Raw genomic sequence first — 115,343 nt, 5'->3', positions numbered from 1 at the left:
GATCGCCGGCGCGACGACGATCGCAGCCACGCTGATCGGAACACTGGCCTCGCTTGCGGTCGTCCGTGGCACCTTGCCAGGACGCGGCACGCTCCAGGCCCTGGCAATGGCGCCGATGATCGTTCCACATATCGTGTTCGGCGTTGCGCTTTATCTCGTATTCGCGCCGATCGGGCTCACGGGCAATTTTGCCGGTTTCGTGGTCGCACATTCGGTGCTCTCCATTCCCTATGTGGTGATCACCGTTACAGCCGCACTCGAACGTTTCGATCCGTCGCTCGAGCTTGCCGCGCTCAGTTGCGGCGCCACCCGCACAAGGGCGCTCTTTGCCGTGGTCGTGCCGAATATCATGCCGTCGCTCGCCGCGGCGGCGATCTTTGCGTTTCTCGCCTCGTTCGACGAGGCGACGGTTGCCTTTTTCATCTCTGACGCCGGCGGCAAGACGATCAGCCGCAAGGTGTTCGAGGACATCGACTTCAACCTCACTCCCATCATCGCCGCGGTCTCGACCCTCATGGTCGCCGTCTCGCTGCTGTTGATGGGATCGGTCGAACTCCTGAAGCGCCGCCGGGAGGATTAGGCGGCCATTCTGACTAATGGAGAAACAACATGAACAGGTCCATGATCTATATCCTGGCCGCGATGACGGCTGCGGTCACGCTGAGCGGCCTTTCCCCCTCCCCGGCCCGCGCCGAGGAGCAGGTCGTCATCGCCACCACCGGCGGTGCCTATGACGAGGCGTTGCGCAAATACTGGTTTGATCCGTTCACCGCGAGCACGGGTATCAAGGTGGTCTCCGTCGCTGCGACCAATGCCGAGATGCGGGCGAAGGCCACCGCCATGGTCAAGACCGGCCACGTCACCTGGGATCTTTATCCGGATGGCGAGATCCAGGCGATATCGGAGGCCCACAAATCCACCTCCGAAGATCTTAGCGTGTTCTGCAAGCAGTTCGTCGGTCGTCCCGACCTGGTGGACGACGCCTGTGTCGGCGCCGGCGCCCGGTTGTTCTCGACGGCGACCCTGATGGTCTACAACACCGATGCACTGAAGGACGAGCAGCCGGTCAGCTTCGCCGACATGTGGGACACCAAGCGCTTCCCCGGTGGTCGCTCGTTTCCCAATTTTGATGATCCGTGGCGCGTGATGGCGTCTGCGCTGCTTGCCGACGGGGTCACCCGGGACAAGCTCTTTCCTCTCGACATCGACCGCGCGCTCAGGAAGCTCGACGCGATCCGCGGCGACATTTCCGTCTGGTGGAAGAGCGGCGACCAGAGTGTTCAGGGTTTCCGCAACGCGGACTACACGATCGGCGAGATCTGGCTGACGCGTGCCAACGCGCTGAAGGCGGAGGGCCGGCCGATCGCCTGGTCCAACAAGGCCGCCTTCCTCGTGGGTGACCGGCTGACCGTGATCAAGGGGGCGCCTGACGAAGCAAACGCGTTGAAGCTGATCGCATTCTGGCTGAATAGCCCAGAGGCGCAGGCCCGCGTCTGCGAGGCGCTTTTATGCACGCCGCCGAGCGGCAAGGCGATCGCTCTCATGTCGCCTGCCGCCCGCGCCGCGCTTCCGAGCGAGGAGGATCTTCGCGACCATATCGTCATACCGGACGCGGCCTGGATCAACGCCAATGCCGACATGATGCTGGAACGCTGGAATGCCTGGATTCGTTGAGACGATCGGGGCTAGCGCTCAAGAGCACCATTGATCGCGGCAGCAAGGGCGCGGATCTGGTCGAACGTATGGTCGGCGGTCGGACAGATGCGCAGGCCGGCTCTTCCCGATGCCACGGTCGGGAAGAAGATCGCCGAAACATAGCTGCCGGCGTCCAGAACAAGTCTGGCGGCCCCGATGGCCGCCAGCTCATCACCGATGACGACAGTCCGGATCGGCAATGGCGAACCCGCTTGTGCAGTCGGGACAAGCTCGTCAAAGAGCGCGACATTCTGCGCCAGACGGGCCTGCCGCGCGCCAAGTTCGTCGGTGCGATGCAGGGCCTGCGACGCCAATGCCGCACCGATCGCGGCGACATTGATCGACGCCGAGAACGCATGTGCCAGGCCGAAGCGGCGGAAAAGCTCCTCCTGGGTCGGCGACCCGAGCATCAACATTCCGCCCGAGGCCCCGAAGCCCTTGCCGAGCGAAGCGGCAATGATCGTGCGATCGCCCAGCGAACCCCTGATCTGAGACCGCGTGAACCCCTCGCCGCGGTCGCCGACGATCGAGATTCCATGAGCGTCGTCGATGTAGAGAAACAGCCCGAAGCGCCGCTGCAGCTCCAGCAATTTTTGGACCGGCGCACTGCCGCCCATCGAGTAGACGCCGTCACAGATATAGGCGACGCAAGGATGCGTTTCGCAGATTTCCTCGAGTGCGGCGAGATCATTGTGAGCAATCGTACGCACGTCGGTTTCTTCGGCGACAACGGGCTTATTGAAGGCCAGCGTGGCATGCGCGAGGCGGTCGAAGACCATGACCGGCTTGACGCCCTCGGTGAGCGCGCCGGAAGCAATGAGCGGCAGGGCGCTCATGTTGGCGGCAAGGACTGTCGAAAAGGTCGTGACCCGCGCGTCAAATAGTTCGGACAAGGCATCCTCGAGCTCGCCGAGCGCCATGAAGTTCAATCGCGTCCTGGCGCAAGACCAGTGCAGGCATCCGTAGCGCAGCATCAGGGCCATGCCGCCGGTGACGATGGCCGGATGATTGTCGAGCCCGAGATAGCTGCAACGAACGAAATCGGCGATGGGCTGTGATGCACCGTCTGTCGACGGCAGTTCGACCAGACGTCCTCCGATCGGTTCCACATAGAGCGACATCAATCCGTTGAGATGCGCCGCTGCGAAATGCCCGGCCGAGGTCTGAATAAGGCTTGCTGTATTGCGGTGATGCCGCGGGGCCGTCTGGCCCGGATCGGTTTGGCTGCGCATGCGATCCTCCCGTCGTTGATCGATGCGCAAAGCCTAAAGGGGTATTCCCCGTTCATACAACCAGGCCAACTGGAAGAGTTCCCAAAGATTGTGTGACGATGTGAAGCTTCGCGTGACGAGCCTAGAGATCGAGGACATAGCCCTCCCCGCGAACGGTCCTGATCAGATCGCGCCCGACGAGATCGCGCAAGGTCTTACGAAGGCGGGCGACATGAACGTCGACGGTCCGCAGATCGACGAAATTGCGCGCCGGCCAGCCGGCGGCGACAATGTCGGCTCGGCTGAACACGCGGCCCGGAATGCCTGCAAGCAGCTTCACGATCCTATATTCGATCGGACTGATGTTCGCCGTCCGGCCGTCCAGGCCGACCTGCCGGGTCCCATCGTCAAATTGAAGCCGAATGGCCGGAAGTTCTGTTGCCCCCGGCGGGTGACCCTGCTGCGCGTGCAGATAGGCAAGCAGCTGTTCCGGTTTCATCGGGCGAATGAAGGTCTCGTCGACGGCGGACTTCAGCACCTCCACGTAGGGAACACCCTCGGCTACGAGGGCGACGACCGGCGCATGCGCCGCCGGCCCCTGGTCACGCAGTTGCCGTGACAGGTCCGACAGGATCGAGGATCCCGGCCGGCAGTCGATCAGCAGGGCAATGACATCGCCCTCATGGGCAAGTGCCATAGCTTGTTCGACAGTATCGGCGAAGACGGGACCGAAGCCGGCGATTGACAACACGTGGGAAAGCAGGAGGACATAGTCCGCGTCGGCGGAAAGGATCGCAGCACGCGCTTTCATTTCATACCTCGCTGAGGTTACCAAAAAACAGTACATTTTGATATTACAAAATAAAGCTACAGATAGCAGGACGGCGTCGCATTCTGGCATGTTTCTCTAAAAAAACACGCTTACCGCGATTCATACCCTCTTGTCATTCATTTTTTGTTGTAACATAGTTGATGCCTGCATTGTCGATTGCGATTTGGACCGCCAAAGGACGGCACGTGACCGTGACCCGCATGGGGAAAACGTCCGGCATGTCCAACCCGCAATAACCCCGCGCCGGACGGTGACGGGATCAACGCAATGTTTGCAGATGAAACAAACCTCCCGCCGCCTGATGGCGGCGCGCTGAATGACGTGTTTTCGATTGAGACTGCGGCTCTCGCCGCGACGATCGCTTATGGCCCGCAGGCGAGAACGGCGGTCGCATGGTGTGGCATCCAGGCCAGATGTGCGGGCCGTCTCAGCGACTTTCGCTTCTGGGCACAGGTCTTTCGCTACCTGGGTCGCTCCGACGAACAGAATGCAATGAACTCGCCGGTTGACGGGAATCCGTCCGGCAGGGGTGATGATCGCGAAGCGTGGCCATCCGTCGAGCCGGGAGAGTCGCGGCATTGATCGCCTTTTCCTTTGAAACCCGCGTGGCAATACGAGGCACGACTGAGGTTTCCAAGCAGGCGATCGGCCAGCGACGTCTCGAGGCCGCCGGCCAAATTGATCTGGATGGGACCTTGGACGCCCCTATTGATTGTCGACCGAATATTTCAGAGCGGTCAGGTCGCGGTTCAGATGTGCCCGCGCAACCTCGATCGTCGCCCTGCTGCATCCGGGCATCCCTCGACGTTGCTTGCGGACCGCCGCGTCCATGGTCTTCGCTATCGCCTCGTCATCGAGATTCGCGTCCATCCGAATGACATCCAGGATTGACTGCTTCAAACCTTCCGGTACGAGCGGCGTGTCGCAAGCGCGCGAACTTGCGACCAACCTGCCATAATCATGGACGGTGAGACGAAGATTGAAATGGAGCTGGTCCGCCTGGGCATTGGCTGCCATGAACGCGACCCCGAACCCCACGACGGGAAGCATCATGGGCTTGAGTTTCAGCCGGCTGACGCCGAGGGCAATCGTCACCATGGTTTTCATTTCCTGCTCCTGCATATCAACAAGGTGTCGTGCTCCGATTTAGCAAGTGCGAAACGCGAACGAAAATTAAAGCTTGGAAAGCTTTCGCTGATACAGCCACCGCAAATCATTGGATCGGTTGGCGGGGCCACTGCGAACACGCGTGGTTACTGCCGGTAAATCGATGCTTTTTCGAAAGAAAAGGAGCATTTGTACGGCTGACAATTTCGATATCGAGCCAAGCCGAAACCGTCGCTCGATCAGACAGCGATTGGAGCGGCGGCTTATCGGAGGGTGCCGTGTCCTCTCCATTTTCTTGCCCTCCGCGATTGATCCTGCTTCCTCGTCTTCTTTCGCGCAGCAATATACCCGCAGTCCGGGTGCCCAATGAGGAGACGGCGGCTCCATTTGCCCTGATTCTGATATCCAGCACGGGCGGTCCTGATGGATCCCGAGGCCCTGGGCGAAAATGATCGATATGTCATCATCAGCCACACTGCAGATCCCGGCTGAGAACCGGCAGGATCCCGACCTCTGGCGGCACCGCTTCGACTGAAGAAGGACGGCCGGTAGATCTATCTGAACCAGCACCGGAGTTCGGGACAGCCGGCGCCGACGCCAACTCCTCTATCTCAATTGCCGATCCGGCCGTCTGCGCGACAAAAGTCGCTCAGTCAGCAACATGCTATTAAGGTTAATAAAAAATCGGAAACGGAAGCTAAGTGCCGGTTCAGTTCCGTCATCCATACGCAAAGAAAGGGAGAGTTTGAGACATCGTGTCCGGCGCATCCAGGAGAGTATCGTGACGAATCTTCAGGGCGATTCGGATGGGCGCTGTCGAAGAATCGCCCTGTTCGCTATCGGATGTCAAGGATTCGCTTCCAGAGTGAGACACGACGATCCTTCGCCGTCACGTGATCGGCCGGAATGGGGAATTCAGCGGATGGCTCGGAAAGACCGACAGCACTGCCAAGGTCGACGCACCCGACCGATCAATGTCGGTTCCAGCCGATCGCGCACCCTGGAGATACGGGCCGCAGCCGGCGTCCTCTTCTCCTCTGCGTCACGACATTTTCTTGTCGCGTATCCCGCGTGCGGTCTCGGGCGCCGACGACCTCGACCGGGCTACCTCAGGGATCGCGGAAGTCGAGAAATGGCACAGGAAGAGGGAGGCGGCCCCGTAAGCTTTCTGCCCGCCATCCCATTCAAACCCGTTCGCGCTGCCCATGAGGGAAAAATGATCGGTCAGGCACAACGGCGGAAATCGTGGTCTTCCCGATTGCCGAGCCCCCTCGCCTCTTCCGGATAGATCCTCAGCGCGACCCTTTGTCCACGAGGCTGAGGACTGCCGTCGACGATGCTCGGGTCCCTGCCGGGGAGATGATACGCCTAGGCAGAATGGAGCCCCGTCTGCCCGCAGGGTCGATACGACCGTCGCTGCTAGAATGCGTTACGCTTAACGAAATCCGCTGTACAGAAGCAAAAGAGGCGCTCAGTTCACGCAAGTGATTTCCGCCTATGGTTCCTTGCCGCCTCTCATTCAGCCGGTCTTTGCTGTTACTGGACGGGAGTGCATCAGCGCCATCAGCATGGGGCCAAGCGAGAATTCGCCCCGCTCTGCCCGCCGTGTGAGGTCGCGGAGGTAGCCGCCGGCCGACTGGATGTGGCCTGCTCGCTCAAGGATGCAGGCAACGACCGCGGCGGCATTTTCCGGACCCATGACATCGCAGGCATCCCGGTAGGCCGACGGACTGATGGTCAGCATGCTTCGGACGACGACGGCCGCCGCCATCAGGTCGCGCCAGCTGCGGATCGTCCCACTTGGGCCGTAATCGACAATATCAGGGCAGGCGGTCAGCACCATGGACAAGGGGAAAGCTTTCAGCGGCTCATGTCGGCGCTGCGGCTTTGTCTCAGTTTGCGCTGCCTGCTTCGTTTCGAAGCCTGGTTCAAGTTCAGATTTAGATTCGGGATGTGAATTCTGTAGGTGCCGCTCAATTTGGGCATCATTGGCGCTTGGATTTTCAACAATTAGCTGACTTTCCAAAAGGTTGATGATGTCCTCACGCAAGATCGACATTTTCTCGGCAATATCTGTGACCGTTGCGAGGAGAGGATGGCGTGGCAGCCGCGCAACAAGTGTCAGGAACTGCGCTTCGATAACCGCCCAATGTCCAGCGGCACCTTCCTCGATCGCCGCACTGATCAGCTTGCGGACATCGCGGCGCAGGAGCGTCAGCCGCTCGCGGGCAAGCCTCAGTACTTTGCGCTTAGCGGATACGTCCTCGGCGATTGCCGCGAACTCGGCATGGCGCGAGACGAGGGGGCTCAGATCAAAGCCGAAAGCCGTCTCAAGCGCGCCCGCCTTGTCGCGCCTGGCGTAGCGCTTGCCGTTCGGGCTGTCGTTGCGGATGATGAGACCGGTTTCGACGAGGATCGCAAGATGACGCCGCAGGGTCGCACCGGACATGCCGTTGGCGCGCAGCGACAGCTGGACGTTGGAGGGAAAGACCACCAGCGGATGCCCACCCATCAGCTCCTGTTCCGGATGAAAGGACAAAAGCGCGTTGAGGATTGCGAGTGAGCGGTCGGTCACCCCCAGTCGTTCACGGCATTCGCAGATGTCGCGATAGACACGCCACTTGTCGATCGACACGTCCGCCGGCGCGTCTCTGTTTTGCAATTGCCCTTTTACCAGGGCAAGCGTCATCGGTCGCCGCCCGAAGGGCGTCGATACACTTCCGCTCTGCATGTTCCGTCACCTTTTCAAAAGGCAAAAGACATCAGCTCGCCGAAACGGCGCAAAGATCCTTGACAGCGATTCTCGGAAGTGCGATTCTCAGAGTTGCCTAGACTATGAGGAAAGCTTCCGTTGCGGTTTCGTGCGGGGGCTTTTTTCTTTTGCGGGTTAGCTCCTAGTTGTTTTCGGTGTCCCGTCTGAACTCTTCGTAGAGACGATCAATGTTGTCTGCGAGATAGCGGCCGAATTTTCCGGCATTCTTGGCCTTTAGTGCCACCGTATAGGTCTTGCCGGACGGCTTGAACTGAGCGGCAAGCGCCTTGTCGCCGGCCTCCCAGGCGGACCCTGCCGTTGCCGTCCGCTTTGGCGCCACCTTCAATTGCTTCACCAGCGCGTCGAACCGGACATCGGCTCCGGCCGAGCGAAACGCTGCTTCGCCGATGAAGGCCATCGCCTTTTCGCTGTTGGAAGGCCGTTCCAGGAGTTGCGCGAGATCGATCCAACGATCGCGTCCGACGGATTTGGCCGGACCGATGGCGGCAATCACCTCCGCCGGCACCCGCGAGGTGACCGACAGCATGCGCGTCAGCATCGGTGCGTCGATGGCAAGCGCGACCTGGACAATCGCCCGATCGTAACCAAGGCCCACGAGGCGGTCGGCAAAGGCGGCACGCTCGATGAAGGACAGGTTTTCGCGGGCAGAGTTTTCCTGGCCCTGCGCGATCACATGGCCGATATCGTCGATCTGCTTGACGATTGCCCTGACCGGCTTTGCCAAAAGCTTCGCCGCCCGCACGCGCCGATGGCCGAAGACCAGCTGATAGCGGCCCACGACGCTTGGGTGAGGGCGCACTAGAACCGGAGTGTCCTGTCCGCGCTCGCGGATGGCTGCGACCAGTTCCTCGAAGGCCTGGTCGTCACCCTCCATGCGGTCGGAGACGAAGGAGGCATCGACCAGGTCTGGATCGAGCTCGACGACCGTCTCGCCCTGCAGCTGGTCGACAAGGGCTGCCTTTTCCGCAAGCTCACTCAGCGAGCTGATCATCGAGCGCGATGCGCCACGGCTGGCATAGCCGTTGGCCACCGGACGGCCGGATTTCGCATCGGCCTGGGTGATTCCAAGCAGAACGTCACGCCGTGCCATGCGATCCCTCCCCGATTCGCTCCAAATCGCTGATTTTCTTTGAAAAAATGTCCATTTGTACGGCTGACAACCTCTCATTCATCGGGACGCCCCCAGACACGATTGATCAGCGTGACGATTTCGTTGTTGACGTTGTCCATGGTCTCGCGGGCGCGGTCATAGGTCGTCGCCGTGAATTGGGCGCGTTCGACCTCGTAGAGCGACTGCTTGGTCAGGCCGGCATCGGAGATCGCGGTCGACTTGACCATCTGGTGCTTGAGCATCTGCTGGGCGAACATGCTCTGCATGAAGCCGACCATCGATTGCTGCGGGATATCGCCGGGCTCGTAGCGGGTGATCAGATAGCGGAACCAGTCGAGCGAGACGTTGACGCCGACACCCTCGACGCTTTTCAGGATGCCGCCGAGCATCAGCAGGAACTGCGACATCGACATGATGTCGAGCATCTGCGGATGGACGGTGATCAGAACAGAGCTCGATGCCGTCAGCGCCGTCAGCGTCAGGTAGCCGAGCTGGGGAGGGCAGTCGATGACAACGAGATCATACTGATCGTCGACCTCGGCGAGCGCCTGACCGATGCGGGTATAGAAAAGCTTGCCGGCATTGCTGTCGCGCCTCTGCATGGCGATCGGCGTGTCATATTCGTATTCCTGCAGCTCGAGATTGGCCGGCACGATATTCAGGTTCGGAAAATTCGTCCGCTGGATGATCTCGGTCACCGAGCGGCGTTCGTCGTCATAGCGCAGTGCTTCATAAAAGGACGGATTGGAATCAAGCTCCGGCTGGATGCCGAAGAGCGCCGACATCGAGGCCTGCGGATCGAGATCGATGGCCAATACCCTGAACCCGCGCAAGGACAGATATTGCGACAGGTGGACAGCCGTCGTCGTCTTGCCGGAGCCACCCTTGAAATTGACGACCGAGATCACCTGCAGCTTTTCGCCTGGCCGCCGCCGCGGGGAGCGATCGATGGTTTCGCGCAGGGCGTCGATCTGATCGGCGGTGTAGTAGCGGCGTCCGGTCGCGGTGGTCGCCGGCTGCGGCCCCTTGCCCTGCAGATGCAGCTTCTTCAAATAGCTCGGCGAGACGTCGATGAAGCCGGCGACCTCGGCAAGCGAGAAGCTACGCAGCGTCTTCTGGGCGTTCGGAGGAAACCTCTCCATGCGCAGCATGTCGAGCTTCGTGGAGATCTCGTTGCCCTGATCCAGGATGGCATCCGAGAAGCGCGGCGCTGGCGCGATAGGCTTTGGTGACGCGTTCATCCAATTAAATACCTTGGTGTCGATTTTTAACGAAAATCGTCGAATTATCGGCACTATCTGCCGATTCTCGATTGAGGACAAGGAATTTACGGTTAACTGGCCGAAAACGGCCGCTTCTCTACATATTTGCTGCCGAAAGCGGATGTCCAAGCGCGCGGGCACCGGCCTCTCATCATCCAGACGGGCGTGTCCCGGCCTCCCAAAAAGCCGAATCGGCAATCATCAATCGGAATGCACTGCAGATTTTAATCGACTTGAATAAGGCAGTTAAAGATCGATTTCAAGCAGAAATTCCTCGAATAAACGTCACCGGCCGGAAGCGGAGGGGAGGAGATCGGAGGAGACGGTAAAGACCCGTGCCTTCCCGCGACCCATTGTATTGGTGCTGAGGCGCTCGATCACCAATCCCTTCTGAACCAAAGGCAAGATGACCTCGTTGACGCCGGTACGGGTGAGCCCGGTCTCGGCGACGATGGTGGCCACCGTCAGCTCGCGACCGGCGTCGACCATGTAATGGAGCACATTCATCATACCGATCTGTTTCAGTCGGGCCTGCGCGGTTTCCTCCGGCAGCTTGTTTTCCAGGATGCGGCGGGACGCAAGCGCCGAGAACGCGAGACCGTCGGCAGTAATCGAACCGGAAGGAACCATGGGCGGCTTTCGAAGGCAAATCAATCAATGTCCCTGAAAGATAGCCGCCCAAGGAAAAACCGCAACCGCGCTATCAACCTTGCTCACCGTAGACGACGCCGACGGGAGAGATGCGAAAGCCCGGTACCGCCGCACAAGTCTTCAAATGGATCGGCCCGATGGCCTGAAAACCTGATTCAGAGATTGCCGATGCAGAGGTATTTCATCTCGAGATAATCCTCGGCGCCGTGACGCGAACCTTCCCGACCGAGACCCGATTGCTTGATGCCACCGAACGGGGCCGTCTCGGTCGACATGAGGCCGGTATTGATGCCGACCATTCCATATTCGAGGGCTTCGGCCACTTTCCAAACCTTCTTCAGATCGCCAGCGAAGAAGTAGGCGGCGAGACCGAACTCGGTGTCATTGGCCTGCCCCACCACGTCCTCGACGGTATCGAAGCGGAAGAGGGGCGCGACAGGCCCGAAGGTCTCTTCACGGGCGATCTTCATATTGCGGTCGACATTCGTCAGAATGGTTGGCGAAAAGAAGGTACCGGTGCCATCGATGCGGTTTCCGCCGAGCGCCACGGTCGCGCCTCCGGCCACCGCATCGCGGATGTGGTCCTCCGCCTTCTCGATCGCCGGGCCGTCGATCAGCGGGCCGATCTGTACCCCGGGCGCAAAACCGTCGCCGACGGAGAGCTCGTTCACCTTGGCCGCGAGCTTTTCAGCAAAGCGCTCGTAGGCGTTCGACTGGACATAGATGCGGTTGGCGCAGACGCAGGTCTGGCCGGCATTCCGGTATTTCGACGCAATGGCGCCCTCGACGGCGGCATCGAGATCGGCATCATCAAAGACGATGAACGGTGCATTGCCGCCGAGTTCGAGGCTCACCTTCTTGATCTGGTCGGCGCACTGGCGCATCAGGATCCGGCCAACCTCGGTCGAGCCCGTGAAGCTGATCTTTCTGACCTTGGCGTTGCCGCAGAGTTCGCGTCCGATTGCCGGTCCGTTGAGGCCGACGATCAGGTTGATGACGCCGGCCGGAACACCGGCCTGTTCGGCGAGCGCGACAAGAGCGATCGCGCTCAGGGGCGTCTGCTCTGCCGGCTTGGATACCACGGCGCAGCCGACGGCAAGCGCCGGCGCGACCTTGCGGGTGATCATCGCTGCCGGAAAGTTCCAGGGCGTGATCGTGCCGACGACGCCGACCGGTTGCTTGATGACGAGCATCCGCTTGTCGGTCGACGGCGCAGGTATCGTCTCGCCATAGATGCGCTTTGCCTCTTCCGCATACCATTCGATATAGGCGGCGGCATAGAGGATTTCGCCGCGCGCTTCCGAAAGCGGTTTGCCCATTTCGGCCGTAAGGATCGCGGCGAGTTCGTCGGCGTTGGCGACGATCAGCTCGTACCATTTGCGCAGGATGGCGCTGCGCTCCCTGGCAGGGCGTGCTGCCCATTTCGGCTGTGCCAGATAGGCAGCGTCGATCGCTGCGCCGGTTTCCGAGGGCCCCATGTCGGGCAGTGATGCGAGCACCTCCCCGGTTGCCGGATTGATCACCTCGAAAGTGGCACTGGCGCTGCCTGCGGTCCAGACGCCGTCGATGAAGCCGGCATCGCGAAGAAGCGGCGATGCGGGAGCGATATGCTTGGTCAGGGCGGGGGTGAAAGCCATGTTATGGTCTCCATGGGAACAGCTGAAATGGAATGGAAGGGCAGGGCTGGGGTGGGGCCTAGTTCACGCGGCTCGCCTCGACGAGTGCGGCTTCAAGGATATCGAGCGCCTCGTTGAAGATCGTATCCTGGATGGTGATCGGTGACAGGAAGCGAATGACGTTGCCATGGACACCGCAGGTCAGAAGGATCAGGCCCTTTTCGAGCGCGATCCGGCGAACCCTGTTGGCAAAGTCTGCCCTCGGCTGGCCGCTGTCGCTGTTGAATTCGACCGCGTTCATGAAGCCGGGACCGCGGATGTCGGCAATCTCGGGCACCCGGTTGCGCAAGGAGGCGAGACGCTGTTTCAAAAGCGCACCGAGCCTGTTGGCGCGTTCACACAGACCTTCTTCCAGGATGACATCCAAAACGGCATGGGCGGCTGCAATGCCAATCGGATTGCCGCCATAGGTGCCGCCAAGGCCGCCTGGTCCTGGCGCGTCCATGATATCGGCGCGACCGGTGACGGCCGCAAGCGGGAAACCGCCGGCAAGGCTTTTGGCCATGGTCGTCAGGTCAGCGGCGACGTCGTGATGGTCCATGGCAAACATCTTGCCGGTGCGGGCAAAGCCTGTCTGCACCTCATCTGCGATCAATAGTATGCCATGCCGGTCGCAGAGCGCACGCAGCGCTCTTACGAAGCCGGTCGGGGCCGGATAGAATCCGCCTTCTCCCTGGACGGGCTCCAGAATGATCGCTGCGACGCGCTGTGGATCGACATCGGCGGCAAAGAGCTTGTTCAGTGCTGCCAGCGACTGCTCAGGCGTCACGCCGTGCAGTTCGACAGGGAAGGGGACATGAAAGACGTCGCCCGGCATGGCGCCGAAGCCGAGCTTGTAGGGCGCGACCTTGCCGGTCAGCGCCATGCCCATGAAGGTCCGGCCATGAAAGCCGCCGCTGAAGGCGATAACGGCCGAGCGACCGGTGGCAGCGCGGGCGATCTTGACGGCATTTTCGACGGCTTCGGCGCCGGTCGTCACGAAAATCGTTTTCTTTTCGAAATTGCCGGGGACGATCCGGTTCAGGCGTTCGGCGAGATGGACATAGGTCTCGTAAGGCACGACCTGGTGGCAGGTATGGGTGAAGCGGTCGAGTTGATCCTTGACGGCGGCAATGACCCGCGGGTGGCGATGACCTGTATTGAGGACCGCGATGCCGGCCGCAAAGTCGATATAGCGGCGACCTTCCTTGTCCCAGATTTCCGCATTCTCGGCCCGCGCGGCAAAGATCTGGGTCACCATGCCGACGCCGCGGGCAATGGCGGCGTCTTTCCGATCTGCAAGGCTCATCATGTTCATCGCTGTTCTCCCATGCACGCGACCGAAGATATCTTGCAGAATTTCTGCAAGATACAAAATTCCTATATTTTTTCTGCAGGAAATCAAGTTTGAATTTCCGCTTCAAACAACATGTCTTTTGATGGATGGTCGCAGCGATGAATCGAGGAATGATCAGGCAATGACGGACGACGCGCCCAGGCGTTACAAGGTGGCCGAAGCGGCACGGCTTTCGGGCGTATCGGCCTCGACACTCAGGCTGTGGGAAATCCAGGGCCTTGTCATCCCGGGTCGATCACAGACGGGCCACCGCCAATATTCAGCCGAGGACGTGGCGCGGCTGCAGCGCATTGCCTGGCTTCGCGCCGAGCGCGGCCTCAATCCGGCTGCTATTCGTGAGGCGCTGGAGGCCGAGGAAGCCGATCTGCAAATGTCCGAGGACAGCGCCGAAACCGGCATCGGCAGGAAGCTGCGCAGCCTTCGGCACGCAGCCGGCAAGACGCTGGACCAGGTTGCCGGTGACATTGGCGTTGCCGCCTCAAGCCTGTCGACGCTCGAGCGGACCTCGAAGGGGGTTGGTTTCAAGACGCTGCATGAGCTCGCCCACTATTACGGCACGACCGTCTCCCGTCTGTCGGGGCAGGACGAGGATAATGTCCCAGCCATGGTTCGCTCCGGCGAATGGAACACATGGCCGGAAACGACGCCGGGTGTGACGGTGCAGCTCCTGGCAGAAGGCCGGCGGGCAATGGACTGTCACCGCTTCGTGCTTGCGCCGGGGGCCGCCAGCGAGGGCGACTACCGCCATGAAGGCGAGGAATTCATGCACGTGCTGTCCGGCAGGCTGGAGATCGTGCTGGACGGCGACCAGTTTTTCGAACTGGGGCCGGGGGATTCGCTTTATTTCGAGAGCCGGCGCTATCATTCCTGGCGCAATCGCCACGACGGCGAGACCGTGCTTCTATGGATCAACACCCCGCCAACGTTTTGATTTCGCCGCTGGCGGCCCGGATCAGAGGCATGTCACGTTTCGCTGATCTTCGCTGCCCGTCTTGAATAGGAGGAGATCATCTGTCGAGGCGTTTGGTCTTCGGTCTTCGGTCTTAAGCGCGCGCCGCGTGACACCGAGCCGCCGGGATTGAAGAAATCGCGCCGCTGGATGCCTGAAATATGGTATGGGCAACAGCTCTTATGGTGTGCGTCTAGTAACGCGACGCGGCTGCGGCAAACCGAGATCCGGCAGAAATAGCTGCGGCGTAGGTCGTATGAAGCTTTGTCTGCCCTTCTTCCAGCCGGCGAGCGGAGGGCAGATTTCCGTTAAGGCGGACTGCGCGCTGCGGCACCGATGACCGCGCGGAGAGTGCACGCGCCCGCCGCTCCGTCTCTTGGTCTATAATGCGCAAGGCCATTACGGTATTTTTCTACTTGAATAGATATTTTCTCACACGATCGCAAACCTGTCAGGTTTCTTTCAGGCGGGTTGCCAACTGCTCTCTTGCCTGTTGGCTCAGGCCGAGCGTCGCAAGATAAGACGAGAGGCCGCCGTGCTTTTCACGAAGATGATCGAACGCCTTTTGCATATTGTGCGGTTCTGATCCGAGAACGATGTCGATCAGTCTCGGGTTGGTGCCGCGGGCAAGCGCCCGTTCCCTGAGCCGGGCGAGAAGCAGGCCGGACAGTCGTTCCGTGAGTGCATAGTCTTCGACGATCGCCGCTTCATCGACGCCTGCGATTGCAAGCAGAAATGCCGCAATCAAGCCGGTCCTGTCCTTTCCGGCGGTACAATGGAAGAGCACAAGTCCTGTCGGCGCTTCGGCAATTGCGCCTAGGACGCCGGCGATTGCCTCTTGGCAACCGTCGATCGCATGGCAGTACCGCTCGCCCATGTCGAAATCCGTCGAGGCGTCCGCCATCATCTCGACCGGCGCCAGCGCTGAAAACAAAGAGATGTTGACATAGTGCACGCCTGGCCACGCGCTAAAGGGATTGGCCTCGGCGGCAATTTCCGCAGCATTGCGCAAATCGATGACCGTCGTCAAACGGTAGCCCATCAGGATATCGATATCGGCCTTGCTCAAGCCATGAAGCGCATCGCTACGCAATATGGATCGCCAGCGCGTCATGCCGCCATCGACGGTCGTGTAACCGCCGAGATCGCGGAGATTATAGGTGCCCCCAAGGGCGATCAGGCGATCGTGGGTCTGCATGTCAACGGATTCCCGACTTCACGAAGGATTCGATGATGTGGCGCTGCAGGAAGAGATAGATTGCCAGGATCGGCAGGCTGATGATCGCGGCAGCCGCCATCAGCGGTCCCCAGAGGTTGCCTTCCTGCGTCATGAACATCTGCAGCCCTATCTGCACGACGGAATTTTCGGGCGTGCGCGACAGCATAAGCGGCCAGAAATATTCGTTCCAGGCGGAGATGAAGCTGATGATCGCAAGGGAGGCGAGGGGGGCTCCCATGTTTGGCACGACGATCTGCCAGAGAACACGCCAGCTTCCGGCGCCGTCCATCCGGGCCGCATCCAGGATCTCGGCGGGGAACGATCGCATGGCATGATAGAGAAACAGGATCGCGAAGGCGGCAATCGCGTTCGGGACCACGAGACCGGTCAATGTGTCGAGCAGTCCGAGGCGCGAGGCGAGCACATAGTTCGGGATCATCGTGACCTGGAAGGGAACCAGCCAGGAGACGGCGATCACACCATGAACGACGGCAGAAAGACGCATCGGCCACCGGGCAAGCGCATAGGCCGCCAGCAAACCCGTCAGGACCTGGCATGCGGTTGTGGCTGCCGCCATGACGGTCGTGTTGACCAGCATCCGAAGGAGGGGGATGCGCGTCAGCACGAAGCGATAACTGTCCAGGGAAATCTCGGAGGGCCAAAGGCTGGTGGAAAAGAGCGCGTTTTCCGGACGAAGCGAACTCACGACCATCCAATAGACCGGAAACACCGAAATCAGCGACAGGGCGATCATGACCGCGTGGATAGCGGTGCGTTGCAGATGGCGGGAGCTGCGGCGTGCTTGCGAAACGTTAGTTGTCATAGATCGCATATCTCTTGATCAGCCACTGGCAGCCGGCCGCAATCACCCCAAAACCCGCAAACGCAATCATGCCGGCCGCCGAACTCCATCCCGCCGCCAGCGTCTCGAAGCCGTATTCCCACAGCAGATAGAAGATGTTGGTCGTGGATTTCAGCGGTCCGCCGTTGGTCAGCACGTTGATGAAGGCAAAGCTCCATTGCGCGCCGAAGAGGATGGTCATCATCGACAGGAGCAGGATGGTCGGCGACAGCAACGGCAGGCGGATATCGCGTATGATCTGCCAGTTGCTGGCGCCATCGATGCGTGCCGCCTCGATGTAGGAAGGATTGATGCCGCCATTGGCTGCGGAAAACAGCAGGGTCGAGAAGCCGATCAGCTTCCAGCCGGTGATCCATGTCAAGGTCGCCAGGGCATAATTGGGATCGGTCAGAAAGCCGATGCGGCCGAGGCCGAGCTCTGAGAGCCAGAGCGTGATCAGGCCCTGATCCTCGTTCAAAAGCCAGCGCCAGACGACGGCCGCGACAACGGGCGCGATGATCATCGGCACGAATATCAGGGCTCTGTAGATGCTCCTTGCTCGTCCGCCGAGCTCCTGTGTCCAGATGGCGATGAACAGGGGTAGAATCACGGACATCGGGAAGAGGCCGATAATGTAGTAGAGCGTGTTCCAAAGCGCGTGGCGCATCTCGGGCAACGCCATCAGCCGCTCGTAGTTGGCGAGGCCGACGAAGCGCTGCGGCACGGTCGGCAGCATGTTCCATTGATAGAAGGACAATCGGAAGGATTCGGCGAGCGGCACGTAGGTCCAGACCAGGAGCAGGGCCAGCGTCGGCGCCAGATAGAGCCACGGCGCGGGATTGAAGCCGCCCGTTCGACTGGCCGCAACGACCTTGTCCCCGTGCTCGAATGATCCTGCGATGTCTGCCTGGAGATTGGTCATGACCGATCCTGTAACGTCTCAAGTGCGAGGCGAGCCGCCTCTCGCCTCGCACTTCCCCGGCGCACTTACGGCATCAGGCTCTGCGCATCGTCCTGCGCCGCCTTCAGTGTTGCGACCGGGTCGCCCTTGCCGAAGACGGCTTCACGCACCGCGTCCATCATCATCTTCTCGACCTGACGATAGTTCGGGCCCGGGAAGGCAACATTGGGCGTGAGCCGGTTCAACTGCTCGAGATTGGAGCGGAACATCGGGTTCTCCTTGACCCAGGGGCCGAGGTAATTCGCATCATCGACGATATCGAGCCGCAGCGGCAGATAACCGATCTTGGTGGTGATGACCGTATAGGCTTCCTTGCTGGTCAAAAATTTCAGCAGTTCGTAGGAAGCGCGCTGCTTCAGCGGATCCTTGCTGAAGACGAAGAGGGCGCTGCCGGAATTGGTCGGCGCCGTCGGCTTGTTGCCGAAGGAAGGCATCGGCGCCAGGCGTAGTTCGAACTTGCCCGCTGCCGATTTCTTGACGCTGCTTAAGAGTGCGCTCGTATAGAGGAACATGCCCATATTGCCGGCTGCGAACGTATCCGAGGCGCTCGCCGGATCAATGTTGGCGTGCGCACCGCTATCGACCATGCCGCGAAGCATTTTCACGGCGTCGGCTGCGTTCTGGTCGGCGAAAGTCAGCGTGTTGCCGTTGCGAACGTTGCCACCGTTCGACATGACGATCGACTGATAGACGAAAGTGCCGTCAACCGGGCCATAGGCGCCGGGGAAGAAGCCGTTCTTGCCGGTCTTTTCCTTGATCGCCTTGCCGTCGGCATTGACGTCATCCCAGGTCTTCGGCGGATTGTTCGGGTCCAGCCCGGCCTGCTTGAAGAGGTCGGCATTGTAAAACATGATCGGCGTCGAGAAGGTATAGGCGAGGCCGTAGGTCTTGCCGTCCACCTTGCCGAGTTCGAGACCCTGCGGGATCATGCCGGCAAGGTGATCCTTCAGCTCGGCCGGATCGACCATATCCTCCAGCGCATTGGCACCGAGATCGGTCGAGATATAGATCAGATCGCGAAAGACGAGCTGGGCAACGTCTGGCTGCTTGCCGGCGACGATGTCCGCCTGCACGCGGGACATGACCTCGTTCGAGGGAACGGCGACGGTCTCGACCTTGATATTGGGGAATTTCTTCTCGAAGGCCGCCAGCAGTTCCTTGGTGGCGTCAGCGCCGGCACTCGCCGAGGCAAGGTTGTAATTGTAAAAGGTGATCGTCACCGGCTTGTCGACCGTGGCCGGCATCGCGGCGAAGGCCGGGAAGGGCAGCATCGACGTTGCGGCAAGCATCGCCGCGGCCTTGAAGAATGTTCTGCGAAACATGCAAGAGCTCCGGGAGATTTAGGCGGCAGTGACGGGCATTGCCCGCGCCAGCAGCATTTCGAGTGGATAGGTGTTGAGTTCGGCGCGGTCGGAGGGCAGCGGCACGAAGGCCATCGTCAAGCCCGAGGGCCGGATCGTGCCGATCCCGAAGGAGGCGCCGCGGACCATGCGCAGGATATCGGTGCGCAGAATGTCGGTGGCCGCATGCTGCCCCGTGCCGACGACAACCGGGATACCGTGCCATACCGAGACGCGGTCATGATGGATATGGCCACTGAGAATGCCGATGATGTTGCGGCCCTTGAGAAGCTCGCGAAAGCGCTCCGACTGTGGGAAATGGATCGTCCGCCAGTGCGTCGCATCGGCGGCCTCGCCGAGCGCCGGCGGGTGATGGACGACGATCAGCTTCGGCAGACCGGGATTGCGATCGAGCGCCGCGGCCAGCCATTCGAATTGTTCGGGATCGATTGTCCCACCGATCAGGCCGGGCGTCGAGGAGTCGATGGTGATGATGTGGATGCCGTCGAGGACCGTGTCGTGGTCATAGGGCGCATTCGGGTCGGTGGTCTCGACGCCCATGCCCTCGTAGAAGCCAGGGCGCGTGTCGTGATTGCCGAGCGCATAGATGACAGGCACGTCGAGCTTCGCATCCATGATCTCCTTCAGCCGGCGGAAGCTTTCAGCATCGCCGCGATTGGTGAGATCGCCGCTCGCGATGACGAACTGCGGCTTGGGCGTGACTGTCGACACCAGATCGAGCACCTGGTGCAGCGTCTCCGTTGTATCGCTATGCAGATGGTCGTCGTCGGCAGTTCCGATATGGAGGTCGGTGAGATGGATGAATGTGGTTTCGCGAGGCACCGGCTTCTCCGTGATAGCGGGTTGTTCGCGAGCATGGTTAGATCGGGTTGATTGCCCGGTCGTGACGGAATTCGAATGCCGTTCGAAACGCAACCTGCGAAGCCAGAGCGAGAGCACTCTCAGGCCGGTTGCCGGAACATCGGCGTTATGACCTCTACCATGCTGGCAATCACCAGTTCGGGATCGTCGAGGTTCATCTGATGGTTCGTGAGAATCTCGGTGCGCGACCGGTTGCGGGTCACTTGCGAGCGAATGCCGAGCGCGCAATTCACGCGCCAGCCGATTTCGACCTCGCTCAGCCATGGTGCGATGCGCTGGAACTGCAGCACGAAGGCGCGGTGATGTTCGACGTTCTCGATGATGCGTCGATAATACGGCGCATCGTCGCGATGGGCTTTGACCATCGACGTGAAATGCGACAGCACCGGATAGCTGGACTTGGGATCGAGGCTCCAGCGGATGGACGGACCAACCAGCGCGGCGACCACTTCGCCGAGATCCGGCGGATCGGGCGCCTTGCGGTCGGTCGCCTTGCGCAGCAGGTTGAGACGTTCGGTGTTCAGTCGCAAATAGACCCTCTCGGCAACGGCAGCAATCAATGCCTGTTGCGAACCGAAATGATAGGCAATGGCCGAGGGTGTTGTGTCCGCCTCGGTGGCGATGCGGCGGGCGGTCAATTCTTCAAGAGTTTCGGCCAGACAAAGAAGATGCTCGCAGGCATCCATCAATCTAATGGCTGTGATATTGACCCGGCCGTGCATGACCTCACCTCGACGGGGCCAAGGTAGAGACCTTCCTTGTCACGCGCGTGACAGCGATGGCCAAGATCTGCCCCGGGGTCGGTCAACCGGAGACAGCTCCACATATGCGGTTCAGCTTTGCGCGAGCCGATGTCTCGGTGCCCGCGGCTTAACGGTTCACGGGCTTTGCGGAGAGATTGGCAGTTTATCCTGCAAATCCGGCCTATACGGCGCGCGCGTTAAACCTGCGCGAACCCGCCATCCGCCTGAATGTCGGCACCATTGATGTAGCTGGCAGCATCGGAGGCAAGGAAGGCAGCAATCTCGCCCATTTCATCGGACTGGCCTGCGCGTCCAAGCGGAACTGCGGCGACCACCGTCGACATATAGGCTTCCTTGATCTTTGGATCGGTGAAAGTCTGCTCCAGCAGAGGCGTCAGGATCGGGCCGGGGCTCAAGGTGTTGACGCGGATGCGGCGTCCCTTCAACTCATTCGCCCAGGTGCGGGCGAAGCTGCGGATCGCGGCCTTCGTCGCGGAATACACTGTCCGGTTCGGAATACCCTTTACGCCGGTCGCCGATCCGGTAAGAATGATGGAAGCACCGTCGACGAGCAGCGGCAGAGCGAGCTGCACCGTGAAGATGACGCCCTTGAAATTGATGGCGATCTGGCTGTCGATTCCCTCTTCCGTAATAGACCCAAGCGCTTCGCGGGTTTGAACGCCTGCGTTGGCGAGCAGGATGTCGATCCTGCCCTTGGAGGCCCGGACAGTCTCGTAAACACGTTCGAGATCGGCGATCTTCGAAACGTCAGCCGCGATCCCGACGATGTCGCCGCCAATGCTTGCGACAGCGGCGTTAAGGATGGGTTGGCGACGACCGACGATAAACACCGAAGCGCCCTCTTCGACCATGCGCCGTGCCGACGACAGGCCGATGCCTTCGCCACCGCCCGTAATGACAGCCACTTTACCTTTAAGGGACGTACCCATATGCCTTCTCCGTTTTGTGATGATCGTTATGTAATCACGGTCCGGTAGACGGCGCAAGCGAATTATGTAATGATCGATACAATTGATATGAAGGCGATCGAAATGGCGAGACCCCGTGTGTTTGACGAAAAGGTCGTGCTCGACCGTGCGATGGAAGTCTTCTGGCGGTACGGTTACGAGGGCGCCTCGATGGCGGAACTCACCAAGGCCATGGGGTTGAATTCGCCGAGCATCTACGGCGCGTTCGGATGCAAGCGCGCTCTCTTTGATGCGGTCCTCAATCGATACCGCGAGCGCCGCGCTGCCCACAGGGACTCCGTCCTGAACGCTCCAAGCGCTCGCGAGGTGGCCGAGAGAATGCTGTTCGGCGCAATCGAATGGCTGGTCGATCCACACGAGCCGCGCGGCTGCCTGTTGATCCAATCCGCACTTTCGGCAGGTGTGGGAAACGAGGATGTCCCGCTCGCGGTCTGGAGCCAGCGGAGCGTGACCAGGGAGTTGCTGACCGAACGGCTTGAGCGCGCTCAGGCCTCGGGCGATCTTCCGCTCTCTGCCGACCCTGCCGCCCTTGCCCGCTACCTTCAGATGGTGTTCAACGGCCTTGCCGTGCAGGCTGCGGAGGGAATGTCCGAAGCCGAACTCCGCATGTCAGCGGAATTGGCGCTTTTGGGTTGGCCCGCTAGCGACAAGATGGCCACCGAAGGCAAAGATATGGAAGTGCGGGGCTAGGGTCTCTCGCCAGCGACAAGGATCGCAAGCGCGATTACAGGCCGGCGCCGAGCCGGTCGATATATTGCCGCGCCGACCTCGCGACGATTTCGTCGGCGCCTTCTTGGATATTCTGGCCGACAAAGGCGCCATATATTCGCTCGAACGACCAGGACGACACGTTTCTGGCCACGGCCCGGACCTCGGCAGCGCTGAGCGGCAGCATATTGGGATAGCTCCACATGAAGGAAACCTGGTGCGCACCCGGCGTCACCTGCAGGATGTCGCCGACGAGCAGAACGCCCTTTCCGTCTTCGGCATCGTTCCAGTGAAGGACGGTGCCGCCGGGAAAATGGCCACCGGCGCGGATCAGATTGACGAACGGATTGAGTGCAAGCGTCTCGCCGTCCCAATGCCTTATCCAGGGAGAGGAACGAGCGATCCATTCGCGATCGGCAGAATGAAGGTAGATCGGTGCCTCGAAAGCGGAAGCCCAGTCCTGCATTGTCGTATAGTAATGCGGGTGGGATATGGCGATTGCGCTTAATCCTCCGAGACCGCGAATGAGGGCCTCGGTTGCCTCGTCCAAAAGGCCGATACAGTCCCAAAGAAGGTTTCCGGAGGGTGTCTGCAATAACAGTGCCCGCTGGTTGATCGCAAAAGCCGGGACCGTCTGGATGCTGAACAAGCCGTTCTCATGCCGCTGCCAGGCATTGCGGTGTGTTTGGGCAAGCTCCTCGATCGAAACCCAGGACTGACCGGCCGCCGGGACATACTGTCGAGCGTCCCGGCAGATCGGGCACTCAAGAGGAGGGGCCTCGGCCGGTGGGAAGGACGTTCCGCAGGCGCGGCAACAGAAGATCGTCATAGTCGGTCTTGCTCCCGAAAAGATTGGCGTACATCCCTTCGCTTCGCGGTTCCGGGCGCAATCTGCTCCCGTCATGTCACACAGCGCCGCCTCGGCCCAGTACAAATTTTCGCCACAGGCTCGACCATGGTTGTGGTGGTGGATTGAGGCATGTTCATGCGCTGGCGAATTTCGGCGAGGGGAGTCGGCAAGGCGAGCCACCTGCATTTGCAGGCAAATCGTCAGTCAAGGGCAACCGCTTTGCCATCGACGGTAGACGGGTCTCCGAACCTGATGAGATGGCCATGGCCGTCTGCGCACCGCACCTTGACGAGGCTTCCGGTCCTGTTGCGGTCAGCGATCCGAAACTGATCACATCCTGGCATCTTTGCCGAAGCCAGGACGTGTCCGGCGGCACCCGTCGGGTCGTCATTTTCCAGCTTCCATGCGGCGCCCGGGCGGGATGCGCCACCGGAAAATTCTTCCTGCAGGAGTGAACCAAGGAGAAGAAAACAAAAAACGACGATCAAATATCGCATAGCGGTCGAGGATAGTTTGGGACGCGGTCTATTAGCGAGTTATTGTGACAGAATGTTGAAGCCATCGCGGTCGGATCATCAATGGTTGGCTGCCTTATGAACCGAAACCAGGCTGTGATGTGCAAGACGGCTCACACGTCACCTGACCCGCAGCAAATCGATGCTCGTTTTGTTCAAGACACCCCGGCAAGGATGGCGCATGAGCGTCATGTAACGGCAGGCACCGTGCGCACCGCTCGTACGGTTCGATCATTATCTGTATCCGGGGGGATCGGTTGTATCGGCGCGCGCTTATTTTCACCTGCCTCTTTATCTGCCTGGGCATTGGAGCTCAGGCCGAGGATGCCGTCGATATGGGCGGTCGAGTCCTTGCCTGTGCTCCATGTCATGGCGCGAGCGGGGAAGGCACAAAAGATCCCTATTTTCCGCGCCTCGCCGGAAAGCCAGCGGGTTATCTCTATAACCAGCTCGCCGCCTTCAAGAGCGGACGCCGGCGCTATCCGCCGATGAACTACCTGCTTCAGTTCCTGCCGGACTCGTATCTCAGGCAGATCGCCGAGCATTTTGCCGAGCAGCGACCACCCTTGCCTGACACGTCTTCAGCCGCAACCGTCAGTCCCGCGGTTCTGCAGCGCGGCGAACAGCTCGTCACCGGCGGCGATCCCGATCACGGCGTGCCGGCCTGTGTCAGCTGTCATGGCCTCTCGCTTACGGGACAGGAGCCTGGAATTCCCGGATTGCTTGGATTGAAAGCCGCCTATGTCAGCGCCCAGCTCGGCGGCTGGCGATATGGTACGCGCACCGCCATCGCGCCCGATTGCATGCAGGTCGTCGCCGGCCATCTGACCGAGGACGACGTGAGGGCGGTGGCGGCCTGGCTGTCAGGACGACCGTTGCCTGCGAACCCCTCGCCATCCGCCGCGGGGAGTTTTGCTCTTCCCTTCACCTGTGGAAGTCAACCGCAGGAGGTGGCACGATGAGCCGCGTGGTTCGACATCTTGTTTTCGCAGTCGGGGTAGGGGCAATCGCTGTATTTGCCCCGGATATTCGCGTCAATGCGCAGGACGCGGCTGCCACGAAACCCGACCCGGCCGTCGTCGCCAAGGGTGAATATCTGGCGCGGGCCGGGGACTGCATTGCCTGTCACACCGCGCCCGAGGGCGAGGTCTTTGCCGGGGGCAGGGCAATGCCCACGCCTTTCGGGGTGATCTATACCTCGAATATTACGCCCGACGCGCAATACGGGATCGGACGCTGGACCGCAGACGACTTTTACAAGACGATGCACCAGGGTCGTTTTCCCGACGGCGGCCTTCTCTATCCGGCCATGCCCTTTGCCTCCTATACCAAGGTGTCCCGCGAAGACAGCGACGCAATCTTCGCTTACCTGCAGACGATCACGCCCGTCGCCGCAAAGGACCGGCCACACGACCTCGATTTCCCCTACAACAACAGATCTCTGATACTCGGCTGGCGCACCCTCTTTTTCACGGAAGGCGATTTCAAGCCGGACCCTGCGAAGTCCGAGGAATGGAACCGCGGCGCATATCTTGTCGAGGGTCTTGGCCATTGCGGCATGTGCCATACGCCCATCAATGCGCTCGGCGGCAATTCGCAGGCCGATGCGTTCAAGGGCGGCCTCATTCCGATGCAGAATTGGTATGCACCCTCCCTGACCTCGAACAAGGAAGCGGGCCTCGGCAACTGGAGCATCGAGGACATTACCGACCTTCTGAAGAAGGGTGTGTCTGCGCGCGGCGCGGTCTACGGCCCGATGGCCGACGTGGTCTACAACAGCCTTCAATACCTCAGCGATGAGGATACCAAGGCGATGGCCGTCTATCTGAAGAGCATCGCGCAGGACTCGCCGGAACCACCGCGCTCGCGCATTTCGCATGCGGAAAGCAGCCTGCTTCTCAGCCTGGGCAAGAGCGTCTACGACCGGCAGTGCGCGAGCTGTCACGGGGCGAACGGGGAAGGAAAGCCGCCGAATTATCCGCCTCTGGCGGGCAACCAGTCGATCCAGATGGAATCGGCGGTCAACGCGATCCGCATGGTCCTGAACGGCGGTTACCCACCGGGGACACAGGGAAATCCGATGCCTTATGGAATGCCGCCCTTCAGCGTCTCGCTATCGGATGACGAGGTCGCGGCGGTCGTCAGTTACATCCGGACATCGTGGGGCAACCAGGGCACGCCCGTCAGTGCCGCGGATGCCAACGGGCTTCGTTCGGCTCCATTGCAGTGAGGGGATAAAATGATCGAACCAGAACCCAGCAGCGCGACCGCGTCCATGTCGCAGCAAGAGCAGGTCGACGCAATCGTCCGCAGCGGTCCGATCGGCGCCATCACGATCGCGGGGATCGCGACAGCCGTCGTCGTTGGCGTCTGGCTGCTCTTCTATGCCTTGGTGTTCCTGCCGCGGGGGGCGCTCCAGTGAGCATGCACGAAACCGGCGGCGAAGACGCCACTGCAAGGGTCGAACGGCGATGGGCCGCGGTGAGCGTCCTCATCATCGTGTTCCTCACCGGAATGGCGGCTTACGGCGGAATCCGTCAGGTGACGATGCCGCAGGCGAGCGTGGAGATCGTCAATCCGACCACGCTGCACATGTCCGGCGAGTTCATCGAAAGCAATCTTGGCAGCGCGCTTGAACCGGACGGCTCGGTGACCGTCAGGGCCGTCGGCCAGCAATATTCCTTCACGCCGGAATGCATCCTGGTTCCTGCAGACACGCCGATCACGATCCGGGCGACCAGCGCCGATGTGGTCCATGGCCTGCTGGTCCAGCAAACCAACATAAATGCGATGCTGGTGCCTGGCTATGTCGCGGTGCAGTCGGCTCGTTTCAGCGAACCCGGCGAGCACCTCATGCCATGCCAGGAATTCTGCAGCGTCGGGCATGAGGGCATGTGGGGCAAGGTCAAGGTGATCGAAAAGCAGCAGTTCCTCGACATGGCATCCAAAAACAGGAGATTGTCCTGTGTTGAATAGCCGCCGCCTCATACTCGCGCATTTCTGGGTGGCCTTCGGCGTGTTCGGGCTGGCGCTCGTTCTCGGCGCCTGGCAGATGTTCGCCCGCAGTCCGCTGGCGCCCTGGATCGGAAACCCTGAATGGTACTACCGATCGGTCACCGCACATGGCACGGTGATGGGCTATGTCTTCCCGACCCTTGTTGCCATGGCGTTCGGATACGCGATAACGGAAACATCCCTGAAGATGGATCTCATCGGCAGACGCTGGGCATGGGCCGGGTTCTGGCTGGTCGTCGTCGGGGCGGTTGCTGCGATGGTTCCCGTGTCGCTGGGACTGTCCTCCGTCCTCTATACCTTCTATCCGCCGCTGATCGGCAATCCGTTCTACTACATCGGCGTCGTCATGGTCGTCGTGGGCTCGTGGATCTGGGTCGCTTTGATGGCGGTCAATCTGATCGCCTGGAAGCGGCGCAACCCCGGCAGCGCCGTGCCGCTTGCGATGTACGCGAATGTCGCGGGTTCTTATCTCTGGGGCTGGACCGCCGTCGGGGCTGCCCTGGAAATCCTGCTACAGATCCTCCCCGTCGCTCTCGGATGGCGCTCGACCATCGATGCGGGCCTTGCACGTATCTTCTTTTCGTGGACGCTTCACGCCATCGTCTATTTCTGGCTGATGCCCACCTATATCGCCTATTATACGATCGTTCCCCGGGCAATCGGCGGCAGGCTCTTCAGCGATACCATGGCGCGCATATCCTTTGCGCTCTTTCTTGTCGTCGCCATGCCGATCGGTATTCACCACACGTTCTCGGACCCGGAGGTCGGGGCGGGCTTCAAGTTCATCCATTCGGCATTCACCGCGGTCGTGGCACTTCCGACCTTGCTGACGGTCTTTACCATCTGCGCGTCCGTGGAGATCGCCGGGCGGCTCAGAGGCGGCCGGGGCGCATTCGGGTGGCTTGCGACATTGCCCTGGCGCAACCCGGCAATGCTGGCGATCGCCTTTTCCTTCATCATGCTGGGCTTCGGCGGTGCCGGCGGTCTCATCAACATGAGCTACCAGCTCGATGCCTCGATCCACAATACGCAATGGATCACCGGCCATTTCCATCTGATCTTCGGCGGCGCCATCGTCATCATGTATTTCGTCATCGCCTACGACCTCTGGCCCCATTTGACCGGACGGGCGATAGCCAGCATGTCGCTCATCCGGCTTCAGCTTTGGCTCTGGTTCATCGGCATGATCGTCACGACCTTTCCCTGGCACTACGTCGGAATTCTGGGAATGCCGAGACGTATGGCATTTTATGACTACACCAATCCGGGGCTTGCCGACGAGGCGGTGCCTGTCGTGATGTCCGTGATCGGCGGCGTCATACTCCTGGTCTCCGGATTGCTGTTCCTGTTCATTCTCCTGCGCTCCCATTTCGAAGGCCGCCTTGAGCTCAAGCCTTACTCGTTCAGCCAGGCGGTACATGCCGTCACCCGCGTGCCCGCGGCGCTGAATGGTCATGCCCTCTGGATCGCGTTGATGATCGGCTTGACGCTGACCAATTATGGGTTCCCGATCATGCAGCTTGCGATCCGAAGCGACACATCCGTGCCCGCATTCTATGTCGGAGACAGACGATGAGCGACGGGAAGGGCGAAGTGACCGGGCACGGCTGGACCTCGATCAGCGTCGGGATAACGGCAGTTATCTTCCTGGCGGCGGGCCTTTTCGGTTTTGTCGTGTTCCCGAACATCGAGGGGCCTGATCGCTTCGCGTCGCTATGGGATTCCATCTGCAGCGCAGCCGGTCTTCCCAGACGTTCCTCCAGCGCCGATCCTGTCGAGCCGACCTTCAAGATCTCGCAGGTCGCCCTGAGCCGGATGGGAAAATCTCAGGCGGATGCGATCGGCCGTGGCGCGACGCTTGCCCTTCAATGCGCGATCTGCCATGGCCCGACCGGCGTAAGCCGCGCGGATTCGCCGAACCTTGCCGGCCAATACGCCGCGGTCATCTACAAGCAGCTTCATGACTTCAAGAGCGGGGCGCGTTCCAACGCGATCATGAGCCCGTTTGCCGCAAATCTCTCCGACCAGGACATCAACGATCTCGCCGCCTACTACGCCTATCTCCCGACCGTACCGCTAGACCGGGCAACAGCATCGACTATCCCGGCCATCGTCAGCTTCGGTGCGCCGATGCGCGGCATTGCGCCTTGCGGATCGTGCCACGGTTCCATCGAGAACAAGCCCGGAAGCCCATGGCTGGGCGGACAACCCGAGGCCTATATCATATCGCAGCTCAATGCGTTTTCTGAAGGGGCGCGGACCAACGATACGAGCCAGCAGATGCGCAACATTGCCCGCCGCATGTCAAAGGACGAAATCGCGGAAGCGGCGAAGTATTATGCTTCGCAAAAGCCTGAAGGTTTGTGAGGCGGCAAGGCTAAGATCGCCGACAGCCACTTCGCTGTCTTCCCGAGGGGTCTCCCCATAAACAGGACGTCAAAGATTGAGGGAAAAGGTCTGTCCAACCAGGTCCTTCCCGAACGAATGATGCGGGGCTTCGTCGACAAGCTTAAACCCCGCACGCTCATAGATCCTGCGGGCTGCCGTCAAAACCGAGTTCGTCCAGAGATCGAGGCGCGTGTATCCCGCGTCCCGCGCCCGCCGGATGCACGCCTCGACAAGCTTGCTTGCTACGCCCGAACCACGCGCGTCCGGTTCGACGTAGAGAAGCCGAAGTTTGGCGGCGCCTTCGGTGTCTCCCTTTACGAGGAAAATTGAGCCGACGATCTGTCCATCGAGCTCCGCCACCCATGCCGCTTCCATCGTGGGATCGAACGTCTGATGGAACTGTGCCAGGATCTTCGTGACCAGGACTTCGTACTCGCCGTTCCAGCCGTACTCCTTCGCATAAAGTGCTGACTGGCGGTAGAGGATATAGCCAAGGTCACCCGGCTCCGGGTCTCGCAAAATCAGTGCCGGCGCGTCGTCGGCCTCCACGATTTTGTTGATTGTACGCGCTGCTTGAAGGAGGCGGGCGCGACGGATTGGGGGGAAACCATCGAGCAACGCACCAATGGCTGCCCGCGTGTTGCCCTCAAGTGCGGCGAACGCCTCTCGCCCGTCGGAGGTCAGCGAGATGATCAGGTTTCGCGCATCGGACGGATCGTCCCGCGTCTCCACAAGGCCACGTTGCGCGAAGCGTTTGAGCGTTCTGCTGATCTGCGCACGATCAAGGCCGAGAGCCCGCCCGATTTCTGCAGCCGTAGGATCGGTTCGATGGGCGATTTCGTAAAGAACGCGGGCCTCGCTCAAGCTGAACGGGCTCTGGTCGAGATGGGAGTTCAGCAAGCCGGTTTTGGCTGTGTAGGCGCGGTTGAAGGCCCGAAGGGCCGCTATCTGATTGTCTCTATTCTGATCCATGACTCGATCATCCGTTGATTCAGTCAACCATACAGATCGTTGACTGAATCAACAAGATATTTTCCGCGATCCGAAAACGCAGGTTGTTCCTGCTTCGGCGTCTCCATCATGGTCTGCGCAGCCGGATGAAACATCGCCTTCATCGCAACGCACGTTTCAGCCCGGCAACGGCCGGTGTACGAAGGTCTTGACCACGAAATTCGACTGGATCTTGGAAACGCCCTCGACCGAGGTCAGGCTGTCGAGGAGCTTCTGATAATGAGGAAGGTCACGGACCATTGCGTGGATCAGATAGTCGGATGAGCCGGTAATCTGATAGCCGCCGACGATTTCGGCAATTCCTTCGACGCTGCGCTCAAACAGCGCCAGCGCTTCCCGGACCTGGTGCTCCAGCGCGACATGGATGAAGACCCCGATTGCGCCCTGCAGGCGGCTTTGGTCGACCGCTGCATAATATCCCCGGATGATACCGCTCTGCTCCAGCCGCCTGACCCGCCGGATCGTCGGAGACAGCGACAGGCCTATTTTCTCGGCCAGATCCCTCCAGCTCAGCCTGCCATTGGCGGTCAATTCACTGATGATTTTCTGATCAAATACGTCGAGGTCGGTCGTGTGTAACATTCGTAGCGATTTCCCCCCGATTTAGAACATTTTGTCGGCGAAAAGACCGTTTTGTCGGTGCAATTCACTCCATTTCGGCCCCTCTCCAGTTGTTACTCTAACACGTCGTTTCGGGAGGAAACAGACAGACATATACGGCCGCTGGCGGGCGGCCGATTGCGGAGGAGGCAATGATGATGGACGCCCAGGTCCCATCCGATTGGCGCGACCAGAGGATCGCTTACGTTGAACACGGACGCTTCGGGCGGATCGGAGCGATCGTCATCGATTCGCTGACGCTCGGTCCAGCACTTGGCGGTTGCCGCATGTGGCGCTACGAGCGGTTCGACGACGCGCTGCTCGATGCCCGCAGGCTGTCGCGCGGAATGAGTTACAAGAACGCCATGGCGGGACTGCCGCTCGGCGGCGGAAAGTCGGTGCTCCTGCGACCCGAACAGGAGGCCGACAGGGCCGGATATTTCGATGCCTTCGCCGAGGCAGTAGACGCACTGGGCGGCCGTTACCTGGCCGCCGAGGATGTCGGCACCGCGGTTACCGACATGCAACGTGTGCGCCGGAAAACCCCTTATGTCTTCGGCGTGCCATCGGCGGAGGGATTGGCCGGAGGCGATCCGTCGCCCTGGACCGCCAGGGGCGTGTTTTCGTCGATCTCGGCGGTCGCAGCCAGGATCGGCAAGCCGCTTGGCACGCTGTCGGTCGCCGTCCAGGGTCTCGGTCATGTCGGCATGAGCCTTTGTCAATTGCTGTTCGACGAGGGCGTCGAACTCATGGTCGCCGACATCAATCCGGCGGCATTGACGCATGCCGAGCGGCATTTTCGCGCCAAGGCCATGCCCGCAGTTTCGATCCATGCGGCGGATGTCGACATCTTTGCGCCTTGCGCTCTGGGCGCGGTTCTCAACGAGAACACCATCCCGCAAATCCGGGCGCGCGCCGTGGTCGGTGCAGCCAACAACCAGCTTGCCACCGACAGGGATGGCAGCCTTCTGATGGAGCGCGGCATCCTTTACGCCCCCGACTACATCGTCAATGCCGGCGGCGTCATCAACGTTGCTGGTGAATATTTGAACGAGACGCCGGCCATGGTCGGGCGTAAGGTCGAGGAGATCGGCGAGCGCCTGCTCCATGTCCTCGATCGCGCAGAGGAAATGCGCATTCCCGCCAATGTCGCAGCCGACCTGATGGCACGGGAGATTTTACTTTCCAGGGCGCAAAGCGCCCAGATCGCAGCGGGCTGAGGAGAGGGGTCATGGATATCGAAGGCAAGCGTGTGATCGTCACCGGCGGCGGATCCGGATTGGGTGCGGCCACGGCCCGTCGGCTGGCTGCCCGCGGCGCAAGACTTGTCCTTGTCGACCTCGACGCGGACCGTGGCGCCGCCATTGCCGACGCCATCGGTCCGCAGGCTCGCTTCCAACGCTGCGACGTGACGCGCGAGGACGATTGCGCCAAGGCGGTCACGCTGGCGACGGAAGCTTTTGGCGGGCTGGAAGCACTCGTCAACTGTGCCGGGATCGCTCCGGGCGAAAAGGTCCTCGGCCGCAGCGGCCCGCACGGGCTGGAGAGCTTTAACCGAACGATTTCCATCAATCTGGTCGGCACCTTCAATATGTTACGATTGGCGGCCGAGGCGATCGCGAGAGCCGAGCCGGACGAAGACGGATGTCGCGGCGTGATCGTCAACACCGCCTCGATCGCCGCCTTTGAAGGACAGATCGGCCAGGCGGCCTATGCGGCATCGAAAGGTGGTGTGGCGGCCATGACACTGCCGATCGCGCGGGAATTCGCGGCGATCGGCATCCGGGTCGTGGCGATCGCGCCGGGATTGTTCGAGACGCCGATGATTGCCGGCATGCCGCCGGAGCTGCAGGCCAAGCTCGGTCAAAGCGTGCCGTTTCCCCAGCGCCTCGGACGGCCGGAGGAATTTGCCGCACTGGTCGAGCACGTGATGGAGAACAATATGATCAACGGCGAGGTGATCCGTCTGGACGGTGCTCTTCGCATGAGCCCGCGTTGAGGAAATATCCGATGTCCGCAATCGATCCCGTCGTCATCGTTGGCATAGTCCCCCCGCCGATTGGCGGCGGCAAAGCCAGTGCCGGCGCGATCGAGCGTCAATAGGGAAAAGAGGAGCAGATGATCCTTTCTGAACTCCAGCAGCAGATCCGCGATGTTGCCCGCGACTTTGCCCGGGAGAGGCTGGCACCGGGGGCAGCCAAGCGCGATCGGGAGCATCTCTTTCCGCGTGAAGAATTGAAGGAGATGGGAGAACTGGGGCTTCTCGGCATGCTCGTGCCTGAGGCCTATGGCGGATCGGATACCGGCGTCATCGCCTATGCCGCAGCACTCGAGGAAATCGCCGCCGGCGATGGACCTTGCTCCACCATCATGAGCGTCCACAGTTCTGTCGGCTGCGTGCCGATCCTGAAATTCGGGGACGAGGAACAGCGGCAACGATTCCTGCCGAAGCTTGCGGGCGGCGAGTGGATCGGCGGCTTTGCCCTGACGGAGCCGCAGGCCGGTTCGGATGCGTCGAATTTGAAGACGCGGGCGCGGCGCGATGGCGATCACTACGTGCTCGACGGCGCCAAGCAGTTCATCACCTCGGGCAAGAACGGGCATGTCATTATCGTCTTTGCCGTCACGGATCCCGATGCCGGCAAGAAGGGGATCACCGCCTTCATCGTGCCGACGGATACGCCCGGCTACGAGGTGATCCGTGTGGAGGAAAAGCTCGGACTGCATTCGTCCGATACCTGCCAGATCGCCTTTGACGGCATGCGCATTTCCGCGGACCTGAGGCTTGGCGAGGAGGGAGAGGGATATCGCATCGCACTTGCCAATCTCGAAGGCGGCCGCATCGGGATCGCTGCGCAGGCCGTCGGCATGGCGAGATCCGCTTTTGAGGCGGCGCGGGACTATGCCCGGGATCGACGTGCATTCGGCAAGCCGATCATCGAGCATCAGGCCGTCGCCTTCCGGCTCTCCGATATGGCAACCCGCATCGAAGCGGCGCGGCAGTTGGTGCTGCACGCGGCATCGCTCAGGGAGGCCGGGCTGCCCTGCCTTTCCGAGGCGTCGATGGCGAAGCTCTTTGCCTCTGAAATGGCCGAAAAGGTCTGTTCCGACGCGATCCAGATCCATGGGGGTTACGGCTACATGGCCGATTATCCCGTAGAGCGCATCTATCGCGATGTGCGCATCTGCCAGATCTATGAGGGCACAAGTGACGTGCAGCGCATGGTGATTGCCCGCAACCTGTAAGAACGAGGCCTGTTCCTGGAGGAGAGGGGCAGCGCCGACCAAGGGAGGAAAAAAGACCAGATGGTGGAACCAGTTCGCCTGAGCCTGCATGTCCCCGAACCCGCCGTCCGCCCCGGCGGCCAGCCCGATTTTTCCAACGTCAGGATCGCAAAGGCAGGTTCCGTGCCGCGGCCGGAGGTCGATGTCGCGTCTGAAGACATTCGCGAGCTCGCCTATTCGATCATTCGCGTGCTGAACCGCGACGGCGAAGCGGTCGGCCCCTGGGCAGGCTCGCTGACCGACGAGGAATTGCTGACGGGGCTTCGCAACATGATGAAGCTGCGCGCTTTCGATGCCCGCATGCTGATGGCGCAGCGGCAGGGAAAGACCTCGTTCTACATGCAGCATCTCGGCGAAGAGGCGGTCAGCTGCGCCTTCCGCAAGGCACTTGCCAAGGGCGACATGAATTTCCCGACCTATCGGCAGGCCGGTCTTCTGATCGCCGACGATTATCCGATGGTCGAGATGATGAACCAGATCTATTCGAACGAGAGCGACCCGCTCCATGGCCGGCAATTGCCGATCATGTATTCCTCCAAGGAGCATGGCTTCTTCACGATTTCCGGCAACCTCGCCACGCAATATGTCCAGGCCGTCGGCTGGGCCATGGCGTCGGCGATCAAGAACGACAGCCGGATTGCCGCTGCCTGGATCGGCGATGGCTCGACGGCGGAATCGGACTTCCATTCAGCACTGGTCTTCGCCTCGACCTACAGGGCGCCAGTCATCCTCAATATCGTCAACAACCAGTGGGCAATCTCGACCTTCCAGGGGATCGCCCGCGGCGGTTCCGGGACCTTTGCCGCCCGTGGCCTTGGTTTTGGCATTCCGGCCTTGCGCGTCGACGGCAACGATTATCTCGCCGTCCATGCGGTCGCCCGCTGGGCGGCGGAACGGGCCCGCCGCAATCTCGGGCCGACGCTGATTGAATATGTCACCTACCGGGTCGGCGCTCATTCCACGTCGGACGATCCGAGTGCCTACCGGCCAAAGACGGAATCGGAAGCCTGGCCGCTCGGTGATCCCGTACTGCGGCTGAAGAAGCATCTGATTGTGCGGGGCGCATGGTCGGAAGAGCGCCACACGCAGGCCGAGGCCGAAATCATGGACGAGGTGATCGAAGCGCAGCGGCAGGCTGAGGCGCATGGCACGCTGCATGATGGCGGCAAGCCGTCAGTGCGCGACATCTTCGAGGGCGTTTATGCGGAAATGCCGTCGCATATTCGTCGTCAACGCCAGAAGGCGGGGTATTGATATGGCCCGGATGACGATGATCGAGGCCGTGCGCAGCGCCATGGACGTCTCGATGGAGCGTGATGACGGTGTGGTGGTCTTCGGCGAAGATGTCGGCTATTTCGGCGGCGTCTTTCGCTGCACCCAGGGTTTGCAGGCGAAGTATGGCAAGACGCGCTGCTTCGACACGCCGATCAACGAATCCGGCATCCTCGGCACGGCAATCGGCATGGCAGCTTATGGATTGAAGCCCTGCGTGGAAATTCAGTTCGCCGACTACATGTACCCGGCCTATGACCAGATCACGCAGGAGGCGGCGCGCATACGCTATCGCTCCAATGGTGACTTCACCTGTCCGATCGTGGTGCGTATGCCGACCGGCGGCGGCATCTTTGGCGGGCAGACGCACAGCCAGAGCCCGGAGGCGCTTTTCACCCATGTCTGCGGGCTGAAGGTGATCGTGCCCTCCAACCCTTTTGACGCAAAGGGCCTGTTGATTGCGGCGATCGAGGATCCGGATCCCGTCATGTTCCTGGAGCCGAAACGGCTTTATAACGGCCCCTTCGACGGCCATCACGATCGGCCGGTCACGCCCTGGTCGAAGCATGATCTCGGGGAAGTGCCGGAAGGGCATTACAAGATCCCGATCGGGAAGGCGGAAGTTCGACGGACGGGCTCGGCAGTGACCGTGATTGCCTACGGCACCATGGTGCATGTGACGCTGGCGGCCGCAGAAGATGCCGGCATCGATGCGGAGGTGATCGATCTCAGAAGCCTGCTGCCGCTCGATCTGGAAACCATCGTGGCGTCGGTTGCCAAAACCGGCCGCTGCGTCATCGTGCACGAGGCGACGCTGACCTCGGGTTTCGGTGCGGAAATCGCAGCCCTCGTGCAGGAACATTGCTTTTACAGCCTGGAAGCGCCGATCGTCCGTGTCGCCGGGTGGGATACGCCATATCCACACGCGCAGGAATGGGATTATTTCCCCGGCCCGGACAGGGTTGGCCGTGCCCTTCACGAAGTGCTGGAGGCCTGAGATGGAATTTGTCGTGAAGATGCCGGATGTGGGAGAGGGCGTCGCCGAAGCCGAACTGGTGGAGTGGTCGGTCAAGCTCGGCGACATCGTGCGCGAGGATGCGATCGTCGCCGCCGTCATGACCGACAAGGCGACCGTCGAGATACCGTCGCCCGTCACCGGAAGCGTCACTTGGCTCGCGGGCGATATCGGCGACAAGATTGCCGTCAAGGCGCCGTTGCTCAAGATCGAGGTCGCCGGCACTGCGACGGCGGAACCAGCTGCCGAAACGAATGACAGCGATGCGCGAGCCGAACTGTCGACGAACGGCCCGGTCGCATCCGCTGACGCCGATATTCATCCGGCACCCGAACCCGCGCCACGCCCGCAGGTCCGCGAGGCCGAGCCGGTCGAACGCCGGCCTCCCGCCGGGAGCGTCACGCGTCCATTGGCGTCGCCGGCGGTGCGGCGTCGCGCGCTGGAGGCGGGCGTCGACCTTCGTCAGATCAGGGGCACCGGGCCGGCGGGGCGAATTTCCCATGAGGATCTCGACCGCCATTTGCAGGCCGACCACGCGCCGGCCTCCGGGCAGATGCAGCCGGCGAGAAAATCCGGCGTGACGGAGGTCAAGATCACGGGTTTGCGCCGACGCATTTCGGAGAAGATGGCGGTGTCGGCAAGCCGCATCCCGCACATCACCTATGTCGAGGAAATCGACATGACGGCGCTTGAGGAACTACGCTCAACGCTCAACCGGGAGAACAAGACTGCCAATGCAAAATTGACCGTCCTGCCGTTTCTCATGAAGGCGATCGCACGCGCGGTCGAGGACCATCCCGTCGTCAACGCGCTCTTCGACGATGAACGCGGTGTGGTGATGCGGCACGAAGCCGTCCATATCGGAATAGCGACGCAAACCGCCGCCGGTTTGATGGTGCCGGTCGTGCGGCATGTCGAGGCGCGCGGATTGCGCGATTGCGCCGACGAGTTGGCCAGCGTGGCACAGGCGGCGCGTGACGGCTCTGCGACCAGGGACATGCTGACAGGGTCCACCATCACGATCAGTTCACTCGGCGCTCTCGGTGGCCTGGTGTCGACGCCGATCATCAATCATCCCGAGGTCGCCATCATCGGCGTCAACAAGCTGCTCGTGAAGCCGGTCTGGGACGGCAGCCAGTTCGTGCCCCGCAAATGCATGAACCTCTCGTCGAGCTTTGATCACCGCGTCGTCGACGGCTGGGACGCAGCGATCTTTATCCAACGCGTCAAGGCGCTGCTGGAGACCCCCGCCATGATCTTCCTGGAAGGTTGACCTTGATGAATGAAATCAATTGCAAGCTGCTTGTCGTCGGCGCCGGGCCGGGGGGCTATGTCTGCGCCATCCGTGCGGGCCAGCTCGGCGTCGACACGGTCATCGTCGAGGAGGCGAAGGCCGGCGGCACCTGCCTCAATGTCGGCTGCATCCCGTCGAAAGCGCTGATCCACGTCGCCGAAGAGTTCGACAAGATCTCTGCCTATTCCAACGGGACGCCTCTCGGCATACGAGTGGAAAGGCCTCATATCGATCTCGCCGCCGCCATCACCTGGAAGAACGGGATCGTTGGCCGGCTGAACAGTGGCGTTCAGGGCCTCCTGAGAAAGGCGAAAGTGAAGATCGTCAACGGCCATGCCCGTTTCCGCGACGGCAAGACCGTCGAGGTCGAAACGGAAACCGGCTTGCAGATCATCCACGCGGCAACAGTGGTGATCGCCACCGGCTCCGTGCCGCTCGAGCTTCCCGGGCTGCCGTTCGGCGGCAACGTCATCTCCTCCACCGAGGCCCTGTCGCTTTCGGAGGTGCCGAGGCACCTGGCTGTCGTGGGCGGCGGCTATATCGGCCTTGAACTTGGCACCGCCTTTGCCAAGCTCGGGAGCCGTGTGACGATCGTCGAGGCGACCCAAAAAATTCTGCCACAATATGACGCGGAGCTCACCAAGCCTCTTGCCGAACGATTGGAAAAGCTCGGCGTTCGGATTGTCGTCGATGCGAAGGCAAGGAGCATGGCGAAGGATCGCAACGCCCTTGTCATCGAGCGGCAGGGCGCGGAAGAGATCATTGACGCCGACAAGGTCCTTGTGACCGTCGGTCGGCGGGCGCGTCTCGAAGGCTGGGGACTTGAGGAACTCGATCTTGAGATGAACGGCCGCGCCATTCGAATTGACGAGCAATGCCGGACCTCGATGCGGGGCATCTACGCGGTCGGAGACGTCACCGGCGAGCCCATGCTCGCGCACCGGGCGATGGCGCAGGGCGCCATGGTTGCCGAGATCATTGCAGGTCTCCGCCGGCGCTGGGAGGTCCGCTGCATACCAAACGTCTGCTTTACCGATCCGGAAATTGTGTCAGCTGGCTTGTCTCCGCAGGAGGCCCGGGCCCAGGGCCTGGAGATCAAGCAGGGACAATTCCCTTTCCACGCCAACGGCCGCGCCATGACCATGCAGGCGGAGGACGGCTTCGTCAGGGTGGTCTGCCGCGCCGACAATCACTTGATCCTCGGCATTCAGGCAGTCGGGACGGGCGTCTCGGAACTGTCCGCATCATTCGCCGACGCCATCGAGATGGGTGCGCGGCTGGAGGACATTGCCGGCACCATTCACGCCCATCCGACACGGAGCGAAGCCTTCCAGGAGGCGGCGATGAAGGCGCTTGGACACGCGCTTCATTCCTGAGCGCGATGGCTACTCGGCCGCCGATGCCTTCCCTTCCCGGTCGAGCTCCAGCTCTGCTGTTTCATCCGCCGTCTCCGATCCGCCACGCCAGGAGCAAAGCGCTGCAATGACGTAGAGAAGCGCCGAAAAGGAGAAGGCGTAGAACAGGCCCTGCTTGAACGGCGCCGACATAAGGGCCGGGAAGAAGGATTTTCCAGTCAGCACGGCGACGCTGTCGGCGGGCAGAGACTGCAGAACAGAGGCAGGGATGAGTTCGCCCATCGGGTTATAGCCGAGGAAGGCGGCAAACAGGCTCGCAACCGGCGGCGTCGCCGCAACCTGGTGGGCGATGTCCGCCGGGACATGCTGCGCAAGCAGGCCCGCTTCCATCGATTGCGGCAGTTCCTGTGCCAATCCGGCGAGCATCAGGCTGAAAAAGAGACCGATCGACAGGACCTGGCCGGCATTGGTCGTTGTCGCCCGCATGCCGGAGGCCTGACCGCGTTCGCGTCTTGGCACGGAATTCATGATCTGTGTCGCATTCGGCGCGACAAACAGGCCTGATCCGAGACCGTTGGCAAACAACAGCGCGGCAAACAGGAGATAGGAAAAATCGGAAGGCAGGACCATCAGCGCGACGAAGCTTGCCGCGCCAAGCAGCATGCCGCCGATCGCAAACGGCAGGCCGCCGATGCGATCCGAGAAATAGCCCGCTATGGGACCACCAAGCAGGAAGCCGGCGGTCAACGGCAACATGAAAATTGCCGACCATAGAGGCGTCTCTTCGAAGGAATAGCCATGCAGCGGCAGCCAGATGCCCTGCAGCCAGATGATCAGCATGAATTGCAGTCCACCGCGCGCGATCGCCGATGTCAGGTTGGCAATATTGCCATAAGCGAAGGCGGGAATCTGAAAGAGACGGAAATCCAACATCGGCTTTTCGATACGCCGTTCCGCTACGATGAAGATCAGCAGCGACACAAGACCGAGGCCAAAGAGGGAGAGCACTTTCGGGCTGAGCCACGCCATGACCTGATCGCCATAGGGCTGGATGCCGTATGTGATGGCCGTCAGAATGAGGATCAGACCGAGACCGAAGGTGATGTTGCCGGTCCAGTCGATCTTGTGCGAGACGCGGTTGGGTATTTCGCGCAGCTTCCAGTAGGCCCAGATGGTACCGACAAGGCCGAAGGGAACGTTGATCCAGAAGACCAGCCGCCAGTTGCTGTCGGCAAGCAGGCCGCCGATCAACAGGCCGACGAATTGACCGCCAATGGCCGCAACCACGTTGATACCGAGCGCCAGGCCACGCTGATGCGCCGGAAATACATCCGTCAGGATAGCCGTCGAATTGGCCATGATGAGTGCGCCGCCGACACCTTGAAGGATGCGCACGCCGATCAGGTACATGGCTGCGAAATCGCCTTGCCCCGGCAGCAGGCTGAGCGTGATCGAGGCCGCCGTGAACACGGCAAAGCCGAGGTTATACATCTTCACGCGACCGAACTGGTCGCCGAGCCGGCCGAACGCGACGACGAGCACCGCGACCGAGATCATGTAGCCGATGATCGCCCAAAGCAGATAGTTGATGTTGCCTGGATCCAGCGCCTTGAGGCCGATGCCGCGAAAAACGGCCGGCAGGCTGATCAGCAGAATGGAGCTGTTGATGGCGGCGGCGAGCATGCCAAGGGTCGTGTTGCTGAGCGCAACCCATTTGTAACTGTCATCAGCGGCAGATTTCGATTGTGAAGCGAGCAAGGCCACGGTGCGAAACCCTATCGAATGAAGATATATGAGGATAGATTCGTAAATATCTCTATACGGAGAGACCGCCCGTAAAGGCAAGCCTGCAATGGACCGATAGGGGCGCCGTTATGCCAATCGTGAAGCAAGGGATGCGGTGATGGAGCCTATGAACAGGTCGGCCGCTGCAGAAAGTCTGCGGGATACCGGGACAAGACATCCCAATGTGCTGAAGCGCCCGAGCGACTCTCGGATGGGCACGTAGGCGAGTTCGGGGTTTCGGTACCTCAGTTCACCCTCGAAGGCGGCCTGAATCGAGATCGCAGATCCTGAAGCGACAACCTCTCGCATAAACGCGTAGGAATTTGTCGTGACGACCACTCTCGGTTTGAAGCCGGCAGTGGCTTCCATGCGCGTCAGTATTCCTTCTTTGACAGCCGGATCATTGATGAGCGCCAACGGAAACTGCGCGCATTCCGCGAGCGATGTGAAGTCCTTGGCGCTGATCGGATGGCCTGCAGGCACGACGGCGTAACTCTGCATCTTGAATTCCGCCAAGACCTTCAGGCCGATCAGCTGCGGCGTGTTGAAGGACAGAAGCAGATCAAACTGCAACCGTTCGTGATTGGCGAGAAGTTCAGCCTTGTCGGCGATCCGCACGTCCACTTCAATCCTCGGATTGTCTTCCAGAAACTTCCGCAGGAAGGGGGCAATGGCGTCGATCGCCAGCATGTCTGGCGATCCAACGCGCACCTTGCCTCGCCGGACCTTGCGAAGATCATCGATTTCAGAAATGCCGATGGAAACCTCGCGCATCGCGCGAGATATCCGGTAGACCAGCAACTCACCTGCCGCCGTCAGGCGCACGCCTTCACGTCCCCGCCCGCGCTGGAGGAGGGCGGTTCCCAACTGGGCCTCCAGCAGGCCGACCTGACGGTGCACCGCGGAGGATGCGATCCCAAGTTTTTCCGCCGCCTGGCGAAACGATCCCGCTTGGGACACTTCGAAGAAATATCGAATTGGCGCGGCGCTCAACGAGTTGCCGATGGATGATGGTGCGATCTTGCTCGTCTTCATATGTCAACGGGTCTTTGCAAAAGAAGCTCGGAATGTTCTGATAATTAGAACATATCAGTATCTATTTTCTCGATTTACATCCATCCCGCAGTGCTTAGTTTCACGAAAATCGAAGATGCGAATTTCGCCTGACAGGAGATCGTCCATGCAGCTTACGCGACGCAATGCTCTCAAGACCTTCGGAACCGTGGCGGCGGCATCCGTGTTGGGAGCGCCGACCGTGCTTAGGGCTGAAGACAGCGCCGTGCTTACCGTGTCGACCTGGGGCGGCATTACAGAGGACAGCATCCGCAAATATGTCCAGCCGGGTTTCGAGAAGCTCACCGGTGCCACGCTTGCGTTCGACATTGGCGGGCAGGGCGCCCGCTACAACAAGCTGCTGGCACAGCGCGCGAACCCGCCGGCGGACGTGTTCTTCTCCACTGACGAGGCAGTCGTGACGGGAACGCGTGCCGGGGTCCTGACGCCTGCCACGAAAAAGAACCTGCCGAATTTCGCGGATCTTCAGCCGTGGGCAAACACCTTAAAGTCGGACGACGACGCGCATGTCGGTGGCGTCCCCTATTCGCTGATCGCCTGCGCGCTGGCCTACAATCCGGAGCTCGTGAAGACGGCGCCGACGAGCTGGGAAGATCTCTGGAAGCCCGAATTCGCAGGCAAGATCGATTTCGCGTCGCCGGTCAACAGCCTGATGCCGGCCTTCGTCATCATGGCCGCGGAACTCGCCGGCGGATCAGCCACAAACGTCGATCCCGGCTTCGCCAAGCTCGCAACATTGAAGCCGGCGAAACTCTCGGTTTTTTGGACGGACTGGGCTCCGCTCAACAAGACGGGCGACGTGCTCGTGGCGACCGAATTCGACTATTATCTCGAGGCCATGAAAGACCAGAAATACGCGATTGATTACGTGTATCCGAAAGAAAAAGCGATCGCGTCGCTGGAATATGCAAGCGTCGTCAAGGGCACCAAAAAGCAGGATCTCGCCGAGGCTTTCCTCAATCTTTTGATCGATCCCAAGGTTCAGGAAGGGGTTGCGGAACAAACATACCAGGGGCCGACGAACGCGAAGGCCAATCTTTCGGAAAAAATCGCAGCCCGTTGCGCCTACGGCCCGCGCGTGCAGCAACTGCGTTTCTTTGATCCGGTGGTGTTCGCGGACAATCGTCCTGCGTGGACCGAGCGTCTGAACCTTGAGGTCGTGCCGGCATGGGGAGCGCGTTGAGCCGTCTTGGGTCACGTTGGCTGCAGCAATGAGCATGATTGAAGCATTGACAGGCACCGGACGCGCCGCGCAACGGCCGCGTCGCATGCATTGGGTCTGGGCAATGCCGAAAGCGCCGTTGCTGCTTCTCGTACCGAGCCTTGCCGTACTGATCATCTTCCTGGTGCTTCCGTTGACAGTCATTGTCGCGGATAGCCTTGCGCCGAATCCGATCGTGCAGTTTCAAGGGCTGTCGCTTGGCAATTACACGTATCTTCTTTCGCATCGGTTTTATCTGGACGTCGTCTTTCGCTCGATCGCATGGGCGTTGATCACCACCGTTCTGGCTCTTCCGCTTGGCTATGTGGCCGCGATGATCCTCACCACGTTGACTGGTCGAATGGCGAATTTCGCGATGATGGCGTTGACATTCCCGATCCTTGCCGGGCCGCTCGTCGTCATTCTGGGCTGGATGGCGATCCTCGCGGATGGTGGCCCTCTGTTCGGGCCTCTCGTGAGGTGGGGGTTGATCGCCAAGCCCCATATGATGGGAACCGACACCGCAGTCATAACCAGCATGCTTCATTTCGTGCTGCCGTTTGTCATCCTGACACTCTATACCGCGCTAAAGCAGATTCCGGTGGCGCTCAACGAGGCCGCGCGCAATCTCGGCGCAAATGGGCTGCAGCGATTCATACATGTGACCCTTCCCCTCAGCGCTCCGGGCATCGTCTCGGCTTCGGTGATCTCGTTTTCTGTCAGTGCCAGTTCCTATGTCTCGCCATACTACATCGGCGGCGCTTCGAAACTCACACTGACGACCTTGATCTCCCAGTTCATTCTGGCGACCTACAACAGCCAACTCGCGGCGGCTGCAGCCATCCTATTGTTGCTGACGATGATCGTGACCATCGCGGTCGTGGCCATGCTTCTTCGAAGGATCGGTCGCACATGAGATTTGCCAACAAGACGCTCGCCGCGATCTATCTCGCTGCCATGTATGCATTTTTGATGGCACCCTTGCTTGTGGTCGTTGGCACGTCTTTCAACAGCGCGACAAGCTTTCCATCGCCGTTCGAGCATTTTACCCTCTCCTGGTATTCCGCCATTGCGGACCAGCCCGATTTTCTTGCCGCTGCGAAAACCAGCGCACTCGTCGCCGCGATATCCGCCGCGCTTGCAGTGGCGACGTCGTTTCTCGCGGGATATTGGCTGAGCCGGTTTGAGAGCAAACGGAAGAGCGTCGTCTCAGCCGCGCTGCTGACGCCGATGCTTGTGCCGCAGATCGTGCTGAGCCTGGCTGTCCTGCAGTTCGCAGAATGGACCGGGATTGGGACAAACCTCTTGGCGCTGATCGCTGTCCACACGGTCTACGTCATGCCATTTGCGCTTCGGCTCATACTCACAGGGCTCGCAAGTTTTGATTTTGGCCTTGAGGAGGCCAGCCGGAATCTCGGCGCGGGTTGGCTCGCGACATGGCGGGAGGTGACGCTTCCTTTGTTGCGTCCCAGCATCGTGGCGGCGTTCACCTTCTCATTTATCCTTTCGTTCGTGAACCTTCCGATCTCGATGTTTCTCACCAGTCCCGAGACCGCGACGCTTCCGACCGTCATGTTCGCCTACATCGAGTCTCGCATCGACCCGATGATCGCAGCGGTCTCCACTGCAATAATCGCTATCGCGGCCGTGACCACGGTCATTCTGGAAAGATGGCTTGGAATAAGGTTGCTCGACTGATGCCGGAATTGGTTCTCTCAGGGATATCGAAACGCTTCGGCGCCTTTCAGGCCGTTGCCGATCTGGACCTTACGGTCGGGAACGGCGAGTTCGTCTGTCTGCTTGGCCCCAGCGGTTGCGGCAAGACAACGACCTTGCGGATGATTGCGGGCTTCGAGACGGCGGATCGTGGAAGCCTTCTTCTTGATGGCGTCGACATCAGCAATCGCCCGCCGAACAAGCGGGACATCGGGATGGTGTTCCAGCATTATGCGCTCTTCCCGCACAAGACGGTCGCGCAGAATGTCGCTTTCGGCCTGCTGATGCGCGGCAAATCTCGCGCCGAGCAAGACGAAGCCGTCGCCCGCACCCTCCAGCTGGTCAAGCTCGCGCATCTGGCCGATCGCTTTCCCAGACAGTTGAGCGGTGGCCAGCAGCAGCGCGTTGCGCTGGCTCGTGCACTGGCCTTCCAGCCAAGTCTGCTGCTGATGGATGAGCCGCTCAGCAATCTCGACGCCCAGCTTCGAGATGAAATGCGCGACGAAATCAAGCGCGTGCAGCAGGAAGTCGGGACGACGACGATATTCGTCACGCACGACCAGTCCGAAGCATTGGCACTGGCTGATCGGGTCGCAGTCTTTTCGGAAGGCCGCCTGCTTCAATATAGCGATCCGGCACACCTGTACGAACAACCCTCCGACAGAGTGGTCGGTCGTTTCATCGGGAAGATGAATGAGCTTGAGGGCAGGGTCGTCAACACGTCGCCGGATGGGACGCTGGTGGCCTTGGCGGGCGGAGGGACCGTTCTGTGCGGACCGTCCGAATTGCCGGCGGGAACATCCGTTTCGGTGATGATCCGTTACGAAGCCCTGTCGGTCGCACCTCTCAGTGACGGACATCGCGATGCCGGCCTGGAATGCCGGGTCTCGAGGCGAACCTATCTCGGCAGCGTGATCGAATACGAGCTCATCCTCGCCGGCAAGCCGCTGCGCGTCTGGATGCCCAACAATTCGACCGCTTCCCGGCTCAGCATCGGCGATAGCGCCACCATCTTCTTCAACCCGTCAGACGCGCTGCTTTTTGCCGTTTGAAGCCGATCCAGTGTGAGGAACATATGACGGAAGCAGTCAGACAAGGCCAGTTGAAGCTTGGCGCGCTCTTTCACCCGACGGGAAACCATGTTGCGTCCTGGCTCCATCCGGAAGCGCAAATTGATGCCGGATCCAACTTTCGTCACTACGCCGAACTGGCGCAAACCGCCGAGCGCGGCAAGTTCGACACCCTCTTCCTGGCAGACGCCCTGGCAATCCGCGATGGCGACCCGAATGTGATGAAGCGTTGGCCGCAGTATATGTCGTATTTCGAGCCCGTCACTCTTCTATCCGCGCTGGCGGCGGTTACCGAGCACATTGGCCTGATCGCCACCTCGACCACCAGCTACAACGAACCTTTCCACGTCGCGCGCCGCTATGCCTCGCTTGATCATATCAGCGGCGGTCGCGCGGGTTGGAATGTCGTAACCTCCACAAATCCCAGGGAACCGACGAATTTCGGGCGGGAGGCTCATTTCGGCCACGCGGAGCGGTACAAGCGGGCAAAGGAATTCGTCGAGGTCGTCTGCGGGCTATGGGACAGCTGGGACGATGATGCCTTTGTCCGCGACAGGGGAACCGCCACCTATTTCAATCCGTCGAGCCTCCACCCGCTTAATCATCACGGGGACTTTTTCAATGTCGAAGGCCCACTGAACATTGCCCGGCCGCCGCAGGGCTACCCTGTCATTGCGCAGGCCGGCTCGTCGGAAGACGGCAAGGAACTGGCTGCGGAGACGGCGGAAATCGTCTTCTCCGCCCAGACCCGGCTTGAGGCTGCGGTCGCCTTCTACAAGGACCTCAAGGGGCGGATGGCGAAGTTCGGGCGAAGGCCGGAGGAACTCAAAATCCTTCCGGGCCTCAATCCGATTATAGGTCGCACCGAAGCGGAAGCCCGGGAGAAACACGAATACCTGCAGTCCCTGATCCATCCGAGCGTCGGGGCGATGTTGCTTTCGGCGGAGTTGGGCATCGACCTGACCGGCTTGCCCGTCGACGAGCCGGTGCCGGACGAACTCATACCCTCGGACACCAATGCAAGCAAAAGCGGCCTGAAGATCATGGTGGACATGATCCGCAATGAAAGACTGACCATCCGCCAGATGTATCTGCGATATGCCGGAGCGAGAGGTCAAAGGACGATTGTCGGAACGCCGGAGCAAATTGCCAATGACATGGCATCTTGGTACCGGGCCCACGCCGTCGACGGTTTTCTTATCCAGCCCGCGACGCTCCCCGGTGGGCTCAACGATTTTGTCGACGGGGTTGTGCCTATTCTGCAGGAGATGGGCGTGTTTCGCCGTGAATATGAAGGCGGCACTTTGCGGGAAAATCTGGGTCTCAAGCGGCCCGCCGGCAGATATGCGCAAGCGGTATGACGGCGAAGATCGCAGATCACGCAAGTGCCTGATACCGGAAAGCACCACCAATGCAGTCGCAGCCCGTCGAGCATCAAAAATCGGAGGAAGCCCTGAGAGCCGGCTTTCGCAACGCAATGGCGCGGCTTGGCGCAGCGGTAAACATCGTCACGACCGACGGACCGGGCGGGCGAACCGGCTTTGCGGCGACCGCTGTCTGCAGCGTCAGCGACGAGCCGCCGAGCCTGCTGGTCTGCGTCAACAGGGCGTCATCGGCATATGCTCCCGTCATCCGAAATGGACTTCTTTGCGTCAACGTTGCCAGTGGTCATCACCAGTCGTTGTGTCAGCTCTTCGGTGGCAAAACAGCGGCGGAGGATCGCTTCAGGCTCGGTTCCTGGTCCACACTGGCGACCGGATGCCCGGTCCTTGATGACGCATTGGAAGCCTTTGACTGCAGGGTAGGTTCCTGCATACCGAGCGGCAGCCATGACATTCTCATCTGTGACGTTGTTGCCATGAAATCCCGAACCGAGGGTAACGGACTTATCTATTTCGACCGCGCATATCATAACATTGCCGGTTCATGCGTAACCTGACGACGGCGTATCGTGATCCTGTCCAGGAAGCGCAGATCTCCGGCGTTGACGGCGACCTTGCGCTGTCCCTGCTGACCTAAAGCCTTGTCGCGGACCTGAGTGCGAGCCTTCTACCGCACTCTGTGCGTGATATGCCGCTGTGAACGGCTGAGCGACTGCGCGGTCTCGATGACGAGAGGCGCGAACCGCTCGCGGAATGCATCGACGCCCCAGTCGCCGGTCGAGGCGGCAATGTGAACCGCGGCGATGGGCCTGCCATTGGCGTCGATGACGGCGGCGCCGATGGTGATTTCGCCGAGGACCATTTCCTCGACGGCCAGACCATAGCCTTGCTCCGCCGCTTCCTCGACCTTTCGCATGATTGTCTCAGGGTCGGTGATGGTCTTGGCGGTCTTGGCCCTAAGGTCCGACCTCGACAGAATGGAGGACACTTCGTGGGAGGGGAGCTGCGCGAGAATTGCCCGGCCGCCGGAGGTGCAGAAAACCGGGATGCGGCGGCCGATGAGCGAACCGTCGAAATATTCCCGCTTGGTCTGCTGGCGAATGACATAGATCGTCGTCGTATCATCGTAGAGCGAGAGATTGGCCCGTTCGCCGCAGGAATTGCGGAGATCCACAAGCGCCGGTGTTGCGAGTTCGATCAGCGCGTTCGATCGCAGATAATAAAAGGAGAGATCGAGAACCGGCTTGCCGAGGCGGAAACGCCGGGTTCGTTCGTCCTTTTCCAGATAGCCGAGCTGCCAAAGCGTATGCGTAAAGCGCTGGGTCGCGCTTTTGTCGAGACCCGTGAGATCCGCGATTTCCATCAGGCTCAGATCGGTGATCGTCTGCCCGAAAGCCTCCAGAACGCGAAAGGCCTTCGCAACCGATGCGACATGCAATGGGTCACCGCGCTCCGACACGTCAGTGTTTGACATCGTCTCTCTCCCAAATTATAATTTTAAGTATTGCAATACAATACCAAAAACTAAGATGCAAGAGTGAGTGGGAACAGAGATGAGCAGCAGCATGAACACGACATCCGATCATTTCGCCGAGGCCGACAGTCCATCCCATATGGAAAGCTGGCGGGCCGTCAGTGCCGCGATCGCCGGCAATATTCTCGAATGGTATGATTTCGCGATATACGGTTACGTCGCGACGATCATTGCCCGAAACTTCTTCCCAAGCGGCGACGAAGTCGGTGCCCTCCTGGCGACGTTCGCCACTTTCGGCATCGGCTTCGTCGCCAGACCGTTGGGCGGGATCATCATCGGCCGCATGGGCGACACGAAGGGACGAAAGGCAGCGCTGCTGCTGACGATCTTCCTGATGGCGATCGGCACGATCGGCATCGGTCTTATTCCCACCTATAGCTCGATCGGACTGTTTGCGCCGCTGCTGCTTTTGATCTGCCGCCTGATGCAGGGCTTTGCGGCCGGTGGCGAATGGGGCGGTGCGACGGCCTTCATCGTCGAATGGGCGCCACAGAACCGGCGCGGTTTCTTCGGCAGCTTCCAGCAGGCAAGTGTTGCCGGCGGATTGCTGATCGGCTCGGCCGTTGCGGCCATCTGCAGCACGGTTCTGTCAGGCGATCAGATGGAATCCTGGGGATGGCGCATTCCCTTCCTTCTCGGCATCCTGCTCGTGCCCGTCGGCATGTATATGCGCAGCGATATCGAGGAAACGCCGATCTATCGTGCCGCCAGGAACGTTGTGACCGCCTCTGAAACGCCCGGCTGGATCCTGGCCGCGAAGGCGTTCGGCTTCACGATCCTCTGGACCGTGTCCTACTATGTCATCCTCTACTACATGCCGACCTTCACCGAAAAATATGCCGGCCTCTCCCGCACGTCTTCGCTCTGGTCGAACACGATCGGCCTGGTCATGCTTGTCGTCGCCATTCCGCTCCTTGGCCTGCTCTCCGACAAGATCGGCCGCAAGCCGCTCCTGATCGGCTGCTGCGTTGCCTTTGCCGTCCTGACCTACCCGTTGTTTTCCGTCATGCTGTCGGGCGTCTCCCTGCCGACCGTCATCATTGTCCAGCTGATCTTCGGCTTGATGATCGCGATGTTCTCCGGACCGGGGCCTGCGGCAATCGCCGAGATCTTCCCGACGAGCACGCGCTCGACCTGGATGTCGACCGGCTATAGTCTCGCGACCAGCATTTTCGGCGGCTTCGCACCCTTTATCGCGACCTGGCTGATCAGCCGAACAGGCTCCCCGATATCGCCGACCTATTACCTCATCGCCGCTGCGATTGCCTCGGTGATTGTGATTGCCACGCTGAAGGAAACCGCCCACAGCGAGCTGCGCTAGCAATTTTGGCCGGCGCCTTTCCTCAGAGGTGCCGGTCCATCGAATGTGCATAGTGTCAAATGAGAAAGACGATGAGCATGCTCGATTTTCAGGGAAAGACGGTCGCGATCAGCGGTGCGGCGCTTGGTTTGGGTCGGGCGATCGCGATCCGTTTTGCAGCTGCCGGCGCGACCGTGTTCGGCTGTGACATCAGCGATCCCGAGCCTCCGTTTGAAGGCAATATCGTCCTCGACAAGGTCGATCTGCTCGATCGCAAGGCGGGTGCGAAATGGATTGCCGATATCGAAGCGCGGACCGGCCGTGGCATCGACATCCTCGTCTGCAACGCTGGCGGCGTGGCCGGTCAGTTGAAAAAGCCCTTCGAGGATGTTGGCGACGAGGAGTGGGACCGGGTTGTCGACATCAATCTCGGCGCTACCTTCGCGCTCTGCCGCGCGGTCGTTCCGGCCATGAAGGAACAGAAATCGGGGGCCATCGTGACGATCACGTCGGGCGCCGCCCTGCAGGCGTCCCTGACCGGTGTGCAGGCCTATTGCGCCTCCAAGCACGCCATGCTCGGCCTGACCCGGCAGCTTGCCCATGAGCTCGGTCCCTTCGGTATCCGCGTCAACAGCGTTGCGCCCGGCTTCGTTCATACGACATCGACCGATCGGCAATGGGCCTCCTATAGTGCCGATCGTCAGGCTGAGATCGTTCAGGCGGTGGCGCTGAAGCGCCTCGGCACGCCCGACGAAATCGCCAGGGCCGTGATGTTCTTCGCCTCCGATCTGGCGAGTTTCGTCAATGGCCAGGTTCTGTCGGTCGACGGCGGCAAATAGAGATCATCAAGGAAAGGATTGTCCCTCATGAGCAACGATGGCGATAAGCTTGGCGAACCCTGGCAGTGGGAAGAGGCGCATTGGCGCAAGCTCGTCAATCAGGCCCGGGCGGGCCGGCGGCTGGCGCCGGCCAAATGGAAGAACGACGCGCGCTGCGCGGTCGCTCTTTCCTTCGATTCCGACCACGAAACCAATGAGTTGCGGGATGGCGGCAAGTCGATCAGCCGCATGTCCTGGGGTCAGTATGGCAACCGCGTCGGTGTTCCACGCGTTCTCGATCTCCTGAAGCGCCATGACATCAAGGCAAGCTTCTATGTGCCGGCCGTCGCAGCGCTCCTGCATCCCGACGAGCAGCGGCGTGTGATTGCCGAAGGCCACGAGATCGGCATTCATGGCTGGATCCACGAGCTGAATTCGGTGCTGCCCTATGATGTCGAGCGCGATCTGATGTTCCGCTCGACGGACACGCTGGAAAAGATCACCGGCGTTCGGCCGGTCGGTCTCAGAACGCCGTCCTGGGACTTCAGCCCGCATACGCTGCGCATCGAAACCGAGCTCGGCCTTCTCTACGATTCCTCGCTGATGGCCGATGAGGATTGCTACGAACTCGTCATGGACGGCACGCCGACTGGCATCGTCGAGGTTCCGGTCGAGTGGGTCCGCGACGACGCCGTCTATTTCATGATGCATCGCTTCCAGTCGCTGCGTCCCTATACGCCGCCGAAAGACGTGCTCGACATCTTCCTGCGCGAATTCGATGCCGCCTACGACGCGGGCGGCCTCTTCCAGCTCACCATGCATCCGCACATCATCACCGCGCGCTCCAGGATCTGGATCCTTGAAGAAGTGATCCGGCATGCGAAGGCAAAGGGCGATGTCTGGTTTGCTACCCACGCCGAAGTCGCGCAATACGTCAAGGAATCCTGATTGCAAAGGAGCGCCACCGCGCTCCGACCGCCCGCAGGCAAATCCTCGCCGATGCAAACATAACCGGTGGCCGCCTGGCCGCCGCGCATCTGCCCGAAATCTTCTTTACGGGAGGCACGCCGTTGAGCGCCGAACGACCGACCTATCAAACGCAGAACTGGCTCGTCAGCAAACCGCATGCTGAGGGCAAGCATGGTATCGTGGTTTCGCAAAGCCGTGATGCCGCCATGGCCGGTGCGGCCATTCTGGAAGCCGGCGGCAATGCGGCCGACGCCGCCGTGGCAGCCTGCTTTGCGCTTGCCGCCGTCGAACCCTGGAACAGCGGTCTCGGGGGCGTCGGCTTCGCGCTGGTTCTGCAGGCGGGAGAAAAGCAGGCCAAGGTCGTCGATTTCGGACCGATCGCACCGCGTCGCGCCGACCCGTCCGACTATCCGCTGACCGGCGCGGTCAAACAGGACCTTTTCACCTGGCCGGAGGTCGAGGGCGACCGCAATATTCACGGACCTCTATCCTTCTGCATACCGTCGGCCGTCGCAGGCTATGCCAAGCTCAAGGAGACATTCGGTACCGACATGCCGGTCAGCGACCTGCTGCAGCCCGCCATCGGCCTTGCCAAGCGCGGCCTTCCGCAGGATTGGTACACGACCTTGAAGGTGGCCTCCTCGGCCTCCGTCCTGCGGCTCTATTCCGAAAGCGCGCGCATCTATCTGCCGAACGGTCTTCCGCCCGTGCCGCCTTACCAGGGGGTGCCGGGCTTCTTCAGACTTGGCGGCCTTCAGCAAACCCTGGAGCGGCTGGCCGCATCCGGTCTCGACGATTTCTATTCCGGCTCGATCGCTGCCGATCTTGCCGGTGACATCGCCGAACTCGGCGGTGTCGTCGATGCGCAGGACCTTTCCGGCTACCGCGCCGCGGTGCGCGATGCGCCTGGTATCGACTGGCGCGGGACCCATACTGTTCATACCGCCGGCGGCCTGACGGCCGCGCCAACGCTCGCGCAGGTCATTGCCGGCATGACGCAGGCCGATCTTGCCGGCGAACAACCGGGACCCGAGTGGTTTGCGCGCCTTTCAAGGGTAATGCAGGACGCCTATGCAAACCGACTGGAGGGTCTCGGAGCCTCCGACATGGCGACGGAGCCCGGCGATACCTGCACCACGCACCTCACCGTCGTCGACGGCGAAGGCAATCTGGTCGCCGTCACCACGACGCTGCTGTCGTCGATGGGCAGCCGCGTCGTGCTGCCGTCGACGGGCGTCCTGATGAACAACGGCATGATGTGGTTCGATCCGCGGCCGGGTAGCGCCAATGCGATCAAGCCGGGCGCACGTCCCCTCTGCAACATGTGCCCGGTTATCGTCACGCCGAAGGACGGAAGCTGGCCGCGCATGGCCGCCGGCGCCTCCGGAGGGCGGCGGATTCTCGCCAGCATCTACCAGATGCTGGCTTTCACGCTCGACTTCGGACTTGATCTCGCCGATGTCGCCCATCTGCCGCGGATCGACGTGTCGGCTCCTGATGGTGTTAACGCCGATCGGCGATTGCCGGATGCGGTCCTGTCGGCACTTAATGAAACGGGGCCGCTGTCGATCGTCGAACACAGCGTCCTGCCGATCAATTTCGCCTGTCCCAACATGATCATCGTCGATCAAAGCGGTGCGGTCGGCTGCAGCGATGTGATATCCCCGTGGTCGGCGGCAATTGCAGCCGATATTGCAAACTGACATCGAAGCCCAAGCCGCGCTTGCTGGGCATGGCTTGGCAATCGCCGCACGGGATTGGATAGAGACATGATGGTCCGCTTAGACACGATCGAAACCCCTGCCATTCTCCTGGATCGCACCGTACTGGAGCGAAACATCGCAGCAGCCGCTGACCGAGCGGCTGCTCACGGCTTGCAGCTGCGACCGCATGTGAAGTCGCACAAATCAGTAGCGATCGCCAGGATGCAGGTCGCCGCCGGCGCCTGCGGCATTACGGTCGCGAAGAGTTCCGAGGCAGAGGTCTTCATTCGGGGCGGGATCGCCGACATTACCGTCGCCTATCCCCTGATTGATCTCACCAAAATTACCCGGCTTCTGATGTTGGCAAAAGAGCATGGCACCAGGCTCAATCTCATTGTGGATTCAGCTGTTGGCGTGGACGCGATCGGTACGGCTGCGCGCGATATGGCCTTCGAGACCAACTTAATGGTCAAGGTCGACGTCGGCCTGCATCGATGCGGGGTCGATCCATCCGGCGATGATGCGGTCACGCTCGCGCGCATGATCGCCAATCGAGCGCGATTGACGTTCGGTGGGATCATCAGTCACGCCGGGCATGCCTATTCGGCCGTCGACCGCGACGCCGTTGTGGCGATTGCGCGCGAAGAGCAGACAATTATGCGCGACGTTGCCGATCACATTGCTGCCGCCGGCATGCTGGTGCCTTGCACTTCGGTCGGCAGCACGCCGACGGTCTGGGCGTGTGATCACTACGAAAACACCACAGAAATCCGGCCTGGCAACTACGTCTTCATGGACCTTGTCCAGGCTTCGCTAGGACTAATCACGAAAGCCGATATCGCCCTGACGGTTCTGGCGACCGTCGTCAGCTGCAACGACACCCACGCCATCATCGATGCAGGTTCCAAGGTTCTCAGCAGCGATCGTGGCCCCCATGGTTCCACGCGATTGACCAGCTATGGTCTTGCGGTCCCCGTCGGCACGGACCATCCGGGAATGCCCGTCGTCAGCCTCTCGGAAGAGCACGGCTTCGTTGCCCATGGCGGTCAATGCCCTGCGATCGGGGACCGGTTGCGCATCTATCCCAATCACGCGTGCCCCGTGGTCAATCTCGCGAGAGCGTTTCAAGTGATCGACGAGAACGGCAAGTTTGAGCTTTGGCCGATCGACGCGCACGGCACCGTTTTCTGATCTCTTTCATGCCGGCCGCCGAGAGGCGCGTTCTGTCCCGTAGCCGCTATTGCCGGGCCACGTCGACCGACAGGAATTGACATGCGCTCATCAGTGATCGTTTTCGATCATTCCTTCTACATTTCCCATTTTACGAATGAACCCTCAGCGGAATTTGCCATCAAAACATAAGAAAAATGTCATATCGCTGTCACGCCTTGGCGATAGATATCGCTCACAATAATGAGCGATATAGATCAATTTTGATCGAGGAGTAGCGTGTGCTCACCCCCGCGGAAGAACGTCAGGGAAAGATTGTCGAGCTACTGCGCGAGAAAAACTTTCTCGACATCCGGACACTGACCGAACGTTTCGACATTTCGGTCGCAACGGTGCGTCGTGACCTTGATGAGCTTGAGGAAGCCGGTCTGCTGCGCAGGACGCACGGAGGCGCCGTGCTCATCAACCAGGTCGCGCTGGACGCGACAAATGCGGCCCGGTCCGCCTGGAAGCAGGAAGAGAAGGCGGCCATCGCCGCGGTCGTCAGAGGGATGATCGTCGACGGCGACACAGTCATGTTCGACTCGGGCACCACCGCGCTGGAGGTTGCCCGATCACTCGCTGGACGGAGTAATCTTACATTCATCTCGAATGGTCTCGACATCGTCGCCGAGCTCACCCGCGTCGAGGGACGAAGCATCTATACGGTCGGCGGTGAATATTTCGAGTCCAACCGCTCCTTCGGCGGTCCTTTGGCCGAGCAGTTCATTCGCCAGTTTAATGTCGACAAGCTCATCCTCAATGCCGCGTCGATCGATGTCGATCGCGGATTGATCTGCACGGTTTCACCGGTGAACGCGAGCGTTGCACGCGCCATGATCGAGGTGTCGAGGCGTGTGATCGTCGTGGCGGATCACTCGAAATTCACAAAATCCAGCCTGTCGGTCGTCGCGAAGATCGACGATGTCGGCGTCATCGTGACCGACGCCGGCACGAAATCGATCATCGACGCAGCCCCCGAAAAGCTGCGGAAGAAGTTCATTGTCGCATAGCCGTCCTGGCGCTTTAAAAAGTGCCACCTCCGGGAACCGACGGGATCAATGGGCCTTGTCTTCGCCCGTGCAGATTGCCTCTCGCGCGACCGAAGCGTTGAGAGCGCGCCGCTTGCCTGGCGGCCGCAGGGAATACGTCAACAGCATCGGCAAGCCACAGCCTGGCCGACCGCACCATCGAGGAGTCGAAACAATGAAGAGAAGAACCTTTTTGGGGAGCGCGGCGGCTTGCGTCGCCGTTACCTTCGCCGGCGGCGGTGTTGCCAGCGCTGAGGAAGACAATCGTCCCGAACTGCGGATCGCGGTTCAGAAGAACCCTGAAACGCAGGAGCCGGTCGATCAGGCCTCCAACGTGGCTTTCCGCAACAATCCGACCATTCACGAGACGCTGCTGAAGCTCAACCTCGAGGGCGACTTTTCGGTCCAGCCGAACCTTGCGACGTCCTGGAGCTGGCTCGACGACAAGACCCTGGAACTGAAACTTCGCAAGGGCGTCATCTTCCATGATGGCCGCGAGATGACCGCAGAGGACGTGGCCTTCTCCTTCGGTCCGGAGCGCCTGACGGACCCCAAGGCCCCGGGATATCCGGCCTACTTGACGAACTTCGTCACCATCGATCATGCAGAAATGATTGATCCGCAGACCGTCCGTTTCGTTACGAAGTTCAAGGATCCGATCCTGCTTCAGCGCCTCGCCAGCTACCCTGCCGTCGTCATCAGCAAGGACGCCTGGATAAAGATGGGCGGCGACTGGACGAAGTGGAAGCAGAAGCCGGTTGGCGCCGGCCCATACAAGGTCATCGAGTCGGTCACCAACGACCATGTGACGCTTGCTGCCCATGATCAGTATTTTGGCGGCAAGCCCAATGCGAAGCGCGTCATCTTCAAGATGGTGCCTGAGGTTTCGTCCCGTATCGCCGGCCTGATCGCGGGTGACTACGATATCGCAACAGATCTGCCGCCCGATCAACTCGACGTCGTCAACAAGTCCGGCAACGCGAAAATCGTCGGCGGCCCGGTCCCCAATCACCGGATCCTGTTTTTCGACAAGAACAACGCCGTCCTAAAGGACGCTCGCGTGCGTCAGGCGCTCATTCTCGCCATCGACCGTCAGGCCATCGTCGACAGCATCTGGGAGGGCAAGACCGTCGTGCCGAACGGCCTGCAGTTCAAGCAGTATGGTCCCGTCTACCTGAAGGATCGTCCAGCCTACGAGTTCAATCCGGACAAGGCTCAAAAGCTTCTCAAGGACGCGGGCTACAAGGGCGAGGAAATCACCATCCGATCGCAGAACAATTACTATACCGCCGAAAACCAGGTCACCGAAGCCGTGGTCGCGATGTGGCAGGCGGTCGGCGTCAACGCCAGGATGGCGCTGGTGGAACCGGGCAAGCTCTTCGACGACCCGTCAACCCGCCAGACGGGCAACTGGTCGAGCACCGCCTCCATTCCCGATCCCGCCGTTTCATTTTACGCCAGTGCCTATGCCAAGACGGCGCAGATGGGCAATCTGAAGATCTGGGAAAATCCGGACTTCGATGCGCTCGGCGCCAAGCTGGACCGGGCGGTCGATCCGAAGGATCGCGCCAAGATCTTTTCAGAGATGCTGGATATCATCGAAGTCAACGATCCCGGCGTTACCGTCCTCCACCAGAATGCCGTCTTCTACGGAATTTCCAAGAAGGTGAAGTGGGAACCGAAGCAGACCTTTGCGATGGACCTCGGTCCCGGCGCTCTGTCCTTTGCAAATGCCCTAAACTGAGGTTGCCAGGATGAGCGAACCCGTTCTCTCCGTCCGTGAGCTGACGATCTCCTTCGTTGCTGGAAAGAGCAGGACGACCCCGGTCAAGTCCATCTCCTTCGACGTCGATGAAGGCGAGATACTTGGCGTGGTCGGAGAGAGCGGTTCGGGAAAATCGCTTTCGTGCCTTGCCCTCGCCGGTCTTTTGCCGGCGAGGGCGCATGCCAGCGGTTCGGTGACCGTCGGTGGCATCGCGTTTGCAGCGTCGGATTTGCCGAAGGCGCTGTCGACGCGCAAGCTTCCGCCGATCGGGATGATCTTTCAGGAGCCGGTTTCCTGCCTCAATCCCGTGCGCACGGTCGGCGAACAGATCGCCGAGGCTGCAAGAAGCGCCGGACAGTCGCGGGCGGAAGCGCGCAAGACCGCGCTGCAGCTTCTAAAAGACGTGGCGATCGACGAGCCCGAGAAGCGATACCACTACTACCCCTCCCAATTGTCAGGAGGCATGTGCCAGCGCGTGATGATCGCGACGGCGCTTGCCCTCGAGCCCCGGCTGATCATCGCCGACGAGCCTACCACCGCGCTCGACGTCACCATTCAGGCGCAGATCGTTTCTCTCCTCGTCTCACTGGTTAGAAGGAGAAGCATCGCCATGATCTTTATCAGCCATGATCTCGATCTGGTGGCCGAAGCCTGTGATCGCATTGCCGTCATGCACGGCGGCGACATCATGGAGGTCGACACGACCAGGAACATCTACGAACGGCCGCAGCATCCCTACACGCGCGTCCTCCTTGCCTCCATGCCCGGGCACGGTGAACCCCTCACCAGACTGGTCGAGATGCCCACGAACTGGGCGCAGGAGGCGGCTCAATCCCCAAGCCTGCCGGAGCTTGTCCAATGACTGCGCAAGCCATGGGCACGACGGCGGTCCTTAAGGCCAACGATCTTCAGTTTACCTATCAGGCGGGATTCTCTCTTCTGCCTGGCGGACGGCGCGGCCACCGCGCCGTCCGCGGCGTCTCCCTTACCCTTGGACAAGGCGAAACGCTCGGCCTTGTGGGCGAATCCGGATGTGGAAAATCCACCCTGTCGGCGCTGCTTTGCGGCGACCGCCGCCCGGATGCCGGCACGCTGGAACTGTTCGGCGAGCCCATTGCAAACTTCCTGAAACCGAACCGGCGCCGTCTTGCACGTATTCTCCAGGTCGTCGCGCAGGATACGCTCGGAACCTTTGATCCTCGACATGCCATCGGTCGCCAGATCGAGGAGGTGCTTGCCATCCATTCCATCGGCCACAAGATCGAGCGCCGCGACATGGCGGCAGAAGCATTGAGTGCCGTGGCTCTGCCCGTCGCCATGCTGGATCGCTATCCGCACCAGATGTCCGGCGGCCAGCGACAGCGCGCCGCGATCGCCAGAGCGCTCGTCGTCGAACCCAAGATCCTGCTTTGCGACGAGCCCGTTTCCGCTCTCGACGTCTCCGTTCAAGCGCAGGTCCTCAATCTCCTTCTCGACCTGCAGCAAAAGCGTGGCCTTTCGATCCTCTTCATCAGCCATGACGTGCGCGTCGTGCGACATGTTTCCCATCGCGTCGCGGTCATGCAGAGCGGTCGGATCGTCGAGACAGGACCGACGACAACAGTCTTTGCCGAGCCGTCCGATCCCTATACCGCAAGGCTCCTTGCAGCCGCTCCTCAAGGATGGCGCGGCGCGGATCCTTCGACCGTGACGGACCATCGTCCGATCGTAGCGGAGCGTGAACCATGCTGAACATGATGATCAGCGCGATCCTGCGCGCGATCCTGACGGTCTTTCTCGTCCTGACCTTCACCTTCACGATGTTGCGTATCAGCGGCGATCCAATGACATCGCTCCTGGGGGTCGACACCCCGCCGCAGGTGATCGACATGCTGCGTCAGCAATGGGGCTTGGACCGGCCTATCGGCCAGCAATACCTGACCTATCTCGGAAGAATGCTGAGGGGCGACTTCGGCGTGTCGCTGGAGACCGGCCAGAGTGCAATCGCAACCATCATCCAGAAAGTGCCCGCGACGCTGGAGTTGATGGGAGCAGCGCTCGTTCTTTCCCTTCTCGTCGGCGTGCCGTTTGGCATCATCGCGGCGCGCTATCGTGGCGGTTTCGTCGACCGGTCCGTCATCGGTCTCGCCGTCCTGACGCATTCTGTTCCAACCTTCCTGACCGGCATTCTGCTCATCCAGCTTTTTGCGGTGAAGCTGCGCATCCTTCCGTCGGGCGGGGGCTCCACGCTCGCCCATATGGTGATGCCAACCCTGGTCATCGGCCTGTACAATGCTGGGGTCATTGCGCGCTTCGTCCGGTCGAGTGCGCTCGACGTTGTCGGACAGCCCTATATCCTCGCCGCACGAGCACGGCGCGTTTCCGAATGGGGTCTGATCGTCCGCCATGTCCTGCCGAACGCGGCGCTGCCGCTTCTCACCCTCCTCGGCTTCCTGCTTGGCGGTCTGATCGGCGGCTCGGCGGTCGTCGAGGCGGTGTATGCCTGGCCAGGGGTCGGCCTGCTGCTGATCAGTTCGGTCGGTGCCAGAGACGTCGCCGTCGTCCAGGCCATCGTCATTCTGATCACGATGACAATGGTGAGCGCGAACCTGTTCGTCGATTTTCTGCATGCGATGGCCGACCCTCGGCTTCGTCTTTCGAAACAGCACTGAGGGGAGCTCGTCGATGACAGAGATATCGCCGACTGAGTCCACGAAGTCGTTCAGGCCGTTTGCCCGAATTCCGCGCGTCAGCCCTCTGCTGCTGGTGGGCCTGCTGATAATCGCGGGTTTCGTGCTGGTCGCGATTTTTGCCGATCAGCTCGCGCCTTACAAGTTCACCCAGATTGATCTTAGAGCGCGCAAGATGCCGCCGCTCTATTTCAGCGATCGGTCGACCCATTGGCTCGGCACGGACGAAATGGGCCGAGATATTTTAAGCAGAATCTTCTTTGCCTTGCGCATGAGCATTCTGATTTCGCTCGGCGCGTCGATCATCAGCATGATCACTGGCACGACGCTTGGCCTTATCGCGAGCTTTCGCCGTGGCCTTGCGGACATTCTGATCCGCATCGCGGTCGACTTCCAGGCTTCCTTGCCATTCATCATCATCGCCCTGTCGGTGCTTGCTTTCATCGGAAACAGCCTGCCGCTCTTCGTCTGCCTGATGGGCCTGTTCGGCTGGGAACGCTTCGCACGCCTGACCCGGACCATGGCCGGCCTGGAACTGGAAAAACCCTATGTTGCGGCGTTGCATCGCAATGGTGCCGGGGCCATGCGCATCGCTGTGATCCATGTCTTGCCGAATATTGTTGCCGTCCTTCTCGTAACATTCACGGTCGTGATGCCGGAGATCCTCATCCTCGAATCGTCGCTTAGCTTTCTCGGCCTTGGCGTCCAGCCGCCGCAGGTCAGCCTGGGCTCGATGGTCGGCTTCGGCCGCGACTACATCATGACGGAATGGTGGATGTCGATCGTTCCGGGTCTGGTCATCTTCCTTCTGTCACTGACCATCAGTCTGATCGGCGACCAGTTGCGGGATTTCTTTGATCCCACACTGAAGTGATCATCTCGCCAAATGTGGAGCAATCGGCTGGTGGACACCCAAGCGATTCGGCTCGTCGAGACAGCCAACCAAGATCTATCCGACGCAATTGCCCTTCCTCCACTGCAGGACGCAAGCGAAGGGCGCTTCACGCGCATCGCACTTACACGAAAGGAAACGGAATGAACCCCCTCAGAATGACCCTGGAGAATATGCGCATTGGCGGCCATCGAGGCCATAGCGCCGGCGCCCCGGAAAATACGCTTGCCGCCTTCAGGAAAGCGTTTGAATATGGTGGCCGCGACGTTACCTGCGAGACCGATCTTGCCATCACCGCCGATGGCGAACTGATCCTGATGCATGACAAGACCGTTGACCGCACCACGAATGGTCGCGGCATCGTTCAGAAGATGACCTATTCCGAAATCTCGAAACTGGATGCCGGGAGCTGGTTCAGCAACGAATTCGCCGGCGAGCAGGTCCCCCTGCTGAAGGACGCGCTGCAGCTCGCCCGCGAACGCGGCATCATCTACCAGCTCGAGCTCAAGATATACGACCGGGACGATGTGATCTTCCCGAAGCTGAGGGCATTGATCGACGAGTTGGGCTGTGCCGACCTCCTGCAGTTTTCCTCGTTCGACTATGTCCAGCTCAAGGCCGTGAAAAAAGCGATCCCGGAAGTGCCGACAGTCGGACTGATGCACTCTCGCCTCATCGATCCCGCTGCGATAGCCCGACAGGCCGACCTCGATGCGATGAATATCGAAATCTACCATTTTGCCAGCGGGGAGGCGCGCCAACTTCATGAAGATGGCTTTGCCGCATTCCTCTACCTGCCGGCCGGGCATCATGAAAAACTGATGCAATATGGCGTTGACGTCGAAGCTCAGGTCCTTCAATGGGTGCGCGAGGGACAGCTGGATCAGCTTCTCGGAGACGATGTCGCCCAGGTAGCAGGGCTCAGGAAAGAAGCTCTAAGCTGAGCCACGAAACCGAAGACATTATACGTCAGGCCGCGAAGCTTAAGACGCGGGGATCGGCATTCGAGAGAGTGATCAAATGGGCGATGGAAGGCTTCAGCCGGCGTATGGCCCTGGAGTTCGCGGCCTATGGAATCCGCGTCAATACGCTTTTTCCGACCTTCACCAAGACGCCCATGACGAAGCCATAAGCCCCGGCCACGTCGTCCTCATTCATGCCGTCGATATTACAGTCCGCGAATTGTGCAGCTTGGTGATGGCAAGCCGTGTGCTGCCATCTGGTGGCAAGGCCGCCCATATCCTTAATCTCGCCGCGGACGGCGCAGCGTGAAACTTTCGAACGGCGCGATCTGACCATCCTGGCCCACCACGTCGTAATAGGTCACCTTCATGGTGGTGAGATCGCCCTGATGGGCGCCGGGGTCGACGTCGAAGGCGGCGAAGCCGTAGGCGTGGGCGGCGTTGCGCACGGCCGACCAGGTCGCATCCTCTGCCATGTAGATCGGCGGGCGCTTGCCGGTGGTGGGATTCTTGTCGCCCACGCCCATGATCACGCGACAGCAGGGCGGGTTGAAGAAAAGTTCGTTGGAGGGCACGGAGGTGCCGCCGCCGCCGATCACCATATGCACGGTTCCCTTGGTCGTGTCGATCACGTCGGTGGCGGTACCGACCGGGATCGGCGTCAGCGTCTTGTTGTTCTGCTGGCCGCGGATGGGGTGAGAGCGCTCATAGTGGTGCTCATGACCGCAGACCACCAAGTCGACGCCATATGTGTCGAACAGCGGCAGCCATTCCTCGCGGATGCCGAGATCGGCGCCGTTGAACTTGTCGGCGGTTGAAACGGCAACCTGGTGCATGCAAACCACGAGCCAGTCGATGTCCTTGTCGTTGCGGGCTGCGGCGAGTTCCTTCTCGAGCCATGCTTTCTGAGCGCCGTCGGAATAGCCGCGTACATAGGAATCGCCGCCATCCTGGTAGCAGACATCGTCATTGGCAATGGCGATCACCCGCACCGAGCCGGCTGTGAAGCTGTACCAAAGCCCATGCGTCACCTCGGTTTGACCGTCAGCGGCTGGCAAGGAAAAATAGGTCTGATAGGCTTTGTAGCCGATCGGCCCGTTGCCGAGTTCGTTCTCGTGGTTGCCAGGCGAAGGCATCCACGGGCGGTTGCGGGCGCTGCGGGTGTTGTTGTTCCAGAAATCCCACCAGGTTCGCACGCGGTCCTGGGCGAGGTTGGCGTAGCACAGGTCCCCGTTGAACAGGTGGAAGAGGGGGCGCAGGCGCTCGACGCCGAGCGTGGTGTCGCCTGCCGATGGCGAACCGAGATTGTCGTTGATATAGGTGACGCCTTGCAGCGTCACGCCCGCCGGCGGGTGGAAGACCTTCCCGAGGGTCGGTGTGCCCTGGTCACCGAAGCTGGTGAAGGTAAGGGGCTTACGACCACGCGGTGAGGTGCGGAAAGTACCGAATTGCGGCTCGGCGCCGTCGTGCAGCGCGGCGTAGAGATAGGCGGCATCCGCGTCGAGCCCGCCGACCTTGGCATGCCAAGCATAGACCGTCTGGTTTGATTTGCCGTCGACATAGCTGGATTCGACAGCAACGACCGTTTGTTCGAGCTTGCCGTCGAGCCGGCCGATCAAGACGCGCGGCTGCTTCACCGGCTGCAGCGTATGCCAGGAGACCACCATCTCGGCGGACGCATCGGCGCCGAACTGAAGGTGGAGTCCCGCCACCGGGGGCGTTTCCACCGCATTCGTCAAACCAGCAACAGTCGATGTCGGCGCATTCTCTTCGGCGCTGGCAAACGACACTGTCAGCAGCACCCCGGTGCCGATGCCGGCGGCGGTTAGCAGTCTGCGGCGGCTGATATCAAAGTTCTGATCGCTGTCCGGTTTCATGGCGAGGCGCTCCGGCGAGGTGGGGTCCCTCTTGCTACCGCGAGACTGTGACCATGGCGCGACAATCTGGCCGCAACCCCGCCTTTGCCTCGCGGATGAGCGCCAACGAGGTTAGTTAATCGTTTTAATCAAAGGATGTTGATTCCATTGCGAAATGCCCCCTTTTCCATTCCGCGCCGCGCCGGTCTCAAACCCGCTACGGCATTGAAAAGGCTGACTAAAGATTCGCCAAACGGGTCGTTGCTTGACAGAGGCAGTGATCAAATCTTGGCGGAAATCAGCAACCTCTTATTGCGAGGCGTGAACCCGGAAAATCGAGCTCCCATTGGCTCTTATCTGGCTAAGGACGCTCATCAACGGGTCTATGCGGACGCCGGCCTGAGGAAGAGTTCGAACGTGCGTGGTTCAGAAGAGCCGGTAATGGCTACGATCAGCCCCCCATTCTCTTGCTTGGTGGGCACCGTGACCCCATCGATATAGGCAGCGATCACATCGCTTGAAACGACCGATGGAAAGGCAATGTCTCCACCCACGTCGAGGGCGGCGATAGCCATGCGAATGTGGCTCGGTCCAAAGGACAAGCAAGACATTCGAAGCCTGAGGCTGGTCTCCAGAATAAGTTTGCCGTTCACCGAGAGGAACAGGCGACCTTCCGAAATCCGGACGCTTAGCGGCCCCGCCGGAGATACGATCGGGCCGAGCATCGTATTCTGCTGCTGGTTGCTGATTGCCCATCCGGTCCACGGATCGACATCGACGACATCGCTCATTGCCATCAGTGGCAGCAGGCCTGCCCATATATAGAAGGGATCGGTATCTCCCTGATCCATGGCCTCACCGGTCACGGAGTTGTAGTTCTCGGCGGCGATCCGCGTCCCTTCCCAGGACTTCAGGAACAGCTTGCGTGACTGCTCCATCAGCGTCCGGGCCTGCGGCTCAAGGCCATATCGCTTCAGGCCGAGCCAGACCAGATAGTTGACATTCGGCCAGATGCGGCCGCGCCAATAGACGTTCTCGGCATAGGCCGGATCGTTGCGGGTGGCGTTCGGCAAGCCGAACTCGCCGGCAAAAAGGCTTTCGTCCTGAAGATGATCGATCAGATGACGGGCCTGCTCGTCGCTCGCAGCGCCGCACAGCAGCGGATAGAAGCTGGTCGGCGATAGCGACTTGACGAAGGCGCCTGAACGCTGACGGTTGGCGAAGATCTTGCGCTCATCGTCCCAGAGTTCTTCGCGAATTCGCTGGCGCAGCCCGGCTGCGATCGCCTCGAAGTCTTCGGCGTCGCTGGTCCTTCCCAGAACGGCCGCGAGCTTTGCGAGCATTTCGGCATCGAGCGCCACGACGCAGTTCAGGCCGAGATCGAAAGTCGAGAGCGAGCGGGTCTTTGGATCGTAGGCCGCCTCGTCATGGGTCGCAGAATTGTCCATACCCGTTTCGTTGCGGGCGCCGAAGGCTGTGCCCTTGTAAAGCGATTCGCCGACGTCAGATGTGCCGCAGGAGATCATGCCGCGGCCTTCCGGGTCGCGATTGTCCCACCACCAGCGGTGGGCGCGGGCGACGACGTCGTAGCTTGCTTCGATGATCGATCGCTCGCCGCTGCGCTGATAGAGATCCCAGATGACAAGCGAGCCGAGCGGCGGCTGTGTGCGGTCGACCCACGCGTCGTTCGAGGTGACGATACAGGCGACGTTGCCTTGCGGCGTGACGCCGGCGAAGGCGGCTGCGAGGTTTTCGCGGGCGATGTCCATGTCGAACAGGCCGGAAAGAAGCGCGGCATAAGTCTGGTCGTTGTACCAGACGGCAAATTTGCCGAGGTTCCAGATGCGGGTGACGGCCGTGTAAGGCCGGTTGTTGGTCTCGTCCCAGATCGTATTCCAGCCAACGATATCGCGAACCGCGGCAAGGAATGTGTCGGTTTCAGCGGGTGCGGGTGCTGCTTTTTGGGCAAGGGCGTTCCGCGCCTTCTCGATGGCGAGATCGGCACGGTCTGCGACGGCGGCCGAATAGCTGCCGTCGCGCATCATTTCGAGATTGAAGCGCAGGCCGATAACCGGAGCGGCGCTGCTTCGGCTGCCGAGATAGAAATAGCCGTTCGCCTCGAAATCCTGACGCAGATCGGCAATGCTGTCATGGCCGGTGACCTGTACCGGGCTCTCGGCGCTGACGACGGCGACAAATCGTTGGCCGATCTTGATGAGGGCGGCGCCGGCTGCCTCATCGTAGGTGACCTCAGCGCCATCGGCTGAGATCGCCAACGTGACCCAGAAGCGCAGCCCCCACTCGCCGCTTGTCAGCGCCTTCCAGCCGCCGGTTACGACGAAGGGGTCGGGTTTGCGCCAGTGGAAGGAGAGGGCGGTGCCGGTGTGGTCGGTCTCGAGCGATACTTCCGAACCGTCGAGTTCGTGCCGTCCCAGGCGAACGGTGTCATGGCGGGGCTCGATGGTCGATGTCTTCCGGCTGCGGCTCGAATACAGCACCGGTGTCAGGCGCACGCCCAGCGGCAGGAATACCATCTCGGCCGGCCGGTCGCTCCAGGTGTTCCAGGCGCGGTTGAGGGGAATGGTCGTGTGCTGAGGCATGTCTTAATGTCCCGAGAAGAAGAGAATGGGAGGCGCGCCGAGCCCTGCGGGATCGTTCTTGCCGCCTTTGAACGGCGTGTCGGCATAATAGGCATTTGCCGCCGTGGAAGAGACGGAAATTTCCAGCAGATGATTGCCTGGTTCGAGCTCGCCGAGATCAAAGCGATAGGGGCGCCAGCCGCGCCGGCCCGACGGGCGACCATCGATGCTGACGCTGGCGGCGGTATGCACGACGGGCAGCTCCAGCTGCCAACTGCCGGGATGGGTCGTGGTGATCACCCGCGAGTAGGTTGCCGTACCGGAGATAGCTTCAAACCCCTGTGCATCCCATCCGCAATCGACACGGATATCGATTGTCCCAGGGCTGCCCTCGAAGCGCAACGTCCATCGGTCGGAAAGGGCGATGCTCCTGCGATCCACGCGATTAAGGCCAGATGGTGACAAGGCAAGCCTGCTGCCGGCCGTCAGGCTCGGGCCAAGCCGCAGGCAGATCAGTTCATGGGGTTCGAGGCTGATCGACAGATGCGAGGAGGCGCCATGCCGGAACTCGGTGCCATCGGCGCAATCCCATGATGCGATGTCGAAGTCTGAGCTCAGTGCGAAATCTTCTGTTGCAGGTTGCGCGCTATCGTTGAACAGAGCCAATCTCCAGCCCGTCGCATCCTCTCCCAACCAGCGCCAGAATTTCGGCATGGCATCCGTTCGAAGAATAGGCCCTCGTTGACCGAAGGTTGACTGCAATGCCTCGGCATCAGCGTCGGTGGGCAGTCTGTCGAGGGTGGTCGTCGAAGGATCGTCGACCGCGCTCCCGCCCTCGACTGGGACGAAACGGCGGTGGCCGCCGGATGACCAAACGATGCCTCCGGCAGCTCTGAAGCGTTCAAGCGGGTGGATGGCCTCGGGGCCGCCAATTGTCGTGACCGCGGGCAGGATGACGGCGTCGAATATCTGGGCGCTGATTTCGATCAGCGCTCCAACGATCGAAGCATTTGCCAGCGCATCCTCGGAAACGAAGAGGAAATCGATACGCTTTTCCAGAAGCGCTCTGCACCAGGCGCCGACATGTTCTGCATGAATGTGTCTTGGCCCTTCCGCCAGGGCGGTGTGGAGCGGATAGAAAATCGCGACGCGCGTCAGCGGCCGTGCTGGCTCGATGAAGGCCGATAGCCTTGCGGTCTCGTCTGCCAGCAAGTCATGAAACGGCCACCACGGCTCGAAATTGATACCGGGCGCGAAGTCGAAGCGGGGGTTGACGAATGGTCGTGGCTCCGCAGTCCCATCCGATGTGTAGAGCCCGTGCCAGATGGATTGACGCATTCCTAGAAAGTGCATGCGGATCAGATGCGTCCGTAGGGTTTCGAGCGTCAAATCCCATTGCCCGGCGGCTCTCAGCGATGTGCGCTCCGCGGTCGCGTAGGTCTCCAGCATGCAGCGGCTGCGCCCGTTGGCGCGCGCGACCGAATCCGCAAGCTTTGGCGAGAGCTGTGGCATGAAGTTGTTGGCATCCGCCGCGGTCAGATCGCGATAGGCATCGATGCCGAAGAAATCGACGGCCGGGGCGATGCGCGGATCGATCCCTTTGAATGTGCCGTTGAGGTCGAAACTGCCGACATGCGGAAGAATTTCGTGGCCGGTCAGCAGCAACTTCTTTTCCTGCGCCCAGGCCCGCAGAGTGCCGAAGAAGGCGTCGTTCATCTGCTGGGACAGGGCACCGTAGGTCTTGGCGCGAATGACGGCCGTTTCAGGCCCGATGTCCCGCACCAGCGAAAGAAGGGCAACTGCGAGAGGCTGACCTGTCCGCCCGCGAAGTGATTGGGCGAGGGCGGCCGAGAATGGCAGGCTGTTTTCGAGATTTCCGGTCTTCTGTTTCCAGCTGTAGAAGCCGGCGGCTGGCTGGTCGTAGAAAATCTGATCGACCGGATCCGGCAAAAGACCGTCGAGCGCGGAAACCAGCGGCTCCAATCCATGGGTGACGAAGGCTTCAGCAGCTTCCGGCAGCAGATAGTTGATGATGCGGGAGGTGCGGCTGCGGGCGCTGATGAAAATGGTGATCCTGGACCCGGCCGGGATCTCACCTGCTATGCGAAACGCGCAATGGTCATCGCCGCTATCGGTAATTTCGATGGATCCGGAAAATACCGATGCCTCGCCGATGGATGTCATGCCGCCAGAGGGGTGGAGAGCGGCGGCCTCGACCCGCCAGTCGCACCAGGCAGGACGTCCCTCGTCATACTGCCAGTCGAGGATGTCTTTGCCCATTCCCGAGGTCCAGGAGGTGACGATGCCGCTGATCTCACCGGTCTGGCCCGAGGTCTTGCTCCAGAACAGATGCCGTTCGCGAAGTTCGTCACGGCCTTTGACGGTGCGTCCGGCCGCCTGGCCGCTGATCCAGTTATAGTCGTCGTAAATGCCGATGCGCAAGCCGAGTGTCCTGGCAACTTCGACGGCGTCCCTGTAGGCTGTGATGAACCGGCGCGAGAGATAGTCCTCCCGCGGCATCGCCAGCCTGGCCTGGATGTAGATCCTGCCAAAGCCCTTGGCGACAAAGTCCGCGAGCTGCAGGCGCGTCAGCTCGCCAGAGGGGATCGAATGCCAGAACCAATAGGCGGCCGGCCGGAATTCCGAGCCGGGCGACTGGAAGCTCTGATTGGTCGATATCTCTTGGCGTGATGGCATCGGCATGCTCAATGTCCGGAAGTGCGCGCTTTGGCAAGGCTGCCGTTGATATCGGCCCAGGCCGGCTCGTCAGGCGCAAAGCGGGCGCGAAGATAGGCAACGAGATCCTCGACTGCGCTATCGCTCAGCGTATCTTTGAACGCCGGCATCGACATAGTCTCGGCAGAATTTCGTGCCTTCATCTCCGCCGGCGCCTCGGCGCCTGCGAGAATGGCCTGAATGACGTTGTCCGATGTCCCAGCGTGAAGGTTGGTGTTCAGCGCAAGGGATGCCAGCGCCGCGTTGCCGCTATGGCAGGCGGCGCAGGCACCTTCGAAGATCCGCTGGCCGCGGGGTGATGCCGCAAAAGCGGTTTGTTCGGCTGCATCGGCCTTTGCAATGGACTGGGCGGCATCGGCGTCCGGATCGGCCGATGTCTCCTGCTTGTTCAGGCTGGCAAGATAGGTTGCCATCGCCCGGATGTCCTGGTCAGGCAGTGGTTCCAGCGCCTTGACCACATGGCCCATCGGCCCAAGCGCACTGCCGTGGTTGGCCGCGCTGCCTTTGCGCAGGTAGTCGTAAAGCGACGCCTCGGTCCATTGGACCGGGGCCTTGCCCGAACCGTCCAGCGCCGGGGCGTGCCAGCCGTCGGCAAAGCCGCCTGCAAGGTGAGACTGACCCGACTTCTCTGCGCCGAGCGCATTTCGGGGCGAGTGACAGGCCGAACAGTGACCCAGCGTTTCCACGAGGTAGGCGCCTCTGTTCCAGACGGCGTCCTTGTCAGGCTGAAACTGCATTACGCTGCGCTGATGGAACAGCGCGTTCCAGCCGGCCATCAGTGTCCGGATATTGAAGGGAAAGGAGAGCTTCGTCTCCGGTACCTTTGTCTCCACCGGCGGCTGGCCCATGAGATAGGCGTAGAGGGCCTGTAGGTCCGCGTCTTCGGCGCCTGCGAAAGACGTGTAGGGATGTGCAGGATAGAGGCGATGGCCATCCCGGCTGACCCCGCTGCGCATTGCCCGCTCGAAGGCCGGATAGGACCAGGCGCCGATCCCGGCGGTCACGTCGGGACTGATATTGCTGGCATAGATCGTGCCGAACGGGGTCTCCAGGGCCCTGCCGCCACCGAAGGCGCGTCCGTCGTCAGAGACGTGGCAGACATCGCAGGCGCCGATGGCCGCGGCGAGCCGACCACGCTCGATGGTCGCTGAAGAAAAGACGTTGGCGTCCGGGCGGCTGATCGAAGCAATGCTTGGCTGCCACGGCGAGAGCAGTTGAAGAAACCCGCCGGCAACGGCAGCAATACCTGCCGTGCCGAGCGAGAACTGCCACCATTTGCGGGCCTGCTTGGGAGGATCGACCTGCTTGGGGGTGACATTGCCCAGTCCCGCAAGGATAGCTTCTGGCGTCAGCGGCAGCTCGCGGAACCGCACGCCGGTCGCGTCATAGACGGCATTGGCAATGGCCGCAGCACTCGGGACCGATGCCGACTCGCCGACGCCGAGCGGCGGATCGTTCGGCCGGTCGAGCATCAGAACGTCGATATCAGGCACCTCAGGGAAGGTGATGATCGGATAACCGCCCCATTCCTTGGACAGAACGGCGGTGTCTGAGAACTCGACCTTTTCCTTGAGGACCCGGCTGGTCGACTGGATGACATTGCCGTGGATCTGGTGGCGGACGCCATCCGGATTGATCATCAGGCCGGCATCCTGGCCGCAGGTCACCTTGGTGATCGCGATCTCGCCCGTCTTCTTGTTGACCGCTACATCGGCAACCCAGGCCGCCCATGCGGCGGCTGTTCCCGGGAATTTCCCGTGGACATAGACGGCATAGGCGAAGCCGCGCCCGTAGAGAAGATCGCCTTCGCCGCCCAGGGTGCCCCAGGTCGTGTGCGGCTGCCATTTTGCCCGTTCGGCCACCGCGCGCACCAGTTCGCTGGCGCGCTGGTCGGGCAGGTAGCGGAGCCGGTACTCGATCGGATCGACCTGAGCAGCGGCGGCCAGCTCATCGATATAGCATTCATGCGCGAAGGTATTCGGCATCGCCGAGACGCCGCGAAACCAAGAGGCGCGGGCAATCGGCGGCATGTCGTGAACCGTCACCCGGAGATTGCCATAGGCGTAAGGCGGGATCGCGGTTCGATCGCCCATCTGCAACACGTCGGGCACGGGAGCGACCTTGCCGGTCAGAATCAGGGCGAGCGTCGGCGAGAGATTGGAGGGGTAGCGCGTTTCGAAATCATAAGCCGCCGGGCCGCCTTCCGTATCGATGCCGCCGCGGACATCCATGACCTGGGCGGCACCCTTAGGCTCCCAGGCATGTTCCTGGTCGCGGGTCAGCTGTACACGAACAGGCGCGCTGACCGCGCGCGACAGAAGGGCCGCGTCGGCGGTCACGTCGTCGGCACAGTTCCTGCCGTAGCAGCCTGCAGCTTCAAGCCGCTCGACGACGATCTGTTCTTCGGAAATATCCATCAGCAACGCGAGATCGCGCCGGATCGGATAGGGGTTCTGCGTTCCCGACCAGACCGTCAGGTGATCATTCTCGAAGTGCGCAACGGCGCATGACGGGCCGATCGAGCCGTGCATCTGATAGGGCCAGATATAGGTGCGGTTCATCGCCGAAGGCATGCCTTCCAGCGCCAGATCGACATTGCCGCGATCGATCAGCTGCCTCGGCGTCGAGGGATTCGTTCGCAGCGCAATCTCCGGTCGGTTCAGGTCGGGCCGCCGCGCCGGAGCCAGCCATTCGACCTTCAGCGCGTTCATCGCGGCGATTGCGTTTTCTTCGCGGGTCGCGACGACACCGACGAAATCGCCAACGACGACGACCGCCACAAGGCCATCGATATGTGCGACCGAGGTCTCGTCGACGGAAACAAAGCTCGAGCCGACATTGCTGCCATGGTCGAAGCCGGCATAGGGCGGTCTGATAACGCGGCCGTGCAGCATGCCCGCGACGCGAACGTCGTGCACGAAAGTCCAGGCGCCAACCGCTTTCAGCGGGATGTCGACACGAGATTGCGATTTGCCGACCAACCGGTAGTCCGCGATGCGCTTCAGTACGACACCGGGATCATGCGCCAGATGCTCATCGAGACCATCGACCACCTCGCCATAGCTGATCGAAACATTCCGCTCTCCGTCGCAGAATATGATGCCGTCTTCCACTTTGAGCTCCGCATCCTCGATGCCGAGAACGGCCCGCGCCCGTGCAAGCAGGAAGCGCCGGGCGGTCGCTGCCGCCTGCCGAAGGGGAACGGCGGTGACCTGAATGGTTTCGCTGGCAATGGTGGCGCCCTGGTCCGGCCCGCCGACGGTGCTGCCGAGCACCATCTCGACGCTCTTGAACGCGACATCCAACTCTTCGGCGACGATCTGGGCAAGAGATGTGCGGATCCCCGTGCCGAGGTCGACATGGCCGTTGAAGGCGACGATGCGGCCATCGTCGTGAATGACCAGAAACAAGGGGCCATCCAGCGTCGTGGAATGAACGCTAAGCATTCGCCTCTCCTTGATCTGCTTCGCTGCTTGCCAGCTCTTCGTCCGGACCTTCCGGCGAATTCGCGGTCCTCGAGAGCATCAGGGCACGCCTGGCGGCGGCTAGAATTTCATGGTGCGTGCCGCAGCGGCAGAGGCTGTGTTCGAGGGCGCGCCTGATCTGATCATCGTCGGCATTCGGCTCGCGCAGGGCGAGCGCAGCAACCGTGATAATCATGCCGTTCAGGCAATAGCCACACTGGGCGGCGTTCTCTTCGATGAAGGCCTGCTGTACCGGGTGCAACGAGGCGCTATCTCCAAGGCCCTCAAGCGTGACCACACTCCGGCTCTGCACTGCGGTTACCGGAACCACGCAAGAGCGGACAGCGCGTCCGTCGATCAGCACGGCGCAGGCGCCGCACTCGCCAAGCCCGCAGCCGAATTTCGGGCCGTTGAGGGCGAGGTCGTTGCGCAGGACGTAAAGCAGCGGGGTTTTCGGATCGCAGCAGACCGTGTGCTGTGCGTCATTCACCCTGATCGATATTGACGATGCGCTCACGTGAGGATCGCTCCCGCGGCATGCCATTCGCTGCACCGGTCGGGGAGGGCGATTGTGGCAAAATCGATTGCCAGATCTAGCATCCCAGTCTCCATGGCCGGCTTTCGCCGCCTGATATTCGCTGCCTTTGCGGCCGGATCGACCGATATCGCGAAGGAGCGCGTTCCCTTTTTATTTAATAGCGTATACACTGATTTAAGATGGATCGGCTGTCAACAGGCCGGTCGACCAAATTTCCAATAGCCGTGCCGCGTCTGTTGCGAAGTAAGAATGTCTTGATCTTCGAAATCTCGCTTGCAATAAATAGTGTATACGCTTAATCTGGCCGAAACTGATGGCGATGCATTGCCAGCCAGAAAAGGGGAGCAGCTTATGGGAAAACAGAAGATTGCCATTATCGGTGCCGGCCTCGGCGGTGCGGTGGCCGGGTCGCTGCTTCAGCATTCCGGTTTTGATGTCGACGTCTATGAGCAGGCGCCGACTTTCTCGCGTCTTGGGGCCGGGATTCACATGGGCCCGAACGTGCTCAAGATCTTCGAGCGCATCGGCGTTGCCGAAAAAATAGTGTCGATCAGCAGCACGCCGACGTTCTGGCTGAGCCGCGACGGCATTTCGGGCGAGTATCTCTCGCGCATCCCTCTGGAAGGCTATGGCCATACCTATTGCACGGTTCATCGCGGCGACCTGCAGGCACTGCAGTGCGACACGCTGAAGGACGGCACCCTTCACTTCGGCAAGAAGCTTGCGACGATCGAAGACACCGGCATTGACGTTCATATGACCTTCGAGGACGGCACCTCGGCGAGCGCCGACATCGTTATCGGTGCCGACGGCATCAATTCGAAGATTCGCGAGACGCTGCTCGGCTTCGAAAAGCCCAACTATAGCGGCTGGGTCGGACATCGCGCGCTGATCAATGCGGAGCGGCTGAAGAAGTACGATCTCGAATTCGAAGACTGTGTGAAGTGGTGGGGTCCGGACCGTCACATGATGGTCTATTTCACCACCAGCCGGAAAGACGAATATTATTATGTTACCGGCGTTCCACACGACGCGTGGGAGTTCGAAACGGCATTCGTCGACAGCAGCCGCGAAGAAATGCATGCGGCATTTCCGGGCTATCACCCTGTCATCGAAGCGCTGATCGACAGCACCGAGACGGTCACCAAGTGGCCGCTCTTCAACCGCAATCCGCTGCCGATCTGGAGCCAGGGCAGGCTGGTGATGCTGGGCGATGCCTGCCACCCGATGAAGCCGCACATGGCGCAGGGTGCGGCGATGGCGATCGAAGATGCCGCGATGTTGACCCGTTGCCTGCTGGAGACCGGAATCTCCGACTACGCGACCGCCTTCAAACTCTATGAGGTCAACCGGCGTGACCGGGCGACGCGTGTTCAAGTTGTTTCCAACGCCAATACGTTCCTGCTGACGCAGGAAGACCCCTCCTGGGTCTACGGCTACGACGTCTACGCCGAACCGCTGCGCACGGAGGATGCAGCATGAACGGCCGGTTTCTCTATGGAGCGAATGTCTTCGCCAATGGCATCCGCCAGCACTACCTCCGCTACGGCGGCAAGGGGCCCGTGGTCGTCCTGGTTCCCGGTATAACGTCGCCGGCGATCACCTGGGGCTTTGTTGCCGAAAGGCTGGCGCTGCGCCATGACGTCTATGTTCTCGACGTTCGCGGGCGCGGCCTCTCCTCGACCGGCCCCGAACTCGACTACGGTCTCGATGCGATGGCGGATGACGTCATTGCTTTTGCCGGCGAGCTCGGGTTGAAGCATCCGGCCATACTCGGACATTCCATGGGCGCACGTATCGCGATGCGGGCGTCCAACCGTTCGCCAAGCGTCTTCAGCCGCCTGGCGCTGATCGATCCGCCTGTCTCCGGTCCTGGTCGTCGTCCGTACCCGAGCAAGCTGCCTTGGTATACCGACTCGATCGCCCTTGCCGAGAAGGGCATGGATGGCGAGGCGATGAAGGCGTTTTGCCCAACCTGGACCGAGGAGCAGCTGCAACTGCGCGCCGAATGGCTCCACACCTGCTATGCGCCCGGGATCATCAAGGCGTTCAGCGATTTCCACGACATCGATATCCTGCCTGATTTCGGCACGCTGACCGTTCCGGCCATGCTCATGGTTGCCGGCCGCGGCGGCGTCATCCAGGCCGCGGACGAAGAGGAGATCAAAGGTCTCAATCCCTCGCTGCAGATCACCCATGCTCAGAATGCCGGCCACATGATCCCCTGGGACGACTTTGAAGGCTTTTTCGTCGCGCTCGGCGACTTCCTGATCCAGTGACTTTTCCATGACGCGGCAGCCGCGTCATCGCTTTTTTGAACGCATTGCAAAAGGACAAGCCGTGCAAAAGGTTTATCGCATTGGTCAAATCGTGCCGAGCTCCAACACCACGATGGAGACGGAAATCCCCGCGATGCTGCTCGCAAGGCAGTCGATCCGCCCGGAACGATTCACCTTCCACTCCAGCCGCATGCGGATGAAGACGGTCAAGAAGGAAGAGCTGGCGGCGATGGACGCGGAATCCGATCGCTGCGCGCTCGAGCTTTCCGACGCGCAGGTCGATGTTCTCGGTTACGCGTGCCTCGTCGCGATCATGGCGATGGGTCATGGCTATCACCGCGAATCCGAGACGCGCCTTCGGGGCCGCACGGTTGAGAACGGCGCGAACACGCCCGTCGTCACCAGCGCCGGTGCGCTTGTCGAAGCGCTGAAGGTCATGAAGGCGAAGCGGATCGCGGTGGTCGCGCCCTATATGAAGCCGCTCACCGAACTGGTCGTCGATTATATCAGGAACGAAGGTTTCGAAGTCGGTGACTGGCGCGCCCTTGAAATCCCGGACAATCTCGCCGTTGGCCGTCATGATCCGCAGAACCTGCCTGAGATCGTTGCCGGTCTCGATCTGACCGGTGTCGATGTGATCGTCCTGTCGGCCTGCGTGCAGATGCCGTCGCTGGCCGCCATCGCCAAGGTGGAAGCGATGACCGGCAAGCCCGTCTTAACCGCGGCGGTTGCCACGACCTACTTCATGCTGAAGTCGCTGGATCTCGAACCGGTGGTCCCCGGTGCGGGCGCGCTGCTATCAGGCGCATACTAGGGAGCTCTGAGATGGAGACGGCCGAAGCGAACTATCAGGGTGTGTGGGGCAACAGGATCGGCTTCGGCCGGTCCCCTGCGCTGCTCGTTATCGATTTTCTGAAGGCCTATACGATCGAGGGCGCGCCTCTCTATGCGCCCGGTGTCGTCGATGCCGTGGCGCAGACGCCAGAACTCATCGAAGCCGCTCGCAAGGCCGGCATTCCGGTCATTCACACCCGCATTCTGTATCTGGCGGAAAATTGCGCCGACGGCGGTATGTGGGTGAAGAAGTCGCCAGTGATGAAGGCGATGGTTGAGGGTAACGTGCTTGCAGAGTTCTGCGACGAGGTTGAGCCCGCCAGGAACGAGTTGGTGATCGTCAAGCAGTATGCCAGCGCTTTCTTCGGGACCAGCCTTGCCTCGCATCTCCATGCGCAGGGCATCGATACTGTCATCATGGCGGGTTGCTCGACCAGCGGATGCATTCGCGCCAGTGCAGTGGATGCAGTTCAGCATGGTTTTCGAGCGATCGTGGTGCGCGACTGCGTCGGCGACCGGCATCCCGATCCACACAATGCGAACCTTTTCGATATCGACAGCAAATATGGCGATGTCGTCGCAAAGGCGGAGGCGATCGCAGAAATCGCCAAGGCCAAAGCCTGACTTTCCGTAACGATACGAGGCATTGCAGTCCTCAAGCAATAAAAGGGAACGAGCATGGATCAGTTCAGCTTCACGGAAATCTGCCTGCATCAGTTGAAGATGTCAGGCGTTCACGAGGGCGAAAAGCTTATCGTCCTGACCCAGGGTAACGAGCGCCTCGATTATGCCGATGCTTTCATGGCGGCGGGCATGCGCCTCGGCGCAAAAATGTATCACATGCGGTTGCCGCCGGTTCCGCCGGCAGGTGCATGGGCCGTCGGCCAGACCGGACTGGCAGCCATGCCTGATGCGGTGGAAGCTCTTAAGGCAGCAGACATGGTCATCGATTGCATCTTCCTGCTTTTCAGCCCGGAGCAGATGGCGATCCAGGCATCCGGCACGCGCATTCTGACGGCGGTAGAGCCGCCGGAAGTTCTCGCCCGTATGCTGCCGACGAAGGAACTGCGTGAGCGTGTCGAATTTGCCGGCGAGCTTCTGTCCAAGGCGAAGGTGATGCGCATCACCTCCGAGCACGGTACGGACGTCACCTACAAGCTCAACACCTATCCCGCGATCACCGAATACGCATGCACGGATGAGCCAGGCCGTTGGGACCATTGGCCATCGGGTTTCGTGTTCACCGGCGGTGACGACGACGGCGTCGATGGCACGATTGTCGTTGCCCCGGGGGACATCCTGCTGCCGCAGAACATCTATGTCCGCGATCCGATCATCTATACCATTGAAAACGGCTGGATCACCGATATTCGTGGCGGTCTCGATGCTGAACTCGTGAAGTCCTACATGGCCGGTTTCAACGATCCGCGCGGCATGGGCATGAGCCATGTCGGCTGGGGCCTCAATCAGAACGCCAAGTGGCATCGCATGGTGCCTGGCGAATTCCCGGGCGGCATGGGCATGGAGGCGCGCTCATTCTATGGCAACGTGATGTTCTCCACCGGTCCGAACAACGAGCTGGGCGGCCCGAACGATACGGCTTGCCATCTCGACATTCCGATGCGTAATTGCAGCCTCTTCTTGGATGATGAGCCCATGGTCCTGAAGGGCGAAATCGCCGTCAAGGAAATGCAGCATAAGTTCGGGTAAACATCGGCCACCGACCGCATGATGGTGACGCGGCTGTACCAGCATGCTGGTGCAGCCGTTTTTCGATCGGCTTCATCTGATGTCGAGGAGGTTTGGAGCAGGAATGAGCAATGGTGAAGGCAAGCCTCCAGGGGGGCCCTACCGCGTCACAGACCAGGTGGGACATCTGCTGCGCAAGGCCTATCAGCGCCACCTGGCGATCTTCCAGGACAATGCCATCGATCCTTCGCTGACGTCGGTTCAGTTCGTGACGCTTTGCGCGCTACGCGACAACGGACCGATCTCCCAGGGCGAGCTGGTCAAGGCGACCGCCGTCGACCAGGCGACGATCCGCGGCATCATCGACCGCCTCAAGTCGAAGAATATGATCGAGATCTCTCGGGATGCCTATGACGGACGAAAGGTGATCGTTTCTCTGATGCCAGCGGGCGAGGCGATCCTCGAGCAGATGTATCCGCGCGCGCGTTCCATCACTGAGAAGACGATGGGGCCGCTCAACCCGGCGGAGCAGGTCGCTTTGCTCTACCTTTTACGCAAGATCGCCGATGTCGATCCGGATGCGGTTGATGTCGCAGACGTCGGCTGAGCCGTCACGGACTTCGTCTGTCCCGGCGCAATGCCTTTCGCCGGCGCATTTCATCAATTCAAGCCCAGGGCGCGTCTGAATAGCTGCCCGGTACCGCAAGGCACCGGGCAGCCGTCATCATTAGCTGGCGTAGAACGCCTTCACTTCCTGCCAGAGATTGTTGAAGCTTTCACGGCGGTCGTCGGGAAGAGCGGACTGAATTGCCATGGTCTTCAGATACTCGGGCTTGTGAATCTGGCGGTTCAGGTCGTCGGCGGGCAGCTTTTCCATAGCGGCGGCGTTGGCCGAGGCCGGAGCGCCGATCTTGGTTGCCCATTCGACATAGAAGTCCGGGTCGATCATGTAGTTGATGAAGGTTGCCGCGGCTTCCGGATTCGGTGCGGAGGCGGGAATGGAGAGGCTGTCGAGCCAGCCGATGCCACCTTCCTTCGGAACCACGAAATCGACGGGCAGGTGGCTGTTGCGCTTCGAGCGGACCGTTGCGCCTGACCAGTAGACCGAGAGATCGAATTCCTTGGCGGCGAAGGACTTGTTCCACTGGTCTTCGCTCGACCACAGAAGCTTGACGTTCTGCTTGAAAGCCTTGAGCTTTTCGCCAACTGCTGCAAGGTCGGTCGGATTGTTGATATCCTGCCCGGAAAGCAGCGCGCCGATGGCGACGCCGGTCACTGCGTCGTCGAACAGCGCGACCTTGCCCTTGTGTTCAGGAGCGCCGAGCGCGGCGTAACTGTCCGGCTTCGGTGTGCCATCGGCAACCGCCAGCGCGGTGATGCCCCACACCCACGCGACGCCGTTGGTCTTGCCCTCGAGCTGCAGGTTTGCATGGTTCTTCAGTTCCGGGGAAAGGCCGGCTGAATTCGGGATCTTCGAAAAATCGATCGGCGTCAGCAGGCCGTCACCCGCGGCCTGCTGAGAGCGGGCGCTGTTGATCAGCACGACGTCGTATGCGCCCGGATTGGTGCGCAGCTTCGTCAGCATTTCCGGCTCGGAGCTGAAGTAGTCGTGAACGACTTCGATCCCGGTCTTTTCCTTGAAGGCCTTCAGCGCCCAGGCTTCGTCGGTGCCGTAGCCCTGCCAGTTGAGAACGGTGATCTTGCCGGCGGCGAGCGCCGGGCGCGTCGAAAGCGACAGACCGGTTGTGGCGGCAACCGCCGCGGTGCCCATCAGGCCGAGGGCTTGTCTTCGGGTGAAGTTGTTCATCTCTGTACCCCTTGTCGATAGTTTTTTGGATTTTGTCTGCGGCTGCGCAGGCGAGTGCGGTGATGCCTCCCCGCATCCTCTGAACATCCGCAACGAAATATGTTCACGATCTTCCCGCCGCGAAGGCCCTGGGCAACTTCGCAGAAAAACGTTCGTGTACAAATAACCTGTCCCTAGTTTTCTATCTTGTCAAGCGCCGTTTGACCGCGGTTTAGATGCCTTGGTTTCCGATCTAACGATATTCTCGGACATTCAGCACGTTCCGCTGCGATGAACGGGCCCAGGCCGGCGCCGTTGCCCTGGCTATTTTGCAGGAAAAACAGCATCTAAGCGTTCGGCGAAAAAGCGCGCTTGACAATGACTGGGACTGCTGAAATCATTTGTACACAAAACAAAGAAAGAAGAATTTGAGGGTGAGCAAATGAGGCAGTCACAGACAATCATGCAAGCGACCGCTTAGCGGATAACGCGATATCGGCATCGGCGCGAGAAACCGTGCTGCGGCATGACGCGGCCGGCGCGTGAACTTCAATATTGGATTTGACCGCTGCAGCGACGCGAAGGTCGTTGTGGTCGCGGAGGACGGCTGGATGGCCACACTTAACGCTCAAGAACCCCCGTCGGTGGTTGCGCTTGAAGGAAGGCAGTCAGGGCGGCTACCGTCATGGGTGACGACAGGCGCGTTGCTTTTGCCGACCTATGGCTGGCTGACGCTGGCCGTCTTCATTCCCTTGCTGGCGATGTTTGCCTTTTCCTTCATGACGGCAACGCCGCTGGGCAACAAGCCGATTGTCTTCACGCTGAAGCAATACCGCGCCTTCATCGATCAGCCCTATCTGATCGGCGTCGGGATCAGCTCGCTGCTGATCGGCTTCTGGACGACGTTTTTCTGTGCCGTGCTTGGTTTCTTTGCGGCCCTTGCTCTTGCCCGCGCCACGATTGGCAGAACCAAAGAGGTGCTGCTGATCCTCATCCTCCTACCTTTCTGGACCAACGGACTGGTGCGCGTCTTTTCCTGGACGATGGTGCTGCGTGAAGGCGGGTTCCTCGACTATGTCCTTCACCTGATCGCGCCGGGGGCCGGTTCGATCGGCTTCCTCTACACTCGGCCGGCGATCGTGGTTGGTCTGGTACATGGCTATCTGCCCTACATGATCCTGACCTGTTACATCGCGCTCTCGACCATCGACGACGCGATTATCGAAGCGGCATTCAGCCTCGGCGCTCGCTGGTGGGTCGTGCTCTACAAGATCCTCCTGCCGATGGCTGCGCCCGGCCTGATTTCCGGTGCCGTTCTGACATTCGTTCCCGTGATCGGCTCGTTCATGGAGCCCCGCATTCTTGGCGGCCGCGTCGGCGTGACGATGGGAACCGTAATCGAGGACCAGTTCACCCAGGCGTTTAACTGGCCGCTCGGAGCTTCACTCTCCTTCACGCTTCTGGCCGTGGTTCTGGCGATCTTCGCCACGTTCTCCGGCGTGCTGAAGCGTGGATCCGTCGCATAGGTGCTGGAATGAAGACACTCGGACGTTTCTATCTCTTTGCGATCCTGGCGTTTCTCTACACGCCGATCATCGTGATGATGGCGATGGGCTTCAATGAATCGCCGCTCTACCAGCTGCCGTTCAGTTTCTCGACCCGGTGGTACGTCGCCCTGATGGGCAATACCGTGCTGCTGACTTCGGGTCTGAACAGCATCATCATCGCCGTGATCACCGCTGTGGTTGCGACGACGCTCGGAACCGTAGCCTCCGTGGCGCTGTCCCGCCGCAGCTTCCGCGGACGCAGCCTGCTGCAGCTGCTGCTCCTGCCACCGATCGCCATTCCTTGGCTGATCACCGGGACGGCGATGCTGATCTTCTTCTACTGGAGTGGAATAGGCCGCGGCATGCACGCACTGATCATAGGCCACGTTGCACTCGCCATTCCCTATGTCGTCATCGTCGTTGGTACCGGGTTCAAGACGATCCGCGCAGATCTTGAGGAAGCGGCGATGAGCCTTGGGTCGACGCCGATCCATGCCTTCTATTCGGTAACGCTGCCGCTGCTCTTTCCAAGCATTTTGGGCGCCGCCCTGTTTGCGTTTGCCGTCTCGCTTGACCAGTTCGTGATTTCCTACTTCCTGGCGACGCCGGGTTACACGACGTTGCCGGTGCAGATCTATTCGGCGATCCGCAAGGGTTTCACGCCTGAGATCAATGCGATCTCCACCATCCTTCTACTCGGCTCCATGGCTGCAATTCTCATCTTCGCCCGCTTCGCAAAACCCGGAGAAAATCGTGACCCACGTTAACGTAAAGTCGGTTGCCAAGAGCTATGGCTCGGTGCCTGTCCTGTCCGATATTTCGACGGAATTCGCTGAAGGCTCTTTCACCAGTCTGCTTGGCCCTTCCGGCTCCGGCAAGACGACGCTCCTGCGTATTATTGCAGGCTTCATTACCGCCGATCAGGGCAGCGTGACGATCGGCGAACGGGATGTCACCAACGTTCCCGTCTGGCACCGCAACATTGGAATGATGTTCCAGTCCTACGCGCTTTTCCCGCACATGACGATTGCGCAGAACGTCTCCTTCGGACTGGAACGTCGCGGCATCCGCGGCGAGGTCGCCCGCAAGGAAGTCGAGCGCGCGCTCGAAATGGTACGGCTGCCGGGCTTCGGTGACCGCTTGCCGAAGCAGCTGTCGGGCGGCCAGCAACAGCGCGTCGCGCTAGCTCGCGCTATCGTCATCAAGCCGAGCGTCCTGCTGCTCGACGAGCCGCTTTCGGCGCTCGATCGGAGGCTGCGCCAGGAAATGCAGGTCGAGCTCTTGCGCATCCAGCGCGAAAGCGGGCTGACGACGATTTTCGTCACGCATGACCAGGAAGAGGCGCTGACGCTGTCCGACAAGGTGGCGATCCTCGACAAGGGCAAGATCGTCCAGATCGGCGAGCCGGCAAACGTCTACGAGCGACCGCGAACGCGATTTGCGGCGGAGTTCCTCGGTGACTCGAACTTTCTGCCCGGCACCGTGGAGAATGGCGGTGTCCGCCTCGAAGATGGCGGCATGGTCGACGTTTCAGGCACACTGCCGTCGGCAGGAACGAAGGTGACGCTCGCCATCCGGCCCGAGAAGATGTCGCCGTCAGGCGAAGGCAAGAATCGGATCTCGGCGCAGATCAAGACGGTGATCTATGCAGGGCCAGTGCTCTCCTATCACCTGGTGACCAATCAGGGACGCGAGCTGAAACTGTTCTCGCAGAATCGCGACGGCAGCCTTCTGCGCGAAGGCGAAAACGTCACGCTATCGTGGATGCCCGAGCACACCGTCGCGTTGGTCGAATAGAATGAAGATCGAGACCATCTTTGATGGCTACTGTCACGTGGTCATCGACATGCAGCGGCTTTTCGCCGAAGAGACCGTATGGCACGCGCCTGCAATGCGCGACATTCTCGAAAACGTCATTGCGCTCAGCCGGCGCATGCCGTCCGAGACGCTATTTGCGCGGTTTATCGTGCCTGCCTCCGTGGACAACGCGTCCGGATGCTGGAAGCCCTACTACGAGCGTTGGTCCATGCTGACCGGCGATCATCACGATCCAGCCCTTCACGACCTGATGGGGCCGCTGCGGGCGATCGCGCCGGCCGGACAGATATTCGACAAACCGGGGTACTCGATCTTCTCCAACGAGACCCTGCATTCGCGGCTGCAGAAGAACGGTGTTCGGACCATCATCGTCTCCGGAGCGGAAACCGACGTCTGCGTCTATTCCAGCGTTCTCCAGGCCATCGACCTCGGCTACCTCGTGGTGATTGCGACGGATGCGGTGGCAAGCAGCGATGGCGCGGCCCATCGCGCGGTCATCGACCAGCTTGCACCGCGCATGCCCGAACAAATCTTGCTGCTTTCGACCGAAGAGATCTTGAGCGCAGTGGACGCGGCTGCGGCTCGCGGCACTCTCACCAAAGGATAGGTCATGCCGAACGTGGATCAGGAGGTGCCGAGCCAGCCGCGCCATAGTGACAAAGCGGCCGGGGCCTATACGCTTGCCGAACAGATTGGATATCTTCTGCGACAGGCAAACCAGCGGCACGTTGCGATCTTTACCAGCCGAATGAACGAGAAGCTGACGACGACGCAATGGGCGGCGCTGGTCAAACTGCGCGACCTCCAGCCCTGTTCGCAGGTCAATCTTGGGCGCGAGACGGCGATGGACGTCGCGACCATCAAGGGCGTGGTAGACCGGTTGGCAAAGCGCAACCTGGTCCGTACCGCGCCGGATACGACCGACGCCAGACGGCTCGTCCTGACCCTTACCGAGGAAGGCGAGGCCGCGGTCGCCCGCAACCTGCCTGTCGCGAACGACATCTCGGAAGAGACCCTGTCAACACTGTCACCCGCCGAGCGTGCCATGCTCGCCGAGCTGTTACGCAAGATCTCCTGACCCGGCGAGCCTCGGTTCTTACTGCCAATTAAACGAGCTGCAGCCTGTAGCGCGCGGCCATGCGCGCGCCTCGCAGTCGCTTCACCCAATAAAGGGAATGCAGATGATCACAGTGCTTGGTTCCATCAATATCGACCTCGTCGCGCGCACGCGCCGCCTACCGCGGCCTGGCGAAACGGTCGCCGGCCGCTCCGCCAACACCGCAGCCGGTGGCAAGGGAGCCAACCAGGCGCTTGCCGTCCACCGTGCCGGGAGGCCCGTGCATCTGATCGGCGCGGTGGGACGTGACGGTTTTGCCGAGCCGGCATTGGCAGTGCTGAAGGAGGCGGGACTTGACCTGTCCCGTGTCAGGCAGGTCGAAGGGGCAACCGGCAGCGCCTTCATCATCATCGGCGACGACGGCGAGAACATGATCACGGTTGTCGCTGGCGCAAATGGGATGCTTGGCGAAGAGGATGTGGAGCGGTCACTTGCCGGTAGTCGGCAGGGCGATTTCCTGATGCTTCAGATGGAAATCCACGCCGACATGATCTCCCGGGCACTGGCGATGGCGCGTGGCCGGAAGGTGAAGACAATCCTCAACATTGCGCCGGCTACCGGCGACGTCCTTGATCTGGCCTCGATGGCGGATATCGTCATCGCCAACGAGAGCGAGTTCGCGTTGCTCGCCAGTCAGCCGCTGAAGGGGCTAGACGACCAGATCGCCGCTCTTCGTCGTCTCCACGACAACTGCCATCAGACGATCGTCGTGACACTCGGACCGGCGGGTGCGATGGCGATCTCGGACGGCCAGATCATTCAGGTTCCCGCTCTACCGGTGACACCCATTGACACGGTCGGTGCCGGCGATACGTTCTGCGGCTACTTCGCCGCCGAACTCGACCGGCATGGAGACATCGAACGGGCGCTGCGTGTCTCCGCCATCGCCGGCTCGTTGGCCTGCACTGAGTTGGGCGCGCAGACGTCCATTCCCGGGCGCGACGTGGTTATGGCGGCTCTAATCAATCCGCATTCCTTGCCTCTGTCCGTCGGCGCCGGGTATGGGATCGAGTTCTATGTGGAACGAATAGACGATACGGGCTGATTGCTCATGGTGATTTCGGTTCGTATCCCTTACCGGCGACGAGCGCCTTCGCAGCGTCCTCATCCGTTACAAGGACATGACAAAGGCGCGCATTGATCGCCGCTCTGATGATCGGCAGTTTCTGAAGGCCGCCTGCCGCGAGAACGAGTGCCGGTATCGCCCTCAAGCTATCGAGTGGAGGATGAACGGCCCATAGGGCAAGCGGATGATCGACAACCTCTCCCTCTGCATTGAGATAATGCCCGCAAATGTCCCCGACGGCGCCGGCGTCCTTCAGCGACATCCAGGTTTCTCGGCTGATGACACCATATTCCAGCGATTTCGATTGTTCGGAAAGATCGATGGCGCTCAGAAGTGCCATGTCCAATCGCCTGACCATGTCGAGAATGGATCGGATCGGTTCGCTCTTCAGGAGAGCATCACGAAGTTCGCGGGTTTCGGCATACATCGGCGCGGTCATATAGGAGCAGGTCGCATCGAGGGCGCGCGCCGTCATCGCCGCATTGTCGTAAGGATTGATCAGCGTGCTCTCGGCCAGGCCACCGGAAAGCATTACGACCCGGTTCTGCATATTCTGGCGTGGCCGAAGGTTCTGCGCCGCCGCATTGATCGTTCCTCCCCAGCCAATGCCGAGAGACCCGCCACGCGGAAGTTCATTCGATATGTATTGACCCGCGGCCGCGCCAATGAAAGGTCGAACATCGCTGCCTGGCATGGGTGCCGGAACGACAATGGCGTGCCTTAAGCCAAACCGCTCGACTAGCGCGGCTTCCAGCTCATAGCATGGGCCGCGGTCTCCAATGATTGAGATCTGGACAAGGCCGCTCTGACGCGCTTCACCGAGAAGCTGGTTGACGCGCTTGCGCGTGATGGAGAGCCGCTGGGCGATCGCCTCCTGCGTTTGGCCTTCCTTGAAATAGTACCAGCAGATGCGCGCAAGCAGAGCAACGTCGGTCGGCTCGTCGGCGCTAGCCGACTCTATCTGCTTGGTCCCTTTAATTCTGTTCGACACTTTTTCCAATCTCCATCTGCGCGGCAGAAATTGCCTCGGGATGCCCGATCATGCAACCGGCTTTCGCTTCTGGTACATATGTTCCTAGTATGTCACATGTGTGTCACTGAGTGCGCATATCACATTGCCAACCTCAACCGGAGAAGACGAATGCGTAAAATTCTTTTGGCCACCGTTGCATTCTGTGGCATCGCCACATCGGCCTTTGCCGATTTCACCGACAACAAGGTCGTCATCGGCGTCCTGGGAGACCAGAGCGGCGTCGTCGCGGATGTCGGCGGGCAAGGCTCGATCATTGCCGCGCGCATGGCCGTCGAAGATTTCGGCGGTTCGATCGATGGGACCCCGATCGAAATCATCACGGCCGACCACCAGAACAAGCCGGATGTCGGATCCGCGATCGCCCGAGAATGGTTCGACCGCAAGGGCGTCGACGTCATCGTCGACCTGCCGCATTCCGGCGTCGTCTTCAGCCTCATGGCGATTGCCAATGAAAAGAAGAAGTCGCTGGAGATTTCCGGCGCTGCCAGCGTCGATATCACCGGCGCGCAGTGCTCGCCCTACGTCACACACTGGACGGACGACACCTACGCCCTCGCCCAGGGGACGGCGGCAGCCCTCGCCGATCAGGGGTTCAAATCCTGGTACTTCCTGACTGCCGACTACGCATTCGGCCACGATCTCGAAAAGGACGCAACGCGCGTCGTCGAAGCCCGCGGCGGGCAGGTCGTCGGCGGCGCCCGTCATCCGCTGGGCACGGCGGACTTTTCCGCGCTGCTGCTGCGCGCACGCAGCTCCAAGGCGCAGGTCGTTGCTCTTGCCAGCGCAGGCGCAGATACGGTCAATGCCATCAAGCAGGCAGGCCAGTTCGGCATCACCCGCGGTGGCCAGAAGGTCGCCGCGCTGCACACCTTTATTACCGACATCAACAGCGTCGGTCTCGAAGCGGCACAGGGCCTGATCGTGACCGAGGGTTTCTATTGGGATGAGACCGATGGCACGCGCGCCTTCGCCAAGCGCTTTTTCGAAAAGCACAATCGCATGCCGACCCGCGAGCAGGCTGGCGTCTACACCGGAGTGCTACATTATCTGAAGGCTGCGAAGTCCGCCCACAGCGACGACGCCGCAATCGTCAATGCTGAAATGCGTCGTCTGCCTGTTGACCGGTTCGGCAAGCCGGCGACGGTGGAAGAAAACGGCCGCGTCACCTACGATCTCGGCGTCTATCGCGTGAAGGCGCCGAGCGAAAGCCGCAACCCCTGGGATCTCTACGAGAAGCTCGCTACGATCCCTGCGGACAAGGCCTTTAAGCCGGTCGCCGAATCCGGTTGTGCCATTCCGGCGAAGGCTCAATGAGCGCCATGAACACATCCGACAAGACGTCGGTGGCGGTCAATACCGCCACCGATGACCGTCTGTCGCCTTTGCTGTTCGTGGAGGGCCTGACGGTTAGATATGGCGATTTCCACGCCTTGAAGGATGTTTCCCTGTCATTGGCCCCTTACGGCACTCATGCTGTCATCGGCCCGAACGGCGCCGGCAAGTCGACGCTGTTCAACGCCATCAGCGGTTTCGTAAAACCGACGGCCGGGCGTGTGGTCTTTTCCGGAACCGATGTCACGGCCTGGCGTCCGGACCGTCTGGCTCGCAGTGGCCTTGCCCGGTCCTTCCAGATTTCGGCGATCTTCCCCGATCTGTCCGTTGAGGACAACCTCAGGATGGCGCTTGGGAGACATGCCGACAAAGCCTCCCTGATGAGCTCGCGGCGGGCTATTGGGCTGGGGGAAGAAGCAGCGCGCCTGCTTTCAGAAACGGGACTGGACCTGCGCCGCAAGGAACGTGCGGCCGACCTGTCCTATGGGCAAAAGCGCCTGCTGGAACTTGTCACCACACTGTTGCTCGATCCGCGTCTTCTGATGCTGGACGAGCCGATGGCGGGTCTTGCGCGGGAAGACATTCCCGAAGTGACGTCGCTGATCGCAAAGGCGGCCGGTCGCTGCTCGGTTCTGCTTGTCGAGCACAATCTGCATGTCGTCGAACGGCTGGCACAGGAGGTCACCGTTCTTGCAGGCGGCTGCCTTCTCAGTCGCGGCACCTATGGCGAGGTGGCCTCGGACCCTCGCGTCCGAGAGGCCTATATCGGGGGAAGCGCAAGTGACTGAACGTCTTTTCAAGGGGGCGCAACCCGCCCTCGACGTCGTCGATCTAGAGACATGGTACGGCGCCTCGCAGGCATTGTTCGGCGTCAGCTTCACGATCATGCCCGGCGAAGTCGTTGGACTGGTCGGCCGCAATGGCGCAGGCAAGACGACGGTGTTGAGATCGGTGATGGGCCTGCTGCAACGTCAGTCCGGTCGGGTCGCCATCGGCGGTGTCGATACGACAAAGCTCGGGCCCGCCGCCCGCGCGCGGCTTGGCGTCGGTTACTGCCCCGAGGAGCGAGCCGTGTTCGCAAGCCTGACGGTAGCGGAAAACCTCGCTCTTCCGCCGTCGGTCGGCCCGGAAGGCCTGAGCGAAGCGGAAATCCTTACGCTTTTCCCAAATCTGGAAAGCAGACGGCACCAGTATGGCGGGCAACTCAGCGGCGGCGAACAGCAGATGCTGGCGATCGCGCGGATCCTCCGCACTGGCGCCCGTACGCTGATGTTCGACGAGCCGACCGAGGGCTTGGCGCCCGTCATCGTCAAACAGATCGAGGCCGCTCTCATTACCCTCAAGAGGCGGGGCTTCACGATCCTGCTCGTGGAACAGAACCTCGCATTCGTCTTGCGTGTTGCCGATCGCATCGTCGCGATCGAGCACGGCCGCGTTGTGGCCGAGCGCATTGTCGATGAGCCGCTTGAGGTGGAGCGCCACCTTGCACAATACCTCGTCCTGTGAGTTGCAATGTTTGACCTTATTCTCGGATACCTCACGATCGGCCTCGTCAACGGCTCCTTCTATGCCCTCTTGAGCCTCGGGCTGGCCTTGATCTTCGGCCTCCTGAACGTGCTGAACATGACGCATGGAGCGCTCTATATGATGGGCGCTTTCGCCGCCTTCGCAGCCGTCGAAATTCTCGGCGTCGGCTATCTGCCGGCGCTGGCGATTGCGACCGTGGGTGTTGGGGTCGTCGGGATCGTCATCGAGAGGCTCCTCCTGAGCCAGACATATTCCCTCGACCCGCTTTACGGCTTCATGCTCACCTTCGGCCTTGCGACTGCAATCCAAGGCACCTTCCAGGTGCGTTTCGGCTCGACCGGCCTGCCGTTCTCGGCACCGGACTGGCTTTCAGGCGGCGTCGATCTCGGCTTGTCTTTTTGCCGGTCTATCGCATCTGGGTGGTCGGCGTTTCGCTGGTCGTCTGCCTGATCGTATGGCTGGCGATCGAACGCACCAAGGTTGGTGCGATACTGCGAGCCGTCTCGGAAAACGGGATGATTGCCGACGCACTCGGAATCCGGGTGCCGCGCGTGCGAACCGTGGCCTTCGGTTTCGGAGCGGCACTGGCGGGATTGGCTGGCGCTCTCGCGGCGTCGGTCTACCAGGTGAGTCCCTTGATGGGCGAAGATCTGCTGCTGGTCGTCTTCGCCATCATTATTGTCGGCGGAATGGGATCGATCGGCGGAACCCTGGTTGCAAGCTATTGCCTTGCACTGATCGAGAGCCTGACCCAGGCCCTTTATCCGCAGGCGTCGAGCTTCGTCATTTTTGCGTTCATGTGTATTCTTCTGATGGTGCGTCCCCAGGGCTTGTTCGGGCTTTCCGTGATCAAGCGCCATGAGTTTCGCGCAGCAAGATTGCCTGGCGGCGATGGTGAGATAGCATTCCATCTGCCGCTCGCCGGCAGAATGGCGTTCGTCGGCGTTGCCATCGTCGCGCTGGTATTGCTGCCGGTGGCGATCTACCCGATCCACCTCGTCAAGATTGCATGCCTGGCGATCTTTGCAGCTTCATTCAATTTCCTGATCGGTTTCGTCGGCATCGTCTCGTTCGGACAGGCGGCGCTGTTCGGTACCGGCGCCTATGTCACGGCCCATGCCATGAAGGTATGGATGCTGTCACCTGAAGTCGCGCTGCTGCTCGGCGTCGCGTCTGCGCTCGTTCTCGGACTGGCGATGGGAGCCCTCGCGATACGCCGATCGGGGATCTATCAGGCGATGATCACGCTGGCGATCGCGCAGATGGTCTATTTCGTCTATGCGCAAGCGCCCTTTACCCACGGCGATGACGGTATCCAATCGGTTCCTCGCGGTATACTTTTCGGCCTTGTCGATCTGAGCGATGACAGGGCGGTCTACGGCCTTGCCGTGATCGCTCTCGTGGTCGTCTTTTGGGGCATGCGATGGCTGCTGTCCTCGCGCCTGGGAATGATTCTGGTCGCGATCCGCGACGACGAGCGTCGCGCCCTGTCGCTCGGCTACAACGTCTACCGCTATAAGCTCGGCGCTTTTGCGATTGCGGCTGCAGGCGCCGGCCTGGCCGGCTCGATCAGCGCGATCGCGTTCCAGCTCGCAACCCTCTCTGGCGCCCATTGGCAGCTTTCCGGCGAAGCCGTCCTGATGGCGCTCGTTGGCGGTATAGGCACACTGTCCGGCCCAATCGTGGGCGCGGCGATCGTCGCCATGATGCAGCAGATACTGGCTCCCTTCGGCGCATGGGTTCTGGTCATCCAGGGCATCGTCTTCGTGCTGTGCGTCCTTCTTTTCCGCGACGGCCTGATTTCCCACCTGGCCGGGATCCCCGGACTTCTGGGCGCGTATCGCGGCAAGGCCGACCGGACGAAAGCGTAGCAACGACTTCCTGAGATCAACAGCTCGAAATCGAGATACAAATGCCGATAGATAAACCGAACTCATCCGACAATCCCGCCGTTCTTTCCGCAATCGAGGCCGCGCAGGCTCTGCGATCGGGAATGCTCACATCTGTCGATCTCGTCACCGCCTGTCTGGATCGGATCGACCGGCGCGATGGCGATGTCCGCGCCTGGAGCCACTATGACAGAGATGCGGCGATCCTCCAGGCAAAGGCCGCCGACGCCCGCCGTGCCACCGGCGAGAAGCTTGGCCTGTTCCATGGATTACCGGTCGGTGTGAAGGACGTTTTCGATACTGCCGACATGCCATCGGAATATGGCAGCGAAATCTATCGCGGCCGACGCCCGGCTGCGGACGCGGCAGCGGTCACCCGCCTGCGCGAAGCAGGCGCGATCATCATCGGCAAGACCGCGACATCGGAATTCGGAATGTATCATCCGAGCCCGACGCGCAATCCTCTGGATCTGACACGATCGCCGGGTGTTTCGTCGGCGGGCTCCGCGGCCGCGGTCGTCGATTACATGGTGCCGCTTGCGCTTGGCACTCAGCACACCGCGTCGACGACACTTCCAGCATCATTTTGCGGTGCCTATGCTTTCAAGCCGTCGCTTGGCTTCAGCGATATGCGAGGCTCGAATATCCTTGTTCCGCGCCTCGCCCATCTGGGTTTCCTGGCACGCTCCGTCGAGGATTTGGGCTTCTTTGCAAGCGCGTTCGATCCGGATCTCGGCGATACCGGATGGAGTGACGCTCTGCCAGCTCCTAGAATGGCCTTTGTTTGCGGTCCGGCTTGGCCACTGGCCTCACAGGATGCGGCAGCAGCGCTCGAAACCCTGCTTGCCAAGGTTGCGGGCAAGGTGGGCGCGCTCAAAGAAGCAAGCCTGCCGCGTGAGTTCGACGACGCGCTGATCGTTGTCATGGGCTTGCTCGATGCGCATCTTGCCTTCCGTTTCGGCGGACTGCGCGAAGAGGACTTTTCACGTCTTTGCCCGCCGCTTCGCGCCGGCGTGGAAAACGGCCGCACCACGAGCGCACCGCGCTACCTCGAACTCGACGCGCAGGCTGATCGCCTGACGGAGCTTGCTTCGGACCTTTTTGCCGATCGCGATCTGCTGGTCACACTGTCTACTCCGGGCGAAGCAACTCGTCTCGAAGACGGGCCGGGTTCAGGAGCGATGTCCATGCCCTGGAGCCTCTGCGGCCTTCCAACCGTCTCCCTGCCGCTTCTGACCGGTGCTCACGGCCTGCCGATCGGCGTTCAACTCATCGGTCAGCATGGCCGCGACCACTACCTCCTCAAGGCGGCTTCCTGGTTCGTTTCTCGAGCCGGGCTGTAAATGTCCCCGGGCATCAGCCGTTTGAGGCAACCCTCACGGCTAAGGTTTTGAAACTTAATTTCTTCTTCATTTTGGGCCATTTGAACGCCTCGCGAAGGGGATTAGGTAACTTGGACACGGTCACTGCATTGAGAGCCGTCTTCGAGCTGTTTATCCGAGGCTAATTCGCTTTTCGGATCAGTCGGCGCATCGAGCGAAGCAAGCGCAGCCGGCGTCAGCCTTCGTCTTTTACCGATGCAAAGACCGTGCTGGCGTCGCTGACGATCGAGACATGCGAATAGGCGGCTTGGCCGGCGCCGATGGCATCGGCACGCATGATCGCCGTCACGATGACGTCGTGCTCTTCATAGGATTTGGCAAGGCGTCCCGGAAGGCGGAACTGCGCGCGGCGGAAGGGTGCCAGACGCGCTCGCGTCTGGGTCACCAGGTCATAGACGTGATCGTTGTGGGCACCGCGGTAAAGCCGCGTGTGAAAATCCGTATTGTGGGCCGCATAGTCTTCTTCGGCACCGCGACGAACGAGTTGCATCGAGGCGCGGTGTTCCGCCTCCAGCGCGTGTCGCTCATCGATCGTCATACGCTGGGCCGAAAGCCGAGCGCAGATCGCCTCGAGTTCCGCCATCGCTTCGAACATCGAATGAAGATAACGCTCGCTGACATTGGTGACGACGGCGCTGCGGTTGGGCTCGCGGCCGACGAGCCCCATGGCGCAGAGCTGCCTCAGAGCTTCGCGCACGGGTGTGCGCGATACGTCGAAGCGCGCGGCAAGCGATATTTCATCGAGCTTATCGCCAGGTGACATGACGCCGGTGACGATCATGTCGGCAATCGCCCGCACCATCTGCTCGACGGTCGTTCCTGCCCGGATGATTTCCTTGCGCCTGACTTGTTTCACGGACTCAATCTGCGTGTTGCCTGAGTGCATACAGATGTATTGTGAGAACCCGAAAGTCAAATTTGGCGGAAATCGCTCGAAAACTCACAGAAAACCAGGTCTGTGAGAAGCTTCCCCTTCGCCGCAATCGCTGTGCCGGCGCGTTTTTTAATCAGTGATTAATTTTTGACCTTTCCACATCCGAAATCTGCATACACTTTTTACATGTCGCCAATGGGAGAAAATATAATCACGTATTTTCAATTGGTTAAAATTTGGCACGGCCATTGCATACACTTTCTTGTAACCAATTTAACCGGCCCCGCGCCGCAAGGGAGCATCGCGATGACCAAACTCCTTTCCATGAACCGCCGCAACTTTCTGCAGACTTCAGCCGCCGGTGCGCTTGCCGGTCTGGTTCCCGGCCTGCTTGCTTCCCGTGCCGCCGCAGAGACGGCGCTGACCGTCGGCTTCATCTATGTCGGTCCCAAGGACGACTATGGCTACAACCAGTCACATGCCGAAGGTGCTGCCGTCGTCAAGGCGATGCCGGGTGTTACGGTCGTCGAGGAAGAGAACGTGCCGGAGACGGTCGACGTCCAGAAGACGATGGAATCGATGATCAATCTCGACGGGGCTTCGCTGATTTTCCCGACGTCCTTCGGCTATTTCGATCCACACATGCTGGCGATGGCGGCCAAATATCCGAACATCCAGTTCCGTCATTGCGGCGGCCTGTGGCAGAAGGACAAGCACCCGACGAATACCGGGTCCTACTTCGGCTATATCTTCCAGGGTCAGTATCTGAACGGCGTTACGGCCGGCTATGCGACGAAGAGCAAGAAGATCGGCTTCGTCGCCGCCAAACCCATTCCGCAGGTGCTGCAAAACATCAACGCCTTTCTGCTCGGCGCGCGCTCGGTCGATCCGGGCATCACCTGCCAGGTCATCTTCACGGGCGAATGGTCGTTGGCGGTCAAGGAAGCGGAAGCCACCAACGCACTCGTCGACCAGGGTGCCGACGTCATCACCTGCCATGTCGATAGCCCGAAGGTGGTTGTCCAGACGGCGGCCGGTCGCGGCGCATTCGTCTGCGGCTACCACGCAAACCAGAGCCCGCTCGCGCCTGAAAAATACCTGACCGGCGCCGAATGGGCGTGGGGGAATGTCTATAGCAATTTCATCAAGCAGGCTCAGGCGGGGCAGACCCTGCCGAACTTCGTCCGCGGCGGCCTGAAGGACGGCTTCGTCAAGATGAGCGCCCTTGGCCCCGGCGTGTCGGACGAAGGCCGCAAGAAATTCGAGGCGACCAAGGCCGAGATGACGGCCGGCGGCTTCTCCGTCTTCAAGGGTCCGTTGAAGGACAACAAGGGCAAGCAGGTGGTAGACAGCGGCAAGGCCTATGCCGAAGACGCAATCGAGCTGGAGAGCATGGATTATCTCGTCGAGGGCGTCGTGGGATCCACAGCCTGATCCCAAGGGAGGGAAGCGTCATGACGGTCAAGGTCGACGATCCGACAATTTCGCTTGCTGCCACCAGGCAGGCATCGCTGCGCCCGATGCTGGAATGGCTGGCGCGGCGAACCGAGCCGGTGGTCATCACGCTCGGCGGCATTCTGACCGGCCTGGCGCTCTTCTCCCTTTTCATCCTTGCGCTCGGCAAATCGCCGGCCATGCTCTACCAGCTGATGTATACCGGCGGCTTCGGCAGCTGGTTTTCCATCCAGAACAGCCTGAGCCGGGCCTCGCCGCTGCTTCTGACCGCGCTCTGCGTCGCGCTGCCGGCACGTCTCGGGCTCGTCATCATCGGTGGCGAAGGCGCGGTTGTTCTCGGCGGTGTCGCGGCAGCGGCGATCGCCCTGCCGCTCGTCGGCACGGCGCCGGTCTTCATCGTCCTGATCCTGATGGCCGCCGCCGCCTTCGTCGTTGGTGGCATCTGGATCAGCCTGGCGGGCTTGCTGCGCCATTATCGCGGCGTCAACGAGACCATTTCCTCGCTGCTGCTCGCCTATATCGCCATCGCCCTGATGAACCAGTTCGTCGAGGGGCCGCTGCGCGATCCCGCGAGCCTCAACAAGCCTTCCACCAAGCCGCTGCCGCATGACTACATGCTGGGCAATATTCCGGGCATGGACGTGCATTGGGGCCTCGTGATCGGCATCGTCGCCTGCATCCTTTCCTGGGTGCTGATCGAAATGACGAGCTTCGGCTTTGCCGCACGCATCGCCGGCGGGAATGTGCGTGCCGCCCAGATCCAGGGCCTGCCTGTCGGCAGGCTGATCGGCGAACTGACGGCGATTGCCGGCGGCTTCGCCGGTCTTGCCGGCATGGTGGAAGTCGCAGCCGTCCAGGGCAGCGCCAACGCTTCCCTTGCAGCCGGCTACGGCTATACCGGCATCCTCGTCGCCTTCCTCGCGCGGCATAATCCGCTGGCGATCATTCCCGTCGCCTTCTTTCTCGGCGGCATCGATGCCGCCGGCGGCCTGATCCAGCGGCGCATGGGCCTGCCGGACGCCACCGTTCTCGTCCTCCAGGGCACGCTCTTTATCGTGATCCTGTTCTGCGAGACCTTCTATGGCCGGTTCAGGATCTTCAATCCCGATCTCTGGAACGCCAGAGGCTTCAACAAGGGGAAGGCATGATGGAAGATACTGCCATCGGCGTCTGGGGTGTGCCGCTTGCGATCCTTGCCGGAGCGATCCGTGTCTCGACGCCCTTCATCTTCGTGAGCCTCGGGGAAACCATCACCGAACGCTCCGGCCGTATCAATCTCGGCCTCGAGGGCACGCTGGTCTTCGGCGCCATGACCGCCTACGCCGTCGACGTCATGAGCGGTTCTCCCTGGCTCGGCGTCCTCGCGGCAATGGCAACCGGTGCCGTATTCGGCAGCATCCACGGGTGGATCTGCAAGTGGCCGAAGATCAATGATATCGCGATCGGTATCGCCATGATGCAGTTCGGTCTCGGCCTTGCGTTCTTTCTCGGCAAGCCCTTCATCCAGCCGGCAGCGCCGCACCTGCCCTCGATCCCCTTCGGTTTCTGGTCGACGTTGGCGCCGGTGCGTGCGGCGCTTGATGTCAACGCGCTCTTCCTGATCGGTATCGCGCTAGCGGTGCTGTTCTGGTGGGCATTCAGGAACACGAGGATCGGCCTTATCCTCAGGGTCGTCGGCGACAGCACCGATGCCGCCCGTGCCATGGGTATCCATCCCGACCGCGTCCGGCTGATCGCAACCGCCGTTGGCGGATCGCTCGCGGCCGTGGGCGGCGCCTATCTGTCGCTCTACTATCCAGGCTCCTGGAACGAGCGCATCTCGTCCGGCCAGGGCTTGATGGCGGTGGCGCTCGTCATCTTCGCCCGGTGGAACCCGATCGGATGTTTTCTGGCGGCGCTTCTTTTCGGCGGCGCGGGCGCCCTCGGGCCGGCGCTACAGTCCGTCGGGGTCACCGAGGGTTACTATCTCTTCTACGCAGCGCCCTATGTCCTCACGCTGATCATCCTCATCGCCACATCTTCGCCGACCCGTTCGCTTGCCGGGGCCCCCGGCGCGCTTTCCCTTACGAAATGAGCATGAAAGGAGCCAAGCCATGAACGGCCTCGGCGGTTTGAACAAATCGGAACACGGTGTCGGCATAGGTCTCGTCCAGCTGCAGCTTCCTGTGACCGTCACCAGAGAAGACCTTGCCCAGCAAACGCAAGTGATCGTCGATCTCGTGGGCAAGGCGCGGCGCAATCAGCCCGGCATGGATATGGTTGTCTTCCCCGAATACGCGCTTCACGGCCTGTCGATGGATATCAATCCCGACATCATGTGCACGCTGGACGGACCCGAAGTCGACGCCTTCAAGAAAGCCTGCCACAAGAATGCGATCTGGGGCTGCTTCTCCATCATGGAGCGGAATCCCAGCGGCATGCCTTACAATTCCGGCATCGTCATCGACGACAATGGTGAATTGAAGCTCTATTATCGCAAGATGCACCCCTGGGTGCCGGTCGAGCCCTGGGAGCCCGGAAATCTCGGCATTCCCGTCATCGACGGCCCGAAGGGCGCCAAGCTGGCGCTGATCATTTGCCACGACGGCATGTTTCCCGAGATGGCGCGCGAATGCGCCTATAAGGGCGCCGAGATCATGATCCGCACGGCTGGCTACACGGCGCCGATCCGCGACAGCTGGACATTCACCAACCAGTCCAATGCCTTCTGCAACCTGATGGTGACAGCGAGCGTGTGCATGTGCGGTTCCGACGGCACCTTCGATTCCATGGGCGAAGGCATGATCTGCAATTTCGATGGTTCGATCATCGCCCACGGCACATCTGGCCGAGTCAACGAGATCATCACAGCGGAAGTGCGTCCCGATCTGGTGCGGGAGGCGCGGCTCGGCTGGGGCGTGGAGAACAACATCTACCAGTTCGGCCATCGTGGCTATGTGGCCGTCTCGGGAGGTGCGGGCGATGCGCCCTACACATACATGCATGACCTGATCGCCGGCCAATACCGCCTGCCATGGGAAGACGGGATCAAGATCACGGACGGCACGTCCTGTGGATTCGACAAGCCTGTGCGCCGCTACGGCGAGACACTCAAACCTGCCGCCGAATAGGAGAAGAAGACGATGGATGCGATGGTCGAGACCAAGGGACATTATATCGGCGCCGATCCCTATGCGTGGCCTTACAATGGTGGTCTGAGGCCGGACAACACTGCGCTCATCATCATCGACATGCAGACGGATTTCTGCGGCAAGGGCGGTTACGTTGACCACATGGGCTACGACCTGTCGCTGGTCCAGGCGCCAATCGAACCCATCAAGGCGGTGCTCTCGGCCATGCGCGCCAAGGGCTATCACATCATCCACACCCGCGAGGGCCATCGTCCCGATCTCGCCGATCTGCCGGCCAACAAGCGGTGGCGCTCGCAGCGCATCGGCGCCGGCATCGGCGACAGCGGTCCCTGCGGCCGCATTCTTGTGCGTGGCGAACCCGGCTGGGACATCATTCCCGAACTCTATCCGATCGAAGGCGAAGTAATCATCGACAAGCCGGGCAAGGGCTCGTTCTGCGCCACGGATCTCGAGCTGATCCTCAATCAGAAGCGTATAGAAAACATCATATTGGCCGGGATCACGACTGACGTCTGTGTCTCCACCACCATGCGCGAGGCGAACGACCGTGGCTTCGAATGCCTGCTCCTGGAAGACTGCTGCGGTGCGACCGATTACGGCAATCATCTCGCCGCCATCAAGATGGTGAAGATGCAGGGCGGCGTCTTCGGCTCCGTCTCTAATTCCAAGGCACTGATCGAGGCCCTGCCATGAGCCCATCGGTCCGAAATATCGTCCGCGACACACCCCTTCCGCAAGCCGGCAAGGCCGTCGGCATCGACACGCTCGACATGACGATGCGCTTCGGAAGCTTCACCGCGCTCGACGGGGTTTCCGTCAAAATTCCGGCCGGCAGCTTCCATGCCCTGCTCGGCGAAAACGGCGCCGGCAAGTCGACGCTCGTCAAATGCATCATGGGCTTCTACCACGCGACCACGGGTTCGCTCTCCGTCGATGGCCGCGAAGTGACGATCGCATCGCCGAAGGATGCCGCGACCTACGGTCTTGGCATGGTCTACCAGCATTTTACGCTGGTGCCCTCGCTGACAGGCGCTGAAAACCTGGTCATCAGCCGCGCCGAAGTGCCTTCGGTCATCAACTGGGGGAGGGAGCGCAAGGATCTCGCCGGGTTCATGGAGCACATGCCCTTCAAGATTCCACTCGACCGGCCGGTTCGCGAGCTTGCCGCAGGCGAAAAGCAGAAGCTGGAGATCGTCAAACAGCTCTATCTCGGCCGCTCCTTCCTCGTGCTTGACGAGCCGACCTCCGTGCTGACGCCGGCCGAGGCCGACGAGATGCTCGGTCTCGTGCGCGGCATGACCGAGCGCGGCGAACTCACCGTGCTGATGATCAGCCACAAGTTCCATGAGGTGACGAAATTCGCCGACGCGGTCTCGATCCTGCGGCGCGGCAAGCTGGTCGGGACGGGCAAGGTCGGCGAGCTCTCGACCTCGGACATGGCGGCGATGATGATCGGCGACGTCAAGCTTGCCGAGCTTGATACTCGGGTGCCCGTTGCCAATTCCGCAAAGCCGGTCTTGGCGGTGGAAAAGGTCAAGGCGCCGGACCGCACCGGCCTCAAGACGATCGAGATCGACAGTCTGACCGTTCGCTCCGGTGAGATCGTCGGCATTGCCGGTATCTCGGGCAACGGCCAGAAGGAACTGACGGAAATCCTTGCCGGCCAACGCCCGACTGACGCGGGCCGGGTCATGGTGAATGGTGAGATCTACGGCGCGACGCGACCGGAGACGCGCCGAAACAATGTCCGCTTCATCCCGGAAGAGCCGCTGCAGAATGCCTGCGCACCGAAGATGACGGTCAGCGAGAACCTCGCCTTCCGCACCTTCGACCTCAAGGCCGATGGCAGCCAGGCGATCTGGCTGAGTGCGACCAAGATGAAGAAGCGAGCCGCCGAATTGATTGCCGATTTCAAGGTGAAGACCGCCTCGTCCTCCTCGCCCATCGCGGCGCTTTCGGGCGGCAACGTCCAGCGCGCCGTGCTTGCACGCGAGCTGACGGGTCAGGTCGATCTCCTGATCATCTCGAACCCGTGCTTCGGCCTCGACTTCTCCGCGGTCGCCGAAATCCGCGCCCGCATCATGCGCGCCCGCAATGCTGGCGCCGCCGTACTGCTGCTCTCGGAGGACCTCGACGAATTGCTGGAAATGTCCGATCGCATCATGGTGATCTCAGAGGGCAAGCTGGTTTACGAGACGCCGGCGCTCTCGGCCGATATCGGCGTCATCGGCGCGCACATGGCGGGACATCACTGATGGTTGATATCAAGGCAGAACCTTTCGCCTTCGCGGCAAAGCCAGATGAGATCGCCTTGATCGTCATCGACATGCAGCGCGATTTCGCCGAGCTTGGCGGTTTCGGCGAAAGCCTTGGCAACGATGTCAGCCGCATCACGAAAATCGTGCCCCATGTGAAGCGGCTGATCGAAGGCTTCCGCAAGGCGGGACTGCCGGTGATCCACACGATGGAATGCCATAGGCCGGATCTTTCCGACCTGCCACCTGCCAAGCGTGACCGCGGCAATCCCTTGCTGAGGATCGGTGACGAAGGGCCGATGGGGCGTATCCTCATTGCCGGCGAGCCGGGCACGGCGATCCTTCCCGAACTGGCGCCCATCAACGATGAGGTTGTGATCGAAAAGCCGGGGAAGGGGGCCTTCTACGCCACTGATCTCGGCGACATCCTGAAACGGCGCGCCATCACCCAGCTCGTCTTCGCCGGTGTCACGACGGAAGTCTGCGTCCAGACGACCATGCGCGAGGCGAACGACCGAGGCTATGAGTGCCTGCTCGCCGAAGAGGCGACAGAGAGCTATTTCCCCGAATTCAAGGCTGCCGCCATCGCCATGATCCGCGCTCAGGGCGCGATCGTCGGCTGGACGGCGCATGTGGACGATATATTGGAGGCGATCCATGCCTGAGACCATCCGCGAACTCCTGACGTCAGGCGGTTGGAGGGAGCTGGAATTCGGGCCGTTCCGCCCCGATGTCACCATCCACTGGATCCGGCCTTTCGAAGACGATCAGCCGGGTGTGGCGCTTCTGAAATACGAGGCAGGCGCCTCGGTACCCCGCCATCGACACGAAGGGCTCGAAACCATCCTGGTGCTTGAGGGCACCCAATCCGATGAGGCCGGCGATTACGGCAAGGGCAGCTATGTGGTCAACGCGCCAGGCACCGAACATTCGGTCTGGAGCGACACCGGCTGCGTCGTGCTGATCCAATGGGACCGGCCCGTCAAAATACTGGAAGAGGAAACAGCATGAGAGCGGGACCAGCTTTCGATATCGCCTCCCTGCACGCGGCCTATGCTAATGGCCTGACCGCCGGTGGCATGATCGAAACCGTATTTGCGCGCGTCGCCGAGGTGAACGATCCCGGCATTTTCATCCACCTGGCCGATGTCAAGGGTCTGCTGGCGCAGGCCGAAGCCCTTGGCCCCTTCGACCCCGCGACCAGACCGCTCTGGGGCGTACCCTTCGCGGTCAAGGACAATATCGACGTCGCGGGCATGCCGACGACGGCTGCCTGCCCGGACTATAGCCACATGCCCGAGGCCGACGCGACGGTTGTCAAGCTGCTGAAGGAGGCGGGCGCGCTTGTCATCGGCAAGACCAATCTCGACCAGTTCGCCACCGGCCTCGTCGGTGTGCGCTCGCCTTATCCGATCCCGCGCAACGCGATTGATCCCGATCTCGTGCCGGGCGGCTCTTCTTCCGGTTCGGCGGTCGCCACTGCGCAGGGGATCGTCAGCTTCGCGCTCGGAACGGATACGGCGGGTTCGGGACGTATCCCGGCTGGGCTCAACAATATCGTCGGGCTGAAGCCTTCCGTCGGCGCGCTTTCGACGACGGGTGTGATCCCCGCCTGCCGGACGCTGGATTGCGTCTCGGTCTTTGCGCTGACGGTGGACGATGCCTGGAAGGTCTTTTCCGTGGCAGCAAAGCCCGACCCCAGCGATGCCTATTCGCGCTTGATCCCCGCGGTTGGTTTCGGTGCCGCGCCGCCAGTGCTGACCATCGGCGTTCCCGTTAAAACGGATCGGCGCTTCTTCGGCGACGACGCCATGGAGGCGGCGTATGAGGCTGCACTTGCGACGCTGTCCGGCCTCGGCCACCGGCTGGTCGAGGTGCCATTCGCCGATTTCTTTGGGGTTGCGGACCTCCTCTATGAGGGCGCCTGGGTCGCTGAGCGCTATGCCGCGGTCAAAGAATTCTTCGACGCCAGGGAAGGCAGCTTCCATCCGGTGACGCGCAAAATCTACGGCGCCGCGAAGACGCTGTCGGCCGCTGATGCCTTCAACGGCTTCTATGCACTGCAGGCCTTGAAACGCAAGCTTGCGCCCGCGATTGCCTCCGTCGATCTCTTCTGCGTCCCGACAGCACCGCGCCACTATACGCGCGCCGAGCTGGAGGCCGAACCGATCCGCGAGAATTCGCGCCTCGGCACCTACACGAATTTCGTCAATCTCCTCGACATGTGCGGCATCGCGGTGCCGACGGGGACGCGCATCGACGGTCTGCCGGCGAGCGTCACCCTGCTCGCTCCAGCCGGCCGCGATGGCCTGACCGCCTCGCTTGCTCGCGACATTCATGCGGCACGCGGGCTGACGCTCGGCGCAACCGGCCATGGTCTGCCGACTTCGCAAGCAGTCTCCCCGGTAGAGTCCAGCGGCATGATCGATCTCGTCGTCGTCGGCGCGCATCTCTCGGGCATGCCGCTGAATGGTCAGCTCCGCGACGTCGAAGCCCGCTTCTTGCGAGCAGCGCGCACGTCGTCCTCCTATCGGCTCTATGCTCTTGCCAGCCAGGTGCCGCCCAAGCCCGGCCTTGTTCGTGTCGAAGAGGGCCATGGCTCCGGCATTGACGTCGAAATCTGGCGATTGACGCCGGCGGCATTCGGTCAGTTTGTCGCCGCTATCCCGGCGCCGCTCGGCATCGGCACGATCGTTCTCGATGATGGAACCTCGGCGAAGGGCTTCCTGGCCGAACCCATTGCCCTTGGCGAAGCGACCGACATCACGGAATACGGCGGCTGGCGCGCCTACATTCAGAGAGCGGAAGCGGCAAACCGATTGGGGAGAACCAGAGCGTGACGGACCTTCTTATTGGGGGCTTGTAAGAAGGCTGCTGATTGGCCGGTACTGGAAACGGTACCGGCCGATTGGCGTCTGTCTATGGGCGGCATCGCCTGCCTGCAACCGGTGTCAGTAGACCAGCCGAGCCCTTATTGTTCCCGGGATCTGGCGGAGCGCATCAAGGATATCGTTTGCCGTTTGGCCAACGCCTTCGACTTCGATAACCACGTAGCCGGTTTCGCCGTGCGTCTGCAGGAACTCGCCGACGATATTCAGTCCACGGGACGAAATGACTGTATTGAGGCTGTTCAAGATGCCTGGGCGATTTTCGTGAACATGGATGAAGCGCGTGCCGTTTGGACGTGGCGGCAGTTGAACTTGCGGGAAATTGACCGCGCCCAGCGTCGAGCCGACATCGGAATATTCCACAAGCTTTCTGGCGACTTCCCTTCCAATGCGCTCCTGGGCTTCTTCGGTCGATCCGCCGATATGCGGAGTGAGAATGACATTACTCAAACCTTGCAACGGCGTTTCGAAGCGCTCTTTGTTTGATGCCGGCTCCTTCGGGAATACGTCGACAGCAGCGCCTGCAAGATGTCCTTCTTTCAAAACTTTCGCGAGCGCTTCGAGATCCACCACGGTGCCGCGGGAATTATTGATGAAAAAGGCTCCCTTTTTCATTTTGCGCAGCTCGGCTTCAGTTATCATGTTTTGCGTCGAGCTGGTTTCCGGAACATGCATCGTCACGAAATCGGAGATTTCCAGCAGCTCGCCGAGCGAGGCCATTGATTCCGAGTTGCCTTGGCGAAGCTTGTCGGAAAGATCGAAGTAGCGGACGATCATGCCCATGCTTTCAGCAAGAACGCTGAGCTGCATGCCGATGTTGCCGTATCCCACGATGCCCAGCGTTTTCCCGCGGAGCTCACGGCTGCCTTCCGCAGATTTGTCCCAGCCACCTTCGTGTGCCGATGCCGAGCGCGGGAGAATCCGCCTGGTCAGCATGATAATTTCACCGATCACAAGCTCTGCGACCGAGCGCGTGTTCGAATAGGGGGCGTTGAACACGGGAATCCCGCGTCGGCGGGCAGCATCCAGATCGACCTGATTTGTGCCCACGGAAAAACAGCCGACGGCCATGAGCTTCTTGGCGGAGCTGAAAATCTCCTCGGTCAGTTGCGTGCGCGAGCGAATTCCGACGATGTGAGCCTCGGCTATGTGAGACTTAAGATCCTTGTCATCCAAAGCCTTCGGCAAATGAATGAGATTCACGTAGCCGGATGCTGAAAAGTAGTCCACCGCACTCTGGCTGATCCCCTCCAACAGAAGTACGGAAATCCGATCGCGGGGAAGAGAAAGTTGTGCCGTCATTGAACTGCCTTCGATAGTCGAATTCTAATTGGGCGAGGTCGCTCGTTCGCCACAAACGCCCGCCGTGGTAACATGACTTAGCGACCATCCGATGAACAGTGCAAGAGCAAACTCAGGTGTCGATTCCACGCCATTGCAGATGCGAAAGAAAAGCGATGTGTCCAGCATGCTCTCAGGGGGCGAAATCCGCTTGCCAATGGCCGTGGCTGCATGTCTTCCCCTTGACGACTCTCTACAGCAATTCGCAGATTGCGCCGTCGGCTCCTGAAATTAGTGGTTCCTTGAAAAGAGGTGGCGCGTGCGATTTCGCTTTGTAGTCTGCAGTTGCGCCACCCTTGCCGGGTCCCCGGTCTGTGCCGATGACAGCCAGCCGCCGGACTATTCTAGCACTACATTGACGGGCAATTGGTCCGGCAGCCGAGATTGGTTACATGACCGTGGCGTCACCTTCACATTGACGCAAGAGAGTGACGGCCTTGCGAACGTATCGGGCGGCATCAACACGGGCACTGGTTACGCAGGTGCCTTCCAGCTTCAGGGCGATTTCGATCTGGGCAGGCTTTTCGGCTGGGACGGAGCGACGGTCCATGCCTCGGGATATGCGGTGCAGGGGCAGGGCCTTGGAAGCAAGGTCGGCAACCTGCTGGAGACCAGCTCCCTGGAGGCCGACCCGGGTGTCCGATTGAGCGAATTATATCTGTCACAAGAGCTCTCAGACGGGAAGTTGACGTTCAAGGCCGGACAGATCCTCGCCGACCAGAACTTCGCCATCAGCACCAATGCTGCCCTGTTCGTGAATTCGACCTTTGGCTGGCCCGGCATCTTCGCCAATGATCTGCCGGGAGGTGGCCCCGCCTATCCCTATGCGGTCCCTGCGGTTCAAGCGATATTCAAGCCGAATGATGCATGGACGCTGCAAGCTGCGATCTTCAACGGCAGCCCGACTGGCTCGGATCCTGATGGAAACAAAAACGGGCTGGGCTTTCCGCTGGGAGATGGCGTTCTCGCGATTGCCGAAGCGGCCTATAGCTATACGCCATCGAAGGACAGCTCCGGGTTACCGGGCACATATAAGATCGGCGCGTGGTACAATTCCGAAACGTTCGACAGTCTCTTAGCTGATCGCAGCGGTCTGTCGCTTGCCGATCCCGCTTCGGACGGAGTACCGGCGCGGCTTTCGGGCGACTATGCGATTTACGCGATCATCGATCAGACGCTGTGGGGGGAGCATGGCAGTCGCGACAACGGACTCAACGGCTTCCTTCGTGTAGCAGTCGCACCACAGTCCGACCGGAATCTGACGGACTGGTATTTCGATAGCGGGCTGACATACAAGGGGCTTCTGCCAGGGCGAGGCGATGATGTCGCCGGTATCAGCTACGCTTTCGCGCATGCGTCCTCCGGCGCGCGGGAATTTGCCAAGACGGAAAATACCTTCGGGGGTTCGGTGCCCGAGCCAACGGCGGAGCAGGTCATCGAGATAACCTACCAGGCAGCTGTTACGCCGGCTCTGTCTCTGCAACCCTTCGTCCAATATATCATCCGGCCCGGCGCAAATGCTGAAGATCCCGACAAACCCGGCAAGACTATTCCCAACGCGACCGTCGTTGGATTGCGCGCAGCGGCGACGTTTTAGGGGGATGCGAGTTGGAATTATCGCCGCCGTTCACCGGCGATTGCCTCTTACAGCTGTCCAACTTGCGTGGCTCTTGAAAGGATTGGAACCTGCGACCCTGTCAGCGGACGTCCTGCAGCATCCTCGCGGCGGAGGAAATAGACAAGGCAGTTACATCATTCTTGAGCGGGAAGGAGACTTCGCCTGGATAGAGGACGAGACGTTGTTCGGGCTCAAGATCTTCACAGGCGAGATAAAAACCTTTCTCAAGCGTCGGACTTAGGCTTCGCTTGATTTCAATCGCCCAAGGCCGGCGCCCAGGCAATGTTAATAGTAGATCGATTTCCGCACCTGCAGCGGTCCGGTAAAAATTCGCCGTGGTTCCCGTCGGGGCAGCAGCGATCAACGTTTCTATGGCAAAGCCTTCCCAGCTTGCTCCGGCAACGGGATGGCCTAGCAATTGCTCTTCATTTGCCAGGCCCAGAAGTGTGTGGGTCAGTCCGCTATCCCGAACATAGATCCGCGGGGATTTGACCAACCGCTTGCCTACGTTGGCATGCCAAGGTTCCAATCGTCTCACTAGGAGGAGATCCACAAGCAGATCGAGATAGGACGCAACAGTCTTGCCGTCGACGCCAAGTGATCGCGCGAATTCGGCGGCGTTAAGAAGCCCGGATTGGTGGTGGGCGAGCATTGTCCAAAATCGCCTCAAGGTTTCCGCAGGAATCCGAGGGCCGAGTTGAGGAATATCGCGCTCCAGATAAGTGCGAATAAAATCCTGCCGCCAGCGCTGGCTAATGTGGTCTCCCTCGGCGAGAAAACTGTCTGGAAAGCCGCCACGGACCCACAAGCGGGAAATATCTTTTGTCGGAACCTCAAGACCATCGATCGGATGCATTTCCAGATAGGCAATGCGCCCGGCAAGGGTTTCACCGGACTGCCGCAATAAGTCGATCGAGGCCGATCCGAGAAGGAGGAACTGGCCGGCTTTACGACCGGATCGTCGGCCGCGGTCGATAAGGCCACGGAGGTTCTGGAATAGGTTCGGCAATCGGTGGACTTCGTCGAGAATCACCAATTTATCCGCGTGCTGGCTGAGATACAGCTCCGGCTCGCCCAGCTTGGCGCGATCCGCGTCCGATTCCAGATCGAGATAGATCGACGGTCGTGTCTCGCTGATTTCAAGCGCCAAGGTCGTTTTGCCCACCTGCCGAGGGCCAATCAGCGCCACCGCGGGACTGGAGCCGAGTAAGTCTTGGAGGTCTGACTGAATCCTGCGTTTTATCATACCTTGCATTTATGGACCTCCGCTCCAGATTTGCAAGGACAAAGAGGGCGGTGGTTCGAGTTCGAGCGTTTCGTGCGATAATTCTACCTACGCCTAAATGCGATGCGACGATACCGCCTCTCCGTATCCCGTAAATCGGGATCGCCAATCTCGGGCCTGAATATAGCAATTTTTTCTCCCCAAACATTCGCGGGTCGACGGTTCAGGTCTCTTCAAGAGCAAGTCTGGAGGGCATCAAGTCTGCACGTGAGCGAATCCGGGAGAATTTCTTTGATTATCACTTCACTTTTCTCAGCCGCGCCGATTGTACTCCGAACCAATCATGAGGGGTTTCTTGTCGATGCCCTTCTTCATCAGTACGCCCGTGTCAGGACCGAACATCGCATAGAGCGGCATCAGACTTGCCCCTAAAGCGGAAGCGCGCGCGCCCAACTCGCCGGCAGTGATCGCCGGCGGGATTAGGCCGGGTGGCATCATCTCGACAAAACAGTGCTTGACCCGCTCCACGGTGTCTACGAGCAGAGGTCTTGGCAACAGTCCGTCAACGACAACGGCCTCGACGTCGACAACGGAGATGCTACCGATAAGGGCCTGGGCCAGGGCATCAGCGCAATCGTCCTGCCATTCCGATACCAGAACCTGCGCGGCAGATGGCATGGGATCGAGATCGCGAACCCGCGTGATCTGGAAGCCGTTCGATCTCAGATGGTTCACCAGGGTAAAAATCGAAGCGCGATGCAAAAGCACATCGAATTTCCCCGGAGGCTTCGGCACAGAATTCAGAGTCGAATGCGTCACGGGAAAGGGGCCATAGGCTGCCGTGTTGCCATTCGGACCTGTTTGCAACGTGCCGTCAAGCACGAGGCCGCCGCCGACAAAGGTGCTGAGCGAAAGGTGCAGGAAGTCGGAGTGCCGCCTGCCCACGCCGTAGACCAGTTCCGCGATTGCAGCGGCCGAGGCGTCGTTCTCGATCATCACAGGAAGATCATACCTGTCAGCAAAGTACGATCTTAGATCGAACGTGCGCCACTCGAGCTGGACCTCAGAAGGAAAGCCGAGTTCCGCATCCCAGCCTCCAATGAAATACGGAGCAGAGATACCTATGCCGACGAGACGCTTGCGATCACTTGCTCCCAAAGCACTCTGAAATCGGGCAATCGCCTCATCGCCCAATTGTCTGATTCCGACCGGATTGGGATGATCGTAGTCATGGGTCTCGAAGGCCACCGTCTGGCCTGCAAAATCGGTCAATATGGCATCGAGCGCACGGCGGCCGACATGGAGCCCGATCGAAAATGCGCCGTTGTTTGCCAATCGGTACATCGCAGACGGTTGTCCTTTCCCGCCAAAACGCTTGCCGTTCTCCACGAGATAGCCGCCGTCGACAAGGGCGTCGACGATCGCCGCAACTGCAGGCGGGGTAAGGTGAGCGTATCGTGCAATTTCGGCCTTGGATGCCTCGCCCGACCGCCGAACGGCGTCGAGAACGACCCGTTCGTTGTAATAGCGCAACTGCATCGAATTGCTGCCCTTGCCTGCCATGTTTGTCGGCTCCGCACATCCCGTGAATTCGCGCTGTTTTACGCGCCGATCTCCGATTGTCAAAACGACACTACGATGCCTCTTGACGAAGTTCAATTCCAATTATAGTAACTTGCTTTAATTATTCCGCGGTAGGAGTTGGCGGAATGAGTTTGTGGTGAGGACCCCATGATTTCTTCCCGTTGCCGGATCGTAATCGCGGCTTTGCGCACTGATGTTGGCAAGCATGCTTGAGGATGTCTCCATGCCTGCGGCCGCATCGAAAGACACTGTTGAAGTCGCAGCGTCGCTCGTTGGTGTAACCAAGGTCTTCGGCGGTACCGTCGCCGTATCGGACGTGAGCATCGAGCTTCGGGCAGGTGAAGTTCTGGCTTTGCTTGGCGAGAACGGCGCCGGCAAAAGCACATGCGTGAAAGTGCTTGCGGGCGTCCATCGGCCGGACATGGGTTCGATTGTCATCGGCGGCCAGCAGCGGCGCTTCTCTTCACCCCTCGAGGCCCAGCATGCGGGTGTCGCGGTGATGCACCAGCATCCGGGTCTGTTTCCGGACCTCAGCATAGCCGAAAACCTCTTCATTGGTCAGACTGGAGCATCGTGGAAGCTCGATCACGGCTCCATGCAGGCGGAGGCGGCCCGTCTCCTAAAGACCGTCGGCCTCGATGCGGACGTTTCCCAGCCTCTGGGCAAACTCAGGACGTCCGAGCAGCAATTGGTCGAAGTTGCTCGCGCCCTGTCGCTGGATGCTCGGGTGCTGATCATGGACGAACCGACGGCAGCCCTGTCGCAGCGCGAAGTCGAGCGGCTCTTCGCCGTCGTGGGCTCTCTGCGGCAGCGCGGGGTGGCAATGATGTTCGTCGGCCATCGCATGGATGAGATCTACCGCGTGTCCGATCGGATCGCGGTCCTGCGTGACGGACGGCTCGTCGGTACCGAATTGACCGCGGATTTGTCCCGCGAGCGCGCTATCCAGATGATGGTCGGTCGTGCGCTCGATGGGCTTTACCCTCGTCATACCTCGGCTCCTGGGAGCGTTGTCCTCAAGGTTGATGGCCTGTCGCGCAGTAGCACCTTCGACGACATTTCTTTTGAGCTCAAGGCAGGAGAAATTCTCGGCTTCGGAGGGTTGGTGGGAAGCGGCCGCACGGAGATCGCTCGCGTGCTGTTCGGTATCGATCGGCCGACTGCAGGTTCCATCGCGGTAGATGGCCGTGTCGTCTATTTTTCGTCCGCAAGCGAAGCGATGGAACAGGGCATCGCCTACGTCTCCGAGGATCGTATTGGCCAAAGCCTGGTGATGGACTTCTCGATCTTGAACAACGCGTCGCTCACCGTTCTCGACAAGGCAACGCGTGGCGGGATGATGTCTCGCTCGAAAGAACTGCGGCTCGCCGAACCCTTCCTCAATCGATTGCGTCTGCGCTTCAGTTCCTACGAACAGCCGGTCACTTCTCTTTCGGGCGGCAATCAGCAAAAGGTCGTTGTGTCGAAGTGGCTGGCGACCAACCCTCGGATTCTGATCCTCGACGAGCCCACCCAGGGCATTGACGTCCAGGCAAAGGCCGACGTCCATGCGATGATGGCTGATCTCGCCAGCCAGGGCATGGCAATCATCCTGATCTCGTCGGAGCTTCCCGAGCTTCTCGGAATGTCTGACCGCATGATTGTGCTGCGGGAAGGACATATTTCCGGCAGGTTCGAACGCGACGAGGCCACGCAGGAAAAGGTGATTGCCGCAGCAACGGATGCCATCGTTCAGAAGATCGATGGAGAGGTTGTCGCCAAGCCGGTCCATACAGGGATCGAGCACATTGAGCTCAGTTCGCATCAAAGCCCGTTAAAGCGGATATTTGCCCGGCGCGAATTTGGGCTTGTTGCAGCCATGCTTGCCGTGATCGTTCCAATTTCAATCCTCAACATTCGCATGTTGAGCGGATCGAACCTCTCCGCTCTGGCCATGGACGCCGGTCTGCTGATGATCGTCGCCGTTGCGCAAATGTTGGTGTTGATAACGCGCAGCATCGACCTGTCCGTCGCTGCGATCATAGGGCTGGCGGCTTATGGCGCAGCTTCGACCCTTCATGCCCATCCGGAAATAGGTGTGATCGGCGGCTTGCTTCTTGCCTGCGCGATCGGCCTGGTTGCCGGCACAGTAAACGGGGTGATCATCACCTATGGACGGGTGCCGGCCATTGTCGTGACATTGGGCACGATGTCCGTTTTCCGCGGCTTGAACAGCATATGGGCGGGCGGCACTCAGGTCAGTGCCGACCAGGTGCCGCAGGCTTGGCTGGACATGACCAGCGCAAACATCCTTGGCGTTCCGGCAATCATTCTCATCGCCGTCGCCACCTTGCTGATTGCAGGCTACGTCCTTCGCTACACCTCGCTTGGACGCGAACTTTATGCAATCGGCTCCAACCCGGAAGGTGCAAGGCTCATCGGGATCCCCGCGAGACCTCGCATTCTGCTGGCATTTGCCGCAGCCGGTCTCCTCGCGGGATTCGACGGCGCTCTCTGGGCGTCCCGATACGCCACGGTTGATGCGCGCGTTGCCTATGGCTTCGAGTTGACGGTCATCGCCGCCGTCGTCGTCGGCGGTGTCGCCGTTCGCGGGGGGTCCGGCACCGTGCTCGGCGTCGCCGCCGGCGCCCTGCTGCTCCTGGTGATCAACAATGGCCTCACGCTCGTGCGCGTCGACCCCCTATGGCTTCAGGGTGTCTACGGTCTCGTCATCCTCATCGCCATCGGCATCGACGCCTATGTCGCCCGAAGAGCGGCCCGCGGAGGAGCGCACTCATGATCGACAAATCGAAGGAAAAGACTGATTTCGTCGCCCGTATCGGCAACTGGGACAACTTCCTGGCTGCGATCACCATTGTCGTGATCCTCTACGCAATCCTCGAGGTGCCGAACTTCGCATCGACCTTCAATATTTCGCAGGCCGTCGCGGGAATCTCGGAACGAGCTCTGATCGCGCTGCCGATGGTGTTTCTTATCATCGCCCGTGAGATCGACCTTTCGGTCGGCAGCACGCTGGCGCTCACGAGCGTTGTGTTCGGCCTGATGGTCCAGGCGGAGTTTCCCCTCTACGCCGCCATTCCCCTGACATTGCTGGCGGGAGCCGCTTGCGGCGCCTTTAATGGCGTGCTTGTGACGAAACTGGGCTTGCCGTCGCTGGTCGTTACGCTGGGAACAATGGCGCTGTTCCGGGGTATCGGCTATATTCTGCTCGGCTCGGACTCGATCAACGACTTTCCCGACAGCTTCCTCGATTTTGGTATCAATACCGTCGGCGATACGCCGGTTCCCTGGACCATCGCGCCATTCATCGTTCTTGCGCCGATGTTCGCAATCGCTTTGCAAAGGATGCCGCTGGGACGCCGGATATATGCCATCGGCGGAAGTCCCGAGGCGGCACGATACTCGGGCATCCGTCTTGCTCGGACGGTGCTGGGTCTGTTCATCACGTCGGGTGTCGTCTGCGCCGCTGCCGGGATGGTCTACGCTGCACGGCTGGCCAACGCTCGAGCCAACAATGCGCTTGGCATCGAGTTGGATGTCATAACGATCGCGCTCCTTGGCGGCATCAGCGTCTTTGGAGGCAAGGGCAAGCTGACGGGTGTTTTGTGGGCTCTGCTCCTGTTTGCGACGATCCGAAACGTTCTTGGCCTTCTGCAGACTGGCGGCGATGCGCAAGGGACGGTCATCGGACTGCTGCTGATCGTCTCGCTGCTCGCCAGCAATGCGGCCGAGCGCATCTTCGCCAGCGTTAGAACCCACTACTTCAAAACCAAGACAAGCGAGTAGCATCCGGTGGCTCGCAATGTTCACTCAAGCCGGACTTTCGGAGGAGGAAACTTCATGAAAACGACAGTTTTGACATCGCTGCTTCTCGCCAGCACACTGATTGCAAGCTTCGGAGTGGCAAGTGCGGCCGACTGCGCCAAGGCGCCTGTTACCGTAGGCTTCCTGCCGAAGCTCGACACGGACCCCTATTTCCAGGTCGCCCAGACCGGGGCGGAAGAGGCCGCAGCCGAGATCGGCGGCAAGGCGATCAAGCAGGCACCCTCCCAGGCGACAGCAGAAGCCCAGATTGATTTCATCAACAATCTGGTTTCCCAGAAGGTCGGCGTCATCGCGATTTCGGCGAACGATGCCAACGCCGTTGCTCCCGCACTTCGTCGCGCCGAAAAGCAGGGCGTAAAGATCGTCTCCTACGACTCCGACGTCGCTACGAATTCCCGCACGCTCTTCCTGAACCAGGCAGCCGGCGATAGTTTGGCCGAAATGATGCTGGAGTCGATGGGGCAACTCATCAACTACGAAGGCGATTTTGCGATCCTGTCCTCCACGCCGACGGCCACGAACCAGAACGCCTGGATCGACTTCATGAAAAAGAAGATGGCGGCCGACAAGAAATATTCGAAGATGAAGCTGGTGCAGGTCGCCTATGGTCAGGAAAGCGAACAGGTGAATCAGCAGCAGGCTCTGGGCCTTGCGCAGGCGTTTCCCAACTTGAAGGGCATCATCATTCCTGCCGGCATTGGTCTGCCAGCCGCCGCCCGCGCCATGGAGCAGGCCGGTCTTCTCGGCAAGATCAAGCTGACTGGATTGGCGCCCGCCACTCTTATCAAGAAGTATATTCAGGACGGCTCCGTCCAGGACATCTGGTGGAACGTCAAGGATCTCGGCTACCTGACATATTACGCCGCGCAGGCCGTCGCCGAGTGCAAAGTCAGCGGCAAGGAAGGCGAAACCTTCACCGCCGGTCGTCTCGGATCCTACAAGGTTGGAGCCAAGGGCGAGGTTCTGCTCGGGCCGGCAAAGATCGTAACGCCGAGCAACGTCGAAGAATTCAAGTTCTGACTTTGAAACGGAGCAACGCCGACATGGCGTTGCTCACCCTTCTCCATCGAGGATCTGTCATGAAGCCGGTACTTCTTGCGGGCGAGACTTTCCACGTCACCTCATTCGCTTCCAAGGGGTTGGAGGTCGGGTCATCATCCCGCTACTCCAATGGCGCGACGCGATACATCCAGGCACTCGCCGCCCATGGGATCGATGTCGTCCAGATCGGCGGCGAACGATGCGAGGCCGAGTTTCCGACGACACTGGAAGCGCTCTCGCAATATTCGGTTGTCGTGATCTCCGATGTCGGCGCGCTGTCGCTGCTATACACACCTGAAACCCGAGCGGGGCAGCGATCAGTCAACAGGCTGGAGCTTCTTCGCCATTGGGTAGAGCAGGGCGGCGCATTGCTGATGGCGGGTGGCTACACCTGTTTCCAGGGCATGGACGGATCAGCTATGTTCCACGGCACTGCTATCGAGGAGTGCCTGCCGGTCGAGATCAGTGCTGGACCCGATGGCCTTGAGGCGCCGGAAGGCCTCGATCCCATTGTGATCGATGGAGGCCACCCGGTTCTAACTGGTGTCCCATCGCAGCTTCCCTTCGTGCTTGGAATGAATCGTGTTGTCCTTCGGACCGATGACAAAGCGGTTGGCTTGGTCCAATGCTCCATCCGAGGAAGAGAACTGCCGCTTCTGGCCGTTCGCGACTATGGCGCCGGTCGATCGCTGGCATGGGCGACAGATATCGGACCCCATTGGCTCTCCGACGACTTCATGCGCTGGCGAGGATATGACCAACTGATGACCAATATGGTTCGCTGGCTCGCGCGCGAAATCTGATCCAGGAAGCGCGCAATGAAATATATATCCGAACAAGAGCTTGTCGATCTTCTCGCGAACATCGCGGACGGCGAACGACGGATCGTTGCCGTTGCCGGGCCACCCGGCTCCGGTAAATCGACCTTGGCCGAAAGAATGGAAACCGTTCTGAACGCGAAGACGCCCGGTTACGCTGCTGTCTTCCCGATGGACGGATATCATTTCGATGACCAGGTTTTGATCCCACGGGGATTGCGCCCGCGCAAGGGCGCCCCTGAGACCTTTGACATCGAAGGTTTTTTCCACATGCTGGACCGGCTCCGGCGCAACGCGGTCAAAGAAATCGCGCTGCCGGTCTTCGATCGCTCGCTGGAGATTGCGCGGGCGGGGGCTCGCATTATTCCACAATCGGTGCGCCTGGTTCTCGTTGAAGGCAATTATCTCCTGCTGGATCGGGATGGGTGGAACGCTCTCACCTTCGATACGACCATGATGTTGGATGTTCCTCGAGAGACCTTGCGACAAAGACTGATGAAACGTTGGGCGGAACACGGCAAGTCGAGCGAGGAGATCGCGCAGCAGGTCGATTCCAGCGACATGCTGAATGTGGACCTGATTCAAACATCGAGCCGTCCGGCGGATTATGGGCTGCGCTTTTGAAGGGCCGAGACCGAAGCTCAAGGCACGCTACCCGAGATGCTTTCAAACAGGAAAGAAACGCCGAACCGCTGACGAGGTTACTAATTGTAGTCCGATTAAGCGTACAACCATTGCCGGTGTCATTTCTTAGGCTAAACTCATATTAAGTCCCTTGGCGATTCGATGGGAGCCGAGTAGCAATCGATGGAACAGTCGACTGGCGTTGTTGCCAATGCCTCTAGCCGTG

At 60.6% G+C, this 115,343-nt stretch carries 103 protein-coding genes and 1 pseudogene (1 of these 104 running past the window's edge); 71 read left to right on the top strand and 33 right to left on the bottom strand.

Annotation, left to right across the window (positions count from 1 at the left end; genetic code table 11):
- A protein-coding gene (locus tag DTW90_RS25140) for an ABC transporter permease (protein ID WP_149341775.1) crosses the window boundary here: on the top strand, positions 1-580 show its 3' portion. 206 nt of this gene lie to the left of the window's left edge; only the last 580 of its 786 coding nucleotides appear in the window; its start codon lies beyond the left edge, outside the window; its stop codon occupies positions 578-580.
- A gap of 62 nt (positions 581-642) precedes the next feature.
- A complete protein-coding gene (locus DTW90_RS25135) occupies positions 643-1,674 on the top strand; it encodes an extracellular solute-binding protein (RefSeq protein WP_246665037.1) in 1,032 nt (343 codons plus the stop codon).
- Positions 1,675-1,685: 11 nt separating this feature from the next.
- On the opposite strand, the gene DTW90_RS25130 is transcribed toward DTW90_RS25135, so the two are convergent.
- Both DTW90_RS25130 and DTW90_RS25125 read right to left on the bottom strand, forming a co-directional pair.
- Positions 1,686-2,927 carry an aminotransferase class I/II-fold pyridoxal phosphate-dependent enzyme gene (locus DTW90_RS25130; protein WP_149341773.1) on the bottom strand — a complete coding sequence of 414 codons (1,242 nt, stop codon included), beginning with the start codon at positions 2,925-2,927 and terminating at the stop codon, positions 1,686-1,688.
- A 121-nt stretch (positions 2,928-3,048) separates the two neighbouring features.
- Positions 3,049-3,717, bottom strand: coding sequence for a response regulator transcription factor (locus DTW90_RS25125; protein ID WP_188080034.1), 669 nt, complete (start codon positions 3,715-3,717; stop codon positions 3,049-3,051).
- 288 nt (positions 3,718-4,005) lie between these two features.
- On the opposite strand from DTW90_RS25125, the gene DTW90_RS25120 reads away from it, so the two are divergent.
- The gene (locus DTW90_RS25120) at positions 4,006-4,320 is read left to right on the top strand and encodes a hypothetical protein (protein ID WP_149341769.1); all 315 of its coding nucleotides are present in this window, start codon (positions 4,006-4,008) and stop codon (positions 4,318-4,320) included.
- A gap of 123 nt (positions 4,321-4,443) precedes the next feature.
- Here the strand turns inward: DTW90_RS25120 and DTW90_RS25115 are convergent, their stop codons facing one another.
- The 7 genes from DTW90_RS25115 to DTW90_RS25085 form a co-directional block, all read right to left on the bottom strand.
- Positions 4,444-4,845: a hypothetical protein gene (locus DTW90_RS25115; RefSeq protein WP_149341767.1), complete on the bottom strand. Its 402-nt coding sequence runs from the start codon at positions 4,843-4,845 to the stop codon at positions 4,444-4,446.
- A 1,519-nt stretch (positions 4,846-6,364) separates the two neighbouring features.
- Complete coding sequence (gene repC / locus DTW90_RS25110; RefSeq protein WP_149341765.1) at positions 6,365-7,576, bottom strand: plasmid replication protein RepC; 1,212 nt, start codon at positions 7,574-7,576, stop codon at positions 6,365-6,367.
- A gap of 163 nt (positions 7,577-7,739) precedes the next feature.
- The gene (repB, locus tag DTW90_RS25105; protein ID WP_149341763.1) at positions 7,740-8,708 is read right to left on the bottom strand and encodes a plasmid partitioning protein RepB; all 969 of its coding nucleotides are present in this window, start codon (positions 8,706-8,708) and stop codon (positions 7,740-7,742) included.
- Positions 8,709-8,782: 74 nt separating this feature from the next.
- Positions 8,783-9,970: a plasmid partitioning protein RepA gene (gene repA / locus DTW90_RS25100; RefSeq protein WP_149341762.1), complete on the bottom strand. Its 1,188-nt coding sequence runs from the start codon at positions 9,968-9,970 to the stop codon at positions 8,783-8,785.
- Between the two features lie 306 nt (positions 9,971-10,276).
- On the bottom strand, positions 10,277-10,621 hold the full coding sequence (locus DTW90_RS25095; protein ID WP_149341761.1) for a MarR family transcriptional regulator: 345 nt from the start codon (positions 10,619-10,621) through the stop codon (positions 10,277-10,279).
- 176 nt (positions 10,622-10,797) lie between these two features.
- A complete protein-coding gene (locus DTW90_RS25090; protein WP_149341759.1) occupies positions 10,798-12,279 on the bottom strand; it encodes an NAD-dependent succinate-semialdehyde dehydrogenase in 1,482 nt (493 codons plus the stop codon).
- Between the two features lie 58 nt (positions 12,280-12,337).
- Positions 12,338-13,615: a 4-aminobutyrate--2-oxoglutarate transaminase gene (locus tag DTW90_RS25085; protein WP_149341757.1), complete on the bottom strand. Its 1,278-nt coding sequence runs from the start codon at positions 13,613-13,615 to the stop codon at positions 12,338-12,340.
- 160 nt (positions 13,616-13,775) lie between these two features.
- Here DTW90_RS25085 and DTW90_RS25080 point away from each other — a divergent pair, with 160 nt between their 5' ends.
- Positions 13,776-14,585: a MerR family transcriptional regulator gene (locus tag DTW90_RS25080; protein ID WP_149341755.1), complete on the top strand. Its 810-nt coding sequence runs from the start codon at positions 13,776-13,778 to the stop codon at positions 14,583-14,585.
- A 469-nt stretch (positions 14,586-15,054) separates the two neighbouring features.
- On the opposite strand, the gene DTW90_RS25075 is transcribed toward DTW90_RS25080, so the two are convergent.
- The 7 genes from DTW90_RS25075 to DTW90_RS25045 all read right to left on the bottom strand — a co-directional run bounded on the left by DTW90_RS25075 (position 15,055) and on the right by DTW90_RS25045 (position 21,539).
- Positions 15,055-15,801: a tyrosine-protein phosphatase gene (locus DTW90_RS25075; RefSeq protein ID WP_149341753.1), complete on the bottom strand. Its 747-nt coding sequence runs from the start codon at positions 15,799-15,801 to the stop codon at positions 15,055-15,057.
- A gap of 1 nt (position 15,802) precedes the next feature.
- The gene (locus DTW90_RS25070) at positions 15,803-16,645 is read right to left on the bottom strand and encodes a carbohydrate ABC transporter permease (protein WP_149341751.1); all 843 of its coding nucleotides are present in this window, start codon (positions 16,643-16,645) and stop codon (positions 15,803-15,805) included.
- Complete coding sequence (locus DTW90_RS25065; RefSeq protein ID WP_149341749.1) at positions 16,635-17,585, bottom strand: sugar ABC transporter permease; 951 nt, start codon at positions 17,583-17,585, stop codon at positions 16,635-16,637. Before DTW90_RS25065 ends, DTW90_RS25070 begins: the two co-directional genes overlap by 11 nt.
- Positions 17,586-17,650: 65 nt before the next feature.
- Positions 17,651-18,946 (bottom strand): ABC transporter substrate-binding protein, encoded by a 1,296-nt coding sequence (locus tag DTW90_RS25060; protein ID WP_149341747.1) that lies wholly within the window; start codon positions 18,944-18,946, stop codon positions 17,651-17,653.
- A gap of 18 nt (positions 18,947-18,964) precedes the next feature.
- The gene (locus DTW90_RS25055) at positions 18,965-19,807 is read right to left on the bottom strand and encodes a metallophosphoesterase (protein WP_149341745.1); all 843 of its coding nucleotides are present in this window, start codon (positions 19,805-19,807) and stop codon (positions 18,965-18,967) included.
- A 119-nt stretch (positions 19,808-19,926) separates the two neighbouring features.
- A complete protein-coding gene (locus DTW90_RS25050) occupies positions 19,927-20,568 on the bottom strand; it encodes a TetR family transcriptional regulator (protein ID WP_149341743.1) in 642 nt (213 codons plus the stop codon).
- Positions 20,569-20,786: 218 nt separating this feature from the next.
- Entirely contained in the window at positions 20,787-21,539 is a 753-nt protein-coding gene (locus tag DTW90_RS25045) for an SDR family oxidoreductase (RefSeq protein ID WP_149341741.1), read from the bottom strand.
- Between the two features lie 69 nt (positions 21,540-21,608).
- On the opposite strand from DTW90_RS25045, the gene DTW90_RS25040 reads away from it, so the two are divergent.
- Entirely contained in the window at positions 21,609-22,268 is a 660-nt protein-coding gene (locus DTW90_RS25040) for a TetR/AcrR family transcriptional regulator (protein WP_246665028.1), read from the top strand.
- A gap of 34 nt (positions 22,269-22,302) precedes the next feature.
- Here the strand turns inward: DTW90_RS25040 and DTW90_RS25035 are convergent, their stop codons facing one another.
- Positions 22,303-23,115 (bottom strand): MBL fold metallo-hydrolase, encoded by an 813-nt coding sequence (locus DTW90_RS25035; RefSeq protein ID WP_149341739.1) that lies wholly within the window; start codon positions 23,113-23,115, stop codon positions 22,303-22,305.
- 143 nt (positions 23,116-23,258) lie between these two features.
- On the opposite strand from DTW90_RS25035, the gene DTW90_RS25030 reads away from it, so the two are divergent.
- The 7 genes from DTW90_RS25030 to DTW90_RS25000 all read left to right on the top strand — a co-directional run bounded on the left by DTW90_RS25030 (position 23,259) and on the right by DTW90_RS25000 (position 29,033).
- A complete protein-coding gene (locus tag DTW90_RS25030) occupies positions 23,259-23,591 on the top strand; it encodes a hypothetical protein (RefSeq protein ID WP_149341737.1) in 333 nt (110 codons plus the stop codon).
- A 395-nt stretch (positions 23,592-23,986) separates the two neighbouring features.
- Positions 23,987-24,613: a c-type cytochrome gene (locus DTW90_RS25025; RefSeq protein ID WP_149341735.1), complete on the top strand. Its 627-nt coding sequence runs from the start codon at positions 23,987-23,989 to the stop codon at positions 24,611-24,613.
- On the top strand, positions 24,610-25,881 hold the full coding sequence (locus tag DTW90_RS25020; protein ID WP_149341733.1) for a cytochrome c: 1,272 nt from the start codon (positions 24,610-24,612) through the stop codon (positions 25,879-25,881). The genes DTW90_RS25025 and DTW90_RS25020 overlap by 4 nt, the downstream gene beginning before the upstream one ends.
- A 9-nt stretch (positions 25,882-25,890) precedes the next feature.
- Positions 25,891-26,073: a hypothetical protein gene (locus tag DTW90_RS25015; RefSeq protein WP_149341731.1), complete on the top strand. Its 183-nt coding sequence runs from the start codon at positions 25,891-25,893 to the stop codon at positions 26,071-26,073.
- Positions 26,074-26,075: 2 nt separating this feature from the next.
- Positions 26,076-26,627, top strand: a complete 552-nt coding sequence (locus tag DTW90_RS25010) for a cytochrome C oxidase subunit II (protein ID WP_149341903.1) — start codon at positions 26,076-26,078, stop codon at positions 26,625-26,627.
- Complete coding sequence (locus DTW90_RS25005) at positions 26,617-28,242, top strand: b(o/a)3-type cytochrome-c oxidase subunit 1 (protein WP_149341729.1); 1,626 nt, start codon at positions 26,617-26,619, stop codon at positions 28,240-28,242. Before DTW90_RS25010 ends, DTW90_RS25005 begins: the two co-directional genes overlap by 11 nt.
- Positions 28,239-29,033 (top strand): c-type cytochrome, encoded by a 795-nt coding sequence (locus tag DTW90_RS25000; protein WP_149341727.1) that lies wholly within the window; start codon positions 28,239-28,241, stop codon positions 29,031-29,033. The genes DTW90_RS25005 and DTW90_RS25000 overlap by 4 nt, the downstream gene beginning before the upstream one ends.
- Before the next feature lie 69 nt (positions 29,034-29,102).
- Here the strand turns inward: DTW90_RS25000 and DTW90_RS24995 are convergent, their stop codons facing one another.
- Entirely contained in the window at positions 29,103-30,026 is a 924-nt protein-coding gene (locus tag DTW90_RS24995) for a helix-turn-helix domain-containing GNAT family N-acetyltransferase (protein ID WP_149341725.1), read from the bottom strand.
- 156 nt (positions 30,027-30,182) lie between these two features.
- Entirely contained in the window at positions 30,183-30,647 is a 465-nt protein-coding gene (locus DTW90_RS24990) for an Lrp/AsnC family transcriptional regulator (protein ID WP_149341723.1), read from the bottom strand.
- Positions 30,648-30,820: 173 nt separating this feature from the next.
- On the opposite strand from DTW90_RS24990, the gene DTW90_RS24985 reads away from it, so the two are divergent.
- From DTW90_RS24985 to lpdA, 7 genes are all read left to right on the top strand, one after another.
- A complete protein-coding gene (locus DTW90_RS24985; protein WP_188080033.1) occupies positions 30,821-31,885 on the top strand; it encodes a Glu/Leu/Phe/Val dehydrogenase in 1,065 nt (354 codons plus the stop codon).
- Between the two features lie 11 nt (positions 31,886-31,896).
- Positions 31,897-32,664, top strand: a complete 768-nt coding sequence (locus DTW90_RS24980; protein WP_149341719.1) for an SDR family NAD(P)-dependent oxidoreductase — start codon at positions 31,897-31,899, stop codon at positions 32,662-32,664.
- Positions 32,665-32,783: 119 nt separating this feature from the next.
- The gene (locus tag DTW90_RS24975; RefSeq protein WP_149341717.1) at positions 32,784-33,911 is read left to right on the top strand and encodes an acyl-CoA dehydrogenase family protein; all 1,128 of its coding nucleotides are present in this window, start codon (positions 32,784-32,786) and stop codon (positions 33,909-33,911) included.
- A gap of 60 nt (positions 33,912-33,971) precedes the next feature.
- Complete coding sequence (locus DTW90_RS24970; protein WP_149341715.1) at positions 33,972-35,204, top strand: 3-methyl-2-oxobutanoate dehydrogenase (2-methylpropanoyl-transferring) subunit alpha; 1,233 nt, start codon at positions 33,972-33,974, stop codon at positions 35,202-35,204.
- 1 nt (position 35,205) lies between these two features.
- Positions 35,206-36,219 (top strand): alpha-ketoacid dehydrogenase subunit beta, encoded by a 1,014-nt coding sequence (locus DTW90_RS24965; protein WP_149341713.1) that lies wholly within the window; start codon positions 35,206-35,208, stop codon positions 36,217-36,219.
- A gap of 1 nt (position 36,220) precedes the next feature.
- Positions 36,221-37,510 carry a dihydrolipoamide acetyltransferase family protein gene (locus tag DTW90_RS24960; protein WP_149341712.1) on the top strand — a complete coding sequence of 430 codons (1,290 nt, stop codon included), beginning with the start codon at positions 36,221-36,223 and terminating at the stop codon, positions 37,508-37,510.
- A gap of 5 nt (positions 37,511-37,515) precedes the next feature.
- Positions 37,516-38,907, top strand: coding sequence for a dihydrolipoyl dehydrogenase (gene lpdA, locus DTW90_RS24955; protein ID WP_149341710.1), 1,392 nt, complete (start codon positions 37,516-37,518; stop codon positions 38,905-38,907).
- A gap of 9 nt (positions 38,908-38,916) precedes the next feature.
- Here lpdA and DTW90_RS24950 read toward each other — a convergent pair whose 3' ends face one another.
- Complete coding sequence (locus DTW90_RS24950; RefSeq protein ID WP_210251431.1) at positions 38,917-40,650, bottom strand: MFS transporter; 1,734 nt, start codon at positions 40,648-40,650, stop codon at positions 38,917-38,919.
- Positions 40,651-40,758: 108 nt separating this feature from the next.
- Entirely contained in the window at positions 40,759-41,706 is a 948-nt protein-coding gene (locus tag DTW90_RS24945) for a LysR family transcriptional regulator (protein WP_149341708.1), read from the bottom strand.
- 145 nt (positions 41,707-41,851) lie between these two features.
- Here DTW90_RS24945 and DTW90_RS24940 point away from each other — a divergent pair, with 145 nt between their 5' ends.
- The 6 genes from DTW90_RS24940 to DTW90_RS24915 are packed head-to-tail and all read left to right on the top strand — an operon-like array spanning position 41,852 to position 47,671.
- Positions 41,852-42,928, top strand: a complete 1,077-nt coding sequence (locus DTW90_RS24940; RefSeq protein ID WP_188080032.1) for an ABC transporter substrate-binding protein — start codon at positions 41,852-41,854, stop codon at positions 42,926-42,928.
- Between the two features lie 28 nt (positions 42,929-42,956).
- Entirely contained in the window at positions 42,957-43,862 is a 906-nt protein-coding gene (locus DTW90_RS24935) for an ABC transporter permease (protein ID WP_149341704.1), read from the top strand.
- Positions 43,859-44,644 (top strand): ABC transporter permease, encoded by a 786-nt coding sequence (locus tag DTW90_RS24930; RefSeq protein ID WP_149341702.1) that lies wholly within the window; start codon positions 43,859-43,861, stop codon positions 44,642-44,644. Before DTW90_RS24935 ends, DTW90_RS24930 begins: the two co-directional genes overlap by 4 nt.
- Positions 44,644-45,714, top strand: coding sequence for an ABC transporter ATP-binding protein (locus DTW90_RS24925; RefSeq protein ID WP_149341700.1), 1,071 nt, complete (start codon positions 44,644-44,646; stop codon positions 45,712-45,714). The genes DTW90_RS24930 and DTW90_RS24925 overlap by 1 nt, the downstream gene beginning before the upstream one ends.
- Before the next feature lie 23 nt (positions 45,715-45,737).
- Positions 45,738-47,093, top strand: coding sequence for an LLM class flavin-dependent oxidoreductase (locus DTW90_RS24920; protein ID WP_149341699.1), 1,356 nt, complete (start codon positions 45,738-45,740; stop codon positions 47,091-47,093).
- Positions 47,094-47,143: 50 nt separating this feature from the next.
- Entirely contained in the window at positions 47,144-47,671 is a 528-nt protein-coding gene (locus DTW90_RS24915; RefSeq protein ID WP_149341696.1) for a flavin reductase, read from the top strand.
- 110 nt (positions 47,672-47,781) lie between these two features.
- Here DTW90_RS24915 and DTW90_RS24910 read toward each other — a convergent pair whose 3' ends face one another.
- Positions 47,782-48,588 carry an IclR family transcriptional regulator gene (locus DTW90_RS24910; protein WP_149341695.1) on the bottom strand — a complete coding sequence of 269 codons (807 nt, stop codon included), beginning with the start codon at positions 48,586-48,588 and terminating at the stop codon, positions 47,782-47,784.
- A gap of 91 nt (positions 48,589-48,679) precedes the next feature.
- Between DTW90_RS24910 and DTW90_RS24905 the strand changes: the two genes are divergently transcribed.
- From DTW90_RS24905 to DTW90_RS38065, 13 genes are all read left to right on the top strand, one after another.
- On the top strand, positions 48,680-49,969 hold the full coding sequence (locus DTW90_RS24905) for an MFS transporter (RefSeq protein WP_210251430.1): 1,290 nt from the start codon (positions 48,680-48,682) through the stop codon (positions 49,967-49,969).
- A 71-nt stretch (positions 49,970-50,040) separates the two neighbouring features.
- Complete coding sequence (locus tag DTW90_RS24900) at positions 50,041-50,787, top strand: SDR family NAD(P)-dependent oxidoreductase (RefSeq protein ID WP_246665027.1); 747 nt, start codon at positions 50,041-50,043, stop codon at positions 50,785-50,787.
- Positions 50,788-50,814: 27 nt separating this feature from the next.
- Positions 50,815-51,714 (top strand): polysaccharide deacetylase, encoded by a 900-nt coding sequence (locus DTW90_RS24895; RefSeq protein WP_149341691.1) that lies wholly within the window; start codon positions 50,815-50,817, stop codon positions 51,712-51,714.
- 122 nt (positions 51,715-51,836) lie between these two features.
- Positions 51,837-53,438 (top strand): gamma-glutamyltransferase, encoded by a 1,602-nt coding sequence (locus tag DTW90_RS24890; protein ID WP_210251429.1) that lies wholly within the window; start codon positions 51,837-51,839, stop codon positions 53,436-53,438.
- 66 nt (positions 53,439-53,504) lie between these two features.
- Positions 53,505-54,629 carry an alanine racemase gene (locus DTW90_RS24885; RefSeq protein ID WP_149341688.1) on the top strand — a complete coding sequence of 375 codons (1,125 nt, stop codon included), beginning with the start codon at positions 53,505-53,507 and terminating at the stop codon, positions 54,627-54,629.
- A gap of 260 nt (positions 54,630-54,889) precedes the next feature.
- Positions 54,890-55,660: a DeoR/GlpR family DNA-binding transcription regulator gene (locus DTW90_RS24880; RefSeq protein WP_149341686.1), complete on the top strand. Its 771-nt coding sequence runs from the start codon at positions 54,890-54,892 to the stop codon at positions 55,658-55,660.
- Positions 55,661-55,853: 193 nt separating this feature from the next.
- The gene (locus DTW90_RS24875) at positions 55,854-57,422 is read left to right on the top strand and encodes an ABC transporter substrate-binding protein (RefSeq protein WP_149341684.1); all 1,569 of its coding nucleotides are present in this window, start codon (positions 55,854-55,856) and stop codon (positions 57,420-57,422) included.
- 10 nt (positions 57,423-57,432) lie between these two features.
- On the top strand, positions 57,433-58,305 hold the full coding sequence (locus DTW90_RS24870; protein WP_149341683.1) for an ABC transporter ATP-binding protein: 873 nt from the start codon (positions 57,433-57,435) through the stop codon (positions 58,303-58,305).
- Positions 58,302-59,174: an ATP-binding cassette domain-containing protein gene (locus DTW90_RS24865; RefSeq protein WP_149341681.1), complete on the top strand. Its 873-nt coding sequence runs from the start codon at positions 58,302-58,304 to the stop codon at positions 59,172-59,174. Before DTW90_RS24870 ends, DTW90_RS24865 begins: the two co-directional genes overlap by 4 nt.
- Entirely contained in the window at positions 59,168-60,094 is a 927-nt protein-coding gene (locus DTW90_RS24860) for an ABC transporter permease (RefSeq protein ID WP_149341679.1), read from the top strand. The genes DTW90_RS24865 and DTW90_RS24860 overlap by 7 nt, the downstream gene beginning before the upstream one ends.
- Before the next feature lie 13 nt (positions 60,095-60,107).
- The gene (locus tag DTW90_RS24855) at positions 60,108-60,986 is read left to right on the top strand and encodes an ABC transporter permease (protein WP_149341677.1); all 879 of its coding nucleotides are present in this window, start codon (positions 60,108-60,110) and stop codon (positions 60,984-60,986) included.
- 161 nt (positions 60,987-61,147) lie between these two features.
- Positions 61,148-61,948, top strand: coding sequence for a glycerophosphodiester phosphodiesterase family protein (locus tag DTW90_RS24850; protein WP_149341675.1), 801 nt, complete (start codon positions 61,148-61,150; stop codon positions 61,946-61,948).
- Positions 61,864-62,136 carry an SDR family oxidoreductase gene (locus DTW90_RS38065; protein ID WP_149341673.1) on the top strand — a complete coding sequence of 91 codons (273 nt, stop codon included), beginning with the start codon at positions 61,864-61,866 and terminating at the stop codon, positions 62,134-62,136. Before DTW90_RS24850 ends, DTW90_RS38065 begins: the two co-directional genes overlap by 85 nt.
- 111 nt (positions 62,137-62,247) lie before the next feature.
- Here DTW90_RS38065 and DTW90_RS24840 read toward each other — a convergent pair whose 3' ends face one another.
- From DTW90_RS24840 to DTW90_RS24820, 5 genes are all read right to left on the bottom strand, one after another.
- Positions 62,248-63,843 carry a metallophosphoesterase family protein gene (locus DTW90_RS24840; protein WP_149341671.1) on the bottom strand — a complete coding sequence of 532 codons (1,596 nt, stop codon included), beginning with the start codon at positions 63,841-63,843 and terminating at the stop codon, positions 62,248-62,250.
- A gap of 362 nt (positions 63,844-64,205) precedes the next feature.
- On the bottom strand, positions 64,206-66,422 hold the full coding sequence (locus DTW90_RS24835; RefSeq protein WP_149341669.1) for a trehalase family glycosidase: 2,217 nt from the start codon (positions 66,420-66,422) through the stop codon (positions 64,206-64,208).
- Positions 66,423-66,425: 3 nt separating this feature from the next.
- Positions 66,426-69,104 (bottom strand): carbohydrate-binding protein, encoded by a 2,679-nt coding sequence (locus tag DTW90_RS24830; RefSeq protein WP_246665026.1) that lies wholly within the window; start codon positions 69,102-69,104, stop codon positions 66,426-66,428.
- A gap of 2 nt (positions 69,105-69,106) precedes the next feature.
- Positions 69,107-72,583 carry a molybdopterin cofactor-binding domain-containing protein gene (locus DTW90_RS24825; RefSeq protein ID WP_149341667.1) on the bottom strand — a complete coding sequence of 1,159 codons (3,477 nt, stop codon included), beginning with the start codon at positions 72,581-72,583 and terminating at the stop codon, positions 69,107-69,109.
- Positions 72,576-73,118: a (2Fe-2S)-binding protein gene (locus DTW90_RS24820; protein WP_246665025.1), complete on the bottom strand. Its 543-nt coding sequence runs from the start codon at positions 73,116-73,118 to the stop codon at positions 72,576-72,578. The genes DTW90_RS24825 and DTW90_RS24820 overlap by 8 nt, the downstream gene beginning before the upstream one ends.
- A 372-nt stretch (positions 73,119-73,490) precedes the next feature.
- Between DTW90_RS24820 and DTW90_RS24815 the strand changes: the two genes are divergently transcribed.
- The 6 genes from DTW90_RS24815 to DTW90_RS24790 all read left to right on the top strand — a co-directional run bounded on the left by DTW90_RS24815 (position 73,491) and on the right by DTW90_RS24790 (position 78,548).
- On the top strand, positions 73,491-74,621 hold the full coding sequence (locus DTW90_RS24815; protein ID WP_149341663.1) for an FAD-dependent monooxygenase: 1,131 nt from the start codon (positions 73,491-73,493) through the stop codon (positions 74,619-74,621).
- Positions 74,618-75,418, top strand: a complete 801-nt coding sequence (locus DTW90_RS24810) for an alpha/beta hydrolase (RefSeq protein WP_149341661.1) — start codon at positions 74,618-74,620, stop codon at positions 75,416-75,418. The genes DTW90_RS24815 and DTW90_RS24810 overlap by 4 nt, the downstream gene beginning before the upstream one ends.
- A 61-nt stretch (positions 75,419-75,479) precedes the next feature.
- Positions 75,480-76,232 (top strand): Asp/Glu racemase, encoded by a 753-nt coding sequence (locus DTW90_RS24805; protein WP_149341659.1) that lies wholly within the window; start codon positions 75,480-75,482, stop codon positions 76,230-76,232.
- 11 nt (positions 76,233-76,243) lie between these two features.
- The gene (locus DTW90_RS24800) at positions 76,244-76,876 is read left to right on the top strand and encodes an N-carbamoylsarcosine amidohydrolase (protein WP_149341657.1); all 633 of its coding nucleotides are present in this window, start codon (positions 76,244-76,246) and stop codon (positions 76,874-76,876) included.
- A gap of 54 nt (positions 76,877-76,930) precedes the next feature.
- Complete coding sequence (locus tag DTW90_RS24795) at positions 76,931-77,962, top strand: leucyl aminopeptidase (RefSeq protein WP_149341655.1); 1,032 nt, start codon at positions 76,931-76,933, stop codon at positions 77,960-77,962.
- A gap of 103 nt (positions 77,963-78,065) precedes the next feature.
- Positions 78,066-78,548 (top strand): MarR family transcriptional regulator, encoded by a 483-nt coding sequence (locus DTW90_RS24790; RefSeq protein ID WP_149341653.1) that lies wholly within the window; start codon positions 78,066-78,068, stop codon positions 78,546-78,548.
- Between the two features lie 120 nt (positions 78,549-78,668).
- Here the strand turns inward: DTW90_RS24790 and DTW90_RS24785 are convergent, their stop codons facing one another.
- Positions 78,669-79,748 carry an extracellular solute-binding protein gene (locus tag DTW90_RS24785; protein WP_132525981.1) on the bottom strand — a complete coding sequence of 360 codons (1,080 nt, stop codon included), beginning with the start codon at positions 79,746-79,748 and terminating at the stop codon, positions 78,669-78,671.
- A 590-nt stretch (positions 79,749-80,338) separates the two neighbouring features.
- Between DTW90_RS24785 and DTW90_RS24780 the strand changes: the two genes are divergently transcribed.
- The 6 genes from DTW90_RS24780 (at position 80,339) to DTW90_RS24755 (ending at position 85,254) form a co-directional block, all read left to right on the top strand.
- The gene (locus DTW90_RS24780) at positions 80,339-81,253 is read left to right on the top strand and encodes an ABC transporter permease (protein WP_149341651.1); all 915 of its coding nucleotides are present in this window, start codon (positions 80,339-80,341) and stop codon (positions 81,251-81,253) included.
- Between the two features lie 8 nt (positions 81,254-81,261).
- Positions 81,262-82,041 (top strand): ABC transporter permease, encoded by a 780-nt coding sequence (locus DTW90_RS24775; RefSeq protein WP_149341649.1) that lies wholly within the window; start codon positions 81,262-81,264, stop codon positions 82,039-82,041.
- Positions 82,028-83,071 (top strand): ABC transporter ATP-binding protein, encoded by a 1,044-nt coding sequence (locus DTW90_RS24770; RefSeq protein WP_149341647.1) that lies wholly within the window; start codon positions 82,028-82,030, stop codon positions 83,069-83,071. The genes DTW90_RS24775 and DTW90_RS24770 overlap by 14 nt, the downstream gene beginning before the upstream one ends.
- A 1-nt stretch (position 83,072) precedes the next feature.
- On the top strand, positions 83,073-83,699 hold the full coding sequence (locus DTW90_RS24765; RefSeq protein ID WP_149341645.1) for a cysteine hydrolase: 627 nt from the start codon (positions 83,073-83,075) through the stop codon (positions 83,697-83,699).
- Positions 83,700-83,702: 3 nt separating this feature from the next.
- Positions 83,703-84,170 carry a MarR family winged helix-turn-helix transcriptional regulator gene (locus DTW90_RS24760; protein ID WP_149341643.1) on the top strand — a complete coding sequence of 156 codons (468 nt, stop codon included), beginning with the start codon at positions 83,703-83,705 and terminating at the stop codon, positions 84,168-84,170.
- Between the two features lie 103 nt (positions 84,171-84,273).
- Entirely contained in the window at positions 84,274-85,254 is a 981-nt protein-coding gene (locus DTW90_RS24755; protein WP_149341641.1) for a ribokinase, read from the top strand.
- 4 nt (positions 85,255-85,258) lie between these two features.
- Here the strand turns inward: DTW90_RS24755 and DTW90_RS24750 are convergent, their stop codons facing one another.
- Positions 85,259-86,266, bottom strand: coding sequence for a sugar-binding domain-containing protein (locus DTW90_RS24750; protein ID WP_149341640.1), 1,008 nt, complete (start codon positions 86,264-86,266; stop codon positions 85,259-85,261).
- 150 nt (positions 86,267-86,416) lie between these two features.
- Between DTW90_RS24750 and DTW90_RS24745 the strand changes: the two genes are divergently transcribed.
- From DTW90_RS24745 to DTW90_RS24725, 6 genes and pseudogenes are all read left to right on the top strand, one after another.
- Positions 86,417-87,622 (top strand): ABC transporter substrate-binding protein, encoded by a 1,206-nt coding sequence (locus tag DTW90_RS24745; protein WP_149341638.1) that lies wholly within the window; start codon positions 86,417-86,419, stop codon positions 87,620-87,622.
- A complete protein-coding gene (locus tag DTW90_RS24740; protein ID WP_246665024.1) occupies positions 87,619-88,428 on the top strand; it encodes an ATP-binding cassette domain-containing protein in 810 nt (269 codons plus the stop codon). Before DTW90_RS24745 ends, DTW90_RS24740 begins: the two co-directional genes overlap by 4 nt.
- Positions 88,421-89,146, top strand: coding sequence for an ABC transporter ATP-binding protein (locus DTW90_RS24735; RefSeq protein ID WP_246665023.1), 726 nt, complete (start codon positions 88,421-88,423; stop codon positions 89,144-89,146). Before DTW90_RS24740 ends, DTW90_RS24735 begins: the two co-directional genes overlap by 8 nt.
- A 6-nt stretch (positions 89,147-89,152) precedes the next feature.
- Positions 89,153-90,006: pseudogene (locus DTW90_RS37670) on the top strand (branched-chain amino acid ABC transporter permease); the annotation flags it as partial.
- Positions 89,980-91,038, top strand: coding sequence for a branched-chain amino acid ABC transporter permease (locus DTW90_RS38170; RefSeq protein ID WP_348642664.1), 1,059 nt, complete (start codon positions 89,980-89,982; stop codon positions 91,036-91,038). The pseudogene DTW90_RS37670 and the gene DTW90_RS38170, both read left to right, overlap by 27 nt.
- Before the next feature lie 41 nt (positions 91,039-91,079).
- Complete coding sequence (locus DTW90_RS24725; protein ID WP_149341634.1) at positions 91,080-92,399, top strand: amidase; 1,320 nt, start codon at positions 91,080-91,082, stop codon at positions 92,397-92,399.
- Between the two features lie 214 nt (positions 92,400-92,613).
- Here DTW90_RS24725 and DTW90_RS24720 read toward each other — a convergent pair whose 3' ends face one another.
- Positions 92,614-93,294 (bottom strand): GntR family transcriptional regulator, encoded by a 681-nt coding sequence (locus DTW90_RS24720; RefSeq protein ID WP_149341632.1) that lies wholly within the window; start codon positions 93,292-93,294, stop codon positions 92,614-92,616.
- Positions 93,295-93,618: 324 nt separating this feature from the next.
- On the opposite strand from DTW90_RS24720, the gene DTW90_RS24715 reads away from it, so the two are divergent.
- Genes DTW90_RS24715 through atzF form a run of 9 tightly spaced genes read left to right on the top strand, consistent with a single transcriptional unit; the run spans position 93,619 to position 102,993 of the window.
- A complete protein-coding gene (locus DTW90_RS24715) occupies positions 93,619-94,746 on the top strand; it encodes a BMP family ABC transporter substrate-binding protein (RefSeq protein ID WP_149341630.1) in 1,128 nt (375 codons plus the stop codon).
- A gap of 20 nt (positions 94,747-94,766) precedes the next feature.
- On the top strand, positions 94,767-95,915 hold the full coding sequence (locus DTW90_RS24710; RefSeq protein ID WP_149341628.1) for an ABC transporter permease: 1,149 nt from the start codon (positions 94,767-94,769) through the stop codon (positions 95,913-95,915).
- Positions 95,915-96,841, top strand: coding sequence for an ABC transporter permease (locus tag DTW90_RS24705; RefSeq protein WP_149341893.1), 927 nt, complete (start codon positions 95,915-95,917; stop codon positions 96,839-96,841). Before DTW90_RS24710 ends, DTW90_RS24705 begins: the two co-directional genes overlap by 1 nt.
- 19 nt (positions 96,842-96,860) lie before the next feature.
- Positions 96,861-97,877, top strand: a complete 1,017-nt coding sequence (locus DTW90_RS24700) for a formamidase (RefSeq protein WP_149341627.1) — start codon at positions 96,861-96,863, stop codon at positions 97,875-97,877.
- A 12-nt stretch (positions 97,878-97,889) separates the two neighbouring features.
- Positions 97,890-98,591, top strand: coding sequence for an isochorismatase family cysteine hydrolase (locus DTW90_RS24695; protein WP_149341625.1), 702 nt, complete (start codon positions 97,890-97,892; stop codon positions 98,589-98,591).
- A complete protein-coding gene (locus tag DTW90_RS24690; RefSeq protein ID WP_149341623.1) occupies positions 98,588-100,153 on the top strand; it encodes an ABC transporter ATP-binding protein in 1,566 nt (521 codons plus the stop codon). The genes DTW90_RS24695 and DTW90_RS24690 overlap by 4 nt, the downstream gene beginning before the upstream one ends.
- Complete coding sequence (locus DTW90_RS24685; protein WP_149341621.1) at positions 100,153-100,818, top strand: isochorismatase family cysteine hydrolase; 666 nt, start codon at positions 100,153-100,155, stop codon at positions 100,816-100,818. Before DTW90_RS24690 ends, DTW90_RS24685 begins: the two co-directional genes overlap by 1 nt.
- The gene (locus tag DTW90_RS24680) at positions 100,811-101,164 is read left to right on the top strand and encodes a cupin domain-containing protein (RefSeq protein WP_149341619.1); all 354 of its coding nucleotides are present in this window, start codon (positions 100,811-100,813) and stop codon (positions 101,162-101,164) included. The genes DTW90_RS24685 and DTW90_RS24680 overlap by 8 nt, the downstream gene beginning before the upstream one ends.
- Positions 101,161-102,993 (top strand): allophanate hydrolase, encoded by a 1,833-nt coding sequence (gene atzF / locus DTW90_RS24675; RefSeq protein WP_149341617.1) that lies wholly within the window; start codon positions 101,161-101,163, stop codon positions 102,991-102,993. The genes DTW90_RS24680 and atzF overlap by 4 nt, the downstream gene beginning before the upstream one ends.
- 111 nt (positions 102,994-103,104) lie before the next feature.
- Here atzF and serA read toward each other — a convergent pair whose 3' ends face one another.
- Positions 103,105-104,343: a phosphoglycerate dehydrogenase gene (serA, locus tag DTW90_RS24670; protein WP_149341615.1), complete on the bottom strand. Its 1,239-nt coding sequence runs from the start codon at positions 104,341-104,343 to the stop codon at positions 103,105-103,107.
- 454 nt (positions 104,344-104,797) lie between these two features.
- Here serA and DTW90_RS24665 point away from each other — a divergent pair, with 454 nt between their 5' ends.
- On the top strand, positions 104,798-105,979 hold the full coding sequence (locus DTW90_RS24665) for a carbohydrate porin (RefSeq protein WP_246665022.1): 1,182 nt from the start codon (positions 104,798-104,800) through the stop codon (positions 105,977-105,979).
- Between the two features lie 100 nt (positions 105,980-106,079).
- On the opposite strand, the gene DTW90_RS24660 is transcribed toward DTW90_RS24665, so the two are convergent.
- Together DTW90_RS24660 and DTW90_RS24655 are read right to left on the bottom strand one after the other, a co-directional pair.
- Positions 106,080-107,246, bottom strand: coding sequence for an ATP-binding protein (locus DTW90_RS24660; protein ID WP_149341891.1), 1,167 nt, complete (start codon positions 107,244-107,246; stop codon positions 106,080-106,082).
- A gap of 291 nt (positions 107,247-107,537) precedes the next feature.
- A complete protein-coding gene (locus tag DTW90_RS24655) occupies positions 107,538-108,788 on the bottom strand; it encodes an ROK family transcriptional regulator (protein ID WP_149341611.1) in 1,251 nt (416 codons plus the stop codon).
- Positions 108,789-109,032: 244 nt separating this feature from the next.
- Here DTW90_RS24655 and DTW90_RS24650 point away from each other — a divergent pair, with 244 nt between their 5' ends.
- The 5 genes from DTW90_RS24650 to DTW90_RS24630 are packed head-to-tail and all read left to right on the top strand — an operon-like array spanning position 109,033 to position 115,117.
- Positions 109,033-111,588 carry an ATP-binding cassette domain-containing protein gene (locus DTW90_RS24650; protein ID WP_246665021.1) on the top strand — a complete coding sequence of 852 codons (2,556 nt, stop codon included), beginning with the start codon at positions 109,033-109,035 and terminating at the stop codon, positions 111,586-111,588.
- A complete protein-coding gene (locus tag DTW90_RS24645; protein ID WP_149341607.1) occupies positions 111,585-112,595 on the top strand; it encodes an ABC transporter permease in 1,011 nt (336 codons plus the stop codon). The genes DTW90_RS24650 and DTW90_RS24645 overlap by 4 nt, the downstream gene beginning before the upstream one ends.
- A gap of 54 nt (positions 112,596-112,649) precedes the next feature.
- The gene (locus tag DTW90_RS24640; protein ID WP_149341605.1) at positions 112,650-113,654 is read left to right on the top strand and encodes a rhamnose ABC transporter substrate-binding protein; all 1,005 of its coding nucleotides are present in this window, start codon (positions 112,650-112,652) and stop codon (positions 113,652-113,654) included.
- A gap of 59 nt (positions 113,655-113,713) precedes the next feature.
- Positions 113,714-114,478, top strand: coding sequence for a glutamine amidotransferase (locus DTW90_RS24635; RefSeq protein WP_149341603.1), 765 nt, complete (start codon positions 113,714-113,716; stop codon positions 114,476-114,478).
- Positions 114,479-114,493: 15 nt separating this feature from the next.
- Complete coding sequence (locus tag DTW90_RS24630; RefSeq protein WP_149341601.1) at positions 114,494-115,117, top strand: nucleoside triphosphate hydrolase; 624 nt, start codon at positions 114,494-114,496, stop codon at positions 115,115-115,117.
- The last annotated feature ends 226 nt before the right edge of the window (positions 115,118-115,343 follow it).

The sequence above is a fragment of the Neorhizobium sp. P12A genome, assembly GCF_008365395.1.
GTDB lineage: Bacteria > Pseudomonadota > Alphaproteobacteria > Rhizobiales > Rhizobiaceae > Rhizobium.
The sequence above is the reverse complement of the archived record's forward strand: the minus strand, read 5'-3'. Positions and strand labels throughout refer to the sequence as shown.

Bases quoted from the DNA above. Each gene is read 5' to 3' on its own strand.
- DTW90_RS24980 (WP_149341719.1), top strand. From the start codon at position 31,897: ATGGATATCGAAGGCAAGCGTGTGATCGTCACCGGCGGCGGATCCGGA.
- DTW90_RS24940 (WP_188080032.1), top strand. From the start codon at position 41,852: ATGCAGCTTACGCGACGCAATGCTCTCAAGACCTTCGGAACCGTGGCG.
- DTW90_RS24795 (WP_149341655.1), top strand. From the start codon at position 76,931: ATGGATCAGTTCAGCTTCACGGAAATCTGCCTGCATCAGTTGAAGATG.
- DTW90_RS24900 (WP_246665027.1), top strand. From the start codon at position 50,041: ATGAGCATGCTCGATTTTCAGGGAAAGACGGTCGCGATCAGCGGTGCG.
- DTW90_RS24875 (WP_149341684.1), top strand. From the start codon at position 55,854: ATGAAGAGAAGAACCTTTTTGGGGAGCGCGGCGGCTTGCGTCGCCGTT.
- DTW90_RS24925 (WP_149341700.1), top strand. From the start codon at position 44,644: ATGCCGGAATTGGTTCTCTCAGGGATATCGAAACGCTTCGGCGCCTTT.
- DTW90_RS24655 (WP_149341611.1), bottom strand. From the start codon at position 108,788: ATGGCAGGCAAGGGCAGCAATTCGATGCAGTTGCGCTATTACAACGAA.
- DTW90_RS25135 (WP_246665037.1), top strand. From the start codon at position 643: ATGACGGCTGCGGTCACGCTGAGCGGCCTTTCCCCCTCCCCGGCCCGC.
- DTW90_RS25070 (WP_149341751.1), bottom strand. From the start codon at position 16,645: ATGACAACTAACGTTTCGCAAGCACGCCGCAGCTCCCGCCATCTGCAA.
- repA (WP_149341762.1), bottom strand. From the start codon at position 9,970: ATGAACGCGTCACCAAAGCCTATCGCGCCAGCGCCGCGCTTCTCGGAT.
- DTW90_RS24715 (WP_149341630.1), top strand. From the start codon at position 93,619: ATGACCAAACTCCTTTCCATGAACCGCCGCAACTTTCTGCAGACTTCA.
- DTW90_RS25080 (WP_149341755.1), top strand. From the start codon at position 13,776: ATGACGGACGACGCGCCCAGGCGTTACAAGGTGGCCGAAGCGGCACGG.
- DTW90_RS24790 (WP_149341653.1), top strand. From the start codon at position 78,066: ATGAGCAATGGTGAAGGCAAGCCTCCAGGGGGGCCCTACCGCGTCACA.
- DTW90_RS25130 (WP_149341773.1), bottom strand. From the start codon at position 2,927: ATGCGCAGCCAAACCGATCCGGGCCAGACGGCCCCGCGGCATCACCGC.
- DTW90_RS24835 (WP_149341669.1), bottom strand. From the start codon at position 66,422: ATGCCTCAGCACACGACCATTCCCCTCAACCGCGCCTGGAACACCTGG.
- DTW90_RS24870 (WP_149341683.1), top strand. From the start codon at position 57,433: ATGAGCGAACCCGTTCTCTCCGTCCGTGAGCTGACGATCTCCTTCGTT.
- DTW90_RS24760 (WP_149341643.1), top strand. From the start codon at position 83,703: ATGCCGAACGTGGATCAGGAGGTGCCGAGCCAGCCGCGCCATAGTGAC.
- DTW90_RS24745 (WP_149341638.1), top strand. From the start codon at position 86,417: ATGCGTAAAATTCTTTTGGCCACCGTTGCATTCTGTGGCATCGCCACA.
- DTW90_RS24785 (WP_132525981.1), bottom strand. From the start codon at position 79,748: ATGAACAACTTCACCCGAAGACAAGCCCTCGGCCTGATGGGCACCGCG.
- DTW90_RS24740 (WP_246665024.1), top strand. From the start codon at position 87,619: ATGAGCGCCATGAACACATCCGACAAGACGTCGGTGGCGGTCAATACC.
- DTW90_RS24710 (WP_149341628.1), top strand. From the start codon at position 94,767: ATGACGGTCAAGGTCGACGATCCGACAATTTCGCTTGCTGCCACCAGG.
- DTW90_RS25075 (WP_149341753.1), bottom strand. From the start codon at position 15,801: ATGCAGACCCACGATCGCCTGATCGCCCTTGGGGGCACCTATAATCTC.
- DTW90_RS24840 (WP_149341671.1), bottom strand. From the start codon at position 63,843: ATGAAACCGGACAGCGATCAGAACTTTGATATCAGCCGCCGCAGACTG.
- DTW90_RS24775 (WP_149341649.1), top strand. From the start codon at position 81,262: ATGAAGACACTCGGACGTTTCTATCTCTTTGCGATCCTGGCGTTTCTC.
- DTW90_RS38065 (WP_149341673.1), top strand. From the start codon at position 61,864: ATGGGTGCGCGAGGGACAGCTGGATCAGCTTCTCGGAGACGATGTCGC.
- DTW90_RS24645 (WP_149341607.1), top strand. From the start codon at position 111,585: ATGATCGACAAATCGAAGGAAAAGACTGATTTCGTCGCCCGTATCGGC.
- DTW90_RS24690 (WP_149341623.1), top strand. From the start codon at position 98,588: ATGAGCCCATCGGTCCGAAATATCGTCCGCGACACACCCCTTCCGCAA.
- DTW90_RS24630 (WP_149341601.1), top strand. From the start codon at position 114,494: ATGAAATATATATCCGAACAAGAGCTTGTCGATCTTCTCGCGAACATC.
- DTW90_RS24860 (WP_149341679.1), top strand. From the start codon at position 59,168: ATGCTGAACATGATGATCAGCGCGATCCTGCGCGCGATCCTGACGGTC.
- serA (WP_149341615.1), bottom strand. From the start codon at position 104,343: ATGACGGCACAACTTTCTCTTCCCCGCGATCGGATTTCCGTACTTCTG.
- DTW90_RS24930 (WP_149341702.1), top strand. From the start codon at position 43,859: ATGAGATTTGCCAACAAGACGCTCGCCGCGATCTATCTCGCTGCCATG.
- DTW90_RS25035 (WP_149341739.1), bottom strand. From the start codon at position 23,115: ATGACGATCTTCTGTTGCCGCGCCTGCGGAACGTCCTTCCCACCGGCC.
- DTW90_RS24725 (WP_149341634.1), top strand. From the start codon at position 91,080: ATGCCGATAGATAAACCGAACTCATCCGACAATCCCGCCGTTCTTTCC.
- atzF (WP_149341617.1), top strand. From the start codon at position 101,161: ATGAGAGCGGGACCAGCTTTCGATATCGCCTCCCTGCACGCGGCCTAT.
- DTW90_RS25000 (WP_149341727.1), top strand. From the start codon at position 28,239: ATGAGCGACGGGAAGGGCGAAGTGACCGGGCACGGCTGGACCTCGATC.
- lpdA (WP_149341710.1), top strand. From the start codon at position 37,516: ATGAATGAAATCAATTGCAAGCTGCTTGTCGTCGGCGCCGGGCCGGGG.
- DTW90_RS24680 (WP_149341619.1), top strand. From the start codon at position 100,811: ATGCCTGAGACCATCCGCGAACTCCTGACGTCAGGCGGTTGGAGGGAG.
- DTW90_RS24960 (WP_149341712.1), top strand. From the start codon at position 36,221: ATGGAATTTGTCGTGAAGATGCCGGATGTGGGAGAGGGCGTCGCCGAA.
- DTW90_RS24920 (WP_149341699.1), top strand. From the start codon at position 45,738: ATGACGGAAGCAGTCAGACAAGGCCAGTTGAAGCTTGGCGCGCTCTTT.
- DTW90_RS38170 (WP_348642664.1), top strand. From the start codon at position 89,980: ATGGTGCGTCCCCAGGGCTTGTTCGGGCTTTCCGTGATCAAGCGCCAT.
- DTW90_RS24975 (WP_149341717.1), top strand. From the start codon at position 32,784: ATGATCCTTTCTGAACTCCAGCAGCAGATCCGCGATGTTGCCCGCGAC.
- DTW90_RS24910 (WP_149341695.1), bottom strand. From the start codon at position 48,588: ATGTCAAACACTGACGTGTCGGAGCGCGGTGACCCATTGCATGTCGCA.
- DTW90_RS24905 (WP_210251430.1), top strand. From the start codon at position 48,680: ATGAACACGACATCCGATCATTTCGCCGAGGCCGACAGTCCATCCCAT.
- DTW90_RS24825 (WP_149341667.1), bottom strand. From the start codon at position 72,583: ATGCTTAGCGTTCATTCCACGACGCTGGATGGCCCCTTGTTTCTGGTC.
- DTW90_RS24815 (WP_149341663.1), top strand. From the start codon at position 73,491: ATGGGAAAACAGAAGATTGCCATTATCGGTGCCGGCCTCGGCGGTGCG.
- DTW90_RS24995 (WP_149341725.1), bottom strand. From the start codon at position 30,026: ATGGATCAGAATAGAGACAATCAGATAGCGGCCCTTCGGGCCTTCAAC.
- DTW90_RS24865 (WP_149341681.1), top strand. From the start codon at position 58,302: ATGACTGCGCAAGCCATGGGCACGACGGCGGTCCTTAAGGCCAACGAT.
- DTW90_RS25125 (WP_188080034.1), bottom strand. From the start codon at position 3,717: ATGAAAGCGCGTGCTGCGATCCTTTCCGCCGACGCGGACTATGTCCTC.
- DTW90_RS25095 (WP_149341761.1), bottom strand. From the start codon at position 10,621: ATGGTTCCTTCCGGTTCGATTACTGCCGACGGTCTCGCGTTCTCGGCG.
- DTW90_RS24755 (WP_149341641.1), top strand. From the start codon at position 84,274: ATGATCACAGTGCTTGGTTCCATCAATATCGACCTCGTCGCGCGCACG.
- DTW90_RS25020 (WP_149341733.1), top strand. From the start codon at position 24,610: ATGAGCCGCGTGGTTCGACATCTTGTTTTCGCAGTCGGGGTAGGGGCA.
- DTW90_RS24640 (WP_149341605.1), top strand. From the start codon at position 112,650: ATGAAAACGACAGTTTTGACATCGCTGCTTCTCGCCAGCACACTGATT.
- DTW90_RS24855 (WP_149341677.1), top strand. From the start codon at position 60,108: ATGACAGAGATATCGCCGACTGAGTCCACGAAGTCGTTCAGGCCGTTT.
- repB (WP_149341763.1), bottom strand. From the start codon at position 8,708: ATGGCACGGCGTGACGTTCTGCTTGGAATCACCCAGGCCGATGCGAAA.
- DTW90_RS24830 (WP_246665026.1), bottom strand. From the start codon at position 69,104: ATGCCGATGCCATCACGCCAAGAGATATCGACCAATCAGAGCTTCCAG.
- DTW90_RS24945 (WP_149341708.1), bottom strand. From the start codon at position 41,706: ATGAAGACGAGCAAGATCGCACCATCATCCATCGGCAACTCGTTGAGC.
- DTW90_RS24895 (WP_149341691.1), top strand. From the start codon at position 50,815: ATGAGCAACGATGGCGATAAGCTTGGCGAACCCTGGCAGTGGGAAGAG.
- DTW90_RS25085 (WP_149341757.1), bottom strand. From the start codon at position 13,615: ATGAACATGATGAGCCTTGCAGATCGGAAAGACGCCGCCATTGCCCGC.
- DTW90_RS24660 (WP_149341891.1), bottom strand. From the start codon at position 107,246: ATGATAAAACGCAGGATTCAGTCAGACCTCCAAGACTTACTCGGCTCC.
- DTW90_RS24800 (WP_149341657.1), top strand. From the start codon at position 76,244: ATGGAGACGGCCGAAGCGAACTATCAGGGTGTGTGGGGCAACAGGATC.
- DTW90_RS24990 (WP_149341723.1), bottom strand. From the start codon at position 30,647: ATGTTACACACGACCGACCTCGACGTATTTGATCAGAAAATCATCAGT.
- DTW90_RS24780 (WP_149341651.1), top strand. From the start codon at position 80,339: ATGGCCACACTTAACGCTCAAGAACCCCCGTCGGTGGTTGCGCTTGAA.
- DTW90_RS25040 (WP_246665028.1), top strand. From the start codon at position 21,609: ATGATCGATACAATTGATATGAAGGCGATCGAAATGGCGAGACCCCGT.
- DTW90_RS25050 (WP_149341743.1), bottom strand. From the start codon at position 20,568: ATGCACGGCCGGGTCAATATCACAGCCATTAGATTGATGGATGCCTGC.
- DTW90_RS24850 (WP_149341675.1), top strand. From the start codon at position 61,148: ATGAACCCCCTCAGAATGACCCTGGAGAATATGCGCATTGGCGGCCAT.
- DTW90_RS25015 (WP_149341731.1), top strand. From the start codon at position 25,891: ATGATCGAACCAGAACCCAGCAGCGCGACCGCGTCCATGTCGCAGCAA.
- DTW90_RS24810 (WP_149341661.1), top strand. From the start codon at position 74,618: ATGAACGGCCGGTTTCTCTATGGAGCGAATGTCTTCGCCAATGGCATC.
- DTW90_RS24635 (WP_149341603.1), top strand. From the start codon at position 113,714: ATGAAGCCGGTACTTCTTGCGGGCGAGACTTTCCACGTCACCTCATTC.
- repC (WP_149341765.1), bottom strand. From the start codon at position 7,576: ATGCAGAGCGGAAGTGTATCGACGCCCTTCGGGCGGCGACCGATGACG.
- DTW90_RS25120 (WP_149341769.1), top strand. From the start codon at position 4,006: ATGTTTGCAGATGAAACAAACCTCCCGCCGCCTGATGGCGGCGCGCTG.
- DTW90_RS25060 (WP_149341747.1), bottom strand. From the start codon at position 18,946: ATGTTTCGCAGAACATTCTTCAAGGCCGCGGCGATGCTTGCCGCAACG.
- DTW90_RS24965 (WP_149341713.1), top strand. From the start codon at position 35,206: ATGGCCCGGATGACGATGATCGAGGCCGTGCGCAGCGCCATGGACGTC.
- DTW90_RS24765 (WP_149341645.1), top strand. From the start codon at position 83,073: ATGAAGATCGAGACCATCTTTGATGGCTACTGTCACGTGGTCATCGAC.
- DTW90_RS24650 (WP_246665021.1), top strand. From the start codon at position 109,033: ATGCCTGCGGCCGCATCGAAAGACACTGTTGAAGTCGCAGCGTCGCTC.
- DTW90_RS25090 (WP_149341759.1), bottom strand. From the start codon at position 12,279: ATGGCTTTCACCCCCGCCCTGACCAAGCATATCGCTCCCGCATCGCCG.
- DTW90_RS24935 (WP_149341704.1), top strand. From the start codon at position 42,957: ATGAGCATGATTGAAGCATTGACAGGCACCGGACGCGCCGCGCAACGG.
- DTW90_RS25010 (WP_149341903.1), top strand. From the start codon at position 26,076: ATGCACGAAACCGGCGGCGAAGACGCCACTGCAAGGGTCGAACGGCGA.
- DTW90_RS24705 (WP_149341893.1), top strand. From the start codon at position 95,915: ATGGAAGATACTGCCATCGGCGTCTGGGGTGTGCCGCTTGCGATCCTT.
- DTW90_RS24985 (WP_188080033.1), top strand. From the start codon at position 30,821: ATGATGGACGCCCAGGTCCCATCCGATTGGCGCGACCAGAGGATCGCT.
- DTW90_RS24915 (WP_149341696.1), top strand. From the start codon at position 47,144: ATGCAGTCGCAGCCCGTCGAGCATCAAAAATCGGAGGAAGCCCTGAGA.
- DTW90_RS24695 (WP_149341625.1), top strand. From the start codon at position 97,890: ATGGATGCGATGGTCGAGACCAAGGGACATTATATCGGCGCCGATCCC.
- DTW90_RS25025 (WP_149341735.1), top strand. From the start codon at position 23,987: ATGGGCGGTCGAGTCCTTGCCTGTGCTCCATGTCATGGCGCGAGCGGG.
- DTW90_RS24685 (WP_149341621.1), top strand. From the start codon at position 100,153: ATGGTTGATATCAAGGCAGAACCTTTCGCCTTCGCGGCAAAGCCAGAT.
- DTW90_RS24970 (WP_149341715.1), top strand. From the start codon at position 33,972: ATGGTGGAACCAGTTCGCCTGAGCCTGCATGTCCCCGAACCCGCCGTC.
- DTW90_RS25115 (WP_149341767.1), bottom strand. From the start codon at position 4,845: ATGAAAACCATGGTGACGATTGCCCTCGGCGTCAGCCGGCTGAAACTC.
- DTW90_RS24700 (WP_149341627.1), top strand. From the start codon at position 96,861: ATGAACGGCCTCGGCGGTTTGAACAAATCGGAACACGGTGTCGGCATA.
- DTW90_RS24885 (WP_149341688.1), top strand. From the start codon at position 53,505: ATGATGGTCCGCTTAGACACGATCGAAACCCCTGCCATTCTCCTGGAT.
- DTW90_RS25045 (WP_149341741.1), bottom strand. From the start codon at position 21,539: ATGGGTACGTCCCTTAAAGGTAAAGTGGCTGTCATTACGGGCGGTGGC.
- DTW90_RS25065 (WP_149341749.1), bottom strand. From the start codon at position 17,585: ATGACCAATCTCCAGGCAGACATCGCAGGATCATTCGAGCACGGGGAC.